This window comes from Bacillus cereus group sp. MS39, assembly GCF_040448665.1.
GTDB classification, from domain to species: Bacteria; Bacillota; Bacilli; order Bacillales; family Bacillaceae_G; genus Bacillus_A; species Bacillus_A wiedmannii.
Genome location: NZ_CP123058.1, coordinates 2413620 through 2528962 on the forward strand (window position 1 = coordinate 2413620; position 115343 = coordinate 2528962).

A 115343-nucleotide genomic window follows, 5' to 3' on the forward strand; every position below is an offset into this window, starting at 1 on the left:
ATAAAAACGTTATCTGAAGATGAAATGTTAGAAGAAGAAGGGTATTTATTAAAAAAAGAATTATCAGAAAATGAAAAAGAGAAAGTGGAAAAATATTTAATCGGTATTTCTAAATGGATAGAGAAAAAAGGAAGAAGAGTAGGGTTTACTGATGCAGGAAAAAGAAGAGATATTATTCAAAGATTAGGTGAAAGCAAGCAGTATCCTTCGTATCATCGAGGTTGGGGAATGCATTCTTCAATTTATGACGGGAAACAACTATCTGTCATTATACCAGTGCAAAATGAAGAAGAGACTATAGAACAAGTAATACTTGAGGCAAGAAAAATAGAACCGCTAGAAATAATTGTCGTTGTAAATGGTTCGACAGATCAAACGGCCAATATTGCTAAAAGACTTGGTGCTACTATTATTGAATATAACGAACGACTTGGTCATAATGTTGGACGTGCTATTGGAGCGCTTGAAGCTACAGGAGATATTCTTTTATTTATTGATGGTGATTTTAGTGTTTCAGGAAGTAATTTGCATCACTTTACAAAAGCAGTTTCAGCTGGTGTAGACATAGCATTAAATGATTTGAATCCGATGTTAAATCCTCCGTTTTATGTTGTAGACGTCGTAAAGTATATGCTTAATTTAGCATATAATCGTCCAGAATTAAGTAATGGCTCATTAGTAGCGATTCCACATGCTATGAGTAGATCATGTTTAGATGCAATAGGCTGGGAAAGTTTACTATGCCCTAGTCTTGCACAAGTAAAAGCTATATTACAAGGGTATAGAGTAGAATGTGTACATTACGTTGATGTTGTAAAACCGAATAGAATTCGTTTAATGGAGAATGTAAGTCATAATGGACATCCTCCAGCGGTATTAAGAATAATTGGTGATCACGTTGAAGCTCTCTCTTACTTAATAGAACACCTTGAAATAGATGGAAAGGGTGATTAAACTGTTAGACCAATACAAAAAAATTAACATTTCATATGAAGAATTATGGCAAATGGATTTTCAAACTACAGAACCATTTATACTCAAGGTTGATTGGGGTAAAGTAACGTATGAATTTTTAATTCGTATTAAGCCGGGTGCTTCTAACACTATTGTTTTTGGATCCGGAGCAGGTGGATTTCAAGAACAGCCAATTGGTCCACCTATTTTTCATAGACATTCTTGGATGGAAGAGTTTGAAGATACTGTTATATATTATAATGATCCTACATTATATCTTGGAAAATTATCTTTAGGTTGGGGACAAGGGGAGTTAGATAGATTTTACTTACAAGATATAGCAAATATTTTAGAAATATTATTTACAAAGTTAAATATTGATTCGAAAAATGTGTTGTTTTATGGCAGTTCCGGGGGAGGGTTTATGTCTTTAATTTTAGCTGGATTCGTTAAGGGCTCCACAGTTTTAATTAATAATCCTCAAACAAATTTATTAAAATGGATACCTGTACCAATAAATCTAGTTTTCGATTTGTCTTATCCAGGTTTATCAAGAGAAGAAGTTGAGGAGAAATTTGGCGAAAGAATTAATGTTGTGAAATTTTTTAATCACATTAAATATGTACCGAATATTTATTTTTTGCAAAATTTCGCGTGTGAATTTGATGTGCAAAATCATTTAATACCATTCATTTTTGAATTAGAACAACTGGATAAAGATACAGAAGTAAATCAAATTGTAATAGACTTATATTTCGATAAAAAAGCAGGGCATGCAGCTGTAGGTAAGAGTGAAACAATTGAATATATAAAAAAAGTAAAGCCTAATCAGACTGTAAAAAAAGAACAAAAAGAAGTGGCACTGTCAGTCGTTATAGTTTTAGGAGAAGAAAAATCGAAATTGAATCAAATTTTAAACAAATTGCACCATATAAAACCATTAGAAATTATCATTGTAGCTGATGATAGAATGAGTGCGATACAATCCATACCTACATTTGTTGAGAGTAACGTTGTTGTTATTGAAGAGAAAAATAAATGGAAAGTACCAGTTCATGGGGCGAAAATCGCTAATGGAGATGTAATTTTATTTTTAAATGGAGAAGATGTTATTTTTTCGGTAGAATTAGAACGATTTATAGAACCACTACTGAAAAAGGAACAGGATGTAATCTTGAATAACATAGACTCCGTATGTTTTGAAAAGGTGAGAGTAGAATGGCCAAGTATTGCTATGGTGTATAGAAAAATAGTAAATGATGTATTGGGGCGTATGGATTTAAAATATGATTCGATGTTATCTATGCCATATGCTATGACTAAAAAAGCAATTGAAGACATTGAATATGACACCTTGCAAAATCCAGTTCTTTCCCAAATCACCCTTATTGAGAAAGGGTGGCGACTACAATCCTCGTCAGCCATCACTAACACCTCTTTGAATAATATAACCGCAAACAAAACCTCTTTCTATAAAAATCAATTAACTAAATTACAAGTATGTGAGATTAAAGAGAACATAAAAGCTTTGGAAAGTTGGTTACAACGAAAAAATGCTAGAGGTAACTATACAGATGGAGGAAGAAAAAGAGAAATTATAGAGCAACTAAAAAAACAAAAGAATTATTCAAGTTTTCATAAAGGATGGGGTATGAATTCATCGATTTATAATGGGAAACAGTTATCAATTATTATACCAGCACAAAATGAAGAAGCGACGATTAAAGAAGTTATTCTTGAGGCAAGAAAAGTTGAACCGAAAGAAATAATTGTTGTCATTAATGGGTCAACAGATCGGACAGAAGTAATTGCTAAGCAATTAGGGGCAACCGTAATTGTTTATCAAGAAGCATTAGGGCATGATGTAGGACGGGCAATTGGTGCACAAGAAGCCACAGGGGATATACTTCTCTTTATTGATGCTGATTTTGCTATTCCAGCAAAAGATCTTCATCCGTTAACACAGGCTGTTACGGATGGTGTTGATATAGCTTTAAACGATTTAAATTTAAATCTTAGATTTCCCCTATATATTGTAAATTTATATAAATATATGTTGAATATTGCTTGTAACCGTAAAGATTTAGGAGTGGGATCTACAATTGCTGTTCCCCATGCTATTAGTAGAAAATGTTTAGAGGGAATTGGCTGGGACACTCTTCACACAGCGTGTGTTGCGCAAGTAAAGGCAATATTAGAAGGGTATAAAGTCGAATGTGTCCATTTTGTAGATGTAATGAAACCAAATCGTATTCGTCCAAATGAGCACTTTGCAACAGTAGGACATCCACCAGCTGTATTGAGAATTACCGGCGATCATGTAGAAGGGCTTTCTTATTTACTTAAGAATAGGGATTTTAAAGATTTATTTTAATTTGGAAGCTACTATTATTAATAGGCGTGGAATAGCAACGGATAGAGTATAAGTTGAGTATTGGAATGAAAACAAAATTTAAAAAAGTTACCATTTTGGTTCAGGTGTAAGTGAAAAGTAAAAACTTCTTAAAATACATGAAGAGGTTTTTACTTTTTTATTTTAACTTATTTTAAGTATATCAAGTAAAAAATAAATAAAGAAGTAACGATAAGTTCTATATAACTTAATATCAGATGCAAGTAAGGAGGGAACACCTTTTCTTACATCAATAAAAGGTGTTTTAATATGTATTTAGAAATTAAGGTCTATCCAAATGTTGGGGCAGAAATATCTCTAAGGTGCAATTATGAATTTTCATCTAATTTTAATGTCATACCATTTACCGCATGTATTTCTATTTCAGTAAAAGATGATCTGAATTTATTAATTAATTTATCTAGTTTAATAATAAATTAAACATATATAAAACTGATAAGAAAATAGCAGCTGATTTATAAAATTTAGTAGGAGAGTCGTGTCTAAATTCGATAAACTGCATATATTGTTAAGAGAAAGGAGGGAGAGTTATGGCATGTACTACGAATAATGTTTGTTTAGATGTGTGTCTTAAAATTACAATTACCCCTGGTAGTGGAATTGATGCAGAAGTGGATTGTGGGGGCACATGTGGGACAAGTCCTACAATTGTAATTAGTCCTAGTGGATCAATTGTTATTACTTTACCATTAGTTGCATGTTTCTCAATTGCACTAAAAGATGATTTAAGTGTTGACTCTTCATTAACAAGCCTCTCTTTTCAAACTTCTTAAGAAAGATACAGAAATGAAAAGCCTGCCTGCTACTTTTCTTTTGATCTAATGTAAAAATAAAAAAGATGGTTACAACCCATCTTTTTTATTCTGTCATATATTAAAAATGAGATAATATATTATTTAGTAGGTAGGATGTATAATTAAAAGCACTCTTTACCTCTTTTTTGTTCGATGAGGTAAGAAATTGCTTCTATATGATCGCCAATGATTTGTTGTGTTGCTAATGAAAGGGAACTTTCCTCAGAGAAGTGTTTTTCAGGTCGAACACGATTCAATTTATCAACGTCGACAGAATGGACATTTTGTACATGAAAGCCTGCTAAAATTGTTTTAACTTGACTTAAGGTTGGTGAAAGAAGTGAATCAAACCCAATTGTATGAATGCATTTTCGACTAAAAGCATGAGGGACAGCAATTGTGGATCCCATACCTAAATCTTTCCGATTACATGCTAAGTTGATAGCATATTTACATGCGGTGACGATAGAATACGGTAGACGATACATATAGTAGTACTCTAGTTTATTTAAAGCTAAGTCCGTGCCATTTTGAATAGATTGTACAAATGGTAATAAATCATAACTAGAAATTAAGAAATCTCCATCTACAAATAATAGTATTTCACCTTTTGCAAAAAAGGCACCGACAGCACGTCCCGTATCATTTCCAAGTGCTTCTTCGTAACTTATAACTGTTGCACCGCAACCCTTCGCCAATGCCTCTGTTTTATCTGTTGATCCATTAACAATAACGATAATTTCAAAAGGTTTTAATTTCTGTACCTCAAAAATGACAGATTCTATCGTTTTTTCTTCATTTTGAACAGGGATAATAACTGATAATTGCTTATCTCCATAAGTATTTGAATAAAACTCTTTACCTGTAATTATTTTTGGGATGTATTTTGGTTCACCGTTTTGAAGCCCTAAAATAATATCACGATTTCGATTACAATCGGTATAGTTTCCTCTTTGATCTCGCACTAGATTGATCCAATTTGCAATGGCTGCAAGATGATAATGAATGAGTTGAGTTGAAGGAAAAGAGGGAACTTGAGGGATAGAAATTTTTAATTGATCGCAAATCCGAAATTTATGTTCAATAATTTTCATTTGTGCCAATATTGGATTTGATAAACTATCTGAAGTAATTACCTCAAGTACTTCTTTTGTCATTGCATAGGGAGGAAATAATAAGGAGTTAACATTTAAATCTGGACGATGAAAAAAATGATTCGTAACTTGCTGCCAAATCATTGCTAAATTTGGCTGTTGTTTTTGATAAAAAAAATCATCTAAATTATTTAATACGACGTCAGCAAATCCATTTAGTAACGGTTGAAGAAATTGTATAAGTGAGGAGGCGTGAATAATGTAATTTTCATCTAAAAATAAGAGGTACTCTCCCTTTGCTTTTTTTGCACCAATTACATAACAATTAGTAGATTCTATCGGCTCTTTTAGTGTAATAATTTCACAATTGTAAGATCGCGCAATATCAATAGAATCATCGACACTACTAATAATAGTAAGGATAATTTCAAAAGGTTGTAGTTGTTCACATGCTTTCAAAATTTTAGGTAAATTTTTTATTTTATGTTGTATGGGGATAATAATAGAAATTGGATTTTTACACATAAGCAGTCTCCTTTTTAATCAGTGGTAGTTGTTAATAAGATTAGATAAAAGAGGAGATACATTTTCTTTTTGTTATAAGCATAACAATCATTTAGTTTTATTAGACTCACAATTTTCTTTACTTGTATTAGAACCTTTATTTATTCCAGAAGCGAGTAAATTATTGAGAACGCTAAGGTCTAATTGCAGAGGGATGGAGTTTTCGGATGGAGTTTTCTCATTTTCTTCTTTTGTAGTTAATATAGTCTTTATATTTTTAATTTCTTTATATTGTTTTAAGGTAATGAAAAATCCAGAAATAATTAAGAGAAAAGAAACAGTAGTAAGTGAAAGTATTATTTCCAACATAAAATAGCCTCCTTTAAAACTATAATAATATTATAGTTGAATGTAATAAAACAGAATTCGAGCTAATGAGTTCACTTTTTAAATATATGCAAATCTTTAGTAAAAGTTACTGGTTTCTAAGTTATAGGAAGCAATTATAGAAACGTTATAAATATAAATAAATGAAAGGTTCATTTGTAGTGTAAAGGTATATATTATATAGCCTAAACTTTATTTTATAAAAAGTTAAATAGGGTGTAAATTTATACAAAAAGAGCATTTAATTGGACAAATAATTAATTATGTGAAATAATAATAACAGACAAGGAGACGTTGATTTTCCTTAAGTGCTTCGAATTAATTTTATTCAATAAGAGAAGGTGTGCTTAAAGAAGTTAAATTAAAAAAGGAGCTGATTTATTATATGCAACAAAATAATGATTTAAATTTTGAACCTCAAGACGTTAATATTGTCAATCCTAAACAAGCCAGGAAAGCAGTAGTTGCTACTGGTATAGGGAATGCAATGGAGTGGTTTGACTTCGGATTATACGCGTATTTAGCGGTTATCTTAAGTCAATTATTCTTCTCAGGTGTTGATAATAGTGGATTGCAACTTGTACTTACATTTGCTACTTTTGCAGTGGCCTTTCTCGTTCGACCAATCGGAGGTGTATTCTTTGGTAGAATAGGAGATAAGTACGGCCGAAAAATCGTGTTAAGTACTACTATTATTTTAATGGCACTTTCTACATTATTCATCGCATTACTACCAACCTATGAACAAATTGGTGTATGGGCACCAATACTACTTTTAGTTGCCCGAATGATTCAAGGCTTCTCTACAGGCGGCGAATATTCAGGAGCAATGGTTTATATCGCAGAATCTTCTCCAGATAAAAAGCGTGGTATACTCGGTAGTGGTCTTGAAATTGGAACACTCTCAGGTTACATTGCTGCATCGGTAATTGTTACCATTTTGACGTTATTGTTAACAGATGAGCAAATGCTCAGCTGGGGCTGGCGTATTCCTTTCTTAATAGCTGCACCAATTGGTTTGGTCGGTTTATATTTACGCCGTCATTTAGATGAATCTCCCATCTTTGAAGAGATGGAAAAAGCACAAGAGGAATCTGAAGACAACGAACAATTTTCATTTATGGATATATTAAAATATCACAAAAAAGACTTCTTATTAAGCACAGTAATTGTCGCCTTCTTTAATATTACGAATTACATGATTCTTTCGTATATTCCTTCTTATCTAACTCAAGTACTTAAAGTCAAAGAAACAACTGGCTTATTAATTATTTCTATTACGATGGCACTTATGATTCCGCTAGCACTTTATTTCGGTAAATTAAGTGATAAAATTGGTAATAAACGCGTCGTGCAAATTGGTTTACTTGGTTTAACAGTATTTGCAATTCCAGCATTTTTACTAATAGGTAACGGACATATTGCAGCTATATTTGCAGGTATTTTCGTATTAGGATTCTTCCTAAGTGTATATGAAGGAACATTACCTTCATTATTACCATCACTATTTTTCACCGATGTACGTTATCGAGCGCTTTCGATCTCATTTAATATTTCTGTATCGATATTCGGTGGAACAACACCGCTCGTATGTTCATACTTAGTTCATGCAACCGGTAACCCGCTTGCACCGGCATTTTATTTAGCAGGTGTAAGTATTATTGGATTAGTCGTATTTAGTGTATTATTCGTTACAACTTCAGGACGTGCACTAAAAGGTTCATATCCTACAGTAGAATCGAAAAAAGAAGCACACCAGATTGCAAAAGAAGACCCTGAAGAAACACTTTGGTGGCATGAAGAGTCGTTAGAAATTGAAGCAGGGAAAAATGCTTCAATTTAAAAAGTAACGTAGAAGTATAAAAAGACTCCTATGAAAATAGGAGTCTTTTTTTGTTATGTTATTTCTTTCTTTTCTTCAAATTCTTCTGATACAAATAAAGCTTATGAATCTCTTCCTTAAATTCCTGAAGTAGCATCATATCCTCACTATTTGAATAACGTACTGTATTATAAGCATTTACAATAATATGACTCTGAATATTTACATCTTCTTCACTATTTATTCTTTCTAACCATGCTTCAACAGTTTCTCCTCTTTTTCTATTTAAAGGAGGAGTTAATTTACTCTCCAGTTTAAAAATTTCTTTTCGAATTTCATTATGTGGCGGTTTGTTTCGTTTAAAATGTTTTAAACTCATTCCTTCTTTATCAGTGATAATAGTAGATTCGAAGGCAGAGATATTTGGTAAACTTAATTGTTTTCGTTTTTTTATTATTTTCCAAACGACGTAAAAAGCGATGACTGTACAAACTAATATTGTAATACTATTTATAAGGGTTGGATCAAAAGAACGATGTCCAAATTCATCCTTAATTTGAGGATCTTTTAAATTTCCTTTATTCGACCAAAAATCGTCTGTTTCTTTTGATTCAGCTGCCGAAAATAACGGATTAATGGCGTATCCAAATCCTAAAGCAACTACTTGTACGGTATAAGAAAAAAGAAGCCGAATGTATGGGAAAATAGGAATGAGGAAAGCACTAATTATTCCAATCGTAATAAGAGACGCGAAACGTAATAACTGCTGATTACGATTTGCCCCGGTTAACCAAAATGTAATCATTATGTGTATAACTAACAGTAACAGTTTCCACAAAGGTGGAAAGGGCGCATAAAATACGGCTGAAATACTAAACCAAACAATACCGCCTAATGATTTTTGAACTGGATATCCTGGTCCGATTACATGTACGATAAAGAAGAAAAGCGGTAACATTATTGTGCCAAATAGAGAGAAAGAGAGAAAGAGAGAACAACCGATTATTTGAGTAATTAACAGTATGACAAAACCTGTTGTTTTTTTCTTCATTAGTTTATGGATAAGAAATACTCCAATATAGCCTGTTGCTAAAAATATAGCAATGCCGATGAGTTCATCTCTTTCCGTTAATAACGAAAGGAGGAGCAGCAGAATAAAGTCATTAACGTGATAAAGCCAAGTTTTCAAGCTTTTCCACCATCCCTTCGTTATTAATGAGAAACGTAGGCTGAGAGAGAAGAGGGAGTTCATTTCTCTGTAAACCAATGTATATCATTGTAGACGATCGTTCTCTTTTTCTCGTTACATAATGAAGAAATCCTTGTTTCGGAAGTAACGTACTATCATCTGAAATACGCGCTAATTCCTCTAAAGATATTCCGTAATGTGTTTGCCCTTCGTTTAATGGTAAGTGCAGAGGACCACCTTCAGCTAATACACTAATAAATAGTTCAAACGGTATTTGATGCTTCGTTGCGTATTGACAAATGTATGTTGCAAATGAAATAAGGTCTTCTATATTATCTTTCCAACCAAATCCGCGATCAGCAGCTAATGAAAGACAAATCGTCCAACTATAATTTTTTACAGGTTCATATTGCTTCGCCTGTAATTCTTGCATTTTAGCAGATGCTTTCCAATGAATAGAACGGAAAGACTCACGTTCATATCGTTTAACACCGATAATAGATGTTTCATCATTGTAAAAAGAAAAATTCGTTCGATAAGATCCGGTTAAAAGTTGCTGAAGTTCTTGCAAACCTGCTACTTCTTTAGGAGAAGGGTACACAATAATTTCAGTCCTCAATTTATCAAAAATGGGCAAATGTACAGTTAAAAGATGAAAAGGATCTTTCAAGACACATTCGAACTGTTCAATTTGAAACACACCACGTTTCGTTGCGGTTAATGTTAAATCCCACTTTTGCGCCGAATGAGCAGGTTGTGAAAACGGGAAAGAGAATAGTGTTTTTGATATTTGTTCAATTCCTTGATCTTTTTGTGGTAGTAGTGACGGATTTAAATGAAAATAACAAACACCGTTAACGAGCGGTATATTTGCTCCATTTTTTAAATGAATAAAAAACTGCCCAGATTCATTAGTAAAAAGCCGAGTAGTTTGTTTCTCATTTACGACTTCAAATGTTTTCTCTATGTAAGCGACATATTTATAAATGAAAATCGCAAATAAATAATAGAAGAAAAAGAGAAACATAATGATTCGTTGTGGCATAAAAAATGTAAATAGTATAGCGCCTGGGACAGTTAGTTGAATAATATGGAGTTGGAAAAATAAAGGTACAGTTACAACACGCTGTCCATTCATGTTTGTTCAATCTCCACTGGTACGTCAACTTCTTTTAGAATTCTTTGTATAATTTCATTTTTTGTCGTGCGTAATGCCCCTTCCATTGATAAGACGATACGATGATTCCAAACAGAAGGAACTAAAAATTGTATATCTTCAGGAGTGCAATATTCTCTGTCGCGTAAAAAGGCTAGTGCTTGAACTGCACGCACTAAAGCGAGTGTGGCACGCGGGCTTACACCATTAGCGATGTAATCATGATTTCTTGTAGCGTGAGCAAGTTTAATAATGTAATGTTCTAACGGTTCTGATACGAAAATTTCTTTTACTCGTTTCTGTGCTTCTAAAATGTCTTCTAAAGAAATAACAGATTTGACGCTTTCTAACGGTGTATCGTTACGGAAACGACGCATCATTTTTAACTCATCTTCAGGATCCGGATAACCAATTGAAATTGTCATTAAAAAGCGATCAAGCTGTGCATCTGGAAGAGGGAAAGTTCCTTGTGATTCAATTGGATTTTGCGTCGCAATAACAAAGAACGGTTTCGGAAGAGGAGTAGACTGTTTTTCAAGCGTTACTTGTCGTTCTTCCATCGATTCTAATAAACTAGACTGTGTTCTAGGCATAGCACGGTTAATTTCATCCGCAAGCAAAATATTAGTCATAACTGGCCCAAGTCTTAACTCGAATTCACTCGTTTTTGGATTGAAATATTCAATACCTGTCACATCACTCGGAAGTACATCAGGGGTAAATTGAACGCGAGAAAAATTACCACCAATGCTTTTAGAAATTGTTTTTGCTAGTAATGTTTTCCCGGTGCCAGGCACGTCTTCAAGTAGTACATGTCCATCAGCAAGCAATGAAACGAGTAATAGATCAATAACATTTTCTTTACCGACAAAAACTAACCCTATGTTTTCTTTCAATTTATTTATCATATGTATCATTCCTTTCAAAATATAAACGGATATTTCTATATTTTAACAAATTTTTCAGAAAATTTATATGATTTTTTAATTCAAAGAAATAAATATTAGGTTATTAAATTATAACCTTGCATATTTCGTAATGTGAATATATAATATCGGTATACGATGTATCGTAATTCGATATATCAGAAGGCGATGTATCGGAGGTAGTTATAATGAATGTGAAAGCGCAAAAATATATTCCGTTAACTGAAGCGACATATTACATATTGTTGTCATTAGTGAAGCCAATGCACGGTTACGGAATTATGCAAATGGTAGAAGCGATGACAAATGGAGAAGTAAAGCTCGGTCCAGGTACTTTATACGGGAATACGACGAAGTTACTAAAAGAGAAGTTAATAGTTGAAGTTGCCTCTACAGATAGAAAGAAGTGCTATGAGTTAACGCCACTTGGTAAAGAAGTATTAGAGCTAGAGTATAACAGGTTGCAGAGATCTGTAAGGAATGGGAATAGTATGTTAGGGGAGTGAATGGAAGATGGAGACTAAAAGGGTATTTAAGTTTTTTACGGCATGGAATTTAGAAAAAGAAGAAGCTTTTTTACGAAAGATGCATCAGCAAGGTTGGGCATTACAAAAATATAATTTAATGTATACGTTTAAGAAAACTGAGCCAAAAGATGTAATATACAAAGCTGATTTTAGATTAGTTTATAGAGATTCGAAAGAACAACAACAAGAGTATTTCGAAATATATGAAATGTCAGGTTGGGAACGTGTAACAAGTTTCACAAGATGGAATTATTTTTGTAAAGAGGTAGAAGAGGTAAATGAATTACCTGATATATACTCAGAAAAGGAGACGAGGGTACAAAAGCTAAATGAGTTATTGCTATTCCTTGTTATTATATCAGCAAGTATATTACCATCAATGTATAACTTATTTTTAAGCCCGATGGAATCAAGAGTGCCAATTTGGGCGAAAGTTATGACAGGTCTTACAGGTTGTATGTGGATATACTTCTTTATAAGACTCTCTTGGAAAATTAAGAAATTAAAAAGTGAAATATTATAATAAAAAGTAGAGTTAAAAAGAAGTTGATTTTGTAAAGAGAGAAGAATATCGGAATCAACTTCTTTTGTTTCTATATAATCGTATTTTTGTTCACTCTTTTTTATATAATAAAAATCTATATAAAGGCACAAAATTAACAGTTACGAAGAACCCAACCCAAAAATAATAAATGAAGAAAAAATGATTCATATCGAAGATCAAAAAAATAAAAGATGACTAAAGAGGTTTGGGTGTAACTTATAATAAGGAAGAAAAACATTTTTTGATTAACATATTAAATCGATAAACCCCCTACAAAAAATTGGTAGGGGGTAATAAAATTATTTAAGAAAAAGATTGATTTTGCGCAGGTTTAATAAATTGCTCCGGGTTTTCAACAAGTCCGCATACAGCGCATTGGACTCTGTATGTTGGTCCTTGATAGGACATATGAAAAGCATTCATCGTTTCGTTTGTGTATTCTTCTTCTACTTGACCAGTTTGTGGATTTAACTTGACTGGTTTTACTTGTTGCTCAAGAATATTAAAGCGAGTACGGTTCGTTTTACAGCTTGGACATAGCATTGGTTCCATATGTATACACCTCCATTTGTAGCATTTCTTAAACTCATTAATTTTATGCAAGCAAAAAAACTTTCTCAATATAAATGGGTGTTTAAAGTATTTAAAATTCAGAAAAAATAAAATATAATAAAAGTACGAACTGGTTATGTCCAAACCAAATCTCCTGTTTTATGCCAATAAGCTGGGGGGCCGAGAAATCGGCCTCATTTTTTTTTGCTCGTTGCTATACGAAACAAGGTTTTTATGAGACATTTGTCGAAATTTTAGGGATGGATATAAAGGAGGATGTAAAATGAATTTAAAAATGAAGTACATCATTTTATATGTAGAAAAGTTTGAAGAATGTTTAAGATTTTATAAAGATATTTTACAGTTACCTATAAAAGCAGAGCATGGTACATATATTGAGTTTAATACTGGTTCTACAATTTTAGCGATGAACACGAGGCAAGATGTGAAAGAATTAACAGGACTACCACTTACAGAAGGCGAGTTACAATCTTCTCATTTTGAATTGGGATTCGTTGTTGATCATGTACAAGAAACAATCGAACAATTTAGAGAGCAAGGTATTAAAGTTTTAGTGGAGCCAATTGTGAAACCGTGGGGACAAACAATTGCCTACATTGCTGATCCAGATGGGAATTATATTGAAATTTGCAGTTCATTAGAATAGAAGGAGAAAAAGAGATGGGGTTTCCGAAACTAGAAACAGAACGTTTACAATTAAGAGAACTTACATTGTTAGATGCAGAAATGATGTTTCATTATTTTTCAAAAGAATCTGTTATACGTTATTTCGGAATGGATTCTTTCGAAAATATTGAGCAAGCGAAAACAACGATTCAAACGTTTAAAAATCGTTATGAAGAGGGAAGTGTATTTCGCTGGGGAATAGAGAAAAAAGGGACAGGGCAATTAATTGGAACGTGCGGATTTCATTTAATTAACAATCATCATAAACGTGCTGAAATTGGTTATGAATTAGACGATACATATTGGGGACAAGGATATGCATCTGAAGCGTTACAGGCGATTTTAGTTTACGGGTTTGAAACATTGCAACTAATTAGAATTGCTGCTGTTGTATATGTAGAAAATAAAGCTTCTCAAAAGTTGTTAAAAAAAGCAGGTTTTCAAGAAGAAGGATTACTTCGAAAACATATGATTCAAAATGGAGTCGCTCATGATACCATTTTATACTCGTTATTAAAAGAAGAGTGGAAGAAATAATGCACACGGCTGAAATTATAAATGTTATGAAAAAACATAAAGAAAACAGATTCATTTTAGGTATAGATGGTTTAAGTCGTTCCGGAAAAACGACATTCGCAACAAACTTAAAGGAAAATATGAAACAAGAAAGTATTCCGTTTCATATTTTTCATATTGATGATCATATAGTGGAGCGTAATAGACGCTATCATACAAACCATGAAGAATGGCATGAGTATTACCATTTACAATGGGACATTGAATGGCTCCGGCAGGAATTTTTTCAAAAGCTACAACATGAAACGAAATTGAAATTACCTTTCTATCATGAAGAAACAGATATATGTGAAATGAAAAAAGTACAGATTCCTATTGTAGGTGTAATTGTAATTGAAGGAATATTTCTTCAGCGAAAAGAATGGAGAGATTTCTTTCATTATATGGTGTATTTGGATTGTGCAAGAGAGACAAGGTTTCTACGCGAGAGTGTGGAAACGCAGAAAAACCTTTCAAAGTTTGAGAATAGGTATTGGAAGGCAGAGGATTATTACTTAGAAACGGAATTGCCGAAGGATCGGGCAGATTTAGTCATACAATGATTGGAAAATAGAAGGAGAACAGAATGAATATTTTATGGGATTTTGATGGGACGTTATTTGATACGTATCCTGCATATACAATGATGCTATCTGAAATTTTAGGTGATAGTGTGGATAAACAAGAAATATACAAAAACTTAAAAATATCATACTCTCATGCAATTCAGTATTATAATATTTCATGCGAACAGGAAGAAAAGATTAAAATTTTGAAGGAGAAATTCACTCCAAAAGATATGAAACCTTTTGCAGGTGTCGAAGAGGTTTTGAAATTTGCAGATAAAAATGTGATTATGACCCATAAACATAGGGCAGGGGTTATGGAAATTTTAAAATATTACGGCTGGAACAAATACTTCGTAGACATGGTTACAATTGACGATGGTTTCCCCCGAAAACCGAACGCTTTATCTTATGATTATTTGCATAAAAAGCACAGTATTGATTTAGCTATTGGTGATAGAGAATTAGATTTATTACCTGCAAAAGAATTAGGTATTTCAACATGTATGTTTCAAGGGAATTGTGATGTAGCGAATTATTCTTTATCGCATTACTCGGAATTTTTTAAGGTAGTGATTGATAGAGAGGTTATTTTATAAATAATTCAAATAAAACCTTTACTTTTTTCTTGAAAGTAGAGGTTATTTTCTATGCTTTATAAAAATTAATACTATCTAGTACATAGAAGGAGATTAGTATAACAATTTGAATTATATAGTTATAGATAAATCTATAGATAAAAAGATTTCAATAAAGCGAGTGATCCCATGAGTATTTTTATTTTAGAAGATGATGTCATACAAGCACGGCAAATGAAGCGGTTAGTTGAAGAGGTTTGTGAGGAGTATATGTTGCCTTTTGATTTTATAGAGGTAACTAGTAAAAGTGAGAACATTATTACTAATATTCCTAAGGCGAGGTATGTCCCAATCTATTTTTTAGATATAGAGATAAAAAGAGAAGAGCGTAAAGGGTTACAAGTGGCACAAGAGATACGGAAGTATGACACGCAAGGGATTATTGTGTTTGTAACGACGCATTCTGAATATGCACCTATTTCGTATCAATACATGGTATCAGCTTTAACTTTTATTGATAAAGGGTTGCCATACGAGGAGAGGCGTAACGTTTTTGAACAATGTTTACTCCAATATGAAGCGCGTAATAAGAATATTATTCCGTCCGATGACTTTATCGTTGAAAATAGTAATGCAACTGTGCGGGTTCCGTTTCATGAAGTTGAATATGTTATGACCGATGAACCGCACCGTTTAGCATTAGTGACGTTAGATCGAATTGTTTATTTTTATGGGACTTTAAAAGAAATTGAATTAGTAGATGAACGTTTATTTCGTTGTCATCAATCATATATCGTGAATACGAAGCAACTGTCTTCTTACGATGCGAAGCAAAAAATGATAGTTTTAAAAAGCGGGAAACGTATTCCAGTATCACGGCGCTTAGTGAGTAAAGTACGTAACATATTAAAGGGTGAGATGTAATGTATATTTATGATTTATTTGCAATACTGCTTACTAGTATAAGCCATACGTTTTTATACATTCAATTAATCCGGTACAACAGATTGTCAGTTAGAATGTTAATAGCTTTAAGTGCAGTATTCATTATTTTACTTGCTATTGTCGTAACAGTAACGAGATACCCAGAGTTGAATAGTACGATTGTGTTATTTTTAATAAGTTTAGGATTAATGCATAATGAATTGAAATTTAAGCATAATGTATATTTTGCACTAGTGAGTATGGTAATTATAACGTTAGTGAAAATGTTGCTTTTCGATTTAGGAATGAAAACCTTTATGTTAACGCCATTCAATTTATATTTATGGACGGGTAGCATGATTCATCTTATCGTATCAACCCTTACTTTTATCGGTATTTTTGTAGCTCGGAAAAGAATCCGAAAAATTGCTCAATATATAGTAGGTAGTCGGCTATACTATGTAACTTATATATTATTAATTGCCGGATTTATTATTGAATTAATCTTAACTCAGCCATCTACTACGTTTTTAGCACAATTAAATCGACAATACAGTGAATTAAGTTATATTTCAGCGATTATTGTATTTTTATTATTAGTCATTATAGTACTTATAAGTTCACATTTATCGAAAGCAAAGTTACAAGAAGAGCATGAAAAACGCTTAGATAAAGAGTTATTAGATTATGTGGAGAAATTAGAGGATATGCATGACGAGCTTGCTAGTTTCCGTCATGATTATATGAATGTATTACTATCGTTAGAAGAGGGCATACGTACAAAAAATGTGAAAGAAATTGAGCAAGTGTATTATGACGTTGTAGCTCCTACGTTAAAAACAATAAATGATCATGAACTTGATATTGCGAAATTATCTCGCGTACATATTCCTGAAGTGAGAAGTGTATTAAGAGCGAAAGTTGGCACTGCTCATCAGCATCAAATAAAAGTAATGCTCGATATACCAGAGAACATTGAAAGTGTTTCGATGACGATTATTTCATTTGTTCGCATCATTTCAGTTTTAGTAGACAATGCAATTGAAGAAGCAGTACATAGTGAGGAAAAGATATTGCAAATCGCCTTCTTTGAAATGGATTCACGACAATATTTTATCGTGCGTAATAGTTCAAAGAGTGAAGAGATTGATCTGCGAAAAATTTATGAGAAAAACAATTCAAGTAAAGAGGGGGCTAGAGGATACGGGTTATTCTCATTAAAACGTATTATGAATAAAACAAATAATGCGACGTTAGAAACAACTTATGTACGTCCTTATTTCACGCAAACATTCATATTAAAAGAGATAAAATGACCATCTATGATGAAAATGAAACCGAATAGGAAAGAACTACATACTTTCTTCACTCGTTTTTATATACTTCAAGTAAGAGGTGAAGCGAGATGAATGGACTTATTTTTACAACAATGATTTGTTTTGGTTTACCGCTTGTAGCACTTTTATATGCTGTTTGGAAGAAACGCTATATTCCATATATGTTAGGTGTATTGGCTTTTGTTGTATCGCAAATATTGATCCGCATACCAATACTGAATTATGTAAATGGAACTAGCACAGATTTTCAAATGTTTTCAATAATGCAGCCTGTATTATTTGTACTTTTGCTTAGTTTATCAGCTGGAATTTTTGAAGAGATAGCTCGTTTTATCGCAATGCGTTATTTTATGAAGCAACGAGATTGGCAGTCTGGTTTTTTATTTGGAGCAGGGCATGGTGGTATTGAAGCGGTGTTGATAGTTGGTATCCCGGTAATATCCCTATTATTGTCACAAACAGTCATTCAAAATGGTGATAGTTATTATTTCGGCGGTATGGAGCGCATCTTCGCGATGGTATTGCATATTGGACTGTCCTTCATTATATTACAAGCTGTCGTCCAAAAGAAATTTCGTTATGTTGTCTATGCAATTCTCATCCATGGAACTGCAAATGCATTAGCTGGCATTATATCGCTATATGTACCAGGGGAAAGCGGGATCATAATGTCAGAAGTTTCAATAGCAATTTGTGCTTTACTCGTTTTTAGTTATAGTTTCACTTTAAAAAGAAAGGGTGTATGAAAATGAGAAGAATGTTACTTATTATTATAAGTGCTATCGCGGCGTTCGCGCTTGCAGCATGTACCGGTAATAAAGTAGATGAAAGTACGTCAAAAAAGTTTATTCCAAAGGCGGAAGAAATTGTATCATTACTAAATGAGGCGAAGTATAAAGACGTACACGAAAAATTTGATAGTAAAATGAAAGCTGGATTGCCAGAAGAAAAAATGAAAGATCTTACACCTGTAATTGAGAAAGCCGGTACGTTCGAAAAAATTGAGAAAAAATCGATTGAAGAAAAAGATGGTTCATATACTGTTATTCTTGTAGCGAAATATAGTAAAGAACAACGGACATTCATTATAACTTATAATAATAAAGAAGAAATAGCAGGTTTATATATTAACTAAAAACAGATACAGTGGAAGTTCTCGCTGTATCTGTTTTTTTTGTGTTAACTAAATTATGGATATTTGTGCTAATATGAACTCATAGCTATAGAGAAGGGGTGTGAGTATGAAAACTGAAATAGTTCCTAAAAAGAAGTACAGCATAATAAGCTACATATCTTTACTCATCGGCATTTTATGTTTTCTATTCGTTTTTATAACGCCAACAAGGATAGCGAATGCAGGTAATATAGTGGGAGATTATATTACAGTCGCACTCACAGTTGCAGGAATTATACTTTCTATCATTACGATGACGAAAAAAGCAGAGAAGAAGGGGATTGCTATTCTTTCATTAATACTGTCCTCATCATTTTTTATATTTTGGATCATCGCAATTATTTTATTGTTTACTGGTCAAATTAGTTTTGCGCCGTAATATGTAATAAAAAGAGTCCTTCTCGTATGAAGGACTCTTTTTATTCGGTATCTTCCGGTTGATATTCTAAAATATCCCCTGGTTGGCATTCTAACGCTTTACAAATAGCATCTAAAGTTGTAATTCTAATTGCTTTTGCTTTTCCATTTTTTAATATAGAAAGGTTAGCCATTGTAATTCCAACCTTCTCTGAAAGTTCAGTTACACTCATTTTTCTTTTCGCTAACATTACATCAATATTAATTATTATTGCCATGTTATTCACCTCAGACCGTTAAATCATTTTCTGATTTTATATCTATCGCATCTTTTAAAAGTCTTTGGAGAACGGCAGCAAAGACTGCGATAACTATTGAAGCAAAGATAAGGATCATGCCAATTATTATAATACCTGGTGCATCATCTCTCTCTGCTACAAGATAGAAAAGCGGCATACCTACTACATATAATACACTAATTGTAATAGCACATTGTTTTATCTTTTTTAAAGCTCTAACAGATAATTTCGAGAAGGCGTTCCCCTTATCAATGTAGCTTACAAGTTTAAAGGATTGATATAGAGCAAAATAAAAAGGTATCACCGTTGCATATAGATTGATTAAAACAAGATATTTTATATATGCAATATCCGGGTATAAGTCCGCTGCGTAATTCCCGATATTAGGAATTAAAAATATACACAAAGCAAAAACAGGAATACCGATAAGGATAATTGCTGTCTTTAAAAAGAGTGTTGATCCTTGTTTCATATAAAGCACCTCATTTTTAAATTATCATATTAATTTAACATAAATTTTATCGTTTAACAATAAATTCTTATTTATTTCAATCGGATTTTTATTGAGAAACAAATTTTAGTGAAGAGAATGATAAGACGTTTTTATAAAAAAGGTGTGGTCTCTAGTTATTTGAACATAAAAAGCTATGATATGTACCGTTCGTTGCTTTACTAATAAAAGAAAGTAAAGGTAATGATTGTTAGCTTCATGAAAATTGGGGACTAATAAAACATATATAGGTTGTGGAAATCTTTTTGTATATAAATGAATGTGAAACATACGGAGGAACAACAATGTCGAATTTGGGTTTATTGATGAAGAAGTTACTGTTAGTAGGAACAATCACACTAAGTATGTTATGTACGGAAAGCATGATGAATTATCATACGGTGGAAGCTAAGGTGAAACAAGTAGAACGGCAACCGAAAAATGTAATCATAATGGTTATGGACGGAACGAGTTCTTCAGCAACGACATTAGCTCGCTTGTATAAAGGGAAACCACTTGCACTAGATGAAATTGTAACAGGAGGAGTTCGTACCTATTCGGCGGAATCAGCTATAACAGACTCAGCTCCAGCAGCTACAGCTTTAGCGACGGGGAATAAATCGAATTCAGGATATGTAGGTATATTACCTTCTATTGTAAGTTCACCTGGATTAAAATCAATAAAAGAAGAGGACAAGTTACGTCCAGTTGCCAATGTTTTAGAAGGTGCCAAACGCACTGGTCGCGCAACTGGAATAGTTGCTACAGCTGAAATTCAGCATGCTACTCCCGCTGGATTTTCTGCTCACCATATTAACCGTAAGCGTTTTGACGTAATTGCGGAGCAGCAAGTGTATCAAAATATAGATGTCGTATTAGGTGGGGGAAAAGAGGCACTGCTACCTATAAAAAGAAAAGATGGTGAAGATTTAGTAAAGGTGATTCAAGACAAAGGATACGACTTTGTTGAAACGAAAGATGCATTATTGAACTCTAAATCTAAGAAAATTTGGGGCTCTTTCTCACATAATGCTCTTGCGTTTGATATGGATCGTGAAGCAACAAATCCGGAGCAACCAACACTTTCTCAAATGACGGAAAAAGCAATTCAAACACTATCAAAAGATAAAGATGGTTTCTTTTTATTTGTAGAGGGAAGTAAGCCAGACTGGGCAGCTCATGTGAACGACCCAATAGGGATGATTAGTGATGTATTAGCATTTGATAACGCAGTTGCAGAAGCATTGGAATTTGCAAAAAAAGATAGTAATACGATGTTAATAGCTGTAACTGATCATGGTAACAGCGGTATTTCTATTGGGAATACGAATACGACAAAAGGCTATAATATTACGCCGGTCTCTGCATACATTGATCCATTAAAAAAATCGAAAATGACACTTGAAGGTGCTACAAATAAACTGAAATCTGATTTATCAAATGTAGAAGATGTAGCTAAATTATACGGTTTGGACAATTTAACTTATGAGGAAAAAGAAAGAGTAAAAGCAGCAAAAAAGAAATCGGATGTAGGTCCAATACTTACTACATTGTTGGCCAATCATGCGAACATAGGCTTCACAACAGGAGGCCATACAGGTGAGGATGTGTTTTTATATTCTTACGGTCCTCAAAAGCCAAACGGTTTGATCCAAAACATAGACATTGCGAAGACGATGGCGAAAGCAATGGGCTTTAACTTAGAAGAAGTAACAAACAAATTATTTGTAGAGAGTGAATTAGCCTTTAAACGAAAAGGTGCAACAGTAACAATAGATAATACTGATGCAGAAAACCCGGTGCTCATAGTAAAACGTAATAATGTAAAAGCTCAATTGTTTGTAAATAAAAATATAATTCGTATTAAGAATAAAGAATATGAATTAGGTAGTGTCGTTGTAGAAAGCAATGGCAAGTTCTATATACCAGAAGAAGCAATCCGCTTATTCATAAAGCATTCTCGTTAAAAAATGCCAATTCCTTAGCAAGTACTTAGGAATTGGCATTTTTTGTGTAGATGAAATTTCATTCGAAAACAAGAGTAAAGAGAATCGCTGTTTCTACAAAAATATTCTCTACGTTTATAAGTTATTGTGAATGAGGATTTTGCAATATTAGACCTATTGCTATCATATATTTTTCGCCCTTCCTAAAAAAATATTTCTCAACATTCTCTTTGTTGAAAAAGATTGAATATTCGTATTATAACGAATATTATGTTGTTATCGGCAAAAAACGATAATTTGCAGACACTGGGGAGGAAATACATTGAAAAAGAAATTAAAACCATTAGCGGTATTAACAACAGCAGCAGTACTAAGTGGTACGTTTGCTTTTGGAGGTCATGCAGCGTATGCTGAGACACCAACATCATCTCTACCAATAGATGAGCACTTAATACCAGAGGAACGTTTGGCAGAAGCGCTGAAACAACGGGGAGTAATTGATCAATCTGCATCACAAGCCGAGACATCAAAGGCTGTCGAAAAATATGTTGAGAAAAAGAAAGGGGAAAACCCTGGAAAAGAAATCTTGACAGGAGATAACCTTACGCAAGAAGCTTCAGATTTTATGAAAAAAGTAAAAGATGCAAAAATGAAGGAGAATGAACAGGCGCAGCAACCAGAAGTAGGACCAGTTGCTGGACAAGATGCAGGATTGAATTCTAGAAAATTAAATGGAAAAGTACCTACTACACCAGCGAAGCAAGCTGAGTACAATGGAGCTGTTCGAAAAGATAAAGTGCTTGTTTTACTCGTAGAATTTAGCGATTTTAAGCATAATAATATTGATCAAGAACCGGGTTATATGTATTCTAAGGACTTTAATCGTGAACATTATCAAAAAATGTTATTTGGTGATGAGCCATTTACGTTATTTGATGGATCGAAGATTAATACATTTAAACAATATTATGAAGAACAATCTGGCGGAAGCTACACAGTTGATGGAACTGTAACAGAATGGCTTACTGTTCCAGGAAAAGCGTCAGATTATGGTGCGGATGCGGGTACTGGTCATGATAACAAGGGGCCTTTAGGACCAAAAGATTTTGTGAAAGAAGCATTAAAAGCAGCGGTAGCAAAAGGCATTAATTTAGCTGATTATGATCAATTTGATCAATACGATCAAGATGGTGATGGAAATAAAAACGAGCCAGATGGAATTATTGATCATTTAATGGTTGTACATGCGGGCGTAGGTCAAGAAGCTGGCGGCGGTAAATTGAAAGATGATGCGATTTGGTCTCATCGTTCAAAACTAGGCTCAAAGCCATATGCAATTGATGGTACAAAATCTTCAGTTTCAAATTGGGGCGGAAAGATGGCTGCATATGATTATACAATTGAGCCTGAAGACGGAGCAGTTGGTGTGTTTGCACATGAGTACGGTCATGATTTAGGCTTACCAGATGAATATGATACAAAGTATTCAGGGCAAGGTGAACCTGTTGAATCATGGTCCCTTATGAGCGGCGGTAGCTGGGCTGGAAAAATTGCGGGAACAGAGCCAACAAGTTTCTCGCCACAAAATAAAGAGTTTTTCCAAAAGAATATGAAGGGTAACTGGGCGAATATCGTTGAGGTAGATTATGATAAACTGCGCACAGGAATCGGTACTGCAACATTTTTAGATCAAAGTGTTACAAAATCAAAACGACCAGGAATCGTTCGTGTTAACTTGCCAGACAAAGATATAAAAAATATCGAATCAGCATTTGGTAAGAAGTTTTATTACAGCACAAAAGGAAATGACATTCATACAACACTTGAGACACCAGTATTTGACTTAACGACTGCAACGGATGCTAAGTTTGATTATAAGGCATTTTATGAATTGGAAGCGAAGTATGATTTCCTTGACGTAAATGCGATTGCAGAAGATGGAACGAAGACACGTATTGATAGAATAGGCGAAAAAGATGTAAAAGGCGGCGTAGATACAACAGATGGTAAGTGGGCTGATAAATCATACGATTTAAGCCAATTTAAAGGAAAGAAAGTAAAACTGCAATTTGAGTATGTAACAGATATTGCAGTAGCTTATAAAGGATTTGCGTTAGACAATGCAGCATTAACTGTAGATGGAAAAGTTGTTTTCTCGGATGATGCAGAAGGACAGCCAGCAATGACGCTAAAAGGATTTACTGTGTCTAACGGATTTGAACAGAAAAAACATAACTACTATATCGAGTGGCGAAATTACGCTGGGTCTGACACGGCGCTACAACATGCACGTGGTCCAGTATTTAATACAGGAATGATTGTATGGTATGCGGATCAAAGCTTTACAGATAACTGGGTAGGCGTTCATCCAGGCGAAGGATTCCTTGGGGTAGTAGATTCTCATCCAGAGGCAATCGTAGGAACATTAAATGGACAACCAACTGTGAAGAGCAGTACGCGTTATCAAATTGCCGATGCGGCATTCTCATTTGATCAAACGCCAGCATGGAAAGTAAATTCGCCAACCCGCGGTATCTTTGATTATAAAGGATTGCCAGGCGTTGCGAAATTTGATGATTCTAAGCAATACATCAACAGTGTTATTCCAGATGCCGGACGTAAGTTGCCGAAACTTGGATTGAAGTTTGAAGTAGTAGGTCAAGCTGAAGACAAGTCTGCAGGTGCAGTTTGGATCCATCGCTAAAATAAAATGAAAAGGAGCTGCCATAAGTCGGTGAAACCTGACTTATGGCAGCTCTTTTCTTCTTGTGAGAAAAAACTGTTACATAAATACAAATCGAAAAAAATTACCATTTAAAAAAATGAAAAGATGTGCAGAAGTGAAAAAGTCCTCTGCTTTTATATATATTTATTGGAAAAAATAGATGTTTCTTTTATAATTGAAATGCTCCATCAGTCCGATTATATACGTTTTTTTGACCGTAAGTAATTTGTAAGTAATGAGTAAGAAAAAAGAGATTTTTATATTATATAATATTTATTACAGCTACTTTTAACACCTGATACTAATAGTATGCTATAATGTGAATTAGCAACATAAAGGAAAGGAATTAGACCAATGACATTAGAAAATACTAAAAATTTAAAAAAACAAGTTGCTCCGTATGAAAAATCAACGATTAAAAAAAGTGTGTGGCAACTTATTAACACAATTGTGCCGTTCATTATTTTATGGTACCTTGCTTATAAAAGTTTGTCCGTTTCTTATTGGTTATCGTTAGTTCCATCTCTGTTAGCCGCTGGTTTTATGACACGGATTTTCATTATTTTTCATGATTGTACCCATTATTCATTCTTTAAAAGTCGACCTGCAAATAGAATCGTAGGGACATGTATGGGTGTGTTAACTTTATTCCCGTTTGATCAATGGGGACATGAGCATTCTATTCATCACGCTACAAGTGGTAATTTGGATAAGAGAGGTACAGGAGATATTTGGACGCTTACAGTGGATGAATATGTAGCTGCTCCATTTAGACTGCGTTTAGCATATCGCTTATATCGCAATCCATTCGTTATGTTTGGATTAGGTCCGATTTATGTTTTCTTACTTAAAAATAGATTTAACCGAAAAGGTGCTAGACAGAAAGAACGTATGAATACGTATTTGACGAATATTATAATCGTTGCTTTAATAGCTATACTTTGCTGGGCAATTGGGTGGCAATCGTTTCTGTTAGTGCATGGCACTATATTCTTAATAGCAGGTTCAGTAGGAATTTGGCTGTTTTACGTACAGCACACATTCGAAGATTCTTATTTTGAAGAGGATAAAGATTGGGAATATGTGAAAGCGGCAGTGGAAGGAAGTTCATTTTATAAACTTCCAAAAATCTTGCAATTTCTAACTGGTAATATTGGATTCCATCATGTTCACCATTTAAGTCCAAGAGTACCTAACTATAAACTAGAAGAGGCACACAATAATACGCTTCCGTTAAAAAATGTACCAACGATTACACTTGCTACAAGCTTACGATCACTCCGTTTTCGTCTTTGGGATGAGAAAAGTAACAATTTTGTTACCTTTAAAGAATTCAAAAAAATAATTAAAAACAATGTCTCTGTTCGAGTGAAATCTGAACTATAATTTCATCGTATATAAAAAACTCTCCTTAATCATTTTCGATTTAAGGGGAGTTTTTGTTTAATTATTATATGACCGATATTGAGGAGGGGGGAATGCTTATGTGTAGGTATAAATATAAAGAGACAGTAATTATGTTATGTAAACAAAATCCTTCATTATAATTTTTTATTATAGTGAAGGATATAGTACATATATAATGGAAAGCAGAAGGTGGATGATAGTAATTATAAGAACACATACAACGTAATAAAATAATTCTTTCAAAAGGAAGGGGACATGAAAGATGTTGAAATTACAAGGGAAATACAATGAAGCAAAAGTATTTACGAATAACATTGATGAGACTGCAACTGGGCAGATTATTGATCTTTGTAACCAAGAATTCGTAAAGGATAGTCAAATTCGTATTATGCCAGATACACATGCAGGAGCAGGTTGCACGATTGGGACAACGATGACAATACAAGATAAAATATTTGGTAAAGGTAATCCAGACTGGAACTTTTCTGGTCCGCACGGGGCAGGACGTATCATGAGTCGTAAGAAGGCTAAAGAATTATTGAGTCTAGAGGACTTCCAAAATACGATGAAAGAGGTTTGGACTACATCGGTAGTAGAGAGCACAATTGATGAGGCACCAATGGTATACAAGCCAATGGATGAAATTATAACAAATACAAAAGAAACGATAGATATAAAGCACAATATTAAGCCATTATATAATTTTAAAGCGAATTAGAAGGGATAAATAAGCAGCCAGAAAAAACTATTTTTCGTATTTTTTGTTTGGAAACAATCTAATCAAGGGAAGTAGTTTCATTTTATTGCGATGGGATAGAAAAAGTCGATTTCCTGTGGAGTTAAGAAATCGACTTTTTTATTTATTTTGTTGGATGAAAGCAACCGTTAGCTTAATAGCAACGGATTATAACCGTCTATTTCTCCCAAAGCTCAATTAGACGACCTTCAGGATCTTTAATCCAAATAAACTTTCCGAACTCACTAATTTCTTCTTTCTTTTCAAGAGGTACACCAATATGTTCAAGATGCTGAATAGTCTCATTTAAATTATGTACTTCAAAATTTAACATCACTTGCTGTTCTATTGGAAAATAATTATCATTTTCGGTAAAGAAAGAAAAAATAGTCTCATTTCCTAATTGGGGTTTAATCACAGTCCCATTCCAATCTTCGATTTCAATTTTCAACACTTCACTGTACCATTTTTTTATAACATCAAGATTGTTAGTTCTCCAAAATATTCCCCCGAACCCTTTTATCATTGTAGATAACCCCTGTCTTTTTTTAAATTTTTAAGCAATATATATTCAATATATCAAAACAGTAACAGTAAGGAAAATCAATAACGTATTAAAAGTGAAAAAATCCAATTACTAGTATTGTAGTATTTACCGCATTATGGAAATCGGTATCACTTTTCAAAGAACTTATAACCCAAGTAAAGGTATATAGTAATACTGACTCGTATGAGGTAATGAATGAAAAGGGAATAGAACAAATGCCAATGATAAAAGACCGCATATGAAATGAAAGCCATGTGCGGTCTTTTATATATAAGTATAGTATTACATAGTCTCGCTAATTTCACTTTCACTATGAGTGTTAGTAGAAATTCTTTTCTTAACTTTAAAGTGATAGTAAGTATAACAAAAAATGATAAACGGTACAGTGCAATAGATTCCTAGTCGTTGTTCTGGGATAAAAATAAGACTGATTAATATAATGCCATACAATCCAAAACCAAGAATTGGTACAAGTGGATAAAGTGGAGTTTTAAATTTTAAGTCTTCTAATTTTCCACCTTCTGCTAAATAATGTTTACGGAAAAAGAATTGAGAGACACAAATTGACATCCAAACAATGATTGTAATGACGCCAGAAATGGAAATTAACCATAAGTAAACTGTTTCAGCAGCTACGACGCTTGTTAACAGAGAAAAAGCAGAAATAGAAATTGTCAAAATTAAAGCGTTTAAAGGTATTCCTCGTGAAGATAATTTTTTTAAAAAAGCCGGAGCCATTTCATTTTTTGATAATGACCAAAGCATGCGAGTTGCAGCGTACAGTCCAGAGTTTGCGACAGAAAGAACAGCAGTAAGAATAACAAAATTCATAATATCAGCTGCATATGGAATACCAATATTATCAAATACAGCAACGAATGGGCTCTTTGTTAATCCTGCTTCTTTCCAAGGAATTAAAGCAACAAGAACAAAGATTGCTAAGACGAAGAAAAACATCGTGCGCCATATAATATTTCTAATAGAACGAGGTAAAGTTTTTGCTGGATCTTCACTTTCACCTGCTGCGATTCCGACAAGTTCTGTACCTTGGAAGGAATAATTGACTGTAACCATTGTTAATAGAATAGCTGCAAGTCCATTTGGGAATAAACCGCCATGATTTACGAAATTTGATAATAACGGGGCTGGTTCGTCGCCTTTTAAGTCAATAAAACCGAACATAGCGGCACCGCCAAGGATAATAAAAGCTATAATGGCAGATACTTTTATACTTGAAAACCAAAATTCTGTTTCTGCATAACTACGAGCAGATAATGCGTTAATCGTGAAGATTGTAACGCCAAATATTAAACACCAAACCCAAACAGGAATATCAGGAAACCAGCGCTGCATTGTAATGCCGGCAGTTGTAAATTCAAGACCGGTCGTATTCGCCCAGCTTAGCCAATACAACCATCCGATTGTAAATCCAGTTGCAGGATTGATGAACTTAGTTGCATATTCCTGAAAAGAGCCTGAAACAGGCATAGCTACAGCGAGCTCACCAAGACATAGCATAACAAAATACATTAATAATCCACCGGCCATAAAGGCAAGTACGGATCCACCAGGTCCAGCTTGACTTATAATAAAACCAGATCCGTTAAATAACCCCGTTCCAATCACACCACCGAGTGCAATCATGAATAAGTGTCTACTTTTCATCGTACGTTTTAATTCATTGTTTGTATTACTTACTTGCGTCATTGTTTTCCTCACTTTCATAGTTGATAGAATGAAGTTTGATGTTTTTCCGTATTGTGGAATGTATTCCGTGATGTGAAATCTTGTTATAATTTTCAGATAATTAAAAAGAAAAGTCAATATTTTTTTGTTCGCGCTTTCAAATTATAGTTCGCAGCATATTTTTATTTTTAGAAAATTGAATAAATGGATTGATTTCATTTCGAATTTTTGTTAAATTGATAGGTAATTGAGCGTACTAACATATTACAAGTGAAGTAGAGGTGAGTTATGGTACAGTCCATTGATCGAGCGATAAGTATTATAAAGTTATTAAATTCTACTAATGAAAAAGAGTATTGGGCCATTTCTGATATAGCGGACAGAACACATCTCCCAGTTAGTACAGTACATAGATTACTTAACTCTCTAATCGAGCATGGGCTAGTTACGCAAATTTCAGAGACGAAACAGTACAAAATTGGACCAATGTGGATGGAAATAGGATTACGACAATTGGAGAAGGTAGACTACAGATCAGTCGCAAGAGAAGTAATGAAGCGTTTGGCTTCTGAAGTAGAAGAAAGTGTCTATTTGAACATTCCAAATGGAACACATTCTATTATCATTGAAAGAATGGATAGCCCTTTAAAAATTCGAGTTATTGATAACTTAGGGGAACAAATTCCACTTTCAATTGGTGCCGCAAATAAAACGATGCTTGCCAATATGAAAACGAATGAAATGGAACATATTGTAGAACATTTACTTTCTTCATTACCAGAACAAAAGCACATTCTTTTAGATCAAATAAAGCAAATAAAAACTGAAGGATATGCGGTAAGTTATGGTGAAAAAACAGAAGGGACAGCTTCAGTAGCTGCACCTATTATCGGATTTAATCATAAAGTAGTAGGAGCATTAAGTGTTGGGTTAATTAGTCATCGCATAAATGATGATCGACTATCTTTTCTTATTAGTAAGGTAAAACAAGCAGCTCATGAAATATCAATAAAAATCGGCAGTACATCAGAACTATAATTTTGATAACTGTCGTCATTTTTTATTCATATAATGGAATTCATTTTCATAATGCGGAAAAATAGGGGGATTTATATGTCAAAGTGGCAATCAAAAGAACAATTGATTCAATTATTAAGCAGTCTTGTTGAAATTCCTAGTATTACAGGTACAGAAGCTGAAGTGATATTGCCAGACTTTGTTGTGGAACAATTATCTGATTTACAGTACTTCAAAGAAAACCCGCATCATTTGCAAAAAAATCCGACGGGGGACGGACGATATTTTGTTACAGCCCTAGTGAAGAAAAGCGATAGTACAAAAAATACCGTAATTCTAGTTAGTCACTTTGATGTTGTAGATGTGCAAGATTACGGAGTTTGGAAAGAAGATGCATTTAATCCTAAAAAGTTAACATCTATGTTTTATTCTCATAAAGATGAATTACCAGACCATGTACGTGAAGATATAGAACAAGGAGATTGGCTGTTTGGCAGAGGAACAATGGATATGAAATGCGGCCTCACATTACAAATGGCAATGATTGAGCAAGCCTGTGAAGGAAGATTTGACGGGAATGTTCTTTTATTAGCTGTTCCAGATGAAGAAGTAAACTCTGTAGGGATGAGGGCTGCTGTTCCAAGACTACTAGAGTTAGCAAGAGAACATAACTTGGATTATAAAACGGTATTAAATTCAGAGCCTATGTTTTCACGACATCCTGGTGACCAAAATAAGTATATTTACACTGGTTCTATTGGTAAAGTGTTACCTGGATTCCTTTGCTACGGAAAAGAGACACATGTAGGTGAGCCATTTGCAGGTTTAAATGGGAGTTATATGGCTGCTTTATTAACGGCTGAATTAGAATTGAATACGGACCTTTGTGATGTTGTAGAAGGAGAAGCGAGTCCTCCTCCAACTAACTTACTTCAACGTGATTTAAAGGAGGATTATTCTGTACAAATTCCGCATCGTGCAGTCACATTATTCAATTTGTTTTTACTGGAAAAAACGATGACAGATGTCGTTTCAATGTTACGTCAAAAAGTAACGAAAGTAGCAGAGAAAATAGAAGAATCATACGAGAAGCAAGCATATCGTTTTTCTAAATATAATCCGTTTATACCGCCTAATATGAAAGTAAATGTATTAACGTATGAAGAGCTTATCGCTTATGCAATTGAACAACATGGGCAAGAGAAAATAGATGATATTCAATCTAGTATAATAAAAAATAGAGAAGATAAAGATGATCGTGCGGTAACAATTGATTTAGTAGATAAACTATCTATTTTATGTAAAGAAAAGGCGCCGATGATTGTACTTTTCTTTGCTCCACCATATTATCCAGCTGTAAGTTCACGCAACAATCCGTTAATTAAAGATGTAGTTGCAGAAATGGAAAAGTATGCTCACTACAATCATAACATTACATTTGAAAAACAAAACTATTTTGGGGGAATTTCAGATTTGAGCTATGTGGGCTTACAGAATCCACTAGATTCAATGAGTTCACTTGTAGACAATATGCCATTATGGGATAAAGGTTATTCGATTCCACTTCAGGATCTAGAAGAGTTTGACGTTCCGGTATTAAATATGGGGCCGGTAGGAAAAGATGCACATCAATGGACAGAACGTTTAGATGTAAATTACGCATTTGAAACGCTATTAGATATGTTACCGAAATGCATTGAAAAATTATTAGTTTCTAATAAAATTACACAATCATAGTAGGGAATAAGGAAGGGATAAAACTAAAATTTCAAAAGAAGATACAAATAAAATTATTGTAGTATAATCAAAAGAACGGACAAACTCAAGTATCTATGAGTTTGTCCGTTTATCATTTAGTGCAAGCGAGAGAGTATGTAATCCACCGTTTTCTAACTAAATTCAAAGCTAACGTGATCTCTTTTATAGTTTTACTTTTTCGTTTGCCCAGATAGTTCAACAGACTTTTGTGTACAGCGCTGCATTGCTGAAATAATTGCAGTTCGTAATCCTTTTTCCTCTAATGTTGCTACAGCTTCTATCGTTGTTCCGCCAGGAGAACAAACCATATCTTTCAATTCACCTGGATGTATGCCTGTTTCTAGTACCATTTTTGCAGAGCCTAACACAGCTTGAGCAGCGAATTTATATGCTTGATTGCGTGGCATACCATCAAGTACAGCGGCGTCTGCCATCGCTTCTATAATCATATATACGTATGCTGGTGAAGAACCGCTTACAGATGTTACAACGTTCATTAATTTCTCGCTTACGATCTCTGTTTGACCAAAGCTATTGAAAATGTTTAGCACATCTTCTAAATCTTTTTCTGTCACCATTTCATTAGGGCATAATGCAGACATTCCTTCTCCAACAAGAGCAGGGGTGTTAGGCATTACTCTTATAACCTTTAATTTTTTAGCAAAAGCTTCTTCAGTACTTTTAATGCTTTTCCCGGCAGCGATCGTTACGATGATAACATCGTTTTTGATTACTTCTTTTATTTCGTTAATGATTGATGTGTATAGGTCTGGTTTAATTGATAAAATTAAAATATCAGCATTTTTAGCTACTTCATTGTTGTCAGTAGTTGTAGTTAGCCCATATTTTTCACTAGCATTTTTTAAATTCGTAGTGTTTAAATCCGAACAAATAATATTATTTGCAGACACTATCTTTTTGTGTAGCATCCCACCAATCATAGCCATTCCCATATTTCCGCAACCGATAAATCCAATTTGTTTATCCATAATAACTCAATCTTGCTCCTTTTATAATAAATTATATCATTTTGAAATTGCTATCTTAAAATAACAATGACATCTTTATGTAATATAAAGAAACATTCTAAGAGAATATATTCCTTTTTGCAACACCAAAAGATAAAAATCAATTATATTCGACATTATGTAAATATATACACTTTAATTTTAGGTTTTATGTTGATGAATATGAGTTAAACTTATATCGATTTGTATTTTCATTCAGTACGGTAATAATTTCATACAAGTAACTTACCGCTCTATTTATTTTTAAAAATACTTCTTGACACCAAATCAAATTATATCGCATAATATAAAAAATTAAACCGAAAATCGTTGAAGGGAAATAGTACATATGTCTTCTTGCGAAAGAGAGTGGAATTCACCGGCTGAAAGATTCCTCGTATAGAATATATCGAACCTATCCCTGAGTCTTAAATGAAAGTTTAGGCGTTCGCCTGCGTTATAGGCGCCAAGTGGATATCTATGTATATCAATTAAGGTGGTACCGCGGAACAATGACCGTTTCGTCCTTTTTATTTTATTAAGGGCGAAGCGGTCATTTTTATTTTGCTCTTTAATAGGCTAGATGCAGCATTGGTGAGAATAGAAGTCGCTGCAAGCCGAATGAATAAAAGTGTAATGTATAAAAAACTTTGATTTTAGACTTGGGGGATACAAAAGTGAAAAAACAACGAATTGTTGTAAAGATTGGGAGCAGTTCTCTAGCAGATAGTCACGGAGGCATTTCTAAAGAACAACTTTCAGATCATGTTGCCGCATTGGCTCGATTGAAAGAGGAAGGGCATGAAGTTTTGTTAATTACATCTGGGGCTGTCGCTGCAGGTTTTTCTGCTCTAGGATATCCTAGCAGACCTGTGACAATTAAAGGAAAACAGGCTGCTGCGGCTGTCGGACAAAGTTTGTTAATGCAGGCGTATACGGAGGAATTTCGTAAATATGGCATCGTTACTGCGCAACTATTACTGACGAGAAGTGATTTTTCTAGAAAAGAACAATATAGTAACGCTTACGCTACTTTAGGAGAGTTACTAAACCGTTCTGCTCTTCCAATCATTAATGAAAATGATTCCATCTCTTTAGAGGAGCTAACGTTCGGTGATAACGATATGCTGTCAGCTTTAGTAAGCGGACTTGTTTCGGCAGATATGCTTATGATTTTTACGGATGTGAACGGTTTATATGACAAAAATCCACAGAAAAATGCGGATGCGAAAAAATATTATTTCCTTCCTGAAGTTACGGAAGAGATTGCTTCTCTTGCAGGAGATGCTGAGTCCAAACTTGGGACTGGCGGTATGAAATCAAAAATTGATGCTGCGAAGACAGCACTTTCTCTTGGCGTGAGTGTATTTATCGGAACAGGACGTGGACAAGAGAAATTTGTAGATGTTTTGAAGGGCAAAGGTGATGGTACGTATGTCGGAAATGCCCCTCAAAAAGAGATGAAGATGAACAAGCAATGGATCGCGTTGCATTCGCTTGTTAGCGGACAAATTGAAGTAGACGCTGGAGCAGCTACTGCTATCATTCAGCATGGTAAGAGTCTTCTTCCTGCTGGCGTTACAAATGTTTCAGGATTTTTCCAAGTTGGCGATGTCGTAGAAGTAATGACGCAACAAGGGCGCGTAATTGGAAAAGGACAATGCACATATAGCGCAGAGGAATTAAGAGAGATAAAAGGTATGCAAAGTCAACATATTCAAGCAAGAGGCGAAAGGCATAATTATGAAGTCATTCATAGAGATTATTGGGTGTCACTTTAAGAATAGTGATGTTAAAAAGGAGGAAATGAAGATGAATGAAGTGTTGGCAAAGGGAAAAAAGGCGAAAGAAATTGCTAGAGAACTTGTACTAAAATCTACAAGTCAAAAAAACGAAGCACTTGCTGCTATTGCTGAAAGGCTAATAGTAGAAACAGCTTATATTGTAGAGGAAAACAAACGTGATATCGAAGAAGGTAAGGCAAAAGGATTTTCTGATTCACTCCTTGATCGACTTATGCTAACTGAACAACGAATTGTTGATATGGCAGAGGGAATTAAGCAGTTAATCGAATTACGTGATCCAGTTGGAGAACGTGTAAGCGAATGGGAGCGACCAAATGGAATATCTATTCAGGAGATGCGTGTACCACTTGGTGTTGTTGGGATGATTTATGAGGCAAGGCCAAATGTAACAGTAGATGCTGCTACAATTTGCTTGAAAACAGGAAACGCAGTTATATTACGTGGTAGTTCTTCTGCTATCAATTCTAACAAAGCCATCGTTTCCGTTATTCACCGAGCGCTTAAACAAACAAGCTTGCCAGAAGAAAGTGTACAGCTTATAGAAGATACGTCGCGGGATAGCGCAAAGCAGTTGTTTACAATGAATGATTACTTAGACGTTCTTATTCCAAGAGGTGGCAAACAATTAATTGATACGGTAGTGAGAGAAGCGTCTGTTCCAGTACTTGAAACAGGTGCGGGAAATTGTCATATTTTCATTGATGAAACAGCGGATAAGCGAATGACAATTGATATTATTATAAATGCAAAAACGCAGCGTCCATCTGTATGTAATGCAATTGAAACGATTGTACTTCATGAGAAGTGGGCGCAGCAATTTGGTAGCGAGCTGTTTTCAACTTTGAAGGAAAAAGGCGTGGAGCTACGTGGTGATCAGAAAGCATTGGCAATCGATTCGTCAATTGTACTTGCTTCAGAAGAAGATTGGGAAACAGAATTTTTATCACTCACGTTGGCAGTGAAAGTAGTTTCTTCTATAGAAGAAGCGATTCATCACATAAATACGTATGGTTCTATGCATTCCGAAGCGATTATTTCAGAAAACGAGGAAAACGTCAGCAAATTCTTCACAGCTGTAGATGCGGCTGCACTGTATCATAATGCATCCACTCGTTTTACTGATGGATCTGAATTCGGATTCGGCGCTGAAATTGGCATCAGTACACAAAAGTTACACGTAAGGGGACCAATGGGACTACCTGCATTAACTTCTACTAAATACGTGATTCGTGGAAATGGACAAATTCGAAAATAATAATAAAAGACACTCAATTTGCTTGGGTGTCTTTTTATTTATTTACCATACAAATAGCCCAACAAGCATAGCGCTTAATAAGGAAACTGCCATTCCGCTAACGAGAAGCTTCCACACATTTTTACCGATTATGGCTGATTTTTCTCCGCCAAATAATGAATTGTAAGTTCCGTAAATCATACCTACTGTACTAAAGTTAGCAAAAGAAGCTAGAAATGTTGTTGCAACCGCAATCGTATGTGGTTGTAAAGACTTTAGGTTTGATTTTAAATCCATCATTGCAACAAATTCATTCGTTGTTATTTTAATCCCCATTAATTCAGCTACATACATCGCATCACTGCCCGATAAACCGAGTAAAAAAGCAAAGGGGCTAAAGATAATGGAGAAGATTTTTTGAATTGTTAAACCTGTGACGAAAAAGCCTAAAATTCCATTTAAACATGCAGTTAATGCCACATAACCAATTACCATAGCTAAAATAACGATAACCATATTCATCCCGACTAACATACTGTTTGAAATAGTAGAAAAGAAATCCTTTTTTTCATCTTTTGAAGGTGTATATACGACATCTTCTTCTTTCGTAACTTCTACAGGATTTAATACATTGGCTAAAATTAATGCGTTAATACAGTTTAAAGGGATAGCGCTGAAAATATATGTTGCTGGAACCATTGATAAATAGGCGCCAAGAATGGATCCGCTAACGCTACTCATACTCATAATTCCAAAAGTCAGCAAACGATTTTCTTTTAAAACGGATAACTGATCACGAACAACCGCAAGTGCTTCGGTGTTTCCTAAAAACATCATTTGAATCGAAAAGAAACTTTCTAACTTTGGTAAACGAGAAATCTTTGAAATAACTGCACCTACTTTATCAATAATCCAAGTTAAGATCCCAAAGTACGAAAGAATATCGAAAAAAGTGATAACGAAAATGATAGGAAGTAATGCACTAAAGAAGAAATCAATGTGTGGACTGTCCATAGCGGAAGGAAAGGCAAACCGAATACCTTCATTCGCACACGATAGTAGCCAACTGAAAAATGACGCGATTTTATTAATGATAATACTGCCGAGCTTCGTGCCTAACATAAACCATGTAATAAAGAGCTCCAATATGATTAGAATAACGATTGGTCTCCATTTTATTTGTTTTTTATTAGGCGAACATAGGAAAACGATTAATATTACAACGAAAATTCCTAACATATTTAATATAAAATGCATATCAACAACTCCTTGAGGCTTATTATTTGTATATAAAAAAGCTCCTATTCTTCTTAATTTAGAATGAATGTGTTTCAACTAAAATTTTATTAATTCTAAAAACATAGAAGGTAAAATTCGATAAAAATAGAATTCAATATATAGTAAACAAGGAGGGGATAAAATGGAGGTCTATCACATAACGAGTAGAAAGAGGGAAACTTACCATGTTCAAGTGAAGTATTCGATACTTTTCGAATGTGCACTTGGCATTGCGGCAATTACTCATAAAAGGTTAATCGATACCCTTGAAAAGAGTCAAAATGAATGGGAAGAAATTAAGGAATCATTAACAGAAGAAATGAGAGAGCACTTACAGTTTGTAGAAGAACATAATACGTGGAAAGCGTTACTTCAGTTGTTGTATAAAGAGGATTTTCAGGACTTAGCACAGTTTCATGCTAAAATCGATTCGCTTTCAGAAGTAGATTTGAAATATATATGCTTACCGTTTTTAGGCGAGAAGTATGAAAAGAAAAGACATTTAGCAGCAAGTGGAGACGTAACTGCAATATATGAACTAGAGGAGCTGACACAAGATCATCAGTTTTTCTCTACGTATATTCGTTTTATATGTAATATCGATGTGCAAAAACTAAAGGACCATTTAGAAGCCGTTATGACAGGGTGGTATGAGAGTGTTATTCAGAAAGAGGAGGAGCAAATACTTTCTATATTACAAAGAGATTATGAAGCGAAAAATGAAATGAATAAAAAGATGAAACCAGAAGAGTTTGTCGAGTGGGCGACTGGTGGTGTGAACTATATGCCAGAACCAAGTGTTCATTATGTACTTCTTATCCCGCAAATGACGTACAGACCGTGGAACATTGAGGCGGATATTGAAGATACGAAAGTATTTCATTACCCAGTCGCAAACGAAAGCATCCATCCTGAAGATCTATATGAACCGAATTATTTTTTAGTTCAAAAACATAAGGCACTTGGGGATGAAGCGAGGCTACGCATTGTAAAAATGTTGTTCGAACAAGAACGGACTTTGCAGGAAATTACAGAAAGACTGCAACTCGGTAAATCGACAGTACACCACCATTTGAAATTGTTACGTGCAGCGAAGTTAGTTGATATACATGAGGGGAAATATGTATTGAGAAAGAAAGCAGTACAGTCGTTAGCGAAAGAATTAGATGCGTTTTTAAATAGATAATATGCAACTAGAATGCACATAGAGGGAGGAATCTAGTAGAAAAGTTGGTGTGTGAAATTGAAAAATGTATTGAAAAACCGTTCGTTCTTTTATATGTGGATTGGCAGTGCAATTTCAGAGTTAGGCGGGGCTTTCGGAACGTTATGTAATTCGATTCTTGTTTACGAATTAACAGGATCAAAAACAGCATTAAGTAGTATGTGGTTATTATATTTTATCCCGTCACTCATACTACAACTAATAAGTGGACCATTTATTGATAAATGGAGCCGGAAGTGGATTATGATTTTTTCGCAATGGGTGCGAGCTTCGATTTTTTTATTGCCGTTAGTCATGTTACTTACTAGTAGTATAGAAGTTTGGCACATATATGTCGTCCAAATAATAATCGGACTTATTACGCCGCTGTATACACCTGCAAGTCAAGCAATTACACCGAGTATTGTAAGTAAAGAACAGCTTCAAGACGCAAATGCGTATATTGATGGAATGGCTCGTCTTATGATGTTTCTTGGGCCCGTATTAGGCGGAGTAATCATTCATTTGATTGGAACAGAACTTACATTATCTTTCGTATGTATTTGTCTATTTGTTAGTGGTACATTATTACTTAATATAAAAGAAAAGAGAACAAAACAATCTATTCGGAAAACGTGGTTAGAACAGTTTCTTCACGGTTTTACATATTTTTTCACAAAACCAGTTATCGTTTGGCTCGGTATTTTTCTTACTTTCGTGCAATTTGGGGTGGGGGTAACGTTGGTTACAAATCTACCTTATATAAAAGATGAGCTTTCAGCGGGGTATGCGGAGTTTGGTTATTTTATGGCTGGTTTCCCGTTTGGCTACGTAGTTGGATCTATACTAGTCGGAAAAGTAACATATAAAAGCCGGCGTATACTTATGCTTGGTGGATTGTTTATAGGAGGACTAACATACATTTCTTTAGGGTTCAATCATAGTATAGTAATTGCGGTGTTCATTGAAGTAGTTGCAGGCATTTGTATTGCATTTTTCAATGTTCATAACACGACAATATGCCAACAAACAGTACCGAACAATATGATAGGGCAAGTATTTTCAGTGCGTTTATTTTTCATACGATCCGCTATGCCGTTAGGTGTGTTATTAGGAGGCATACTGAGTGAAATGTGGGGAGTGAGAGCACTATACTTTATCATCGGTGCGATTATATGTGCCACTTCTTTAATAGGATTATTACTTCCGTATTTCAAATTTTTAGATGAGGCAGTTGAAGAGAAAACGGCATGATTCAAATAATTAAAACTTTTTAATTGAAAATAATTATCATAATCAACTATAATAGAAGAATAGTAGTATTCGTATTATAAAGAGGGAGTGGGATTATATGTTTATTGAAACGAAAACATTTACAGTAAAAGAAGGTACATCAAATATAGTTGTAGAACGTTTCACTGGCGAAGGCATTATTGAAAAATTTGAAGGCTTCATCGACTTAAGCGTTCTTGTGAAAAAAGTAAGACGTGGCGACGAAGAAGTTGTCGTTATGATTCGCTGGGATTCTGAAGAAGCATGGAAAAACTGGGAAACGAGTGAAGAACATTTAGCAGGACATAGAGCGAGTCGTGGTAAACCAAAACCAGATCATATCATTAACGTTGATCACGCAGTTTATTATGTAAAATCATCGAAAGCGGCTTATCAACAGTCGTAATATATAGTCAAAGTTAGAGGATATTTGTTTATTAATAAACAAATATCCTCTTTTTTTGATTTATAGTAAAATATGGATGTAATATATATTTAATTGTTTCATTATAAATGGAGGTAAATGAAGTGAAAAAAATGTTACTAATGGCAGCTTTAGCGACGACATTATTATCAGCATGTAGTAATAATAAAGTGGAAGAAGAAGTATCTAAGAATGAGGAAGAAAAACGTGAAAGTAGTGCAAAAATAGTAGAGCAGAAGGAGTATATTATTCTTGATAAGAATTATAATGAAATATTTCTAAAAGATGATAGCTCAAATAAGGAAGATAGTGTGAAAGTAAGTTTAAATGATTTAAACCCAACAAAATGGAAGGCGCCTAAAAGAAACGGTATCCTAGATATAGGTGATCATATCTCTTTGAAAAAAGAAGAGGGTAAATATACACCAACATTAGTAAAAGATCTTGTTGGTGAAATAAAATATGATGGCACAATTAAATATAAAATTTTAGAAGCGACTGATAAATCAGTAAAGTGGTTACCGCTAAATAAAGAGAACGATGGAGGTGTTGTTCCACCAGACATGGTAAAAGTAATGAATGCTTCGAAAATCAAAGGTGGAGATATTGTTACGATTCAAGATCAAACAAAAAGTAGTGAAGACGCAATTGTATATGAACTGACAATTGTTAAATAAGTATATAGATAAAGATATAAGAGAAGTACAATGTTTTTAGGTAACGAATAACGTCATAATAATATGTTTGGAGGTTACAAATGTTAGCAGCACAAATATTTATTAAACATGAACAACATAAAAAAATAGTGCCAACAATAGTAGCTGAAATCTTATCTATAAATAAGATAAATGGATGTATGCTCATCGGATCTGTCGCAAGAGGTGATGCATATCCTGATTCGGATTTAGACTTCTATATTCTTTTAGAAGACGGACAAAATAAGAAATTTCATTCTGAAACGAGAGAAGAAATTTTAGTTGAATATAAGTATGCAGACGTTAATCAAATACTAGAAAACTTCAAAAACAATCCGATGGAATTATACTCATTTTTAGAAGGGGAAATTTTATTTGATAAAAGAGACGATTTGAAAAAGTTAAAGGAAATAGCTGCATATGAATTTGAAAACTACCATGTTTCTAGCGATAAAATAAAAGGCATTTCTCATTGGTTACATAGTTCGCTAATTAAAATTCAGTCTGCTTTGAAAGCACATGATGAGTTAAAAGCTTCATACATTGTTCATACGTCAACTTGGACATTGTTAGAAGGGATATGGGCTATTAATAACAAGCCTACACCGCCAGCGGGATCTGTTTTAAGGTATATACAAGTGTTGCCTAATAAACCAATTCATTTGGAGGCATTACTTCATAAACTATTTTTAGGGGATACGAAAGAACGTATTGAATCGGCAATCATGTTAATGGAGTGGGTGTTATATAAATGATTTTGTCTAATTCTGTTAATATATCGATATTTTCTGTCGGGTTATCGGTATATCGAAAAGCATTGATGTAAATTTTATACATCGTATAAGTACAAAATAAAAGAGAGTAATCTAGTCTGATTTTCAACTAGATTACGCTCTCTTTAATCCAAGCGAATTTCAAATTCAAGCACAGCTTGATCTTTCCTAAACGGTATATTGAGTTCTTTGAATCGTAAGCTTATTCCAGACAAATTATCAGGAAGAGCAGGAGATACAACGAAATGATGACTCAAATGTCCATCAGTGCCGCCGCCACCTTCTGGCCAGCAGTCATATGTATCATCTATTGATAATTGGAAGAAACTATGAGGCTTAACTTCATTAAAAGCTTCATTCGTGGAATCCCAATCGCTATATAAATAAACTACACTAGCATTTGCGTATTGCCGAATAAAAGTTACGGTATACATAATACCTTTATGTTCATACGTTTTAAAAACAGGTATATGTTTTTTGAATGTAGTTGGTTCTACGCGAGGTTTAAATTCACCTTCGTCCATCATAGAAGAGAACAGTGAATTTAGATAGTCTGGATAAAATCCGTATTGCTTTGCCCATTTATAAATGGCTTCATCATGTGGAAAACCTGGATCACCACCTGAAAGTTCTTTTCGTTCTTTTAATAGGGCACAAATTTTTTCATCGATAGTATATAACCTGTCATCGTAATAATCACTAGGCCGTTCAAAACCCATTCGTTTCATAATCATTCCTCCTTTTCTTTATTTTAACAAAAAAGAAAGTGCGATACATTTTTAAATGTAAATTTAAACTCATTCATAAATCAAATATTGTAGACTTAAAATGAAGTTTGATAACAAGGTCTATTTAGCAGAGGAATTGCTTATGCATAAAATAATATTAATGTATGAATCAAGCAGGTTTCCCATATGATAAAGTACGAAACTATTATAAGTAGTACAGTGAAATCAATAGGAGGTTACCGGTATGACAGCTGTTTTTAAAGATATGGCGTTTCAGTTAAAAACGGAACGACTCGATCTGAATATGTGGGAGGAATCTGATGCAGTTTGGCTGAGACAATTAATTGGTGAACGTGGTGTGGACATGCCTACCATTGAATCTGTTCGTAGCTCTCTTATCGAAATGCGCAAGAAAGCAACTGAAAATGGTATTTCTCTTCTTACTATACGTAGGCGAGAAGAAGGGGATTTCATCGGATACTGTGGCTTAATTATTGGTCGTGCCACGCTTGAAGAGCCGGAGATTGCATATGAGTTGTTCCAAAGAGTTCATCGTAATGGTTATGCGACAGAGGCAGCATCAGCAGTGCTTGAGGCCGCGATCGCTACGGGGCGCCAAAGACTTTGGTCAACTGTAGGCGCTTGGAATACAGCGTCTTTCCGGGTATTAGAAAAGATAGGGTTTCATCGGCATCACAGTACATGGGGGGAGCGCGGTGAGATTGTTTGGAACGTACGCGATCTGTAGAAATCTGACTAAATCCGGAACAAAAAAATGTAAAAGAAAACCTCTATGTTAGGTTACTTAGTAATCTAACATAGAGGTTTTCTTTATTGTAAATATTAATTTTGTATATATTTAAGAGTAATAGTCTGTCGTTTATTTTAATTTTTTACATCGTCGAATAATTGGAGTGCCTCTTTCACATTCAATCCATTCTTCACAATGCCATGAATCGCTTGAATCATCGCAGCAGGATGTTCAGATTGCCATATGTTTCGGCCCATATCTACGCCGATTGCGCCTTCTTGCAGTGCATTGTACGTAATGTTTAATGCGTCTTCAATTGAATCCAGTTTTGGTCCACCAGCAATTACGACTGGGGCAGGGCATGTGCTTGTAATTTTTTCGAACCCTTCGCAGTAATACGTTTTAATAATGTCAGCACCCATTTCAACGCATACGCGGGAAGCAAGTGCTAGAAAGCGAGCTTCACGTTTTTGTAGTTCTTTGGCAACTGCGGTAATGCCGAGTACTGGCAGGCCATAATCGTGAGCTTCTGAAACTACATTTGCGAGATTCGAAACTGTTTGTGTTTCATAGTCTGATCCGACGAAAACAGACACACCTACGCCAATTGCGTTTTGTTTTACTGCTTCTTTTACAGGCGTAACAATTGTCTCATTCGCTAAGTCTTTACCGACGACAGTAGCCCCGCCAGATACACGCATAACCATCGGTGTGCTGCAGTTTTCAGGAATGCAGGAGCTAAGTACACCACGCGTTAAAAAGAGCGAATCCGTATAAGGAAGTAAGTTTTTAACTGTTTCAAGTGGCTGTTCAAGCCCATGAATTGGTCCTAAAAAGTAGCCGTGATCTATCGCTAACATAACCGCTCTGCCATCAGGTAAAATTGTATTTAATCGATTTTTAAATCCCCAAGTCATTCGAAATCACTCCTTCGTTAATGTTGGATTTTCCGTTTGTACCGTATCTTTACTTGGTAAATGTGGTGACTTAATAAAAACTGCTTTAAAAGGTTTGTCAGAATGGTTAATAAGATAGTGAGATTCATGAGGACGAACTTGCAGGACATCACCTTGTTTAATTGGAACTCTTTCGTTATTCACATAGAAATCTATTTCACCTTCTAATGCATAAAAGACCTCTTCGCACGTCGTATGATAATGGTTTTGAAACTCCTGCCCAGGCTGAATGACAACAAGGCCAAGATCAATATTTGGACCTTGTATTAAATATTTGGGCCCGTTATCACCGAATCGATAGGAGAAGTCATTTTCATTCGCTTTTAACATACAGTTCACTCCTTTATGTAATGTGTTACAGTGCACCAGGCGCAATCCACATATGTGAGGTGAGCCCTTTATCAGCTAAAGCGAGCTGACTGTCATATACAGTTTTCCATGTTTCATAGAACTCTTTATATAGTTCGTGATTTTCAGTAACTGGTTCGAATGTTTGCTCCCACTGTACAAACTCTTCGGCAGTTTCTTCCATAGATGAATATATGCCAGCGCCAAATCCAGCAGCAATCGCAGTTCCTAAAGCAGCTGCTTCTTTCACAACAGGTACTTTTACAGGAATACCAAGGACGTCCGATAAAATTTGTGGCCATAGTTTTCCTTTAGCAGCACCGCCAGCAAAAATGACTTCAGAAGGGAATGTCCCTGTGAGATTTTCTATTAATTTTAAGTTGCCAAGTGTAACAAAGGCAGCATTTTCTTCAATAGCACGGAACAGTTCTTTTTTTCCGCATTTGTCAGCATCTAAACTTAAATTTAAAAAAGAAGGTGCGGCATGACGCCAAGAAATGTAGTTCATAACATTTGAAAAGGTAGGGATAATGCCATGTGAACCAACAGGTACGTCTTTCGCTTGTTCTTCTAATAATGCATAAGCATCTACACCGAGTTTGTCAGCAAGTTTCTTTTCCTCATGGCAAAAAGCGTCTCGAAACCAGCGCATAACAAGGCCTGGGAAAAAGGCAATCGTTTCATATTGCCAAAGGTTAGGTACGACGTGACAATTTACCCGAATGGAAGCATGTGGATCTGTTTTTGGTTCTGTAACATTGACTTCTTGTTGCCAAAAACTACCTCCGCATATTAACGTTTGATTAGGTTTCACGACTCCTGTTCCAAGTGAGGCCATTTGTGCATCTCCGCCCCCGGCGACGACAGGAATTCCTTCACATAATCCAGTTAATGTTGCACACTCTTTTGTGACGTTGCCAATTACTGTACCAGCTTCATTTACTGTTGGTGAAAATGGCAAAGTTAGACCGCACTCGATAGCGACATCGTTATCCCATACTCTATTTTGTAGGTCAAAAATACCGGATGTACATCCGTTTGAAGGGTCGATTTGTAGTACGCCGCTTAGTTTATATAATATCCAATCGTTTAACATCGTAAAAGAATGAATATTACTATAGACGTCTGGTTCATGTTTTTTAATCCAAAGTAGTCGAGGTAAAGCACCTAATGAAAAAGTTTGACCAGATCTAGTATATAAACCTTCTTCAAGATGTGATCGTATTTCTTTTAGCTCACTAACTTCAGCGGATGCACGTCCATCAACATTTGCGCAAGCCCATATTTCTTGCCCACCTTTATCATATAAAACAAAACCTTCTCGCATACTAGTAGCGCTAATAGCTAGAATAGAAGAGGGCGTGACATTACTTCTTTGTAAAACTTCTTTCGTGCACTGTTGTACTAGCTTCCAGTTTTCTATTACATCAAAATTCATAGAACCCGGGTAACGAGGATTCGTGTTATGAACCCATTCTTTTTGACTGACCGCAATTTGATTACCTAATAAATCAAAAAGAACAGCTCGAATGCTTCCTGTACCAGCATCAAAAGCTAATAAATGAGACATTAACAATCACCATCCTTTCGTAATAAGGAGAGGGCCGTTTCCTCATCGGTAATTAATGTATGAATGAACTTTCCTTTTAAGGCACCATAAATTGCATCTATCTTTTCTATACCTCCAGCAACACCAACGACATGTTTCATTTTGCGCAGAATCGAGAGCGGCGTACCAATTAGTCGATTATGATGTGGGAGCTTTAATAAATCACCATTCGTATTATAAAACTGCCCTAAAATATCGCCAGCACCGTTTTGACTACGAATATATGTCATCTCACGTAGTGTTAATTTTTCTTCTTTTACAATAGTTGCGTCTTGGGATAGCCCGCCAATACCAACAACTGCTGTATGAGCAAGTGAAGCGACATGAAGCATATCTTTTACACTCGGTTCTGATAGAATACTTTGTGCCATTTCGGTTGTAGATGCTAGAAACGGCGTAGGGATAATGTGAAAATCGCCTTGCATGTAGTGAAAATAGTTTTGTTTTCTCGGGAGATAGTGATTTACTCCGCCTGTTAGCGTTACAATTGAAAGGTTGATAGAAGTTTCAAAATGAATGTTTTCTAGCATTTTGCTAATTGTTTCTCCCCAGCCAATACCGAGTAAATCGCCTTGCTGGAGATGAGTTTCTAAATATTGTGCAGCAGCTTTTCCGAGAGAAGCGTGATAATTGTTTACTGGGGTAGGGATAATAAAAGCATCTTTTAAGTGGAATTTTTTCATTAGGTCACGCTCAATACTTAAACAGTGCAAACCAGTCCCTTTTACGTGAAATGTAACGATACCTTCACTCCGCGCCTTATCTAATAATCGGACAACTTTATTTCTTGAAATGTGAAGAAGTGAAGCAATTTCCTGTTGTGTTAATTGGTCTTTATAATAATACCAAGCTACTTTAGTTAATAAATTCTCTTCAAAGTTCAGCTGTGTCATACGCGTCATCCCTTTCAACAATTGACCACTGCTTAAACATATGTGCCATATATTTTGTTTATTCCAGTTGAAACGATTAATTGTCTGATGAAAAAAGTGTTCTAGATATGAAAAAAGAAATATACAATGCTACAAAACAAGTAGAACAAATAATCATTTTCTCAAAAAATGTTCTGGATGAAGGCAGGTGACATCATGTGGAGAACGTACCTTTATTACATGTAAAGAGAATGAGTAAGGCGTTTTCAAATCAACATGTGTTAAAAGAGGTGAACTTACAAGTAGAGCGTGGCGATATATACGCTTTAGTTGGAGGAAATGGTGCTGGAAAATCAACATTAATGAAAATATTAACGGGGTTATATTCGTATGATAGTGGAGAAATGTATGTAAAAGGAATGAGGAAACAGTTTGTAAATCCGGAAAAAGCACACCGAGAAGGGATTTACTTAATACCACAAGAACCACTCATTTTTCCGCATATGACCATTGAAGAAAATATATGTATCGGACTAAAAGGGAAGAAAAAGGAATTAAAAGTAAAGATTCAGCAATTGATTGACAGTTTAAGATGGGATATTGACCTTAAAGAATTAGGAGGATCACTATCCATTGCGCAGCAACAGTTAGTAGAAATCGTTAGAGGATTAATACGGGAAGCCGAGATTCTTATTTTAGATGAGCCAACATCGACATTAACAACTCACGAAATAAAGAGTCTTTTTGTGCTGATGAAAAGCTTACAAGAAAAAGGAATTGGAATGATATATATTACGCATCGCTTTCCAGAAATCTTTGAAATTGCCAACAAAGTAGCGATATTACGTGATGGAATGATTGTAAGCCAAGGTGATGTATGTGACTATACATATGACATGCTAATGGAGGGGTTATTGCCGAAAGGGTATAAACAAGAAGAGAAAAGAGAAATAGTGCAAGAGACAAAAGAAACGAAAAAAATATTAGAAGTAATTGATATAACGAGTCACGCATTCGAAAATATATCATTTACTGTACATGCTGGAGAGATTGTAGGAATTGCTGGCATTGTTGGATCAGGCAGAACGGAATTAGCAGAAGCCATATTTGGATTGAAGTCTATAAAATTAGGTTCTATTTTATTAGAAGGAAAATCAATTGATTCATGCTCTTTGCATAAAAGACTTAGCGAGGGATTAGTTTATGTGCCAGAGGATAGAGCAAGAAATGGTATTTTCTCAATTGCATCGGTTAAAGAAAATATGACTGCAGCAAGTTTACATCAGAATAGTCGATTTTTCATTAACCAAGAAAAAGAAAGCGCTTTATTGAAGGCGTATATAGAACAGTTTCGAATTGTTGTACGAAGCATGGATGAAGTTCTAGCATCTTTATCGGGAGGTAATCAGCAAAAAGTCGTGCTTGCAAAATATCTTGCGTGTAATCCGAAAATTATTATTCTTGATGAACCGACTCGCGGAATTGATGCGAAAGCAAGGATTGAAGTATATGAGACGATAGAAAAAATGAAAAGAGAAGGACTCGCAATAGTATTAATCTCTTCCGATGTTGAAGAAATCGTTCAATTAGTAAATCGTGTATATGTAATGCGAAATGGACATTTTGTTTCTCATTTAGAGAAACAAAATATGACTGTAGATAAAGTTACACGTCTTGCATACGGAGGTGTAACGGAATGAAACGTATGTATAAAATGCATGAAACGTCTATCATACTGTTACTACTAATTTATATAGCTATTGTAGGAATGATAAACCCTAGTTTTATTCAATTTAACTCGTTATCTTTACTGATGAAATCAAGTGTTATTTTAGTCGTTCTAGCAATCGGCCAATCTTTCGTCTTATTTACGAAAAATATAGACGTATCAGTTGGCTCGATTATGGGATTAAGTGCAGCTGTTTGTGGGATGTTGTTAACGGATGGATATAATGCATTCTTGTCAATACTTGCTGCTATTATACTTGGGGCCATTATCGGTTTCGTAAATGGTATTGGAGTTGCGAAGTTTCGGGTACCAGCCATTATTATGACATTAGGTATGTTAGGAATTATTAGAGGTGCGATGTTAATTTTCACAGGCGGGAAGTGGATTGAAGATATTCCAAACGATTTTAAGCAGCTGTCATCTATCGTCATTCTTGGCTTGCCCATAACTGTATGGTTCGTTCTTATTATTTTACTACTACTATATTTCTTTTTAAGGAAAGTACCATACGGAAGATATTTCTATGCAGTAGGTGATAATGAAGATGGTGCGAGACTTATTGGGATACCAGTAAATAAAGTGAAGATCTATGCGTTTATTATATCGGGCATAAGTGCCGGGCTTGCTGGTTGTATATTTGTTATGAATATCGGGTTCGTTCCTAATCAAACGGGTACAGGATTAGAATTACAAGTAATTGCAGCCGCTGTACTTGGAGGAATTCATTTAAAAGGGGGAACAGGATCTATTTTTGGAGCCGCATTAGGAGCATTATTTTTAGAGGCGATAAGCAGTTCACTCGTCTTTTTAAAAATACCAGCATTTTGGAATAATGCTATTTTGGGCTTTTTATTATTACTTATCATCATATTGGATAGTGTTATGAAAAAGTGGAAGGCAGAAAGGAGGATGAATCTATGAAGTATTTTTACAGATGGGAAGGTGTTCTAATTGTATTACTTCTTATAGAATTCATTCTCTTTAGTTTAATCAATAGTGATTTTTTAAACGTTAGTAATCTCTTATTTAGTACAAATGATTTTCTATTTATAGCAATCGCGGCGATACCAATGACTTTTGTTATTGTAACAGGCGGGATTGATGTTTCTGTAGGATCTATTATGGGGCTAACTTCGATTATAATTGGTGTACTTTGGATGAATGGGATACCTATTTTACTAGCAGTTATAATAGCTCTTATAATTAGTTGTTTAGCAGGAGCTTTCAACGGAATCATTATAAAAATGACAGATGTAGAGCCACTTGTCGTTACACTCGGAACGATGTTTTTATACGGAGGAATTGCACTCGTCATTTCAGGAGGGGCAGGTGCTTCTGGATATGAAGGGATAAGTGGTTTACCTGACGTATTTGTACACCTGGCAAACGGTAGTTTTATAGGAATACCGAATTTACTATGGCTACTGATTATAGTAACGATTTTATGCACTGTATTGTTTCACCGCACCATATATGGGCGCCAAGTTAAACTAACAGGTGCGAATGAAAATGCAGCAAAATACACCGGGATTAAAACGAAAAAAGTAGTCATCATCGCTTACATACTTTCTGGGTTAGGAGGTGGATTAGGGGGCGTTTTCTTAACTGCTTATTTCGGTTCTGCACGTGCTGATATAGGAAGTGAAACAATTTTACCAATCATTACGGCAGTCGTATTAGGCGGGACACTAATTACAGGGGGAAAAGGAAGTATTATCGGTACAGTACTCGCTAGTATTTTCATTGGACTTATGCAGTACGGTCTACAAATGATAGGTTTAACAAATGAACAATCCAACGTAGTAATTGGTATTATTCTTATTCTTTCAGTTATTATGCGACATTTCAAATTACATCAATTCACAATGGGGAAAAGAAGGAATTTGCATAAGGAGGAAATGTCATGAAGAGAAAACTGGGGATTGTATTCATTGTATGCATTTGTTTAATTGGTTTAATAGCTTGTTCTAGTCAGACGGCAGATAAGAAAAAAGCGGATGATGTGAAATTTGCATTTATCCCGAAATTAACTGGAGTTGGCTTCTTTACATCAGGTGGTGAAGGAGCAAAAGAGATGGGGGATAAGCTAGGTGTCCAAGTAAAATATGATGGACCATCTGAAGCGAGTGTTTCGGGGCAAGTAAAATATATAAACAATTTCATTAACCAAAATTATGATGCACTTATGGTTTCTTCTACGTCAGTAGATGGTCTATCCCAATCATTACAACGTGCTAAGAAAAAAGGAATGACTGTTTTAACGTGGGATTCTGATGTGAATCCGAAAGATCGTTCATTTTATATAAGCCAAGGAACACCAGACCAACTTGCTAACTTATTAATTGAAATGACTTCCAAACAAATTGGAGATAAAGGAAAAGTAGCATTCTTTTATTCTAGCCCAACAGTAACAGATCAAAACCAATGGGTAACGAAAGCGAAAGAAATTATTAAAAAGAAATATCCGAATTGGGAAATTGTAACGACGCAGTACGGTGAAAATAATGCGCAAAAGTCTTTATCTGTAGGAGAGAACATTTTAAAAACGTATCCAGATATTAATGCAGTCATTTGTCCAGATGCAACGGCACTTCCGGCGATGGCACAAGCAGCTGAAAACTTAAAAATGGATAAAAAAGTCGTTGTAACAGGGTTTTCTACACCGAATGTTATGCGTGATTATGTAAAACGAGGAACAGTACAGCAATTCGGATTATGGGATGTAAAACAACAAGGTGCACTCGCAACGTATGTAGCAAATGAAATAGTAGTAAAAGGAAAGAAGTTAAAAGTAGGGGATAGCTTTGAAGTAGAAGGAATCGGAAAAGTGAAAGTAGAGCCAAACTCTATTCAAGGATATGATTATGAGGCAGAAGGAAACGGAATTATCGTACTACCAGAACGAGTTGTATTTACAAAGGATAATATTGATAAATATAATTTCTAGTAACAAAAAAACGTCCGAATATATCGGACGTTTTCATTTCTTCATTAATTATGAACCGTTTCTTTTTCATTTAATCCAAGGGTACGACCTGTAGAAGTGTGAAGGTCTTGGAATAATCTTGGATTTTCTGTTAATGAAATGCCGTAAGAAGGAATCATTTCTTTTATTTTTCCTTCCCATTCTACCATTCGGCTTGGGAAACATTTTTCTAATACTTCAAGCATGACGTGAACGGCAGTAGAAGCACCCGGTGATGCACCTAGTAACGCCGCGATTGATCCATCAGCCGCACTAACAACTTCTGTACCGAATTGAAGTGTTCCTTTACCGCCAGCATCAGTATCTTTAATTACTTGTACACGCTGACCAGCAACTACAATATCCCAATCTTCACTTTTTGCGTTCGGAATGAATTCGCGTAATTCTTCCATACGTTTTTCGTGTGATAACATAACTTGCTGAATTAAGTATTTTGTTAATCCCATTTCTTTTACACCAGCAGCTAACATCGTTAAGACGTTATTCGGTTTTACAGAACCTATTAAATCAAGGTTTGAGCCAGTTTTTAAGAACTTAGGAGAGAACCCTGCGAACGGTCCGAATAGTAAAGCTTTTTTATTGTCTATATATCTCGTATCAAGGTGAGGTACAGACATAGGCGGAGCGCCAACTTTAGCTTTACCGTATACTTTTGCATGATGTTGCTCGACAACTTTCTGGTTTTTACATACCATAAATAGTCCACTTACAGGGAATCCACCGATATGTTTTGATTCAGGGATACCAGTCTTTTGTAGTAGAGGTAGACTACCGCCACCGCCGCCAATAAAGACGAATTTTGCAGTATGATGCTCAATTTTACCACTATTCATATCGTGTACTTTTACTTCCCACAAACCATTCTTCGTGCGTTTAATATTTTCGACACTATGTTTGTAGTTTAGCTCGACATTTTTCGTTTGTAAGTAATCAAACAACATACGTGTTAATGCACCGAAGTTAACATCTGTTCCAGAGTCAATCTTCGTTGCAGCCATCGGTTCGTTTGGTGTACGACCATCCATAATGAGTGGAAGCCATTTTTTTAATGTTTCAGGAGCATCGGAAAATTCCATACCTTGAAACAGTGGATTTTTTGAAAGCGCTTCAAAACGGTTTTTTAGAAACTCAACATTTTTTTCACCTTGTACTAAACTCATATGAGGTAGAGGCATAATAAAATCTTGTGGATTACGAATTAATTTGCTTTTTACAAGATATGCCCAAAATTGTCTTGAAAGCTGGAATTGCTCATTCACTTTTACAGCTTTACCAATATCTATAGATCCGTCAGATTTTTCGGAAGTATAGTTCAGTTCGCATAGCGCAGAATGCCCTGTACCTGCATTATTCCATTCATTAGAGCTTTCTTCCCCGGCACTAGCGAGTTTTTCAAAAACTTTAATTTCCCATTCTGGTGCTAATTCTTTTAGTAATGAGCCTAGCGTTGCACTCATAATTCCTGCACCAATTAAGATAACGTCTGTTTTTTGCTGCATGTTGCTCATGATAATCTCTCCATCCCCTATATTGGCAAAAAAGAGTAGGTGTTTTTTATATCTAAGCCGTAAATTGAAAACACCGCCTAGGCCCCACCTAGGTGTATACCTTTTTTGTCTCAATTATATAACCATCTCATACTCTATTATAATAATTAATAGACTAAAATATCTAGTGTTATCTGATAATTTTAAACTATTTAACGTTTTATTTGCCAAAATTCTTATTTAACAAGCACTTTTCAGTTTAAGAATAGAAAAAAATCACAGTTTGAAATTATCTCGAAAAAGCTTACGTATCCTTAAGTGACTAAATTGAGTACCTTTTTATGGAAGTATTCTTTCTGTAATGGTAAGATTATTCTGAAAAAAAGGAGGAGCTCTAATGCGTACAAAAGAGCAAATTTCAAACTTATTTCGAAACTTTTCAATAAAGGAATGTAAAGGGTCAAGTGATTTATATGAATATTTATCGATGAAAATTGCTGAAGATGAGGAAGTACTTACACTATCTTCCTACGCTCAAGTAGGCCAACCAGTTCCAAACTTATTATTAGGTGCAGCACATTATTTATTACTAGCAGGGAAAGAACATCCTTTAAAAACGTATTATAGTAGTTTAGTTGAAAATGCGAATACAAATTTAGATAAAGCTTTCGATCACTTTAAAGACTTTTGTAAAGAGTACCGAGAAGAAATTATTACTTTATTACAAACGAAACTTGTTCAAACGAATGAAGTAAGGCGATGTGCGTATTTATATCCAAGCTTCTGTTACATATTTAATAAAGTGAACAAACCGTTAGCGTTAATCGAAATTGGTACAAGTTCTGGATTACAACTGTTCTGGGATCAATATAGCTATTCGTACGGAACAGATGAAACATACGGAAATATAAATTCAAATGTACATTTAACTTCTGAAATAAGAGGGGGAAATGTACCCCAATTTCTAAAAGTAAGTCCACCTGTTGTTGAAAGAATTGGGCTTGATTTACATGTGAATGATTTACATAATGAGGAAGATTATTTATGGCTACGTGCACTAATTTGGCCAGAGCATAAAGAAAGACTTGAAATGTTTGACCAAGCAGCATCTTTAGTAAAAAAAGAATCTGTCGAGTTAATAGAAGGAGACGGTGTAGAGCTGCTGCCATCTATCATTGAACAAATAAGTGAAGATGCTGTAATCTGTATTTTCCATACACATGTCGCAAATCAAATTCCTGAACAAGTAAAACATAAGTTAGAAAAACAAATACAAGAAAGCGGTGCAAAACGTAATGTATTCCACCTTTATAACAACATGTGGGACCGGGACCTTCATATTGATTATTATATTAACGGAAACGAATATCGTGAAACGGTTGGGGAAACGGAAGGGCATGGGAGATGGTTTAGTTGGAAGATTGGAGATCGGACTTTATGCTAAAGAAAACCTAACAATTATGAGTTTTGTCACCAATATTCGTAATAAAAACAGTTGACAGAAGGAAATCCGTCAACTGTTTTTTCTTGTTATTAATCTTATTATGTATTCGATGTAAACATTAAACATTTTCCTGCTGCACGTTGCAAATAGCCTATGAGATAATCTTCTTCCTAAAAGAAGTTAAAGAAAGTGGCTTGTTAAAATATTCCTAGTGTCAAAAAAGAACCCACAGGTTATTCAGCTATATTACTAGTTCAAGAAATTATTACTTCAAACGGAAAAACCAAAGGAAAGTAAATGTTTAAAATGAATATATAATACATGCGAGAACGAGCACAATTTGATAGGGGGCTTCCAAATGCATATGGACGAACGAATGAATTGGCAGGTAACTAGTCAGGCTCTTCAGGTAATGAATAACGGAATTGCTATTATAAACCATGATGGAATCATCACATATAGTAACAAACTATTCTGTAGCATGTTACATAAAAAAGAATATGAAGTAATAGGTGAGCATATATCAACGATTATTCCTAATCGTAAAAAGTTAGTAGTGAATCAAAATGATAGTTTGTACAGGTATGAGTGTAGGAGTGGCAACCGAGTTTTAATTGTGAATGAATCTCATGTATATAAGAATAAGACAGAATATGGATCAATTGCCATTCTGGAAAGCAAGGGAAAAAGTATACAGTCTTTGGAAAGCATCATAAGTCGATATGAAAGTGCCTTAAATTTACTGTCTGAGTGCATTTTAGGTGTAAATGAACAAGGAATTGTCAATTTTTTAAGTGGTTCGTATGCACAATTTTTAGGGATTGATGATCCGAAGGAAGCGATTGGTAAGCATTGTACGGAGGTTGTTGAGAATACGAGGATGCATATTATCGTAAAGACGGGACAGATGGAAATTGGGCATATCCAGCGTATAAGTAATCGGAATATAATCGCAACGCGCATACCTATCATTAAGGAAGGTAAGATTATTGGAGCAATTGGTAAAATTATGTTTCATGATATACAGCAGTTTAAAGCTTTGGGAGATCAAATTAGTGAAATGGAATCGAAGTTATCTTACTATCAAACTGAATTACAGCGGCTACAAGAAGGGCGACTTTCCTTTCAAAGCATTATAGGAGAGAGTGCAAAAATGAAAGAAGTCAAAATGATGGCTTTGAAGGTTTCTAAAAGTCGGTCTACCGTTTTGATAAGAGGAGAGAGTGGTACAGGAAAAGAGCTATTTGCACATGCGGTACATCGTGCAAGTCCGCGTGCTAGTGACACATTTATTCGATTAAATTGTGCTGCGATTCCAAAGGATCTTTTGGAGGCTGAATTATTTGGATACGAAGACGGGGCTTTTACAGGAGCGAAAAAAGGTGGTAAGCCTGGGAAGATTGAGTTAGCGGATAAGGGAACGTTATTTTTAGATGAAATTGGTGATATGTCTTTGGACATGCAGGTGAAGTTGCTTCGTGTATTGCAAGAGAAAGAGATTGAAAGAATTGGAGGTACGAAAATTCAAAAGGTTGATGTTCGTTTCATTGCGGCGACACATAGAAATCTCCGTGAAATGGTGCAAAGAGGGGAGTTCAGAGAGGATTTATATTATAGGTTGAATGTGTTTGAAATCGATATTCCTCCATTACGAGATAGAAAAGAAGATATGATACATATAACGGAATTTTTAATTAAGAAATTGAATGGTGAGCTAGGTAGTAACGTTATTTCATTGGATGAGAGAGTTAGAGATATATTCATGGAGCATGATTGGCCAGGGAATATTAGGGAGCTAGAAAATGTGTTAGAACGAGCGATGAATGTTATAGAAGGAATGATTATTCAAGTGTATCACCTTCCTGCCTATTTACGGAAAAAAGATTTGGAAGAGGAGTTAAACCATGAAATATTTACGATGGACCAAGAGAAGCATGAGACGAGTTATTTACTTCAGGCGGAAGTGGAATCCGCTGAAAAACGTGCGATTACGAGAGCTTTGGAAAAAACAGCTGGAAATGTAAAAGAGGCAGCCGAGCTTTTAGGGATTCATCGGGCTAGCTTATATCGAAAAATAGAAAAATACGAAATGTCATGAAGGAAAGTAAAGGGCAAACAGGCCCTTTTTTTGTTTGTAATAATAACACTGTCTCTTTTTTGCGACATTTTCTTATAGATGCGACATGGTTGCTAATATTTGTAGCGCAAATGCGACATATGAGATTGGACAAGTAAGGGAGATTACGAAGGAATAAGGGAATAAGGAAGGAGTCGATTTTTGGCATGTTTCTTGCTATATAAATAAAAAGGCTTATAGCAGGAAGGGGATGGAATTCAATGTTGGAAAATCAAAGCTTACCGCATTTTATTATGCAAAGTATCGAAAAAACACCAAGTAAAGTGTATTTACAATTTGAAGAACAAAGGGTTACATATGAGGAGCTATATCATCGAATTACAAGAGCCATAGCGGGATTTTGTGAACTCGGTATTCAAAAAGGAGATAAGGTTTGTATTATGCTTCATAATACTCCTGAATATCTGGATGTATGGTTTGCTTTATCTTTTATGGGAGCAATCGCGGTGCCTCTGAATGTGCATTTAAAAGGAGAAGGTTTGCAGTATATTGTATCTCACTCTGATTGTAAGTTAATTATCGTTGATAAGGAATTTGTTCCTCAAATTGTCTCTTGTTTGTCATTTATACATAGGGACATCCAAATTGTTGCTTACGGAAAAAATGAAAGCGCGATCATTAAAGGCGATGGTAAAGAGCGGTTAGTAATGGAATTGAAAGATGTACTAAATACAAATAACCATCACCTTCCAACTGAATTTATTTCCGCCACTTCTATTGACAGTATCCTTTATACCTCAGGAACGACTGGATTACCTAAAGGAGTCATGTTAAGTCATGCTGCCTATGTAAATTCTGCGAAGTCATTTGCTAACTATATGGTTGGCGCAAGTTCAAAAGATGTCTTATTTACAGCGCTGCCGTTATTTCATATAAATGCCCAGGCTCATACAGTACTCGGAGCTATTTCTTCTAATGCGACGATCGCTCTTGGTAAACGGTTTAGTGCTTCTAGATTTTGGAGTGAAATTCGCAGTCATGGCGCAACCATTTTTAATTCTTTAGGATCTATGATTCCTATTCTCTGCAAACAGCCAGAAAAGGAAGACGATAATGACAATTTAGTAAGGGTGACGGCTTGTGCTGCTACTCCTAAGGAATTTTGGAAGCCTTTTGAGGAGAGATTTGGCGTTCGAATTGTGGAAGGCTACGGATTAACGGAAACAACGGGTTTTTGTGTAACGAATCCACTTCATGCCAATAAGCCACCTTCTATTGGAAAACCATATTCTTACGTAGAGACGAAGATTGTCAATGAGGATGGAAATGAAGCGCGGACGGGTGAGATTGGAGAGATTTTTATTCGTTCCTTACAGGGACAAGCATTCATGGAAGGTTATTATAAAATGCTTGATAAAACAGAGGAGGCGATGAAGGAGGGATGGTTCCATACAGGAGATCGCGGTTATCTAGATGAGGAAGGTTACTTATATTTTAGCGATCGAATCAAACAGTGTATCCGGAGGCGTGGAGAAAATATCTCCTCTTGGGAAATCGAAAAAGTTGTGAATAATCACCCGAAAGTACTTGAATCCGCGGCCATCGGTGTCCCGTCAGAAGTGGGAGAAGAGGATGTCAAATTATATGTGATTGTAAAGAAAGATGAAACGATGTCCCATGAAGAGATTATAGATTGGTGTCAAGAACGTATGGCTTACTTTATGGTACCTCGATATGTTCAGTTTAGTGAAACTTTCCCAAAAACTGCGACGGAACGGATTCAAAAATTCAAGCTGCAGGAGGAAGGCATCGGCAGCGCTTGGGATCGCGAACAGGTCGGTTATGTAATTAAAAGAACGAGTTGATGTGCTGATTCTACCTCATTATATATCGGAAAGAAGGGATTGAATTGGAAAATAAGCATGTTGTTACATGGTCCAAAGAAAATGGAATCGCAACGATTATCATTGATAATCCACCTGTGAATGTACTAAGCGATGCGGTGGTAGAGCAACTGACGGTAGTGGTCGATGAAATTGAACGGGATGATGAAGTAATTGTTGTACTTCTAACTGGTGCTGGAGAAAAGGCCTTTGTTGCAGGAGGAGACATTAAATCGTTTCCGGAATGGATTGGGAAAGGGAGTGAATATGCGGAGGGAAAATCATTGTGGCTCCAGAATCCGTTAAATAAAATAGAAAGATTGCCAAAGCCGGTAATCGCTGCTATTAACGGATTAGCGCTTGGGGGCGGGTGTGAATTAGCTTTATCGTGTGATTTACGGATTATAGAAGAACATGCCCAAATCGGGCTTCCGGAAGTGAAATTAGGTTTGTTTCCAGGTGCGGGAGGAACGCAACGTTTGCCTCGATTAATAGGAACTGCAAGTGCGAAGGAAATGATGTTTACTGGTGAAGCACTCACTGCTGAAGTAGCTTGGCGGGTTGGTTTGGTGAATCATGTTGTTCCGCGTGGCGAATCGCTGGATAAGGCGAAGGAACTAGCTGTGAAGATGGCTCGATTCTCTCTTCCTGCATTATCTTTGATGAAGCAATCTATCGATAAGGGGCTATCTTCTTCTCTTGAGGAAGGGTTAAAAATAGAAGCTGAAAATTTCGGACATGTGTTTCAAACGAGTGATGTAAGAGAGGGAGTGGAGGCCTTTATAGAAAAGAGGATACCAATCTTTCATCATAAATAAAAAGCTATAAATATACAAACAGAAAAGGATACAAAAATAAAAAATCCGTATTATTGAGGGGGATTGGGTTTATGGATTTATTGATTGTATTGTTAGCGCTTGGCTTGCTTATTTTTGTGGCTTACCGAGGTTTCTCAGTCATTTTATTCGCTCCGTTATGTGCGTTGCTCGCTGTGTTTTTAACAGAACCGGCGAATGTTTTACCATTCTTTTCTAATGTTTTTATGGCGAAGATGGTCGGATTCATAAAATTATATTTTCCTGTATTTTTGCTTGGAGCGATATTTGGTAAAGTGGTAGAAATCACTGGAATAGCAGAAAAAATCGCGAAAATTATTATCCGTTTTATCGGTGTGAAAAGAGCGATTCTTTCCATCGTATTAATGGGAGCGATTCTTACATACAGTGGTGTCAGCTTATTTGTCGCAGTATTTGCGATTTATCCATTTGCGGCGCAATTATTTCGTGAGGCGGATATTCCGAAACGTCTTATTCCAGCGACAATCGCATTCAGCGCATTTACGTTTTCGATGGATTCACTTCCTGGATCACCTCAAATCCAAAATGTTATTCCAACTACGTTCTTTAAAACAGATATTTATGCCGCTCCTACATTAGGAATTATCGGAGCACTATTTATCTTTATATGTGGCATGTTGTATTTGGAAAGATGTAGGAAGAAGGCTGCTGCTAAGGGCGAAGGGTACTTCGGAAAAGGCGATGCTACTTCTGAGATGGCTGCTACAACTAGCGCGCAATTGGTGCAAAATCCGATTGCTTCCAGCGATGTAATTCCAGCTAGTTACTGGATAGCATTTCTTCCGCTTGTACTGGTTGGAGTGATGAATAAAGTCTTTACAGAATTCATTCCTGTTTGGTATACAAAGGGATTTGATTTTGCATCCATAGGTTTGAAGGAGTACGGAACAATTGATATGGGACAAGTCGTGGGGATTTGGTCAGTGGAAATGGCACTTCTTATTGGAATATTATCTGCTATATTATTAAACTTCCAAGCGGTAAAAGAGCATTTTCAATCAATTACAAGCGTTGGTGTGAGTGGTTCAATCTTAGCAGCTATGAACACTGCAGCCGAGTATGGATTTGGTGCCGTTATAGCAGCTTTGCCTGGATTTGTCATGATTCAAAACTATTTAACGGGGACTTTCTCAAATCCTTTAATTAGTGGAGCAGTCATGACGAATATATTGTGCGGGCTGACGGGATCAGGCTCGGGTGGAATGAGTATTACATTAGGTTTGATGGCAGAAAAATATATTGAAGCGGCAGCAAACTTTGATATTCCGTTAGATGTGCTGCATCGTGTGATTGCAATGGCGGCAGGAGGTATGGATACTTTACCTCATAACGGAGCAGTTATAACTTTACTTGCAGTTACAGGATTAACGCACAGGGAAGCTTATAAAGAGATATTTGGTATTACGATAATTAAGACACTTGCCGTATTCTTCGTTGTTGGTGTGTATATGATGTTTTCTATTGTATAGTAGGGAGCTTGATATTCAGTTAAAAAGAACGTATCTATCAATTAATTATGAATAAAAGTAATCAAAAATAGCCATCATGTTATGTAACGATGGCTAAGAGAAAAAGGCAATACTACTAGTGGTCGAGAAGTAGTGTTGCCTTTTATTTAGTTAAATATATGTACTCAAAATCTCCCCAGGCAATCCATCAATCTCACAAACTTTCTCAGATGTAAAACCTATATTTGTTAAAATTTTGCGAGAAGGGATATTGTTTGGATCAATTATTGCTTTTAGTACGTTTACATCTGTCTGCTTCGCAATATTCATTAATTCATTTGCAATCCTGCTACCATATCTTTTCCCCCAATGCTCTGGCAAAATCATATAACCAATTTCAGCTTCTTTAATATTATCCTCGTTTACCGTAACATGTCCAAGACCAACATACTCATTTGAAATAGAATCATATACTTTATAAGAGCCGAATAGTTGATGTTTTTCATTGCGCTTTAACAGCCTTGTAAAATCATTTCGTGCTTCATCTAATGGAATAGCGCGTTCGGTAATTTGCACCATTACTTCTTCATTTGAAACGAGCTGGAAATATAAATTGAAGTCTGTTGGTTCAAATTTATTAAAATATAGTTTCTTCATAATAACTCCTCCAAACTAATTTTTAATGTTCTTCAGAAAAGTTTAATGACACGTAAATCATAATTTCAATTATAAAAGATTATTAAAGGTAATTATTAATTTTTGGTTAGTAACGTACATACAATGTGTAATTAAGTGCGTGCACTATGGAGTGAATGCAGAAAAAGGTGAATGAAGCATATGAATCCATTTGAGCAAATGATGTACGTTGGTGTCATTATGTCTATTGTACTATCCGTAATGATTTTAGGATCTTTATATTATAATCCCCGTCTTTCGTTAACTGAATATCCGAAAGATATTCAAAAGGTAGTTTTTCCAAAATCGATTTATGAAAAGAAGCAAACAATCTACTTTAATATTGCATATAATGCTATTCTTTTCGGTACGCCTGTCGTTTCTACATATATACTACATAAATATGAAAAATTATTATATATTGATGCCTATTTACATACTTTTGGTATTTTAATGATTTTCAATTTAGTAGATTTGTTTATAATTGATTGGCTAATCTTTTGCTGGATTACCCCGAGATTTGTTGTTATTCCTAGTACAGAAGGGATGAAGGGATATAAAGATTACAAGTTCCATTTAAGAGGGGCTATAGTAGGTACTCAATTTTTGGCAATTGTAAGTTTGTTTTTGGCAGGAATCGCGACAACTATGTAGTATAAAAAGTATTGTTTAATTTTGTTTTGATCCAAGAATTCTAGGGAACTTTAATCAAACGATTCATAGTCTATTTCTAGTTTTAATAATACCGCCTCATAAATATTAATATATATTATAAAGAGTGAAAATTCATTTTATAAAAAGGGGAAGTGTTATGAAGGAAACAAATGAATCTTCAGGAAACAATTTAAAAAAAGATGTAAAGTTTTCTATTATAATTCCTGCGCATAATGAAGAAAAGTACATTGGAAAATGTTTAGATTCAATTTCAAAGGCAGCGGAAGTATATAAAGATCGAACTGAAGTCATAGTGGTTTTAAATCGTTGTACAGATAAAACTGAGGAAATTGCAAAGTTGTATAACTGTATTACATTAAAAAATGACGATAAAAATTTATCTAAAATCCGAAATGCAGGAGCCGAAATAGCTAACGGAGAAATAATCATTACTATAGATGCTGATACCCAAATGACAGAGTCTTTCTTGTCTAACGTAGACAAATATTTAGCTTCAGGTAAATATATTGGCGGCGGGGTAACTGGTAAGTTTGAAAGAATATCTTTAGGAATATTTGTTTCCGCATTGTTAATAATAATTCCTTTATTTTTTAAGTATGGGGCTATATCTGTCGGGATTTTTTGGTGCTATAGAAAAGACTTTATGGCGATTAATGGATTTAATGAAAATATGCTTATGGCAGAAGATGCAGATTTTGCAAACAGGTTAAAAGAATGGGGAAAACAAAAAAATAAGAAATTCGGTACAATAAAAAATGGAATGATAACTTCGTGCAGAAGATTTGATACATATGGGGATTGGACTTTAGTTAAAAATCCAAAAATTATCTTAGCATATCTAAAAGGAAATGATAAAAAATATGCAGATAAAACCTATTATGATAATCAAGAAAGATAACTGTAGAAATTCTTAAACACATTATTAATAAATGAATTAGTGAAATAAAATAGACTAATAGAAATTAGTTTACTTTCAAATTATTTAAAATTGTTTTTTATGTATTATGAAGACGAATGCCCCTGAAATTTTGCATGAATGGTGGCTAGATATGTTCGAAATATATCGCTAGAAACAAAGAAGATGTAACAAATAGTTTTTCCTCTAAAAAGATCACGTCATTTTATATAAGATGACGTGATTTTTTATTTATAGAATAACATATAAATTTGATATTTTTGAAGAAAAAGGATATTTTGAACAACAATATATTAAGTAATATTAATGTATTGTTACAAAAGTTTTGATATTATGTGAAAGTACCTGATTTTATGGAAGCATTTGATATAATAGAAGTCAAAAAAATGTAATGGAGGATAATATGAAAAAAATAATTGGCGCAGCAACAGCAACAGTTTTTGGATTGGGGGCTTTTACCACATCTGCAACTGCAGAAACAATCGTAACAGCGGATATACTCAACGTACGTGAAAAGCCAACTACAGAATCAAAAGTTGTCAAAAAAGTAAAGGAAGGACAAAAGTTAAAAGTTATACATACGGAAGAAGGATGGTCAAAAATTGATTTAAATGGTAAAGAAGTATTTGTAAGTGCGGAGTTTACAAAAGATGTGTATCACGTAACAGCGAATTTGTTGAATGTCCGTTCTGATGCAAATACAGAATCAGAAATTCTTGGCAGACTGAAAAAAGATGATGTCATTGAATCAACGCATCAAGTAAAAGACGGATGGCTGCAATTTGAGTATAAAGGAAAAACAGCCTATGCGAATGTTTCTTTCTTATCAAGTACAGCACCAGTTGAAAAAAAGGCTGACGAGAAAACGAAGCAAGTAGCAAAAGTACAAAAAACGGTAAAAGCTAAGGAAGAAGCTAAAACACAGCAGGTAGCAAAAGTAAAGGCTAAAGAAGCAACAAAAGTGCAGGAAGAAGTGAAAGCACAGGAAGAAGCGAAAGTCCAAGAAGTAGTAAAGCCTAAAGAAGAAGCGAAAGTCCAAGAAGTAGTAAAGCCTAAAGAAGAAGTGAAAGTCCAAGAAGTAGTAAAGCCTAAGGAAGAAGCGAAAGTCCAAGAAATAGCAAAGCCTAATGAGGAAGCGAAAGTCCAAGAAGTAGTAAAACCTAAGGAAGAAGTGAAAGTCCAAGAAGTAGTAAAGCCTAAGGAAGAAGCGAAAGTCCAAGAAGTAGTAAAACCTAAGGAAGAAGCGAAAGTCCAAGAAGTAGCAAAGGCTAAAGAAGAAGCGAAAGTCCAAGAAGTAGCAAAGGCTAAAGAAGAAGAGAAAGCAAGAGAAGTAGCAAAGGCTAAAGAAGAAGAGAAAGCAAGAGAAATAGCAAAGGCTAAGGAAGAAGAGAAAGCAAGAGAAATAGCAAAGGCTAAGGAAGAAGAGAAAGCAAGAGAAATAGCAAAGGCTAAGGAAGAAGAGAAAGCAAGAGAAGAATCTAAAAATAACATACAGTCTGCTAAACGTGAATTAACGGTAGTAGCGACAGCATATACTGCTGATCCAAGTGAGAATGGTACATATGGTGGACGCGTTTTAACTGCTATGGGGCATGATTTAACGTCAAATCCGAATATGAGAATTATCGCAGTAGATCCGAAAGTAATTCCATTAGGATCTAAAGTATGGGTAGAAGGTTATGGAGAAGCTATAGCTGGTGATACTGGAAGCGCAATTAAAGGTAATCGCATTGATGTATTAATGGGTTCAAAAAGTAAAGCGATGAATTGGGGAAGACAAACTGTTAAAGTGAAAATTTTATAGTAACTATAATGATCCAAATAGAAGTCAGTTCTCTTTATTGAGGCTGGCTTTTATTTTTGATTTCGTGTAATTCATTGAAAAAAATTTCAATTTGGTCCAAGATTTAAAATGGATTTATTACTAAATCTATACCAAAACTAAAATGAGATATGAAACTTGTATCTTGTTTATAAATAGAGACTATACTAAAAGCGTGGGGAGATTAATGTTTATTTAAATGAGTTCATGGTATATAAACAAAGAAGAGCCTGATATGGCTCTCAAGCTCTTCCCTCAATAGCAAAGAGTAAGTCTTTTAATTACTCTTCTGCTACATAATAAACCAAAAATAAATGGATATGTAGAGCAAGAATTTCCGATATAATTATTTGAATATAATGTTTGGGAGCGATTTTGCAGAATTTTAATAAATGATTAAATTATAAATGTTGATTTAATGCATAATGCGAATGAAATTCTATTGATGGATATTTAATAAAAAGATATTAAAATAATAAAATATGAAATATTGCATATTTCGTATAGTGAATAATAATTTAAGTTAATCAATGTGTCGTGAGCTTTTAGCATATATTTAAGTGTGACATTTTGAGAAACTAGAAGTATTCCTTGACCGAAACGTTTATATAATTCTTTTGCGAGGGTTATTTTACCATTGGCAGAGATTTCCCTTAGGATGATTAAAGTTAATTTTTGTATAAGATTAGGGATGATATATTTCCTTTAACATATTTAAGTGTGTGGAAAATTCTAACAAATAAAGCGTAGAAAGTGTATAATTAATATGATGGAAATAAAAAGGTGGGGGGCAAGATGGAACATAAATTAAATAAGGTGCAGCCAATTTGGAAACGGACATGGTTTCGCTATCTAGGGGCATTTATAATTGTTCAATTACTATTTATTATTTGTGAGGTTACTGCATGGGCACCAAACTTTAAACCGAGTGGAGAATTTTTAAATAGAATTTTACATTCTCAATTTTTCACTGAATGGTTCACTCCATATGAAATCCCTCATTTTAATTTATTTACAGCTCTTTTTGCGATTACATTGTTACCATACGCACTAATAGGTGCAATAAAAGATTTCACAACAAAAAAATATAAATAATTAAAAAGAGGTACTATATGCTATTTCAAAATGAAAATGTATCGGTTAGATACGTAATAGAAGAGGATGCACCAATCATTTCAAAATGGTTAACAGACCCAGAAATCCTGAAGTATTATGAAGGGCGAGATAATCCGCAATCTGTAGAAATGGTACTTGATCGTTTTATATATAATCCAAATAGTCATGAAAAAAGATGTTTAATAGAGTTTGATAATATACCGATCGGTTATATTCAAATGTATCCAGTTGATTCTGAGTGGAAATCATTATATGGCTATGAAGAATTGCAAAATGTTTGGGGAATGGATCAATTTATCGGAGAGCCAATTTATTGGGGAAAAGGAATTGGAACAAAACTCGTTCAGGCCGCAATTACATATATTATGGAGAACGCGGGAGCAGAAGCAATCGCAATGGACCCGAAAGTAAATAATGAACGCGCGATAAAGTGTTATGAAAAATGTGGATTTAAAAAGGTGAAAATTTTAAAGGAACATGAACTACATGAGGGGAAGTTAGAAGATTGTTGGATGGTGGAATATAAACGTATAGAGGATAGGTGATAAAAATGAAGGCGCTACTTGTATTAGATATGCAGAAGGGGATTTTAGAGTGTAAAGATTTTTCTGTTGAAAAAGAGTTAATCGCAAATGTTTTAAAACAATTTAAAGCAGAGAATGAACCTATTATTTTCTTAAAACACCGAGATGATAATCCAGAAAGTACGTTGTATTTTGAATCAACTGGAAGTGCATTAGTAGAAGAATATATCGAGTTTGCGGATTATATAGCCGAGAAGACAACACCTAGTGCGTTTAAAGATACAGGTGTTGAAGAAATATTAATGAAACATAAAGTTGATCATGTTGTTATCGTTGGATTTAATACGGAATTTTGTTGTTTATTTACAAGTATCGCTGCTTTTGAAAAAGGCTATAAAGTTACGCTCATTGAAGATGCGACGGGAACGGCTAATGATGAAGAAGTATACGAAATGCCTGGATTAGATATAAAGGACTTCATCGGATCAATCTTGAATTGGTCCAACGTAATTGAAGTACTATATTATGATGAATATGTAGAGGCCTATACAAATAAAGGGAGCTGCGCGATATGAAAAAGGCATTACTAGTAATTGATGTGCAAGCAGGTATGTATACAGCAGGAATGCGAGTACATAATGGGGAAAAGTTTTTAGAAATATTGCAAGAGCTTATTGGGGAATGTCGTTCAAATGATGTTCCAGTTATTTATGTACAACATAACGGGCCGAAAGATCATCCTTTGGAAAAAGGTACAGATGGTTGGAAAGTGCATGCGGCGATTGCTCCGCAAGAAGGGGACAGTATCGTGGAAAAGACGACGCCAGATTCATTCCATAAGACAAACTTAAACGAAGTGTTACACGAAAAAGGGATTGAGCATATTATCATTTCAGGTATGCAAACAGAGTACTGTGTGGATACGACAACGCGCAGAGCGTTTAGTGAAGGATATAAAGTAACATTAATAAGTGATGCACATAGCACATTTGATACAGATGTATTACGAGCTGAAGATATTGTAAAGCATCATAATGTTATATTTGGATCATTTGCGGATGTTATTGCGTTAAAAGATTTGAAAATAGAAGCGTAAGTGGGAAAGCGGCTGTCTCTAAAAGAGTGGCCGCTTTTTTTATTTGAAATCAAGTTGTCGAAGTGAGTCGATTAGTATATTTTTATCAGTTGGTGTATATATGTTGTATTTATTATTCTTGGATTTCAAATGAAATTTCTTTAGCTGCTTCTAAAGCTATTTTTTTAGCCTCTGTTTTAAAATAGGATGCTGCTATAACGTATCCATATCGATGTCCCATTGATGTAGGTGGTTTTAGAAAAGTTCCTTTTTTAGGTTTTATATAAACTTTCTCTACACCAGGACATTTAGAACTACGATTTTTCCCTGTAACTCGAATTAGTTTTCCTTTAGATTTAACTGTTAGGTAATGAGCATACACATATTTATGATGTTTTTTATTTAGTGAAGGTTTATTTCCTAACATTAATCGAATAGTTTCTTGTACTAAGTTGATTCCATGCCCAATTTCAATTATGTCATTCATTGCTCCACCTGATATTCTGGGGTTTATCTCAATTAATTTCCAAACATCTTTTATTCTCCGGAGTTCTAGATGACAAGCTCCATTTTTCATATTAAAAGCCTGAATAACAGAATTTACTGCATTGAAAAGACTATTGTATAGTCTTTTGTCTACCTGTCCTAATAAAGAATAACCAGTAACGATAAAGCGTTCAAAAAGTGTGATTTCTTGTTCAATTACTGCTATAATATGGACTTTTCCATTTTGAACTAAAATTTCGACTAAGTACTGAGGTCCATCTATATATTCTTCAAGTAGAATTTCTTCATTAGGTAATTTCTTCAAAAGACTTTGTATAGATAAAATTAATTGATCGTTATCTTTTACTAATAATACATCTTTTGATCCTGTTGATTTAGGGGATTTCACAATAAGAGGGAAATTTATCTTATTAGTTTTTTTAAAAAAAGATGATAATGATTCTGTTGGTTTATAAATTAAATAGTTGAGTGAGATTGGTAAATCTTTAAGTACATTACGAGTTAATATTTTGTTTTCCATATGATGGATAGCATTAGTAGATACAATATTTGAGCAAAATTTTTCTGATAAACGTGCAGCCACATAAACATAAGGATCAATAAAACTAAAGATCCCTTTTATGTTTTTTCCTGATTTATTTAATTTTTCAATTGTTGTAATTATATTATCATAATCATTTATATCAGTGAAAATCATCTGATGTACATCAGGGAATATAGTGCGTTCATTAATAAATTTTGTTTTTTTAGTTAATAAAACAGTAAAGAAATTAAGTTTTTCAGCTGCTTTGATTGCTTCCCTACTTGATCCAGATTTATTTGTTTCAATGAAAACGATAGTATCCATTTTATGTCACCTTAACCTTTATCATTTATCATTTTATAAAACTTCAAATTTATTATTTCTATAGGTAGAGTATTAAAATGAGGTTAAGCTTGTTCCGGTTTTTTCGAAAAATGGTTGAATGAGGGAGAACATGAATATATATATAATGAATTGGATGTTTATTTTGAAAAAGACCTTTAGAAAGAAGGGAAGAAGAACTGACATGACTATAATTGGTATGCTTCATCATCGGAAAGATCCGAATGACGTAAAGAAAGCATATACTTACGCTGCTGTAGCTAAAGCTGAAGGTGTGGACTTTTTTTATTTTACTTTAGGGAAGGTAAATATAGAAACGGAGAAGATTTTAGGTAAAACTTATGAAAATGGTAATTGGGTTGAACAAGAATTTTCTTTTCCAGATGTTATTTATAATGCAAGTGTTCATATTAGTGATAAAAATCAGCAAATCTATGATTATCTACATGAAAAAGTTCCTTTTACAAGTCATTCAATTGGAAATAAATTAAGTGTATATAACAGAATAAATAGAGCAAAAAAATTTAAGCAATATATTATTCCTTTTTATGAATTAAATGATGTTAATAAGTTTTTTGACATGATTAATCGTTATGAAAAACTTATTATTAAACCCATTTCTGGACATCAAGGTAGTGGTATTGTTTTCATTGAAAAAAATGGGATGAATTATAGTATGAATGAGTCAGAACAAATTGCATCTATTAATAAAAAACAATTACGGAGCTTTATATCTGATAAGATTCAAGAGCAAGGATACATAGTTCAACAGTTTATTTCATGTCAAATGAAATCTGGTCATGTTTATGATTTTCGATTGCATGTTCAAAGAAATGGGGAAGGCAGGTGGGTTGTTACTTCTATATTCCCCAGAATAGGTCCATTAGGAAGTATTGTATCAAATATGGCTAAGGGTGGCTATAGTACTTATTTAGATGTTTTTTTAAAAGCGGAGTTTGATAACGATTGGTATAATATTAAAAGGTATTTAGAACGATTTGCAGTAACTTTTTCTAACCATTTTAATTCTTTATTTAAGGATGTATTATTTGATGAGTTAGGAATTGATGTAGGGATTGATAAAGATCAAAAATTGTGGTTATTTGAGGTGAATTGGAGACCGGGGGTACCTAATATATTTAATCTTGAATTAGATGTAGCTAGAAATTTAATTCACTATGCTAGATATTTGGCTGATAAATCTAAATAAGAAAAGGAAAGTAGAAAAATAAAATGGAACTTAGCAACCTTTATATACCAATGTTTCTACTAATCTCTCTTTCTATATCTTCTATAAGATTATTCTCTATGCATCCCAAAATTCGGCGGATGCTGGACTGTCGTCAAGTCGACGTACCTCATACGAGTAAAATACCGGAATCTGATAATACATCCTTCATTGTGGACGGGGGCACATATTTATAAAAAAATACGCTTGTCCAATCCATTATCATTCTCCAGTCATTTAATATTACAAGGGGGGAGAACATGGAAAACAATGAAGAAATCACGTTTCGATTTGTAAAAAAAGATGGAGAAGAAATTAATTTGGGAAATCTTGCTGATAAACGAAAAATTGTCATTGTCATAAATAATCAGATTACATTTGCACCGAATACAACACAAATTGCCAGTGGGGCTGGACAAAACAGTGCGGCAGGAAGTAATGCAGCAATTGATTCATCGAATACCAGACAGCAACAAACAGTGGGCGCTGGAGGCAAAGCCATAAATAAGGGTATTAGTGGAGACCAGATTGAACCGCATAAAATGAAAAAAGAAACTTCGGATGGAGAGGAAGAACTTGTAATTATCATCAATAATCAAATTAATAAAACCCGTAAGGAACAGGCTAGTGCTACTCAAGTAGCAAGTGGTGGTGGAGATGACAGTGCAGCAGGAACCAACGCTGCTATCGAAAGTTCTAATACTAAACAGCAACATGCAGTGGGAGGCGGAACGGATAGTTCGGCAGAAAATGCAGGTGAAGAAGGCGACCAAATAGAAAAATGTGATTAAAGAAAAGGGCAGAATCTGTATCCGAAGATCCAGATTCTGCCCTTTTCTTTAATTGGTTATTACAGTTAAGATCGTTTACTCTTGATAAACACTTTTTACTTTTTTTGACGGGGTAGCACAACATGCTCATCAACTTAAGCGTTTTATTATACCCCAAAACAAAAAATGTACATTTTCTCTTGGAGATGTCAATTTATTCGTTTTGGGGTATTTGCTTTTTTTAGCTTAATGGCGATGGAGTTCCTTTATCAAAACATTACTTCTTCTTATCTTTATCCAATATATTCTGTTCTTCAGCAAATTCAGTACCATATGCAAAGCGGCGATTAATATGAATGTTATCATTGTTGTGCCGTGTGTGCGAGTTAGAAAAGCGATGAACAATTACTTCAGATAATGTAAAGACAGTAGCGGAAAGGAAACTGCCCCATGCAATTTGCATGTAATTGTCTAATAAAATATTACCGAAAATCCATACGCTTAAATAAGTTAGTAAGAAATCCGACATAATGGCACCAGTATTGCCTATTCGGTTTAATATAATTTTATCAACGAACATATAGGATACGATTGTAACAAAAAGACTGAATGAAATAATTTGGACGAACGTTGCAGGGAAAAATAAAGCGAGTCCAATACTAAATGCGATAATGCACGATATAAATTTGATAAGTACTACAGTAAAACCATTCAATATTTACACCTCCGATTTATACATAGTTTTACAATAAATTTAGGAGTTCATACATTGTAACGAATATATTTACATAAAACTTTTTCATGTTCGATATCTGTCTAAATATTAAAAAAACAAAGGAAAAATGTTATAGTAAAATGAGAGTATATGACATTTTTAGGTAAGGGGGAATCCAAGGTGTGGATTACTTCAGAAGTAGAAATTCCAGATGAGTTATTTGATCATCTTGAACAAGGAAAGTTAGTACTATTTGTTGGAGCGGGAGTTTCTATGAAAGGGAAATCAAACTTACCGAATTTTGATGATCTAGTTGATGAAATTGCGAAAACGTTATATGTAGAAACACGTGAAATTACAGAACCGCATGATTATTATCTTGGTAAAATTGCGAAAACAAAGGATGTACATCAAGTTGCAAGAGATTTAGTTCATATTGAAAAGTCAAAGCCAAATCCGCTTCATTATGCGATTCCGAGGTTGTTTCCTTTAGATACGGAAGTCCGCATTGTAACGACGAATTTTGATAGACATTTTACAACTGCGATGAAAGAAATGAATAGAGAATTAAACGTATATTACGCACCTGCTTTACCTACAGGTAGAGCGTTTAAAGGGCTCGCTTACATACATGGCAATATAGAACAGGAGAAAGAAGCATTAATTTTAACAGATGGTGATTTTGGAAGGGCTTACTTGACGGAAGGATGGGCGAGAAGGTTTTTAGTTGATTTATTTTCAAATTACACCGTTTTGTTCGTTGGATATAGTCATAATGACCCAGTAATGAAATATTTAGCAACTGGTTTACCACCAAGTACAAGGCGTTATGCATTTGTTGCACAAGGAGAAAATACGTACCACTGGGAGCATTTAGGAATAAGACCGATTGTGTATCCGAATAAAGGTAATAATCATCAGTCTCTTGTTAAAGCAGTGAAACGATGGGCGGAATTAATGGGTGATAATTATATTACAAAACGAATGCGAATTCGTGACATAGTAACAGTGCCACCGTCAGTAGAACAGGAACAATTATCATACATAAAACAATCAATAAAAAAAATTGAAACAGTCCGCTACTTTGTTGAATTTGCTCATGATTATGAATGGGTGGAATGGCTTGAAGCTGAAGGGAAATTACAAAATTTATTTTTAGTTACACCAAACTATAATGAGGTAGATGAATTACTTGCAGAATGGTTAGTGGAACAATTTCTTTTTACTCATCAAAAAGAATTATTTCAATTAATTTTTAAAAATCACTCTAAAATATCTCCGTTATTTTGGAGAACTATTTGTAGCTACTTAAACGAAACGAAAAGTAAAATGGACCCGTTGTTGTTTGCAAGATGGACACTCCTTTTATTAGAAACAGCTGAAAAAGATAGTAAATCAATTGAAACAATTTCTTACTTACTACAAAAATGTTCTTTTCCTGAGCATAAAGAGATTGCTTTATTGTTACTAACGTTTATTTTGGACGGGAAACTTAAATTGAAGCGGGAAAGAAAATGGGGAAATGATACGCAAGAATCGATAGAACTTGAGGAATCGAGTCGTTTACCAGTGTCTACATTTTCTTATGTGGAGCAAATTTGGAATGAGAAGATGAAACCGCATATTTCCTATTACGCCGTTCCAATTATGATGATGGGAATAGAGAAGATGCGAATGTTATCCCTAAGACAAACGGCACTGAAAAAAAAGGATAAGGAAAATGCGGAAAAAGACTTTCAGCAAAATGATCTTGCATTTTTAATTCAAATTGTAAAAGAATGTTTAGCCTATTTATGTGAAAACAATGAGAAAAAAGCAAATTATTATATTACAGAAATGATAGAAGCAAACAGTATACTTCAAAATCGAATTGCAATTGATGCGATGAATAAAAATATATTTGTTAGCGCCGATGACAAGATGAAATGGTTGTTACAGGAAGAACTTTTTTTAGATGTCACGTATAAACGTGAAGTTTTTCAACTTATAAAAAATCATTTCGCACTCTCTTTAGAAAAAACGAAGGAAGAAGTCATTCAAATTGTACTGAAGGACCTTGCAGAGGAGCGGGCATTTGATGTTTGTTTCGTGTTAGATTTATTATTCAATTGTGATTCGAATAGTCCATCTACGGCAAAAGGTTACGAGTTAATGAAGCAAAAACATCCTCACTTTCATTCTGATCGATACAGTCTACAAAAGAAAGAGACCACAGAACAAAGTATTACTTGTAATGTAACTGCTGATGGATTATTGCAGCTGAAAGACGAAGAAATTATGAAACAAGTTCGCCAATTTTCTCAAGACGGTGTGTTTGAACAACGTCATTTTTTAGAGATGTTATCGAAAGCATGTAAATTGAATACAGAATGGAGCATTTCATTTGCTTATCAATTAGTTGGCATGCACGAAATAAGTAATGAAGTATGGTTTGTATGTATTAGAGAGTGGCGAAATAACCGAGGACTGACAAATGAACAAATCCAAAAAGTTATTCCGTTATTGCAGAAATTTGTTAGAAATACTGCTTTTCATTGGTTAATTAGTAGTTTTCTATATGAAATTAGTAATCGATTAGAAGAGTTAGAGGAAAATAGTATACGCAATTTGAAACGGTTTGCTTTTTCCGTATTCCCTCAAGTTATGAAAAGTGATACAGATTTTAAGCTGGGAAAACAAGATTTTTACAATGAATCAATCCAGCATCCTGTTGGGAAAATGACAGCTGTATTATTAAAACTGTTATCATATGATCATTTATACGATCGTAATGTGTATGAATATTTATTTTTATTTGAAGAACAAGTAAGAGTTAGTTCAGAACGGACAAATTTTATGCTAGCTCGTTTAGTAGCAGATATTACATTTCTTTATCATATAGAGAAGCAGTGGTGTCGAAAATATTTGTTACCGTATTTAGATTTAAAGAAGGAAAATGAAATTACGAAATATGCATGGGCAGGCTTGTGTTACACGCAAATAAATTTACCTTTATTTACAGAGATGAAGCGATTTATTAAGTATGCGGTAGAACATTTGGAAGTATTACATCCGCATACGAGGGAAGCTTTCTTGAAATGGCTTAGTTTTGTATTTATTAAATGTGTACTGTATTGGGAGCAAAAAACAGAATGGTTATACCCTTTACTTATACGAGAAAATGAAGAAAATAAAATTAAATTTATGCAATTTTTATGCTATTACGTCAAAACATTAAGTGCAAAAGAACAACAAAAATTTTGGACAGCTTGGCTCAGTGTATTTTTGCGAGAGCGACCGAAAATGGGTGAAATCACAGCTAGAGAATATGTAATGCTTTTACGTATTATTTTATTTATGGATGAAATAGTAGAAAGAGGGTTATCTATCATATGTAAAACATTTTTGGACGTGGGTCGAAAAGGAAATCAAACGGAGTTAAAACAGTTATTGAATGAAATACTTGAAAAGACAGAGAGCATAAAAATGTATAAAGAATTGTATGCAAATATATTTTTCACCTTACTGCAAACGCTTCAGGAAGCTGATATACTTGAAACTGAAATCATTCAAATAAAAGAAGTGTTAGTCCGGTATGGAGTAGAAAAATATGTATTAAATGCGATAGATAATGAGATAATTCGCATCGGAATTGTTATGGAGAATTTACAAAAAGAAATGTAGGACGAAAGTGGATTTTTAAAAAAATATATAAAAAGTTGTTGACAGTGTTTTGAAAAGCGTTCTATAATACGAATCATACTTATTCAATTTCAAAAACATTTGAATAAACAAAGTGCAATGAAGAGATCACAGTAGTGGTTAGTCTTACTGTAACAGAGAGCTGGTGGTTGGTGTGAACCAGTACAGGGATAATCATGAATTACAGTCTTGGAGCATCTTTTTCGTAGTAAAGATAGTATTGTCTTTATGAAGGAAAAGCGGTCAATTGATCGTTAACAGTGAAGAGAGGTAGACAGAAATTTAGTCTACAACTAGGGTGGTACCGCGATAAATATCGTCCCTACTGATTTATTCAGTAGGGACTTTTTGTATTTTAGTGGTCCAACTTGAAAATTAAATATTCATGCGTTGAAAGGAAAAGCAGTAGTTGTTGTTTCCCTGTAACAGAGAGCTGGTGGTTGGTGTGAACCAGTACAAAAACAAGAGCGAATTACAGTCCTAGAGCATCTTTTTCGTAGTAAAGATAGTATTGTCTTTATGAAGGGAAAGACGGTCAGATGATCGTTAACAATGAAGAGAGGTAGACGAAAGAAGTCTACAACTAGGGTGGTACCGCGATAAATATCGTCCCTACTGATTGGATCAGTAGGGCTTTTTTGTACAAAAAAAGTGGTTTTTTAGCTAGTAGATAGTGTCTTTGTACTAATTATTAGTTTAAAATAAGAAGAGGTATCGATTCCACTTTAAATTTGTATAATTGACCAGTTCAGAAAATAGAGAATTTTTCATTCTCTTACTATACTTTTAAAACATTAGAGGAGGATTTCCAAATGGCAAATCATGAATTAGATCAATTACGTAAACAGGTAGATGAAATTAACTTACAACTATTACACCTTTTAAACAAACGTGGTGAAATCGTTCAAAAAATTGGGGAACAAAAGCAAGTACAAGGTACGAAACGTTTTGATCCAGTACGTGAGCGTGAAGTGCTTGATATGATCGCAGAGAATAACGAAGGACCATTCGAAACGTCAACGGTTCAACATATTTTCAAAACAATCTTCAAAGCTAGCTTAGAATTACAAGAAGATGATAACCGTAAAGCATTACTAGTATCACGTAAAAAGAAACAAGAAAATACAATCGTTAATGTAAAAGGTGAATTGATTGGTAACGGCACACAAACATTCATCATGGGGCCTTGTGCAGTTGAAAGTTTAGAGCAAGTTCGCCAAGTAGGGCAAGCAATGAAAGACCAAGGCTTAAAATTAATGCGCGGTGGTGCTTTCAAACCGAGAACATCTCCATACGATTTCCAAGGTTTAGGAGTAGAAGGATTACAAATTTTACGCCAAGTAGCAGATGAGTTCGACTTAGCGATCATTAGTGAAATTTTAAATCCGAACGATGTTGAAATGGCATTAGACTACGTTGATGTAATTCAAGTTGGTGCACGTAATATGCAAAACTTCGATTTACTACGAGCTGTAGGTAAAGTTAACAAGCCAGTATTACTAAAACGTGGTTTAGCAGCAACAATTGATGAGTTCATTAACGCAGCGGAATACATCATTGCACAAGGTAACGACCAAATTATTCTATGTGAGCGCGGTATCCGCACATACGAAAGAGCAACACGTAACACATTAGATATTTCAGCAGTACCGATTTTAAAGAAAGAAACACATTTACCAGTTATCGTTGACGTAACGCATTCAACTGGACGTAGAGATTTATTATTACCAACGGCGAAAGCAGCACTTGCAATTGGTGCAGATGCAGTAATGGCTGAAGTACATCCAGATCCAGCAGTTGCATTATCAGATTCTGCACAACAAATGGATATTCCAGAATTCCATAGATTCATGGATGAGTTAAAAGGATTCAAAAATAAATTATCTTAATTCCATATTATATATGCGCTGAAGAGGAAACAGTAGTGCTTATCTCACTGTTAAAGAGAGCTGATGGTCGGTGTGAATCAGTACAAAGGTAAGCATGAATTACAGCCTTGGAGCATCTTTCTCGCCATTTATGGAGGGGAAGACGGTCAAATGATCGTTAAAGAAGAAGAGAGGTAGACAGAAACTTAGTCTACAACTAGGGTGGTACCGCGATAAACATCGTCCCTACTGAGCGCTCAGTAGGGACTTTTTTGTACAAAAAAATAGTAAAGGGGCAAGAGAAATGAGATACATTACAGCTGGAGAATCACATGGGCCGCAGTTAACAGTTATTTTAGAAGGTGTACCAGCAGGTTTAACATTAACAGCGGAACATATTAATAAAGAATTATTAAGAAGACAAAAAGGGCACGGACGCGGAAGACGTATGCAAATTGAAACTGATACAGTTGAAATTGTAAGTGGTGTTCGTCATGGGATGACACTTGGCTCACCAATAACGTTAATCGTTAAAAATGATGATTTCAAACATTGGACGAAAGTAATGGGTGCAGAGCCAATTTCGGAAAAAGAAAGTAAAGATATGAAACGTACAATTACAAAACCACGTCCAGGACATGCGGATTTAAACGGAGCAATCAAATACGGTCATCGTGATATAAGAAACGTACTAGAACGCTCATCTGCAAGGGAAACGACAGTTCGTGTAGCTGCTGGTGCAGTTGCGAAGCAAATTTTAAAAGAGTTAGGCGTGGAAATTGCAGGACACGTTCTTGAAATTGGTGGTGTGCAAGCGAAGCATATTTCTAACTTATCAATAGAAGAAATTCAAACAATTACTGAAGATTCACCAGTTCGATGTTTAGATAAAGAAGTAGAACAAGAGATGATGGATGCGATAGATAACGCTAAAAGTAGTGGGGATTCAATCGGCGGTATTGTTGAAGTCATTGCAGAAGGTATGCCAATAGGTGTTGGTAGTTACGTTCATTACGATCGTAAATTAGATGCAAAACTTGCTGGTGCGATTATGAGTATTAATGCATTTAAAGGTGCTGAAATCGGCGTTGGTTTTGAAGCAGCAAGACAGCCAGGAAGTAAAGTACACGATGAAATTTTATGGGATGAGGAACAAGGATACACGAGAAAAACGAATAATGCCGGCGGTTTAGAAGGCGGTATGACAACAGGTATGCCGATCGTCGTAAGAGGTGTAATGAAGCCAATTCCTACATTATACAAACCGTTAGCAAGTGTTGACATTGATACGAAAGAAGCATTCCAAGCGAGTATTGAAAGATCTGATAGTTGTGCAGTACCAGCAGCAGGTGTAGTAGCTGAATCTGTTGTAGCATGGGAACTTGCACATGCGCTTGTCGAACAATTCGGAAAAGATCGTATGGATTTAATTCAGCAAAACATTACACAACATAACAAATACGCAAAAGAATTTTAATAAAAAGGTGGTTTTAACATGCAAGTAAAAGATCAACTATCATCATTACAACCATATAAACCAGGTAAATCACCTGAACAAATGAAAGAAGTGTACGGAGATCATTCGTTTGTGAAATTAGCATCGAATGAAAATCCATTCGGCTGCTCACCACGTGTTTTAGGTGAGTTGCAAAAATCGTGGTTAGAACATGCTTTATATCCTGACGGAGGTGCTACAACACTTCGTCAAACAATTGCAAATAAGTTACATGTACAAATAGAACAAGTACTTTGCGGTAGTGGTTTAGATGAAGTCATTCAAATGATAAGCCGTGCAGTACTTAAAGCAGGAGATAATATCGTAACGGCTGGTGCAACATTCCCGCAGTACCGTCATCATGCAATTATTGAAGGCTGTGAAGTGAAAGAAATTCCTTTAAATAACGGTGTATACGATTTAGACGAAATTTCGTCAGCGGTAAATAATAATACGAAAATCGTATGGATTTGTAATCCGAACAACCCGACAGGCACATATGTGAATGATCAAAAATTGACTCAATTTATTGAAGGTATTAGTGAAAATACGTTAATTGTCATTGATGAAGCGTACTATGAATACGTAACAGCAAAGGATTTCCCAGAGACATTACCGCTTTTAGAAAAACATAAAAATATTCTTGTACTTAGAACATTTTCTAAAGCGTACGGATTAGCTTCTTTCCGCGTTGGATATGCGATTGGACAGAAAGAGCTAATCGAGAAATTAAATGTCGTACGTTTGCCATTTAACGTATCTTCATTAGCGCAAAAAGCAGCGACGATTGCTTTTGGTGATGACGAGTTTATTGAGGAAATAGTTCGTGTGAATACAGAGGGATTACAACAATACGAAAGCTTTTGTAAAGAAAATGAAATTCCGTTTTATCCATCGCAAACAAATTTCATCTTCTTGCCAGTTGAGAATGCTGGGGAGATTTATGAAGCTTGTGCACACGCAGGATTTATTATTCGTCCGTTCCCAAATGGTGTCCGTATTACAGTCGGAACAAGGGAGCAAAATGAAGGAGTGATTTCAGTGTTAAAACAACACTTTGAAAATAAAAAAAGAAAGTCTCGAGATGAGGAAAATGCGTAAAAAGGTAGTTTTAATTGGAACTGGTTTAATCGGAGGCTCTCTCGCATTAGCAATTAAGAAAGAGCACGATGTAACGATAACAGGTTATGATATATTTCAAGAACAAGTAGAGCGTGCAAAAGAATTACATGTAGTAGATGAAGTAGCAGTAGATTTACAGCATGCATGTGAAGAGGCGCATTTAATTGTGTTTGCTTCTCCAGTTGAAGAAACGAAGAAGTTATTACACAAATTAGCGTCATTTCATTTACGAGAAGATGTTATTGTAACAGATGTTGGTAGTACAAAAGGGACGATCATGAATGAAGCGGAAGCTTTATTTTCAAAGGAAGTCTCTTTTATTGGTGGACATCCGATGGCAGGTTCTCATAAAACGGGAGTTGAAAGTGCAAAAGCACATTTATTTGAAAATGCATTTTATATTTTAACGCCGATGAATCATGTGCCAAATGAACATGTGGAAGAACTGAAGCGTTGGTTACAAGGAACAGGATCTCATTTTCTCGTTCTAAATACAGAGGAACATGATTATGTAACAGGGATCGTTAGTCATTTTCCGCATCTTATCGCAGCTGGATTAGTAAAGCAAGTGGAGAAACATGCAGGAGATAATCCGCTCATTCATCAACTAGCTGCCGGAGGGTTTAAAGACATTACACGTATCGCATCTAGTAGCCCAAAAATGTGGAGTGATATTGTTAAGCAAAATCGCGAGCATTTAATGGTATTATTAAAAGAGTGGATCTCTGAAATGGAAGATTTATATGATACAGTTTCTACCGGAGATGCAGGCGAGATTCAAAACTATTTTGCAGACGCGAAAGAATACCGTGACTCTTTACCAGTACGAAAGAGAGGGGCAATTCCTGCCTATCACGACTTATACGTCGATGTTTTAGATAAAGTAGGGGCATTGGCTCATATTACGAGTATTTTGGCACGCGAAGAAATTAGTATTACGAACTTGCAAATATTAGAAGCACGTGAAGGGTTGCTTGGGGTATTACGTATTAGCTTCCAAAGAGAAGAAGATCGTATGAAAGCAAAGCTAGCGCTTAGAGAAGAAAAATACCAAACTTATGAAACAATTTAAATGAGAAGGTGAAAACATGAAGGAAAGAACAATAGAACCTGTTAATAACGGATTAAATGGTATTATTACAATTCCAGGAGATAAATCCATTTCACACCGCGCTGTCATGTTCGGCGCGATTGCAGAAGGAAAAACAACAATTAAAGGTTTCTTGCCCGGTGCAGACTGTTTAAGTACAATTTCTTGCTTTAAAGAAATGGGAGTAGAAATCGTGCAAAATGGTGATGAAGTCACTGTAGTTGGTAAAGGATTAGAAGGCTTACAAGAACCGAAAGCTGTATTAGATGTTGGTAATTCTGGTACAACAATACGTTTAATGTCAGGAATTTTGGCAAATACACCATTTTTCTCTTGCGTACAAGGTGATGCATCTATCGCAAAAAGACCGATGAAACGTGTTACAAATCCATTAAAACAAATGGGTGCAAACATTGATGGCCGCGAAGAAGGGACGTTTACACCGTTAACAATACGTGGTGGAGATTTAAAAGCAATTGAATACACTTCACCTGTAGCGAGTGCGCAAGTAAAGTCAGCTATTTTACTTGCAGGTCTTCGTGCAGAAGGTGTAACAGCTGTTACAGAACCACATATTTCACGTGATCATACGGAAAGAATGCTTGAAGCATTTGGTGTTAACGTAACTCGCGAGGGAAAAACAGTGAAACTTGCAGGTGGACAGAAGTTAACAGCGACAGACGTTCAAGTACCAGGTGACGTATCATCAGCAGCATTTTTCTTAGTAGCAGGTGCAATTATTCCAAATAGTAAACTAGTATTACAAAATGTAGGAATGAACCCAACTCGTACAGGTATTATTGATGTTTTAGAGAAAATGGGTGCTACTTTTACTGTAGAGCCAATTAACGAAGGAGCATCAGAACCAGCTGCAAATATTACAATTGAAACATCTTCATTAAAAGGAATCGAAATTGGCGGAGATATTATCCCAAGATTAATCGATGAAATTCCTGTTATCGCCTTAGCGGCAACGCAAGCAGAAGGAATTACAGTAATTAAAGATGCGCACGAATTAAAAGTAAAAGAAACGAACCGTATTGATACAGTCGTTGCGGAGTTAACGAAACTAGGAGCGCGCATAGAAGCAACTGATGACGGGATGATTATTTACGGGAAATCAGCACTAAAAGGCAATACAGTAAATAGTTACGGTGATCACCGCATCGGAATGATGCTTGCAATTGCCGGCTGTCTAGCAGAAGGAAAAACAACAATTGAAGACGCAGAAGCAGTAGGCGTATCATATCCTACATTCTTCGAAGAACTTCAAAAGTTAGCAAAATAAAGTAATAAAAAGCAGATACGGGATGTATCTGCTTTTTATATTGGATTCGTGTCGTTAAGTCCATATAATTGCATTCACCGCACTGGAATATTGGGAATTATGGTACAATTCAAACAAGGAATGGAGGAGAAATATATGAACGTTATACGATTAAAAGAAGATAGATTTAGAGAAGCATTACGCTTATCGGAATACGCTTTTCAATATAAAGTTGATGAGGAACGATTGCAACAACAACTTACAAAGATGAAAGAAAGTCATGAAATATACGGTATTATGGAAGGGAAAGATGTAGCAGCAAAACTGCATCTTATTCCGTTTCATATATACATAGGCAAAGAAAAATTAAAAATGGGAGGCGTTGCAGGGGTAGCGACGTATCCAGAGTATAGAAGAAGCGGGTATGTAAAAGAATTGCTTCAACACTCACTTCAAACGATGAAAAATGACGGATATACAGTATCAATGCTACATCCATTTGCTGTTTCATTTTACCGTAAATACGGCTGGGAACTTTGTGCGAATCTCTTTGTATGTCATATGACAAAGAGTGATTTAGTTATGAAAAAACAAGTAAATGGTACTGTAAAACGTTTCAATAAAGAAAATCACCCAGAAGAGGTCGAAAAGATTTATGAAACATTTGCAGAACGTTTTTCCGGTATGCTAGTTCGCGATGAAAAATGGTGGTTACAAGCTGTTTATGATGATTTAACATTAGCGATTTATTACGATAAAAATAAAACGGCAGCTGGCTACATGCTATATAAAATAGAAAACTATAAAATGACAGTAGAAGAATTTGTTCCACTGTATAATGAAGCGCGAAATGGTCTGTGGAACTTTATTTGTCAGCATGATTCTATGATTAAAGAATTTGAAATGACAGTAAGTGAAAATGAACCGTTATTATATACACTAAAAGAGCCACGCGTGAAAGCAGAAATAAAGCCATATTTTATGGGCAGAATTGTAGATGTGGAGCAGTTCTTAAAACAATATGAGTTGAATTGGAACAATGCACAGCAAGAAGTGATTTTACATATTATAGATTCATTTGCACCGTGGAATAACGTTACAGTGAGGCTTGCAAATCATGAAATAACAATTATAGAAGAAGAAATAAAGGATAAAGGAATTAGGCTAGATATAAATGCATTATCTACAATAATGTTTGGATACAAACGTCCGTTAGAACTTAATGAACTAGAATTAATTAGCGGAAGTGAAGAGGAAATACGAGCGTTTGAGAATATAGTTCCAGTACGTAAAGCATTTATTTATGATTTCTTTTAAGTTATAAATAGGAAATTGAGCTGTCCCAAATAAAATTTTGGGACGGCTCAAATTATATTGTCAGTTTTTGTCGGTAAGTCGATATATCTTGAAAATCGCTCATATAATTTTTTCACAAACAAGGGATTAAAAACGAAACGATACTGGTCACGCACTTGACTTTTAATCCATGTAATTTATAATTAAAAACGGAATGAATTTTCATTCCTGAAAATAGAGGTGGAAAAAATGGCTAAAAACAAACAAGAGGATATTTTTGATGCTGCGATGCAACTTTTCGCAGAGCGTGGTTACGATGGTACGACAATTCCAATGATCGCTGAAAAAGCAAAGGTCGGTGCGGGTACTATTTATCGCTACTTTGAAAATAAAGAGGCGCTTGTTAACTCATTATTTTCAAAAAGTATGTTAGAGCTTTCTGAAATGATAAAAACGGATTTTCCTGTTGAAGCAAATATTCGTGAACAGTTTAGTCATACGTACAACCGTTTATTTGAATTTGCGAGAAACAATGTGGACGCTTTTTTGTTTACAAATTCTCACTGCGATAGTTATTTTCTTGACGAACAAAGTAAGCAAATATTTGACGATTTTATAGGCTTCTTTATGAATATTATTGAAGATGGAATCGCAAAAGGTTTTCTTCGTCCATTGCCTCCAGTTGCTTTAATTATTATTGTATATCAACCGCTAGAAAAACTAACGAAGGTAATTGCAACAGGACAATTAGAATACTCAAAAGAATTAGTAAAAGAATTGGAAGAAAGTTCTTGGAACGCTATTAGAATCATTTGATTCTATAGCTAATAAGTATAGGAATGAATATTCATTCCTGGATATATTTAAAACATGAGAGTAGGAGAGGATATTTGTGTAACGATAGGAATGAACATTCATTCCGGTAAAGGTAGTTTAATAGAATTTACAAAATAATGTAATAGGATGATAGGAATGAACGTTCATTCCGAAAAAAGTATTTTTAAAAGGATAGGAATGAATATTCATTCCCTTTTAATTTTCAAAACGGGAGATGATTAAAATGAGTAAGCTGAAAAATTGGAGAAGTTTATCTTTTCTATTATGGATAGTTATTACTATTACAATGATCGTAACGATGCCTAATATGGATAAATTAGTGAAAGAAAAAGGGCACATTACGATTCCTAATACAGAACAAAGTAGTATTGCTGACAAGATGATAAAAGAGATGGATAAAGACGGGACTGAAAAGTATGAAATTATAGCTGTTTTTAATAGTGGAAGTAAAACAGCTTTAACAACTGAACAAAAAGAGGAAATAATAAAAACAATCAATGCTTTACAAAATGAAAAAGAGCAATTAGGAATTAAGGAAGTTGTTTCACATTTAGATAATAAAGATTTGGAAAAACAGTTGATATCTAAAGACAATACGACCATTTTAACGCAAATCTCTGTAAATAAAAAAAATGGTGAAATATCAAAAGTTGCAAATGGGCTTCATAAAAAAGTGCAAACGAAAGGGGTAAAAACGTACTTAACAGGAAGTGATTTAATAGCGGGTGATTTTCTTACTTCCTCTCAAGAGGGAGTGAAGAAGACAGAAGTTATTTCTATCATTTTCATTCTAGTTGTATTAATCATTGTATTTCGTTCACCAATTGTTCCGATTGTTTCCCTTCTTACTGTTGGTGTATCATATTTAGTTTCAATGGGGATTATTGCCCATTTAGTAGATCAATTTAATTTTCCGTTTTCTAACTTTACACAAGTGTTTGTAGTCGTTGTCCTGTTTGGGGTTGGAACAGACTATAACATTTTATTATATACAAGATTTAAAGAAGAATTAAGTAAACAAGAAAATGCATTTTTGGCTACGAAAGAAACGTTTAAATCAGCAGGGAAAACCGTTTTATATAGCGGGATAGCAGTACTAATTGGTTTTGCATCTCTTGCTTTAGCGAGTTTTAAATTATATCAATCTACTTCAGCCGTAGCAATTGGTGTAGCAGTATTATTACTCGTATTAACTACGTTAAATCCATTTTTTATGGTGCTTTTAGGAAAAGGAATGTTTTATCCAGTTAAAACATTTAAAGGTCATGAGGATAGTCGTTTATGGGGATTTCTTGCGAAAAATTCAGTAGTAAGACCGTTCGCAGCTTTAATCATCGTATTTGTGATATCGATTCCTTTCGTAATGAAATACTCTAACACACTAAATTACAATGACTTATTTGAAGTAGACAATAAGTACGAATCAAAGATGGGGATTAACGTAATAGAAGATCATTTTCCGCCTGGTTTTTCTTCACCAAGTACGTTAGTGATTCAATCAAACAAAAAATTAGATGAAGGAACGTCTCTACAAACTTTAGACGAACTAACTAATAAGATTTTGAAAGTGAAAGGTGTTTCAGAAGTATATTCACCGACGCGTCCAACCGGTGAAAGGATAAAAGAACTATATATAAATAAACAAGCGGGAGAATTGAATACAGGTTTAGGAGATGCCAATGGTGGCATAAAAGAAATCAATGATGGTTTAACGGATGCTAAAAATAAAATGGGTGGTAATGAGTCAGACGGCCTCGCAAATGTTCAAAAGTTAATTGATGGAACGAACGAGGCGGAAAATGGTGTATCGGCTTTAGGAACAGCGTTGAATCAATTATCGAATGGAATAAACGATGGGGCACAAGGAGCACAGCAAATTGAGAGTGGGTTAACTTCAGTAAATGAAAATATAAATGTCCTATCTAATGCAACGTCACAGCTTCATGCTGGCTATGCACAGTTAGAAAAAGGTTTAAGTGCTTACAATCAATACTTCGGAAGCATTTCTCAAGCGATTGATGGTGCGAAAAAAGGATACGAACAAATCGAAATGTTAATGACCAATTTCATTCAAACGAAACCAGAATTAGCAAATGATCCGAACATACTGCAAACGATAGGAATTGCTAAAGAGGCTCAAAAGCAATTAAGTATACTATCAAAAGAATTAAATGAATTAGCAACGCAGCATAAAGCGGCAATGGGGTCATTTAATGAAGCGAATCAATCATTATTGAAAGTCGATAACGGCTTAAAAGAAATGAGCAATGGAGTTACTAAATTACAAAAAGGGGCAGCTGATCTTAAAAATGGATTAAATGAAGGGACTTCAGGTTCAAAACAAATTGCGAACAAGTCATCAGAGTTACAAACCGGATTAACAAAAATAAATGATGGGCAAGGCCAGCTATTAACTGGGCTGAAAGACTTGCAAGAAAAGATGGGGCAATTACAATCAGGCTTATCTAAAAGTACAGAAGGGCTTGGAAAAGTAAGTAACGGCCTAAATGACGCACAGAAATATTTAGGCGAGCTAAATGAATCAAAAAGCTCTGAGAAGTTTTATATTCCAAAAGAGGTTTTAGAGGGAGAAGATTTCCAAAAAGCTTTGAATACGTACATGTCACACGATAGAAAAACTGCTAAAATGACAATCATTTTAGACGCGAATCCGTATTCAAAAGAAGCGATGCCAATTATTCAAGAAATCAATAATACGATAGATGGTACTTTGAAGGGGACTGAATTAAATGATGCGAAAACAGCAATCGGTGGCACAACAGCTAGAAACGTTGATTTAAAAGAAGTAACAGGCCAAGATTTCTTACGTACAGCTACAATTATGTTAATTGGAATTGCGATCGTATTAATCATGATTACACGTTCATTATTAAACACAATCTTTATTATTGGATCGCTAATATTAGCGTACTTTGCATCACTAGGTATAAGTGAACAAATTAGTACGCATGTTTTACATGTAGATTCATTAAGCTGGAATGTTCCATTCTTTAGTTTCATAATGATTGTCGCTTTAGGAGTGGATTATAGTATTTTTGTAATGATGAGATACAATGAGTTAGAAGGGGACCCAGCGACGAAAATTGTAAATGCATCTCGTCACATAGGGGGAGTCGTATTATCAGCGGCACTGATTCTAGTTGGTACATTTGCTGCATTAATCCCTTCAGGTGTATTGACACTTATACAAGTAGCATCTGTTGTTGGTGTTGCACTGTTACTATTAGCGATAATTGTGATGCCAATATTATTACCTGCTTTAATAGGGTTAACGAGTAAAATGAAGGATTATACAAAGAAATTAAGCAAAAGAAAATAAAAGAATCCCCTTTTAAAAGTATGCCATTTACCACGAAGGAAGGGAAAAAGTAAACAGTAAACATACCAGCACAACGATTGGGGATTACTGACAAAGTGTTTGATTTAAAAGATATAATTTACTTTAGATAGTTCACTCAAATAAGAGTGGACTATATTTTTTTAAAAGGTAAATGGAAAATTTATGTTAAAATAATTATAGACATTGTGAAAAAATGTTCTTAAACTAATGGTCAGGTTGCTTTAAGAATGATTTTTCAAAAGAAATGGTGAATATCATATTTTGAAGGGGTGATTGCAGTGGAGTAAGTGATTTTTTTAATCTTGGTTAAATACTTTGAAGGAAGGGATTTATAACTATGAATACAAAACTAATAATAGTAGAAGGATTACCTGGATTTGGAAAATCAACCACTGCAAAGCTAATAAATGAAATTCTAAGCCAAAATAAAAGTGAAGTTGAACTATTTTTAGAGGGGAATTTGAACCACCCAGCCGACTATGATGGTGTATCTTGTTTTAATAAATTTGAATTCGATAGATTATTATATAACAGTGGAGATTTTAAAGAAGTGCTTCTTAAAAGAGTTCTAAAAAAAGGAAGCAATTATTTATTACCATACAGAAAGATAAAAAATGAGTTTGGTGACCAATTTTCGGACGAATTATTTCACGATATTTTCAAAAACGATATATATGAATTACCATTCGATAAAAATGTTGAATTAATTGCTGACAAATGGAATGACTTTGCTGAAATTGCTCTAGAAGACAATAAGGTTTATATCTTTGAATGTTGTTTCATACAAAATCCATTAACGATTGGGATGATTAAATATGGTGAACAAAAAGAACAAATAATAAATTATGTAATGAAAGTTGCAAAAATCATAGAGAATTTAAATCCAATGTTATTGTATGTAGAACAAGATAATCTTGAATTTTCATTTAGGAAGGCATTAAAAGAAAGAACTCCAGAATGGTCCACAGGAATTGTCGACTATTACACTAACCAAGGCTATGGGAAAGAACATAACCATTCAGGTGTAGAAGGGGTAATAAAAGTTCTTGAAGCTAGAAGGAATTTAGAGTTAGAAATATTCGATATGTTAAAAATGAAAAAAGAAAAAATCAATAATACAAAATATGAAATTGACTCATATAGGTCAATGTTAAAAGATAAGTTAACAATACAAATGGTGAAATAGTTTTTTACACAAACTGGTGCTTTATTCTTTTTTCTCTTGTTTTGATTCAATAGGTGTTTTTGCATTGTTATTACTACTACATGCAGTTAAGGAAGCAATTGATAAACATAATGCTACAATTATAAATATTTTCTTCAAAATAAACCATCCTTAAAGTGTGCATGTAACTTTAATATAATTAAAAACAAATGTTTTATTCAATTTTGAAAAGAAAGGAATAGCAATCAACCGTTGCTATTCATCCATCTTCTACTATATAATAGCTATAGTCTACAATAATTGAGTCGTAATATGCGATTTTTTAAGACAATCGGTGAGAAAACGCTGAAATAAGCGGTATTAGTAGGAGGACACAAATGATTACAGTAAGTAACGTTAGTTTGCGTTTCGCGGATCGCAAATTGTTTGAAGATGTTAACATAAAATTCACGCCAGGTAACTGCTACGGTTTAATCGGAGCAAACGGTGCGGGTAAATCAACATTTCTAAAGATTTTATCTGGAGAAATCGAACAATCAACAGGTGATATACATATTACGCCAGGTGAGCGTCTAGCAGTATTAAAACAGAACCACTTCGAATATGAAGAGTTCCCAGTATTAGAAACAGTAATTATGGGTCACACGCAACTTTATAAAGTAATGCAAGAGAAAAATGCCATTTACATGAAAGAAGACTTTAGTGATGAAGATGGTATGCGTGCTGCTGAACTTGAAGGTGAGTTCGCGGAGCTTAACGGTTGGGAAGCAGAATCAGAAGCTGCAATCCTTCTTAAAGGTTTAGGTATTGGTGAAGATGTTCATGATAAGAAATTGTCAGAATTAACTGGGGCAGAGAAAGTAAAAGTATTACTTGCTCAAGCCTTATTCGGTAAACCTGACATTCTATTACTAGATGAGCCTACCAACCACTTGGACTTAAAAGCGATTCAATGGTTAGAAAACTTCTTAATGAACTTTGAAAATACAGTAATCGTTGTATCCCATGACCGTCACTTCTTAAATAAAGTTTGTACGCACATGGCTGATCTTGATTTCGGTAAAATTCAACTTTATGTTGGTAACTATGACTTCTGGTATGAGTCAAGCCAATTAGCTTTAAAATTAACACAAGATGCTAATAAGAAAAAAGAAGAGAAAGTAAAAGAGTTACAAAACTTCATTGCACGCTTTAGCTCAAACGCATCTAAAGCGAAACAAGCAACTTCTCGTAAAAAATTATTAGATAAAATTACATTAGATGATATTAGACCATCATCACGTCGTTACCCATTTGTTGGCTTTACACCTGAGCGTGAAATAGGAAATGACTTATTAACTGTTGAAGGTCTTTCTAAAACAATTGATGGTGAAAAAGTGTTAGATAATGTGTACTTCACTTTAAATAAAGGTGATAAAGTTGCATTTATCGGTCGTAACGATATTGCGATGACAACATTATTTAAAATCCTTATGGGTGAAATGGAGCCAGATAGCGGTTCATTCAAATGGGGCGTTACAACATCTCAATCGTACTTCCCAAGAGATAACTCTAAATACTTTGAGAACAGTGACTCCAACTTAGTTGATTGGTTACGCCAATTCTCTCCACAAGATGAGTCAGAAAGCTTCTTACGTGGTTTCTTAGGCCGTATGTTATTCTCAGGTGAAGAAGTTAAGAAGAAAGTTTCTGTATTATCTGGAGGCGAAAAAGTTCGTTGTATGCTATCTAAAATGATGTTAAGTGGTGCGAACGTAATCACACTTGACGATCCAACGAACCACTTAGACCTTGAGTCTATCACTGCATTAAACAACGGTTTAATCGCATTTAAAGGTACAATGTTATTCACATCTCATGACCATCAGTTCGTACAAACAATTGCAAACCGCATTATCGAAGTAACGCCAAACGGTGTAATCGATAAAGAGGCTACTTACGATGAGTTCTTAGAAAATGAAGAACTTCAAAAACAAGTAGAAGCAATGTACAAAGGTCAATAATAAATGATGAAAAACCTCGCTCTCTTTATGAGAGCGAGGTTTTTTTATAATCTTTTATTTTATGAATTGTGAATAATTATACAGAAATAACTTTAGAGAAGAAAAGACCTTTTGATGTTATATATATAGAAAGGACTGTATCAAGAATAAACTTGAAATATATGAAGGAATTTAGTATACACCGAAAAAAACAAATACTATCTATTGTGAATTTCGTTATATTACATTAATGTTCCAGAACTGGAGACATATTTATTTGCGAAGCAGTAAAGAAAGGTTTATAGTATGTGGAGTCATAATTAGTGGATGAGACTTGGGAGAAAACAGAAAATGTTACAAATTTATTTTATTAAATAGAAACCAAGGTCAAAATGTCTAGAAAGAAATAGTTGAATAAATACTAGCTTCAAATTATAATTACTAATATTCTTCATTTAGTTAAACAAACAAAATCTATTTGAAGATAAAAAATTGAATAGAGACAGACTTATAAAAAAATAAGCCTTGGATGATCAAAAGAGGTGGAGAGATGAAACAATTACTATTAAAGAGTAAGCGAGTGTTAAGCAATCACTTTGGATTTTTCGTGTTTGCCATTATTTTATTCTGGTTAAAAACATACGCAGCATATGTGACAGAATTTAATTTAGGGATATCCAACACAATTCAAAAGTTTTTACTGTTTTTCAACCCGTTAAGCTCAGCAGTTTTATTTTTAGGGCTCGCATTATTCGCAAAGGGGAAACGTGCTTACATTTGGTTAATTGTTATTAATTTGTTAATGTCTATACTGCTATACGCAAACGTAGTATATTATCGCTTTTTCAGTGACTTTATTACGTTCCCGACATTAACACAAACGAATAACTTTGGAGATTTAGGTGGTAGTATTTTTGCATTGCTACACGCATATGATCCACTATATTTTTTAGATACAATCATTTTAATCGTTTTAGTTGCAACAAAATTTGCAAATCCAAAACCAATTCGTGTTGCGAAACATAAAGTATCACTAGTATTTGTAGCAGGTATTTTATTATTCAGCATTAATTTAGGTCTTGCAGAATCCGATCGTCCTGAATTATTAACAAGAACATTTGATCGCAATTACATTGTGAAATATTTAGGGGCATACAACTATACGATTTATGATGGCATTCAAAGTGCGAAAGCATCAACAGAACGAGCGTTAGCTGATGGAGATAATATGACAGAGGTTAGAAATTATCTTGCATCAACATATGCAAGTCCTAATCCTGAGTACTTCGGTAAAGGAAAAGGAATGAACGTAATTTATATTCATTTAGAGTCATTCCAAAACTTTTTAATTGATTATAAATTAAACGGGCAAGAAGTTACACCGTTCTTAAATTCATTTACAAAAGATGCGAATACGCTATACTTTGATAACTTCTTCCATCAAACAGGACAAGGTAAAACATCTGATGCTGAGTTCATGTTAGAAAACTCAATGTATGGGTTACCACAAGGATCTGTTTTTACAAATAAAGCTCATAACACGTATCAATCAGCACCAGCTATTTTAGGTCAACAAGGATACACATCAGCTGTATTCCATGGTAATTACAAAACGTTCTGGAACCGTGATGATATTTATAAATCATTTGGTTTCAATAAATTTTTTGATGCGTCATACTATGATATGAATGAAAAAGATGTAGTAAACTATGGATTAAAAGATAAACCGTTCTTTAACGAATCAATTCCGTTATTACAAACATTGAAACAACCGTTCTATACGAAGTTCATTACGTTATCGAACCATTTCCCTTATCCAATTGATAAAGCGGAAGCAACAATTGAACCAGCGACTACAGGTGATTCATCAGTAGATACGTACTTCCAAACAGCACGTTATTTAGATGAGTCTGTAAAAGGATTTTTGGATTACTTGAAACAATCTGGTTTATACGATAACTCAATTATCGTTATGTACGGTGATCATTACGGTATTTCAGATAACCATGGCGCAGCAATGTCTCAAGTAATGGGTAAAGAAATGAACTCATTTGAAAATGCACAACTGCAACGTGTGCCATTAATCATTCGTGTTCCAGGAATGAAGGGCGGCGTACAACATCAATACGGCGGAGAAATTGATGTTCTGCCGACACTATTACACTTACTAGGTACAGATACGAAAAATTATGTCCAGTTCGGATCAGATTTATTATCACCAGAGCATAAACAAGTTGTTCCATTCCGTAACGGTAACTTCGTAAGTCCAACAGTTACTGCACTGAATGGAAAATACTATGATACAGCTACTGGTGAATCTGTAGAATTAACAGACGAAATAAAACAAAATGAACAAATGGTTCAAAAATCACTGAAATACTCTGACCAAGTCGTAAACGGTGACTTATTACGATTCTATACACCGGAAGGATTTACACCGGTCGATCGTTCGAAGTACAACTATAACCATCGTGACAAAAATAAAACGAAGGTAAAGACGACTGAAGACGGAGAAACGAAATAAATATTAAAAAGCGCTACTCATATGAGTAGCGCTTTTGTTTGTACATATAACGTTGTCATTATATAGAATTATCTTTCGTTTTTTGTTTCATCTTTCCAAAGAATACTACACCGACAATGATAATAATGATAAATACCCATTTTATGAAAGGATTACTTTCGAAAAATCCAGCGAACCATTTCTCATCTACAATCATTTTCGCGGCAGTATAAGCTAAAACAGCTGCTCCAATCGTAATGATGACAGGGAACCGGTCCACCCATTTTAAAATTAATGTACTGCCCCATACTACTACTGGAATAGATACTAATAGTCCAATGATGACTAAAGAAAAATTGCCATGCGCAGCTCCTGCAACAGCGAGGACATTATCAATTCCCATTAATGCATCAGCTATAATAATGGTTTTAATAGCAGACCAAAATCCTTCTTCTGCCTTAATATCATGATCTTTACCTTCAGCAATTAATTTGTAAGCGATCCATATAAGGAGTACACCACCAATTAGAAGTAGCCCTGGTATTTTTAATAACCAAACGACAACTAAAGTAGCGAGGGCTCTAATCGCGATTGCCCCGATAGTTCCCCAAATAATAACTTTCTTTTGCTGATCTTTCGGTAATCGCCTTGCTGCTAACCCAATTACAATGGCATTATCACCGGCTAACACTAAATCAATTACAATGATGGCAAGTAAGGCAGACAAATATTCGGTTGAAAGAAAATCCATATACACATCACTCCTTAAGAGTAATATGTGCTAAAGTGTTGATAATATAAAAAATAGGATTGAATTTGTATACTCAATCCATAATTTCTTACTGTATTTTGATATATATGTTTTAATTCCGTATAAGTCGCTATTGCAATTTTTTTTGCTTGTCGTTTCTTTTTCTTAATTTTCGATTCATCTTTTTGATACGATTTTCTTTTCTATTATCCCAGTTATCACTTCTGATTTCATTAATAGATTTATCTTCCTTAGCACGAAAACGTCTGACTTTTTTTACAAAGGAAAGGGGGATTTTGCCGATAACACCTTGTTTTTCTAATGAGGCCTCTTTACCTTTATATCAATCAGGATGAGATAATAAATAGTCGAAGTCGAATATTAATCTGTACTCTTCATCCATAAAAGTAAACCAGTCTTCTAATGTTCGTTTATTTGTTTGATGAAAATACATAGAGCTAGCAGTCATGGCACAACACCAGTAACTAAGATCACTCCATAGTACCCATTCATTCGGCACATCAAGTGCTAAAAATTTGAATTGAATATACGAGAAGTAATACTCAAAAACGATAAAAAAAGACTCAATAACCTAATAGAGGAAATCAAGTCTTTTTCATTACATACGATTATCATGCCAGAAGTTTAATGGGAAGTGTTCGTTCTCATTATAGGCTTCTAATTCATATCCTTTTTCTTTCAGCCCTTTAATAATACCAGGTACTGCTTTTACGGACTGTGGATGAATGTCGTGCATAAGGATAACTTCTGTTGGTTTGTTAGCACCATTTAGAACATTCTCTACAATTTTAGCAGATGCAGCATCAACCTGCATTTTGTTGTACTTCCAGTCTAATGAATCGATTGTCCAATCCCAAACTTTTAATCCATTCTCAACAACTTTGTTGCGAAGAGCCTCATTTAATCCTGGCATTGAGCCGTAAGAAGGACGAGTTAATACTGGTGATTTACCTAAAACGCCAGCGATTAATCCTTGATCTTCTTTCATCTCATCTACGTAATGACCCTCTGTGTAAAGTTTCTTGTAGTTATGAGTCATACTGTGCATCCCAACGTAGTGGCCTTCAGTATCTTCACGCTTTACAAGATCAGGAAAAGCTTTTACATTTGAACCAATAAGGAAGAATGTTGCTTTTGCATTTTCTTTCTTTAGCATATCTAAAAGCTCAGCTGTGTATTTTCCAGGACCATCATCAAATGTTAAGTAAGCTACTTTTCTAACTTGCCCATTATATTGTTTTGGAGCTTCTTTCGGTGCAAGAGACGATTGAATTTCACTTACAAATTGAACAGATTTTGCTTCATCCTCTGTACTTGCTAGAGCAGTATGTGCTGATCCTAAAGCCGCTTCGTATGTAAATAATACCCCCGCGCAAATCAACATAGCCCTTTTTACTAAAGTTGTCATTCGAATTCCATTGTGCATAATTTTCCTTCTCTCTATAAAAGTTCTACTCTACTATATTAGCAATTATAGGGAGGTAATTGCAAAAAAAATTTTTTACAAGTGCAAAAAAGTTTGTTCAAAAATATGCAAGATTTTGTATCAATTGCAGTCTTGAAAAAACAGGGTAATTTTAATGTTTATTATGAAAATTTTCAAGAATCAAATTGGGTTCTTCTAATAATGATGTAGGTGGTTTTTAGGGGAATCGGTATCAAAATGAAAGGGGACTAATCATACTTTTGTATCACTTCATTTTCATTCCAATTATTGATTCGAATATTTTTATTTTCTATTAAAATATTGGTATAGAAACAATTAAATTTTGGTCTGGGGAACATTTGATATTATCGGAAGAAATATTTATTACATCTCAACATTTATATAACTGCTTTTATATGAATTTAATACTAAAGTCCTACTATTTATAAACTAATAGGTCTTTCAACTTTGGCAGTTCTCACACTAATGAGGGATGTGAAAGGAAATATATGTAACCTATAATGATTACTATAAAGCTTTGGAAAATGAAAAGGAGGAGATTTGCATGAAGAATTGGGTTCAATTTAGAATGGCAAGACCAACAGATAAATATGAAGAAGTTATAAGTTTTTATGAGATGGGGTTAGGGTTAAAGCGTATAGGAGAATTTTATAATCATGAAGGATATGATGGGGTTATGTTTGGATTACCGGATGCCGAGTATCATTTGGAGTTTACAACGCATGTTAATGGAAGTCCATGTCCGGCACCGACAAAAGATAATTTACTAGTTTTTTATATGCCTAATAAAGATGAAATTGAAAAAATAGTGAATCGATTAAGTAATATGGGCTATCATGAGGTAGAACCAGAAAATCCGTATTGGATAGAGAAAGGGACCACAATAGAGGATCCAGATGGTTGGAGAATTGTGCTTATGAATGCATTTGAATAAAGAAGCTCTTTTTGTATGAAATGGCACGTTTTTATAATGAAACTGGTATGAAAATAGGAACGTCTGCGGCAGCGAATTTATTAGCTACTAAACAAATCGAAAAAGAAAAGGTGCGAATTTTAATGTAGTTATAGTTTTTCCGTACGCAGTGTCTATAGAAGAGTGCTCAGATGTAAAGAGCTTACAAAAAATAAAGAGAGAATCAAACAAATAAAAGTTCTTTCATATTCTATTTTTTACACTTTGGGAAATTGATGAAATGAAAACCTGTATATGTAAAATGTACAGGTTTTTCGTGGTTGTTTTAGTTATATATAGCAACTATAAAATTTCACATACCGTATTTAAAAAATACATATAGGAAAACTAAAAAGTAATGTAGAATATATCGTACATACATATATGAAGTCAATATAAAAGATAAAGAGGTGGGTATATGTTACTTGAAGAAGTAATGCAACAACTAGAGGAATATGGAACAGAACAAAATCGTAAGATCTTTAAAAATCACGGAGCGAAAGAGCCACTATTCGGAGTTAGTTTTGCCAATTTAAAATTGTTAAAAAAGAAGATAAAAAAAGATCATGATTTAGCAATTTCGTTATGGAAAACAAAAAATATGGATGCAATGACTTTAGCAACAATGATTTTAGAACCAAAGAAAGTTACGACAGAACAGCTAAACAAATGGGTACAGGAAGTTGATTATTATTGTTTAATGGACGTTTTGATGACGGCTATTTGTACGTCGCCAATCGCGATAGAAAGAATGGAAGAATGGACAAAGTCTGATGATGAATGGATTGGAAGAGCAGGATGGTCTCTATTAGCAAATATAGCGATTAAAAATAAAACGTTACATGATGAATTCTTCACTCCGTATCTAGAAGAGATTAAAGCAAATATACATAATGAAAAAAATAGAAAAAAAGAAGCGATGAATAGTGCTTTAATCGCGATAGGAATTCGTAATGAAGACTTAGAGAGAAAAGCGATTGAAATTGCACGTGAAATTGGGAAAGTACAAGTTGATCATGGGGCAACGTCATGCAAAACACCAGACGCAGAACCGTATATACAAAAGGCAAGAGAAAGAGCTGAAAAAAAGAAAGTGAAATAAGAAAAGGGGAACGGTTATGAAACCAATGGAAGCAGCACAAAGCATAATTACATCACAATTTCCGAATTGTGATGTAGCTTTACTGGGAGGAAGCGTTGTAAGAGGAGAAGCGACAAAAACATCTGATCTGGACATTGTTATAGTTGATCAAAATTTAACGTCTTGTTATAGAGAATCTTTCTATAGTAATGGATGGCCTGTTGAAGTGTTTGCACATAATTTTGAAACGTGTAAAACCTTTTTTAAAATGGATTGTGACCGAGGGAGACCTTCGTTACCACAATTAGTTTCAGAGGGTATTGTATTAAAAGGAGAAAATGAAATTGTTGAGAGATTAAAAAGAGAAGCAAATGATTTACTAAATAAAGGGCCAGCTAAATGGACTGAAGAAATGATGAAGCAGAAACGATATTTTATTACGGATACTTTGGACGATTTTATTGGTGCATCAAAAAGAGAAGAAGAATTGTTTATCGCGAATTTATTAGCTGATTTATTACATGAATATATATTAAGAGTAAATGGTAAATGGCTTGGAAATTCAAAATGGTTTATAAGGGTACTTAGAAAATATGATGAACAGTACGCAGATCAATTTGTAGCAGCGTTCGATCATTTTTATACAACGGGAGAGAAAAGAAAATTAATTACTTTTGTAGAAAAAACGCTAGAACAGTACGGAGGAAGAATGTTTGAAGGGTTTTCTATAGGAAAATAAAAAGGGGATAACGCAATGAATGTACCATATGTTCAATTAAGAGAATTGACACTAGATGATGTAGAAGATCGATATCAATGGTCATTAGATAGAGAAGTGACAAATCATTTAGTTGTACCGGATCAATATCCACCGTTCACTCGTGAAGATACGAAAAAGTGGATTGAAGCATGTATAAATCGAAAAAATGGTTATGAACAAAGAGCTATCACTACAGAAAACAGCATACATATTGGGTGGGTAGATTTTAAAAACTTTGATAAAACAAATAAAAATGCAGAACTGGGAATCACGATTGGTAATAAAGAGTATTGGGGTAAAGGATATGGATTAGCAGCTTTATATAGTATGTTACATCTAGCATTCTTTGAATTTGAATTAGAAAAAGTTTGGCTACGTGTAGATGAAGATAATTTTCAAGCTAGAAAGAGTTATGAAAAGGCTGGTTTTATTTGTGAAGGATTAATGAGAAATGATCGATTACGTCAAGGAAAGTTCATTCATCGTTATCGTTATAGTATGTTAAGAGAAGAATACGAATCTATAAATAGTAGTTTATAAAAATATTATGTTAACTTAAAGGGGCTGGAGAAATATGATTCGATTACTTACGAAAGAAGATGCAAAACAATATTGGGAGTTACGTTTACAGGCATTACAAGTAAATCCAGAGGCATTTGTAACAACTTATGAAGAGGCGATTCGTCAAGAAAATCCTATTAAGCGAGTGGAAAATAATTTAACAGCTACTACTAGCTGTACATTCGGTGCTTTTAATGAAAAGAATCAATTAGTTGGAGTGGTTACTTTACTAACAGAAGAGAAAGAGGCGTATAAACATAAAGGTCATATCGTTGCGATGTATGTAGATGCAAGCAATCGAAGAAGTGGCCTTGCACGTGAGTTAATACGTAAGGCAATTGAAAGAGCAAGAGAAATGAACTTAGAACAATTGAACTTAGGTGTTGTATCTACAAACGAACCAGCAAAAAAATTGTATGAATCAATGGGCTTTAAAACGTATGGGATTGAAAAGAGAGCTATAAAGATGAATGGTGTGTATAGTGATGATGAACATATGGTCGTGTTCTTTTAATAGAGGGAGTTTAGTATGAAAGATCTCCATTTAGAAAAAAATATGAACCCGCAAGTAGCGATTCTATATGCGACGGTTACTGATACATTTAAACGATTGCAAAAGTTAGTAGAAGGTACTGCTGAGAAAGAATTGTCTTATAAAGGATTAGAAAATAATGAAAATAGTATAGGGCAGCTACTTCAGCATTTAGCGGTTGTTGATTTATACTGGGTGTACCGTTTAAAAGGAGAGGAGGTTCCACCGACACTTGAAAATAAATATGGACCAATGTTGAATGAAATGGGAGGATTGCCTAGTTTAAGAAAGTATAAATTACAAGAATTAATGCAAGATTATGAAGCAGTGCAACATATGTTTTATGAGGAGTGTATGAAACTAACAGAAAATGATTTAACAAGGGAAGTTTTTTATGAGAAGGGAGAAACTGCGACTATAAGGTGGGGAATATGGCATATAGCCGATCATAATCGGTACCATCAAGCTCATATTAGTCAGTTAAGAAAACTATATAGAGCTAGAATAGATGCGAGATAAAGATTTCGAATTTTAATTATATTTAATTTGTTGTATAGTATAAGAAGAAACTAAACAAGGAGTTTTATAATGAAAGCTATTGCAGTAGGGATATTGGCATCATTTTTCTTTGCCTTTACCTTTGTTTTAAACCGGGCGATGGACTTAGAAGGTGGAAGCTGGATTTGGAGTGCTTCATTAAGGTACTACTTTATGGTTCCAATGCTTTTACTTATTGTCATGTATAGAGGGAACTTAAAGCAACTCTTTCAATATATGAAAAATAATCCAAAAGAATGGTTAGTGTGGAGTATCGTTGGATTTGGTCTCTTCTATGCACCACTTAGTTTTGCCGGAGCTTTTGGACCTGGTTGGCTTGTTGCATCAACTTGGCAAATTACGATTGTCGCAGGAATTTTGTTAACACCATTTTTTGCAGTAGATCCATTACATAAAAAACTTCCAATGAAGGAATTAGTTATGTCTGGGGTTATTTTATGCGGTGTTGTACTCATGCAAGTAGAACATGCTTCTTCATTAGGAATTCGAGAAACCGTTTTATGTGTAGCTCCTGTACTTATTGCGGCGTTTGCGTATCCTCTTGGAAATCGAAAAATGATGCAAGTTTGTAAAGGTGAATTAGATGTATTCCAGCGAGTTCTCGGTATGACATTAGCAAGTTTACCATTTTGGTTTTTACTATCTGGTTATGAAGTATCAACAGGCGGATTACCATCAAGTAGCCAAGTTTTCCAATGTTTTATTGTAGCAGTTAGTTCTGGTTTAATCGCGACAGTACTATTCTTCTTTGCGACAGATCTTGTAAAAGATGATCCACAAAAACTAGCAACAGTGGAAGCAACACAGTCCGGTGAAGTTTTATTTGCGCTAGTAGGAGAGCTCATCTTGCTATCTGCGCCAATTCCGTCATCTTTATCTTGGATCGGAATGAGTCTTGTTATTGTCGGAATGATACTACATAGTTATGTAGCAGTCGTTGTGAAAAAAGAAGAAAAAATAACGGCGTAATGAGACTAGCTCTTTATAGAAAGAGCTAGTCTTTTTTCATGGAAAGGGATGTAGAAATGAACTTGCAACGCGTGGAACAAATTGAGAAAGATCCAATTTTAAATGTGTTACAGTATGCAGTTGGGCCAAGTGAAACTAGCTTAAAGAAAGCAGTTTTATATTATGAAAGTAATAAAGGGACTTTGTACAGATATGAAGAAGAGGCTTGTATAGGTATTGAAATAATCGGAGCAAATAAAGCGAGAATATGTCACATAGCAGTCGCTCCACAATATCGTAATAAAGGAATTGCGTTGCAAATGATAAAAGAAGTAGTAAAAATGCTTCAATTAACTTATATAGAAGCAGAGACAGACAATGAGGCAGTAGACTTTTATAAAAAAATTGGTTTTCAGGTTAAAAGTTTAGGAGAAAGATATCCGGGGATTGAAAGATTTCATTTGTATTTTAAAAATAAAACATATTAAAATCATCTTAGAATATAATATCCGGAATAGGATTTGAAGAACTAGTTTGTTTTTCATTTATCCGGCTATTTGGGGGCAGTAAGACTCCCATCTCAAAATTCGGCTGGAGTAAGGAAGCTAGGTGGAAGCCCTGCAGCCCATAAAAGCCCAATTGGTACGGAATAATAATTAATGGGTGATGAACAAAACTGCCATTGCTTAAAGTTTCACTTTATTTGTTCTAATTTTAATAGCAACTATTTGTTAGTTTTTTACAAAAGCGCAAGAAAGGTCGGAATGGTTAGTTGATGCTAAGGAAGGAAGTAAAATATGAGTAAATCAATAAATAATGGAGCAATTGAGAAGAAGCGTGCAGTCTCATTAGATTTAGCAAGGGGTATTATGTTACTATTAATCGTACTTGCCCATGCACCGCTTTACTTGTATGCTGCAGATCCTGGAATTATGCATAGGGTGGAAAGCGGAAGTTTCTTTGATCAAATTGTAAACCTTTTTGGTATATTCATAATTGATAACCGTGCAAGAGCGATGTTTGCCGTATTATTAGGCTACGGTTTGGTTCTAGCACTCGAAGGGCAAATATCAAAAGGGAAAAATGAAAATCATGCTGTAAAAATAGTAAGAAGACGCTCTTCGTATTTAATACTGTTTGGGATTGTGTTAGCAGTCTTAATTGGAGGGCAAGATATTCTTATGGCCTATGGTGTAGCGGGGCTTCTTGTTAGCCCGCTATTAAAGTGTAAAATGAAAACATTAATTCGAACATTTACGATTATCACTATATTGTATATCATTTTTATTCCAATAATATGGGGATTTAATATGCAAGCAATAGGCGATTACGGTTTTTCACCAGATGTTTCAGCAAAAGACACGTATATTAGTACTACAATGTTACGATTACTTTTCTTTCCTCTTATACCCGTTCTCATCCATTTTATGTTCCCGATTATTCCTTCTGTAATTCTTGGTTTGTGGATTGCTAGATATCAGTTATTAATAAAACCAGAGCAACATTTGAAAAAATTATATTTTATAACAATTATAGGATTAGCAATTTCCTTAATAGGTGCTTTGCCTCTATCTTTTATAGGGACTATATGGTATCCAAGTGTATTTACAGCTGGAATGATAAATGGAATCCATATTTTAACTGGAATTGTTGGAGGGTTAGCATATGCAACGGGTTTCGGTATAATAGGGAGTAGATTGAAAAATCTAGGGTACTTTAGCCTTTCATTAATTGCTTTGGGAAAGCGCTCATTAACATTTTTTGTTTTGAATGAGGCACTGCTTGTTATACTTTTATCACCTGTAGCATTTGATTTAGGTGGGTATGTAAGTAACGCTCTTGCTGCATTGATAGCTATAAGTATTTGGATATTGTCTGTCATATTAGCTACAATAATGGAGAAAAACAATCTGAATGGACCATTAGAGATTTTATTGAGACGTTTAATATATAAAAATAAAACAATTGAAAGACGACCCAGATATTAGGTCGTCTTTCAATTTATTATAGTCTATAAATAAAATTATAATCTAATGATAGTTTGTTTTTATTCATGGAATAAAAAGTATAAAATATGCAAATGTGCATCTAAGGTATAGTTTGAAAAAAGTAAGATTTACATTATATAATAAAGGTATCTGGAAAAATATAGATAAAAGAAATTAGGTGTATAACACATGAGAATGGATAAAAGTAAATTTATAAAAATTGCTACTTCAATAGGGATGTCATCTTTTTTATTAACGGGCTGTGGTGATTATGAAGAAGAAACTGCACAGAAAGAAAGTACTGCTGTTAAAACAGATGGTGCAAAGCAAGGGAATGAACAAGAAACTTTAAATTGTGGTGATAAAACTCCAACAATGGAAAATGTAGAAAAAGATGAGTTGTGTAAGGAAATTAATCCTTCATTTTCATCGTATCATGAAAACTCACATTTACCGATACTTCCATTCGTAGCAGGATATTTATTAGCAAGCAGAACCTCAAATATGAATTATACAGCAAAACCAAATGTAATGAAGAAACCGTATGCAAATAATGTTATTTCATATCGTGAAAAAGACGAACGTAGAACTGGTGGCAGCGGTGGTGGAGGGTATTACGGCGGAACTAACAGTAACAATAATAATTCTTCCAATAAAGTGGATTTAAATAAACAACAGCCAAACCCATCAAACAAAGTGACGCCAGATACAAATACGCCGAAATCATCTACGACACAAACGCCGAAAGTGAATTCTGGTTCAAGTGGAATTGGAAACGCAAAAGCGCCAGCCGGATCATAATACGAAAGGATAATAGGATTATGTATACAGAACAAGAGCAGAAAGAGTATATGAAAATATGGTTTTCACTTGCGGAAGAGGCTGGTCGGAATGGTTTTACATGGCCGAGTCTATTAGAAAATGAAGAATGGAATCAATATATGGCAACAGGTATGTATCGTATGCCAGTAAAAACTTATACTGCTATTTCAAAAGCGACAGAGGAAGTTATGTACGTGTTATATAGAACGTATCAATATATTGTCAATACGACAGAAGATTTTCAAAAACTAGGATTTCCAGCTGAAACGTGGGAAATTGCGAGAATGAAACATGCTGGTTTGTTTTCATATTTTACAAGGTTTGACTTTATCGTAAATGGTGAAGATATAAAGTTAATAGAAGTAAATTGTGACACACCTACAGGTTATTTAGAGCCGTCTGTCGCAAATGAAGTATTATGCCGTTATCACGATGTGAATCACCCAAATCATATAGAAGAGCATATTGTGCAGGCGTGGGAACAAATTAAACATGACTATAATATAGGTCCTGAAGAGACGATATATTTTACTAGTTATGATTGGCACGATGAAGATCATCAAACAGTTCAATTTTTAAGAAGCTATTGCTTAGATCAATCAACGGGCTATATAGGAATACAAGATATCGTCGTTGCAGATGATGGTATATATACACCAAATGGTGAACGAATCCATTATTTATATAGACTATATCCAATTGAATATTTAGTTTCAGATACCGATAAAAATGGGAAAAGAATTGGACTTCAGCTTTTAGATCATATAGCGCAAGGAAGAATGAAAATTATTAATCCACCTGCTGCTTTTCTTATGCAAAATAAAAGTGTACTCGCATTAATTTGGCAACTGTTTGAAGAGGGAGTTTTCTTTGAGAAAGAAGAGCGAGAAATCATTCAGAACTACTTCTTACCAACATATTTTACAAATAAACCGTTTATAGAAAGAAATGAATCATATGTTTCTAAACCTTTATACGGCCGTGAAGGCGGAGGGGTATCTATATACGAAAATGATGAACTATTAGCTGAAGATAAAACGGAGTATTACTTTGAACAACGGAAAATATATCAGCAATACATAGAAATGCCTGACTATACAATTGACACATGGGATGGTCCGTATACTGGTAAACTATTAATTGGTTCACACTGTATTAGCGGGAGAGCCGCAGGGTTATTTTTACGTGTAGGCGAGAAAATAACGGGAAACTTATCGATGTTTACAGGGGTTACAATTGAAGGGTAAATGAAACGGAAGAGCTTATCAGTTGTGATGGGCTCTTTCGTTTATATATAGTGTTTGTATTGTTTTGACGTATCACTTTTATTTTTCTTCATACTGAAAAAAACGTATGCAATTAAGCAAATTAGTTCAAATAGTAGAAAAGGGAATAAAGTTTTTTTATTTATCTGCTATTGTTATTTGAGATCGATATATTGTCATTTGATTATTATGCATGTGAATATATAACCTTTTTTTGTAGTGACAGAAATGATTAAGTTAAAAATTAAGAAAAATATGATAATATATGTATGTATTAGTTTTAAAAAATGGGGGAACAATCGTGAAAATGAATGACATAGTGGCAAGTACACAATTGCCAAATACAATCAAAACAATTACAAATGATTTAAGAGAATTAGGGTTAGAAAAAGGAATGACGGTTATTGTGCATTCTTCGCTCAGTTCTATTGGCTGGGTATCTGGCGGAGCCGTTGCGGTAGTAGAGGCGTTAATGAAAGTTATTACGGAAGAGGGAACAATTATTATGCCAACTCAATCTTCGGATTTATCTGATCCGAAACATTGGTCAAGACCACCTGTACCTGAAGAATGGTGGCAAATTATTCGAGATAACGTCCCGGCGTTTGAGCCACATATAACACCAACAAGGGCAATGGGAAAAGTAGTTGAATGTTTTCGTACATATCCGAATGTAGTACGTAGCAACCATCCATTAGGAAGTTTTGCTGCATGGGGAAAACATGCGGAAGAAATAACGATGAATCAGTCGCTATCAATGAGTTTAGGAGAGGAATCTCCATTAAGAAAAATATACGATTTAGATGGATACATATTATTAATTGGTGTTGGATATGATTCCAATACGTCTGTACATTTATCTGAAGTACGTACTGGTGCATGTGAGTTAATAAAAGTAGGGGCACCAATTATAGAGAATGGTGCAAGAGTATGGAAAGAGTTTGTTGATATGGATTACGATTCTGATAAGTTTGTAGAAATCGGTGTAGAGTTTGAGCGAAAAGGAACTGTAACGAATGGAAAAATAGGAAATGCAACGTGCCGTCTTATGAAGCAACGAGATATAGTTGACTTTGGAACAGAATGGTTTCGTAAGAAAAATCAGTAAGGGATGGTTACAATGAAGGGGAAAAAGGTATTAATTACGAGTGGTGGTTGTTTAGAAAAATGGGACCAAGTGCGTGGTCATACGAATATGGCAAAAGGGACAATTGGTAGAATAATCGCTGAAGAGTTTATAAGTAAAGGAGCACATGTTATATATTTACACGGTTATTTCGCTGAGAAACCGAACGATGTAAACAATCAATTAGAATTACACCCATTTGAAGGAATTGTTGATTTACAAGATAAAATGAAAAGTATCATTACGCATGAAAAAGTCGATGCGGTCATTATGGCAGCGGCTGGATCAGATTGGGTTGTAGACAAAATTTGTGATCAAGATGGTAATGTTCTTAATATGAATGGGAAAATTTCAAGTGATATAGCGCCAATTATTCATTTTCAAAAGGCTCCAAAAGTATTAAAGCAAATAAAAGAGTGGGATCCAGAAACCGTACTCGTTGGCTTTAAACTTGAAAGTGATGTAAATGAAGAAGAATTGTTTGAAAGAGCGAAAAATAGAATGAAAGAATCTAAGGCAAATGTAATGATTGCAAATTCACCACATTCTTTATATTCACGTGGAGCGGTGCACTACGTAATTGGACAGGACGGTAGAGGGAAGTTATGTAATGGGAAAGATGAAACGGCGAAAGAAATTGTCAAAAGGTTAGAAGTACTATGTAATCACATTACTGCTTTATAATTTTAAGTATTTGGATAAGAGTGAATCCGCATAGTATATATAGGTAAGTGAAACTTTAATTTATGGGAATTTTACTTTTACACAAACGTTAACCATTCAAGATGGATACATAAAATAATTGGTGAGGAGTGGATTCTATGGAACATTTATTAAAGCAAGCGATTAAACTAAGAAATGAAAAGAAATATGCGCAATCTAGAGAGATACTAATGGGGTTAACCAATTTTACGCGGGATGCAGAAGTGCTTTTTCAATGTGCCTGGATACATGATGTAATGGGACTTGAAACAGACGCTGTGCCGTATTATGAACAGGCAATTGCAAATGGTCTTGATGGGGAGTCACTTTGCGGTGCATATATCGGTCTTGGCAGTACATATCGTTGTATAGGTGAGTATGACAAAGCAATTACTGTTTTAGAAACAGGTTTGCAGCAGTTTCCGGATAATGCCGTGATAAAAGTATTTTTGTCATTAGCAAAATATAACGTTAACGATCATGAATCCGCGATGAAATTATTACTTGAAACGGTTATAAAAGTAGAAGAAGTTAAAGAATTTGTACGTGCCATTACATTTTATAAAGATCATTTAAACGAGGTTTTTAAATAGAGGAGTGAACGTATGAATGACTCACTATCGCGAAGGCGAAAAGGTATTTGGGTTGGACTCGTATCTTTCATCGTGTTATCAAACTATTTATTGTATGCCCTTCCGATTGTACCAGCCGCTCCGAAAGAAGTAGTGCTTGGTTCTTTATTAGATTGTATGTTTGTAATTCCGGTTATTACATATTTCTTTATTATTCGAAAAAGATACTCGCTAACGTATATATTTCCTGTCGTAATAGCTGGATATATATTTGCGAGATTTATTATTCCAAGTGACTATTTACAAGCTTTTTCAAACGTTTCTTATATTATAGTTGTGGGAGAAATTGCCTTTGTAGGTCTAGAATTATTCCTTCTCTATAAAATCGTTAAAGTGCTTCCTGAAACAATCAAACGATATAAAGAATATAGAAGAGAATATTCTTCATTTTCTTATGCGATTGATGCAGCGTTTGATGCTACTATGAAAAGAAATAAATTAGTAGATATCATTGTAACAGAGTGTAAGTTAATCTATTATGCATTTTTATCGTGGCGTGCAACAGTACAGGAAGGTGAATCTGTATACTCATATCACAAAAAGACTGGTGCAATAGGTGTATATGTTATGATTATCCATGGAACCTTAATAGAAAGTATTGGTTTTCATTATTTGCTTCATCAATGGAATCCAGTAATAGCATGGATTTTACTTATATTAAACGTATATGCAATGTTATATTTTCTAGCTGAAATACAAGCAATGCGTAAAAATCCGATTATCATTACAGAAGAACAAATAATCATTCAAATCGGATTAGGAAAGAAAATTGTTATACCATTTACACAAATTGATAAAATTGTGTTTTATAAAGGCAAACCTTTAAAGAAAGAAGAAGAGAAAGAGGTTCTTGACGCAGCTGTGATGGAATTTATAAAGGAACCCCCAACATTTGAAATAACGCTAAAAGAGCCAGTGAAAGCACAATTGTTATATGGATCTTCTAAAACAGTAAGTCGTGTTCACTTAAATGTTGATGAGGAGCGGAAATTTTATGATGTGGTAACGGAGAAATTGAACCATGAATAATGCTACTAATTTTCATCGCGCGTTTGGTGTGTACGGCATTTGTATCGAAAACAATAACATATTAGTAATCGATAAAATTAAAGGTCCATATAGAAATCGGTATGATCTGCCTGGTGGTAGGTTAGAAGATGGAGAAGCGGGCATTTACAGGCAGTTTCACCTATGTTTTGCTTCATTTTGTTTACTGTCTGTTAATACGTGATAAACAAACTCGCGAGTATTTCACTTGCGGGTTTTCATCGTAAACTATTAGAAAATATGATAAAATTAAATAGTAACTTAAGGTACGGTTGGTTGTTCAATTATCACTTCTCCGAATAGGAGGGGGGTGATAATACGTGAGTGAAATAGCGTTGCTACTGCAGGGTGGACTGTTTCTCGTTGCATTGTTAACGTTCGTCGTCGTTTTAATAGACAAGCTCAAAAAATAACAACCCACCTATGCCAATAGAATGTGGGTTGTTTTGTTTGTAAGAAACAAATAGGATAAATGAACAATCCAATCTGCTAAGTTACGTGGACTAGTGTGTAGCCGCACACTGGTCTTTTTTATTTATTTACAATTAATAATTGGTTTATGTGATTGTATTGTTCTTTTCATACTTATTATAACACAGTGTCTTTTCATCAAGAAAGGAGACCGTATGTTCTGATTTCGATTAAATAGTAGGTTTTTTTTCTTTAAATAGCCCATCCATATACTGTTTTAAAGTTTGGACATAAAATTCCTGCCTATTTACATCATTTACGCCGACAATTGGAGATGAAAGTTCATACCTCTTTTCTGATAAATGAACGACAACGTCAAATATATCAAATAGACGAATGAAACAGAACAGGCCATCTTTATCACTTAATAAAATAAAGTAATGGTTCTCGCTATTTGTATTTAATGTATTCCATAAAGAACTTTTACTTAAATCGCGAACTATACTTTTTTCTTTTAATTCCATAAAATCGGCATTTGATAGAATGTTAGAAATAACAATCGCATCTGGATCTTCAAAATAGCCATCAACAGCTTGGACAGCGAAAGTATAAGCTGTTTTTAATACACTCATTTTGTATTTACGGTTATCTAAAAGTAATTCACGTTGAATAGAGCTAGCTACTTTCGTTACACGTTCTTCTTTCCAAATTTCATTATGTAGCGAAATATCGTGCTTTTTACATAGTTTCATAATTAATGCATTGGAATAAAGTATTTCATCACTTACTTCAACAACATCTGTCTCAGCAGCCGCAAGTTCCTCACCATGTTCATTCGTATAGAGCGGGGAATCAATTTGTTTTTTCATTTGCTCAATCTTAAATTGACTTAATTTATGCCGAATTAAGGGACGATCAATATTTGTTGTCATTTGTTCATGGCAAGTATCACAAATTGAGTTTGTGAAATAATATCCACATAATATTTCGGGGATGACATATTGTTCACTAAGTTCTTTCGTATCTTTTCTGCATATGATGCATTGTGTCATTTTTATCACCTTTACCTGCAAATTTGTATGTAATCTCATTGTAGTGTATTTATTGGTATTTTGGAATATTGTAAAGGAAAATATTATGTGAAATTCTTGCTTATTTTGGTACAATGAAGAGAAGTGCTAGTTTAAAGGAGGACGTTTTTTTGAAATCGAAAGTGCACTTTTGGACATTAGAAGTGCTAATGGTTGTAGCGATCATATTTATTTGCACAAAAATATCGTTTCTATTTCAACCGATTGGTATCTTCATATCAACATTGTTTTTCCCAATCTTAATCGCGTTATTTTTATACTTCATATTTAACCCATTGTTAGTCTTTTTGGAGAATAAAAAAGTACCTAGAAATTTAGCGATTTTACTGTTATATCTTTTTATTATAACATTAACTGCAGTTGGAGTTGGGGTAGTTGTTCCAACGATCTCGCAACAGTTAATGGATTTAGTAAAAAATATGCCCGGTTATATTAAAGAGGGAAAACTATACATACAAGATTTATCCCATCACAGATTATTTGAATGGTTATCTACACAAAACTACGTTTCCATTGAAACAATTGAGAAAAACGCGATTGAATATTTAAAGGATATACCAAACACGATTACGTCGAGTGCAACGGCTTTATTTGGTATTATCACAAACGTTGCATTAGTTATCTTCACAGTACCGTTTATTTTATTTTATATGTTTAAAGATGGACATGCGTTTCCAGGGAAAGCAGTTAGTCTATTACCTGAGTCTTACCGTGAAGAAGGACTTCGTATCATTAAGGAAACGAACGAAACATTATCTGCATATATTCAAGGGCAAGCGCTCGTTTGTATATTTGTAGGTGCTTTTACTTTTATCGGTTATTTAATTATCGATTTACCGTACGCTTTCGTTTTAGGAATTATAGCAGCATTTACAAATATCATTCCTAACCTAGGTCCATTTATCGGTGCAGCACCAGCTGTTATTGTAGGTCTGTTCGTATCTCCGATGCAAGCGTTGTACGTAATTATTATCGTAACAATTGTACAACAGTTTGAAAGTAACATCATTTCACCGCGTATTATGAGTTCAAAATTAAATATCCATCCGCTAACAATTATTATTTTAATTTTAGGGGTAGGGAACTTTGCCGGAATTATCGGAATGATTTTAGCAGTGCCAGTTTATGCAGTAACAAAAACAGTTGTATCGAATTTAGTGAGATTGTTTAAGACGAAACGAAGTAATCGAAAATAGTATAAGTTGAGAAAGATACACCGCTTTTTTAAGTGGTGTATCTTTGCTTGTTAAAGGATATTAAAAAGTGTTTTAATGTAATTTTATTATATGTTTTTTATATATCAAATTTAGCAGTAAACTTGTGTGATATAAGCTCTATAAAACTATGTGGAATCCCTCTGAACTATCCAAATCATTTCCTTACAACGTACTATCAACATCATAATCGACTCCTTTCAATTTTTATATGTTTAAAGAATTATAGGTGAGAGTAGTATTCGCTTCTACGATCTCGAATTTCGTCCATAATCTTTTTGTATTGTTGTTCTTGTTGTAATTCAGCTTCAGAAAGGCTTTTTTTCTGGACTGTAATTGTTAAAAAGAAAAGGTGAAATTTCATGATACATTCCTCCTTTCGAAAGGAACTATAAATGGCTACAGTAGTGACTTTGACGTTCTTTTACATCTTCCATAGCTTTATTAATTTGATGGTCATGCAATATCTCGCTGTCTGAGAACTTAGTTTTTTGAATGGTAATCGTTAAAAAGAATACTTTAAATTTCATTAGATAATACCCCTTTATAAGTTAATTAGAAAAGACGGCTGTAATAAGAAGCTTGACGCTCTTTTACATCATCCATAATGTTTTGAACGTGTTGTTCATGTAAAATCTCATTCTGTGAAAGCTTACGTTTTTGAATGGTAATTGTTAAAAAGAATGCTTTAAATTTCATTAGATAATACCCCTTTATAAATGATTTAGAAAAGACGTGTGTAATAAGAAGCTTGACGCTCTTTTACATCATCCATAATGTTTTGAACGTGTTGTTCATGTAAAATCTCATTCTGTGAAAGCTTACGTTTTTGAATGGTAATTGTTAAAAAGAATGCTTTAAATTTCATTAGATAATACCCCTTTATAAATGATTTAGAAAAGACGTGTGTAATAAGAGGCTTGATGCTCTTTTACTTCGTCCATAATAGTTTGAATGTGTTGCTCACGCAAAATCTCTTTCTGTGAAAGCTCACGTTTTTGAATAGTGATGGTTAAAAAGAATGCTTTAAATTTCATTAAGATATTGCTCCTTAAAAATATATTTTTAATACATTTGCGTATAGTAAGAACTTTTAATGTCAGTCATTTTATCAGTCAGTTGTTTTAATTGTTGTTTACGAAAGATTTCATCTTCAGATAAAGTGTTTTTCTGAAGTACAGTCGTAAAAAAGAAAATATGAAAAGTCATAAATGAATTCCTCCTTTCGAAAAGGAATTACAGGTGATCACAATAAAGCGCTTGGCGCTCCTTAACATCATTCATAGCTTTTTCAATTTGCTCATTATGAAGAATTTCACCTTTAGAAATTGTATTTCTTTGAATCGTAATACTTAAAAACAATACGCTAATAGTCATCGAATGTTGCTCCTTTCTTTGAAAAATAATGTAAGTGACTAAAAAATTGCACAAAAAAGCCACAGGAAGATATAGTTCTCCTATGGCCAGGCGTGAAAAAGCCACAGGAAAGTATACGACCTCCTGTGGCGAATTTATGAATTAATAGAAATAATGTACGATTTTCAATTCTCCATTAGGGTGGTCGAATTCATATTTAATTGTCCAGAAAACACAGATGCAGTTAATGCTAAAGTTAAAGCATGTAATTGTAATTTCATCATTTCCTTCGACCTCCTTTTAGAATTTTTTTCTTACGTTAGTAAGTATATACAATTAATGGATAATTGTAAACATGAAAATTGAAAATTTTTAATTTTGATTAAAATGCGTATGTTTTAAAGGGTTTTGAAAATAAGTATTGTAATTAACGAAATGTCGATAAAAATGGGGGCTGCTAAATGAAATATATGCATCGTAATGTGGTTGTTATGCTAACAATTTTTTTATTTGTTACTGCTTGTTCTAGCGGAGAAAGAATAAAAGAAATATCAGATATGGAACCAAGTGATTTTAAAAAATATGCGGGGACATACGTTGGTAATAACTCAGATGTAGTTGCAATTGTTAATCATTTACCCGGTGGTGAAACATTTCAAAGTATAAGTTTAGAGAATGAAAGTATAAAGGTGTACTATGGTGCAAAAGAGAATGGACCACTTACAGAAGACATGGTTGAGACGTATTGGTTTGATGGTAAGGATACGATGAAGAAGAATTTTCTCTTTAACGTTATTTATTTTGCGATTTTAGTACCAAATGCAAAAGGTTACGAGTTTCAATTAGAAAATAAAAACTTCACGATAAAAAGAGAAGAAATACTATCAGTCCTGTATGAAAAATTTGATGATTTTCCAAAAGAAGATAATTTATGAGATAAAAACAAAGTAGTAAAGTTCCTTAATGATAATAACAAAAAAATTAATAGGTTTGTGAATGATAAAGATTTCCGAAAATCTTTATTTGTTAAATATCCAATAAAGTAGTCGAAATAATTGGAGGGACAAAGATGGAGTTAGTATACAAAATTTCTTATCATAGAATGCAGGATCATTATTTACCTAAGTTAATACAGGCAATTAGCCTCGTTAGTGAAGAAGATTTGTGGAAGCAAGGGAACTCTGTTAATTCAATTGGTGGAATCGTATTGCATATTTGTGAACATATACAGAGAAATACTAGTCGTTATAAAAATCCAAATATAGTTTTTGAAAAGGGAATCGAGGAGTATTTTCCAGTAAAACGACAACATACTGAAGTTTTGATAAAAACTTTTGAAGAAATATTTGATGAGTGGGGAAAAGCATTTATACAAGCTTTTGCAGAAAAAGGGCATATTGATCTACATAGTTTATTACATTTAGTGGAGCACACAAGTTATCATTTAGGGCAAATAGTAGATCGTACAAAGTCAATAAAAGGACAACAATTTAACTTTTGTCAAAATGGTATAAATGAAAAGAATTTGAGAACAAGAGTTGAAAATTTGAAATTTTAGAAAAGAGAGTCATTCTTAAACGAATGACTTTCTTTTTTTATAAAAGAAATTTATGGAAATAAATATTTTAATGTGATATGGTTAATTACATAAGTAATGAACCTATGAACCTAAGGTGGTGAAATTGTGAAACCTACTCTAGAGCAAAATAAATTAATATACTTACAAATTGCAGAAACAATCGAATCTGATATTTTAAAAGACATATTGCTTGAAGAAGAACAAGTTCCATCAACAAATCAATTTGCGAAGATGTTACAAATAAATCCAGCTACTGCAGCTAAAGGGGTAAATGTATTAGTGGATGAAGGGATTTTATATAAAAAGAGAGGGATCGGGATGTTTGTTGCAAAGGGAGCGAAAGAAGTTGTACTAAAAAAAAGACAAAACACTTTTATGACCGAATATTTACCTAAAGTGTGGGAAGAAGCGAAAGTGCTAGAAATATCAAAAGATGAATTGATGGATATGATTCAAAAAATTACGAAGGAGGGGAAAGAGGGATGATTGCACTTGAAACGTTAGAGTTAACGAAAAAATATAAAAAGAAAATAGCTGTAAATGAAGTAACGATTTCATTGGAAGAGCATAAAATATATGGTTTGCTTGGAAGGAACGGAGCAGGGAAAACGACTTTATTAAACTTACTAGCAGGACAAATTATTTCGAGTAGTGGAAGCGTATCTGTATTTGGTGAAAATGTATTTGAAAATAGTAAAGCGATGCAAAATATTTGTTTTGTTAGAGTAAAAGAAGAGGCTCATTTAAGTTATAAAGTAAAAGAATTTTTTAAGATGTGTAGCATGTTTTATAAAAATTGGGATGGAGCTTATGCTGAAGAACTGGCAGATAAATTTCAGCTGAATATGACAGAGAAATACCATAAACTATCCCATGGTATGCAAACAGTCGTAGGAATTATTCAAGGATTAGCAAGTAGAGCACCAATTACTATTTTTGATGAACCAACTACAGGTTTAGACGCAGCACACCGTGAATTATTTTATAGTCTACTACTAGAAGATTACGGTGAGTATCCACGAACAATTATATTGTCAACACATTTAGTAGAAGAAGTAACTCATGTTATTGAAGATGTAATTATCATAAAAGAAGGAAGATTGGTTGTTCAATCATTGGTGGAAGATTTATTACAACAAGTTCAGATTATTTTAGGGCAAAAAGATAAAGTGGACGAGTTCTCAATCAATAAAAAAGTATTAAATCGAGAAGTTTATGGAAATAAGGGTATTGCTGTTATATGGGGAAAATTGTCTAATGAAGATTATGACTCTATTGAAGAATTAGGATTAGTAGTTGATGGAATAACATTACAAAAATTATTTATTCACATAACTGGTGGTGAAGTAAAATGACGATATTAATGAAGCAGTTAAAGTTACATATAAATTTTCATTATAAAGCACTATTAATATTTTGGATTGTA

At 34.3% G+C, this 115343-nt stretch carries 113 protein-coding genes, 4 pseudogenes and 4 other annotated features (2 of these 121 cut by a window edge); of the genes and pseudogenes, 83 read left to right on the forward strand and 34 right to left on the reverse strand.

The window, feature by feature from the left end:
* From QEP67_RS12765 to QEP67_RS12775, 3 genes are all read left to right on the forward strand, one after another.
* A protein-coding gene (locus tag QEP67_RS12765; protein ID WP_098056997.1) for a glycosyltransferase crosses the window boundary here: on the forward strand, positions 1–954 show its 3' portion. Its footprint begins 564 nt before the window's first position; only the last 954 of its 1518 coding nucleotides appear in the window; its start codon lies off the left edge, out of view; the stop codon is at positions 952–954.
* Between the two features lie 52 nt (positions 955–1006).
* A complete protein-coding gene (locus QEP67_RS12770) occupies positions 1007–3328 on the forward strand; it encodes a glycosyltransferase (protein WP_122974091.1) in 2322 nt (773 codons plus the stop codon).
* A gap of 569 nt (positions 3329–3897) precedes the next feature.
* Positions 3898–4140 (forward strand): hypothetical protein, encoded by a 243-nt coding sequence (locus tag QEP67_RS12775; protein WP_000752472.1) that lies wholly within the window; start codon positions 3898–3900, stop codon positions 4138–4140.
* 143 nt (positions 4141–4283) lie between these two features.
* Here QEP67_RS12775 and QEP67_RS12780 read toward each other — a convergent pair whose 3' ends face one another.
* Both QEP67_RS12780 and QEP67_RS12785 read right to left on the reverse strand, forming a co-directional pair.
* Entirely contained in the window at positions 4284–5780 is a 1497-nt protein-coding gene (locus tag QEP67_RS12780) for a glycosyltransferase (protein WP_061673305.1), read from the reverse strand.
* 87 nt (positions 5781–5867) lie between these two features.
* On the reverse strand, positions 5868–6128 hold the full coding sequence (locus QEP67_RS12785) for a hypothetical protein (RefSeq protein ID WP_000889749.1): 261 nt from the start codon (positions 6126–6128) through the stop codon (positions 5868–5870).
* A 403-nt stretch (positions 6129–6531) separates the two neighbouring features.
* Between QEP67_RS12785 and QEP67_RS12790 the strand changes: the two genes are divergently transcribed.
* A complete protein-coding gene (locus tag QEP67_RS12790; RefSeq protein WP_001186936.1) occupies positions 6532–7989 on the forward strand; it encodes an MFS transporter in 1458 nt (485 codons plus the stop codon).
* A 58-nt stretch (positions 7990–8047) separates the two neighbouring features.
* Here QEP67_RS12790 and QEP67_RS12795 read toward each other — a convergent pair whose 3' ends face one another.
* Genes QEP67_RS12795 through QEP67_RS12805 form a run of 3 tightly spaced genes read right to left on the reverse strand, consistent with a single transcriptional unit; the run spans position 8048 to position 11221 of the window.
* Positions 8048–9157 carry a DUF4018 domain-containing protein gene (locus QEP67_RS12795; protein ID WP_064449482.1) on the reverse strand — a complete coding sequence of 370 codons (1110 nt, stop codon included), beginning with the start codon at positions 9155–9157 and terminating at the stop codon, positions 8048–8050.
* The gene (locus QEP67_RS12800) at positions 9132–10295 is read right to left on the reverse strand and encodes a DUF58 domain-containing protein (protein WP_001014379.1); all 1164 of its coding nucleotides are present in this window, start codon (positions 10293–10295) and stop codon (positions 9132–9134) included. Before QEP67_RS12800 ends, QEP67_RS12795 begins: the two co-directional genes overlap by 26 nt.
* Positions 10292–11221, reverse strand: a complete 930-nt coding sequence (locus QEP67_RS12805) for a MoxR family ATPase (RefSeq protein WP_000608758.1) — start codon at positions 11219–11221, stop codon at positions 10292–10294. The genes QEP67_RS12800 and QEP67_RS12805 overlap by 4 nt, the downstream gene beginning before the upstream one ends.
* 206 nt (positions 11222–11427) lie before the next feature.
* Between QEP67_RS12805 and QEP67_RS12810 the strand changes: the two genes are divergently transcribed.
* The gene (locus tag QEP67_RS12810) at positions 11428–11745 is read left to right on the forward strand and encodes a PadR family transcriptional regulator (RefSeq protein WP_064473314.1); all 318 of its coding nucleotides are present in this window, start codon (positions 11428–11430) and stop codon (positions 11743–11745) included.
* A gap of 7 nt (positions 11746–11752) precedes the next feature.
* Complete coding sequence (locus QEP67_RS12815; RefSeq protein ID WP_064057067.1) at positions 11753–12289, forward strand: DUF2812 domain-containing protein; 537 nt, start codon at positions 11753–11755, stop codon at positions 12287–12289.
* Between the two features lie 324 nt (positions 12290–12613).
* Here the strand turns inward: QEP67_RS12815 and QEP67_RS12820 are convergent, their stop codons facing one another.
* The gene (locus tag QEP67_RS12820) at positions 12614–12862 is read right to left on the reverse strand and encodes a hypothetical protein (protein WP_048547666.1); all 249 of its coding nucleotides are present in this window, start codon (positions 12860–12862) and stop codon (positions 12614–12616) included.
* Positions 12863–13145: 283 nt separating this feature from the next.
* Here QEP67_RS12820 and QEP67_RS12825 point away from each other — a divergent pair, with 283 nt between their 5' ends.
* From QEP67_RS12825 to QEP67_RS12865, 9 genes are all read left to right on the forward strand, one after another.
* Positions 13146–13529, forward strand: coding sequence for a VOC family protein (locus tag QEP67_RS12825; protein ID WP_048560663.1), 384 nt, complete (start codon positions 13146–13148; stop codon positions 13527–13529).
* 14 nt (positions 13530–13543) lie between these two features.
* The gene (locus tag QEP67_RS12830; protein ID WP_000506655.1) at positions 13544–14086 is read left to right on the forward strand and encodes a GNAT family protein; all 543 of its coding nucleotides are present in this window, start codon (positions 13544–13546) and stop codon (positions 14084–14086) included.
* Positions 14086–14667: a kinase gene (locus QEP67_RS12835; RefSeq protein WP_353706604.1), complete on the forward strand. Its 582-nt coding sequence runs from the start codon at positions 14086–14088 to the stop codon at positions 14665–14667. The genes QEP67_RS12830 and QEP67_RS12835 overlap by 1 nt, the downstream gene beginning before the upstream one ends.
* 23 nt (positions 14668–14690) lie before the next feature.
* Positions 14691–15269, forward strand: coding sequence for an HAD-IA family hydrolase (locus tag QEP67_RS12840; protein WP_001024232.1), 579 nt, complete (start codon positions 14691–14693; stop codon positions 15267–15269).
* A 168-nt stretch (positions 15270–15437) separates the two neighbouring features.
* Entirely contained in the window at positions 15438–16172 is a 735-nt protein-coding gene (locus QEP67_RS12845) for a response regulator transcription factor (RefSeq protein ID WP_353706605.1), read from the forward strand.
* Positions 16172–17488, forward strand: coding sequence for a GHKL domain-containing protein (locus QEP67_RS12850; protein ID WP_064449479.1), 1317 nt, complete (start codon positions 16172–16174; stop codon positions 17486–17488). The genes QEP67_RS12845 and QEP67_RS12850 overlap by 1 nt, the downstream gene beginning before the upstream one ends.
* An 89-nt stretch (positions 17489–17577) precedes the next feature.
* Entirely contained in the window at positions 17578–18255 is a 678-nt protein-coding gene (locus QEP67_RS12855; RefSeq protein WP_353706606.1) for a YhfC family glutamic-type intramembrane protease, read from the forward strand.
* Between the two features lie 2 nt (positions 18256–18257).
* Positions 18258–18644: a DUF3887 domain-containing protein gene (locus QEP67_RS12860; protein WP_001253791.1), complete on the forward strand. Its 387-nt coding sequence runs from the start codon at positions 18258–18260 to the stop codon at positions 18642–18644.
* A 106-nt stretch (positions 18645–18750) separates the two neighbouring features.
* Positions 18751–19062 carry a hypothetical protein gene (locus tag QEP67_RS12865; RefSeq protein WP_000845551.1) on the forward strand — a complete coding sequence of 104 codons (312 nt, stop codon included), beginning with the start codon at positions 18751–18753 and terminating at the stop codon, positions 19060–19062.
* A gap of 40 nt (positions 19063–19102) precedes the next feature.
* Here the strand turns inward: QEP67_RS12865 and QEP67_RS12870 are convergent, their stop codons facing one another.
* Positions 19103–19318: a helix-turn-helix transcriptional regulator gene (locus QEP67_RS12870; RefSeq protein WP_000974615.1), complete on the reverse strand. Its 216-nt coding sequence runs from the start codon at positions 19316–19318 to the stop codon at positions 19103–19105.
* A 10-nt stretch (positions 19319–19328) separates the two neighbouring features.
* A complete protein-coding gene (locus QEP67_RS12875) occupies positions 19329–19811 on the reverse strand; it encodes a DUF2975 domain-containing protein (protein ID WP_000809087.1) in 483 nt (160 codons plus the stop codon).
* 323 nt (positions 19812–20134) lie between these two features.
* Here QEP67_RS12875 and QEP67_RS12880 point away from each other — a divergent pair, with 323 nt between their 5' ends.
* From QEP67_RS12880 to QEP67_RS12895, 4 genes are all read left to right on the forward strand, one after another.
* Entirely contained in the window at positions 20135–21796 is a 1662-nt protein-coding gene (locus QEP67_RS12880) for an alkaline phosphatase (RefSeq protein ID WP_353706607.1), read from the forward strand.
* A 301-nt stretch (positions 21797–22097) separates the two neighbouring features.
* The gene (locus tag QEP67_RS12885; protein WP_098056992.1) at positions 22098–24479 is read left to right on the forward strand and encodes an immune inhibitor A domain-containing protein; all 2382 of its coding nucleotides are present in this window, start codon (positions 22098–22100) and stop codon (positions 24477–24479) included.
* Between the two features lie 375 nt (positions 24480–24854).
* Positions 24855–25886 (forward strand): fatty acid desaturase, encoded by a 1032-nt coding sequence (locus QEP67_RS12890; protein ID WP_000171508.1) that lies wholly within the window; start codon positions 24855–24857, stop codon positions 25884–25886.
* 283 nt (positions 25887–26169) lie between these two features.
* Positions 26170–26625: an RtcB family protein gene (locus QEP67_RS12895; protein ID WP_000916215.1), complete on the forward strand. Its 456-nt coding sequence runs from the start codon at positions 26170–26172 to the stop codon at positions 26623–26625.
* A 196-nt stretch (positions 26626–26821) separates the two neighbouring features.
* Here the strand turns inward: QEP67_RS12895 and QEP67_RS12900 are convergent, their stop codons facing one another.
* A complete protein-coding gene (locus QEP67_RS12900) occupies positions 26822–27169 on the reverse strand; it encodes a hypothetical protein (RefSeq protein WP_000589594.1) in 348 nt (115 codons plus the stop codon).
* Positions 27170–27472: 303 nt separating this feature from the next.
* The gene (locus QEP67_RS12905) at positions 27473–28897 is read right to left on the reverse strand and encodes an amino acid permease (RefSeq protein WP_000195554.1); all 1425 of its coding nucleotides are present in this window, start codon (positions 28895–28897) and stop codon (positions 27473–27475) included.
* 267 nt (positions 28898–29164) lie between these two features.
* Between QEP67_RS12905 and QEP67_RS12910 the strand changes: the two genes are divergently transcribed.
* Both QEP67_RS12910 and QEP67_RS12915 read left to right on the forward strand, forming a co-directional pair.
* A complete protein-coding gene (locus QEP67_RS12910; RefSeq protein WP_000250770.1) occupies positions 29165–29914 on the forward strand; it encodes an IclR family transcriptional regulator in 750 nt (249 codons plus the stop codon).
* A 75-nt stretch (positions 29915–29989) separates the two neighbouring features.
* Entirely contained in the window at positions 29990–31630 is a 1641-nt protein-coding gene (locus QEP67_RS12915) for a M20 family metallopeptidase (RefSeq protein ID WP_098056991.1), read from the forward strand.
* 191 nt (positions 31631–31821) lie between these two features.
* Here QEP67_RS12915 and proC read toward each other — a convergent pair whose 3' ends face one another.
* Positions 31822–32640: a pyrroline-5-carboxylate reductase gene (gene proC / locus QEP67_RS12920; RefSeq protein ID WP_061673313.1), complete on the reverse strand. Its 819-nt coding sequence runs from the start codon at positions 32638–32640 to the stop codon at positions 31822–31824.
* Positions 32641–32979: 339 nt separating this feature from the next.
* Positions 32980–33190 (forward strand) — a binding site (T-box leader).
* Positions 33191–33335: 145 nt separating this feature from the next.
* Here proC and proB point away from each other — a divergent pair.
* Entirely contained in the window at positions 33336–34439 is a 1104-nt protein-coding gene (gene proB / locus QEP67_RS12925) for a glutamate 5-kinase (RefSeq protein ID WP_353706608.1), read from the forward strand.
* Positions 34440–34470: 31 nt separating this feature from the next.
* The gene (locus QEP67_RS12930; RefSeq protein ID WP_353706609.1) at positions 34471–35718 is read left to right on the forward strand and encodes a glutamate-5-semialdehyde dehydrogenase; all 1248 of its coding nucleotides are present in this window, start codon (positions 34471–34473) and stop codon (positions 35716–35718) included.
* 42 nt (positions 35719–35760) lie between these two features.
* Here QEP67_RS12930 and QEP67_RS12935 read toward each other — a convergent pair whose 3' ends face one another.
* Positions 35761–36954 (reverse strand): nucleoside transporter C-terminal domain-containing protein, encoded by a 1194-nt coding sequence (locus tag QEP67_RS12935; RefSeq protein ID WP_000545486.1) that lies wholly within the window; start codon positions 36952–36954, stop codon positions 35761–35763.
* Positions 36955–37117: 163 nt separating this feature from the next.
* On the opposite strand from QEP67_RS12935, the gene QEP67_RS12940 reads away from it, so the two are divergent.
* The 5 genes from QEP67_RS12940 to QEP67_RS12960 all read left to right on the forward strand — a co-directional run bounded on the left by QEP67_RS12940 (position 37118) and on the right by QEP67_RS12960 (position 41325).
* Entirely contained in the window at positions 37118–38161 is a 1044-nt protein-coding gene (locus QEP67_RS12940; RefSeq protein WP_000454540.1) for a metalloregulator ArsR/SmtB family transcription factor, read from the forward strand.
* A 57-nt stretch (positions 38162–38218) separates the two neighbouring features.
* Positions 38219–39433 (forward strand): MFS transporter, encoded by a 1215-nt coding sequence (locus tag QEP67_RS12945; RefSeq protein WP_046954291.1) that lies wholly within the window; start codon positions 38219–38221, stop codon positions 39431–39433.
* Positions 39434–39530: 97 nt separating this feature from the next.
* Entirely contained in the window at positions 39531–39857 is a 327-nt protein-coding gene (hmoA, locus tag QEP67_RS12950; RefSeq protein ID WP_046954187.1) for a heme-degrading monooxygenase HmoA, read from the forward strand.
* 107 nt (positions 39858–39964) lie between these two features.
* Positions 39965–40552, forward strand: coding sequence for a hypothetical protein (locus tag QEP67_RS12955; RefSeq protein ID WP_081252657.1), 588 nt, complete (start codon positions 39965–39967; stop codon positions 40550–40552).
* A gap of 80 nt (positions 40553–40632) precedes the next feature.
* Positions 40633–41325, forward strand: a complete 693-nt coding sequence (locus tag QEP67_RS12960; protein WP_353706610.1) for a nucleotidyltransferase domain-containing protein — start codon at positions 40633–40635, stop codon at positions 41323–41325.
* 143 nt (positions 41326–41468) lie between these two features.
* Here the strand turns inward: QEP67_RS12960 and QEP67_RS12965 are convergent, their stop codons facing one another.
* Positions 41469–42077, reverse strand: coding sequence for a hypothetical protein (locus QEP67_RS12965; protein WP_080482905.1), 609 nt, complete (start codon positions 42075–42077; stop codon positions 41469–41471).
* 238 nt (positions 42078–42315) lie between these two features.
* On the opposite strand from QEP67_RS12965, the gene QEP67_RS12970 reads away from it, so the two are divergent.
* Complete coding sequence (locus QEP67_RS12970; RefSeq protein WP_000127644.1) at positions 42316–42819, forward strand: GNAT family N-acetyltransferase; 504 nt, start codon at positions 42316–42318, stop codon at positions 42817–42819.
* Between the two features lie 137 nt (positions 42820–42956).
* On the opposite strand, the gene lsrF is transcribed toward QEP67_RS12970, so the two are convergent.
* From lsrF to QEP67_RS12990, 4 genes are read right to left on the reverse strand one after another with little or no spacing between them, the layout of a single operon-like run.
* Positions 42957–43739, reverse strand: coding sequence for a 3-hydroxy-5-phosphonooxypentane-2,4-dione thiolase (gene lsrF, locus QEP67_RS12975; RefSeq protein ID WP_000219775.1), 783 nt, complete (start codon positions 43737–43739; stop codon positions 42957–42959).
* Positions 43740–43745: 6 nt separating this feature from the next.
* Positions 43746–44108: a cupin domain-containing protein gene (locus QEP67_RS12980; RefSeq protein WP_000909987.1), complete on the reverse strand. Its 363-nt coding sequence runs from the start codon at positions 44106–44108 to the stop codon at positions 43746–43748.
* Positions 44109–44133: 25 nt separating this feature from the next.
* The gene (gene lsrK / locus QEP67_RS12985; protein ID WP_071742376.1) at positions 44134–45696 is read right to left on the reverse strand and encodes an autoinducer-2 kinase; all 1563 of its coding nucleotides are present in this window, start codon (positions 45694–45696) and stop codon (positions 44134–44136) included.
* Entirely contained in the window at positions 45696–46628 is a 933-nt protein-coding gene (locus QEP67_RS12990; protein ID WP_000192710.1) for a sugar-binding transcriptional regulator, read from the reverse strand. Before QEP67_RS12990 ends, lsrK begins: the two co-directional genes overlap by 1 nt.
* 197 nt (positions 46629–46825) lie before the next feature.
* Between QEP67_RS12990 and QEP67_RS12995 the strand changes: the two genes are divergently transcribed.
* From QEP67_RS12995 to lsrB, 4 genes are read left to right on the forward strand one after another with little or no spacing between them, the layout of a single operon-like run.
* Entirely contained in the window at positions 46826–48307 is a 1482-nt protein-coding gene (locus QEP67_RS12995; protein ID WP_074650700.1) for a sugar ABC transporter ATP-binding protein, read from the forward strand.
* Positions 48304–49257 carry a sugar ABC transporter permease gene (locus QEP67_RS13000; RefSeq protein WP_353706611.1) on the forward strand — a complete coding sequence of 318 codons (954 nt, stop codon included), beginning with the start codon at positions 48304–48306 and terminating at the stop codon, positions 49255–49257. Before QEP67_RS12995 ends, QEP67_RS13000 begins: the two co-directional genes overlap by 4 nt.
* Positions 49254–50243 (forward strand): autoinducer 2 import system permease LsrD, encoded by a 990-nt coding sequence (locus QEP67_RS13005; protein ID WP_074650691.1) that lies wholly within the window; start codon positions 49254–49256, stop codon positions 50241–50243. Before QEP67_RS13000 ends, QEP67_RS13005 begins: the two co-directional genes overlap by 4 nt.
* On the forward strand, positions 50240–51283 hold the full coding sequence (lsrB, locus tag QEP67_RS13010; protein ID WP_000823634.1) for an autoinducer 2 ABC transporter substrate-binding protein LsrB: 1044 nt from the start codon (positions 50240–50242) through the stop codon (positions 51281–51283). Before QEP67_RS13005 ends, lsrB begins: the two co-directional genes overlap by 4 nt.
* Before the next feature lie 44 nt (positions 51284–51327).
* Here lsrB and QEP67_RS13015 read toward each other — a convergent pair whose 3' ends face one another.
* A complete protein-coding gene (locus QEP67_RS13015; protein ID WP_016087405.1) occupies positions 51328–52830 on the reverse strand; it encodes a malate:quinone oxidoreductase in 1503 nt (500 codons plus the stop codon).
* Positions 52831–53206: 376 nt separating this feature from the next.
* On the opposite strand from QEP67_RS13015, the gene QEP67_RS13020 reads away from it, so the two are divergent.
* The 5 genes from QEP67_RS13020 (at position 53207) to QEP67_RS13040 (ending at position 60539) form a co-directional block, all read left to right on the forward strand.
* The gene (locus tag QEP67_RS13020; RefSeq protein WP_353706612.1) at positions 53207–54253 is read left to right on the forward strand and encodes a DUF2332 domain-containing protein; all 1047 of its coding nucleotides are present in this window, start codon (positions 53207–53209) and stop codon (positions 54251–54253) included.
* A gap of 358 nt (positions 54254–54611) precedes the next feature.
* Positions 54612–56351 (forward strand): sigma 54-interacting transcriptional regulator, encoded by a 1740-nt coding sequence (locus tag QEP67_RS13025; protein WP_064471197.1) that lies wholly within the window; start codon positions 54612–54614, stop codon positions 56349–56351.
* Positions 56352–56590: 239 nt separating this feature from the next.
* The gene (locus tag QEP67_RS13030) at positions 56591–58195 is read left to right on the forward strand and encodes an ATP-dependent acyl-CoA ligase (RefSeq protein WP_098486699.1); all 1605 of its coding nucleotides are present in this window, start codon (positions 56591–56593) and stop codon (positions 58193–58195) included.
* A 44-nt stretch (positions 58196–58239) separates the two neighbouring features.
* Positions 58240–59031 carry an enoyl-CoA hydratase gene (locus tag QEP67_RS13035; RefSeq protein WP_000428211.1) on the forward strand — a complete coding sequence of 264 codons (792 nt, stop codon included), beginning with the start codon at positions 58240–58242 and terminating at the stop codon, positions 59029–59031.
* Positions 59032–59102: 71 nt separating this feature from the next.
* Positions 59103–60539, forward strand: a complete 1437-nt coding sequence (locus QEP67_RS13040) for a GntP family permease (RefSeq protein WP_000364899.1) — start codon at positions 59103–59105, stop codon at positions 60537–60539.
* Positions 60540–60689: 150 nt separating this feature from the next.
* On the opposite strand, the gene QEP67_RS13045 is transcribed toward QEP67_RS13040, so the two are convergent.
* Positions 60690–61175 (reverse strand): GNAT family N-acetyltransferase, encoded by a 486-nt coding sequence (locus QEP67_RS13045; RefSeq protein ID WP_000737811.1) that lies wholly within the window; start codon positions 61173–61175, stop codon positions 60690–60692.
* Positions 61176–61355: 180 nt separating this feature from the next.
* Here QEP67_RS13045 and QEP67_RS13050 point away from each other — a divergent pair, with 180 nt between their 5' ends.
* The 3 genes from QEP67_RS13050 (at position 61356) to entB (ending at position 64588) form a co-directional block, all read left to right on the forward strand.
* Complete coding sequence (locus tag QEP67_RS13050; RefSeq protein ID WP_001067770.1) at positions 61356–61847, forward strand: hypothetical protein; 492 nt, start codon at positions 61356–61358, stop codon at positions 61845–61847.
* A gap of 157 nt (positions 61848–62004) precedes the next feature.
* Entirely contained in the window at positions 62005–62766 is a 762-nt protein-coding gene (locus QEP67_RS13055) for a glycosyltransferase (protein ID WP_000665385.1), read from the forward strand.
* A 421-nt stretch (positions 62767–63187) separates the two neighbouring features.
* Positions 63188–64588 (forward strand): cell wall-binding protein EntB, encoded by a 1401-nt coding sequence (gene entB / locus QEP67_RS13060; RefSeq protein WP_353706613.1) that lies wholly within the window; start codon positions 63188–63190, stop codon positions 64586–64588.
* 513 nt (positions 64589–65101) lie between these two features.
* On the opposite strand, the pseudogene QEP67_RS13065 reads toward entB, so the two are convergent.
* Positions 65102–65302 (reverse strand): annotated as a pseudogene (locus tag QEP67_RS13065) (hypothetical protein); the annotation flags it as partial.
* Between the two features lie 99 nt (positions 65303–65401).
* On the opposite strand from QEP67_RS13065, the gene QEP67_RS13070 reads away from it, so the two are divergent.
* From QEP67_RS13070 to QEP67_RS13085, 4 genes are read left to right on the forward strand one after another with little or no spacing between them, the layout of a single operon-like run.
* Positions 65402–65701 carry a YfzA family protein gene (locus QEP67_RS13070; RefSeq protein ID WP_002108129.1) on the forward strand — a complete coding sequence of 100 codons (300 nt, stop codon included), beginning with the start codon at positions 65402–65404 and terminating at the stop codon, positions 65699–65701.
* A gap of 17 nt (positions 65702–65718) precedes the next feature.
* Positions 65719–66267 carry a GNAT family N-acetyltransferase gene (locus tag QEP67_RS13075; protein ID WP_000898822.1) on the forward strand — a complete coding sequence of 183 codons (549 nt, stop codon included), beginning with the start codon at positions 65719–65721 and terminating at the stop codon, positions 66265–66267.
* A 5-nt stretch (positions 66268–66272) separates the two neighbouring features.
* Positions 66273–66821 (forward strand): isochorismatase family protein, encoded by a 549-nt coding sequence (locus QEP67_RS13080; protein WP_000645815.1) that lies wholly within the window; start codon positions 66273–66275, stop codon positions 66819–66821.
* Entirely contained in the window at positions 66818–67342 is a 525-nt protein-coding gene (locus QEP67_RS13085; protein ID WP_000709770.1) for a cysteine hydrolase family protein, read from the forward strand. Before QEP67_RS13080 ends, QEP67_RS13085 begins: the two co-directional genes overlap by 4 nt.
* Before the next feature lie 112 nt (positions 67343–67454).
* Here the strand turns inward: QEP67_RS13085 and QEP67_RS13090 are convergent, their stop codons facing one another.
* Entirely contained in the window at positions 67455–68675 is a 1221-nt protein-coding gene (locus QEP67_RS13090) for an ATP-grasp domain-containing protein (RefSeq protein ID WP_000379779.1), read from the reverse strand.
* 130 nt (positions 68676–68805) lie between these two features.
* Between QEP67_RS13090 and QEP67_RS13095 the strand changes: the two genes are divergently transcribed.
* Complete coding sequence (locus tag QEP67_RS13095; RefSeq protein ID WP_001028917.1) at positions 68806–69903, forward strand: YheC/YheD family protein; 1098 nt, start codon at positions 68806–68808, stop codon at positions 69901–69903.
* Positions 69904–70181: 278 nt separating this feature from the next.
* The gene (locus QEP67_RS13100) at positions 70182–70712 is read left to right on the forward strand and encodes a hypothetical protein (protein ID WP_000429648.1); all 531 of its coding nucleotides are present in this window, start codon (positions 70182–70184) and stop codon (positions 70710–70712) included.
* A 256-nt stretch (positions 70713–70968) separates the two neighbouring features.
* Here the strand turns inward: QEP67_RS13100 and QEP67_RS13105 are convergent, their stop codons facing one another.
* Positions 70969–71406, reverse strand: a complete 438-nt coding sequence (locus QEP67_RS13105) for a YndM family protein (protein WP_001013095.1) — start codon at positions 71404–71406, stop codon at positions 70969–70971.
* 150 nt (positions 71407–71556) lie between these two features.
* Between QEP67_RS13105 and QEP67_RS13110 the strand changes: the two genes are divergently transcribed.
* The 10 genes from QEP67_RS13110 to QEP67_RS13155 all read left to right on the forward strand — a co-directional run bounded on the left by QEP67_RS13110 (position 71557) and on the right by QEP67_RS13155 (position 88609).
* Complete coding sequence (locus tag QEP67_RS13110) at positions 71557–75069, forward strand: DUF4020 domain-containing protein (protein WP_002108130.1); 3513 nt, start codon at positions 71557–71559, stop codon at positions 75067–75069.
* Positions 75070–75177: 108 nt separating this feature from the next.
* Positions 75178–75414 (forward strand) — a binding site (T-box leader).
* A 54-nt stretch (positions 75415–75468) separates the two neighbouring features.
* Positions 75469–75704, forward strand: a binding site (T-box leader).
* 195 nt (positions 75705–75899) lie between these two features.
* The gene (locus QEP67_RS13115; RefSeq protein WP_001273583.1) at positions 75900–76976 is read left to right on the forward strand and encodes a bifunctional 3-deoxy-7-phosphoheptulonate synthase/chorismate mutase; all 1077 of its coding nucleotides are present in this window, start codon (positions 75900–75902) and stop codon (positions 76974–76976) included.
* A gap of 9 nt (positions 76977–76985) precedes the next feature.
* Positions 76986–77206, forward strand: a binding site (T-box leader).
* A 53-nt stretch (positions 77207–77259) separates the two neighbouring features.
* Positions 77260–78432: a chorismate synthase gene (gene aroC, locus QEP67_RS13120; RefSeq protein ID WP_001269421.1), complete on the forward strand. Its 1173-nt coding sequence runs from the start codon at positions 77260–77262 to the stop codon at positions 78430–78432.
* Between the two features lie 18 nt (positions 78433–78450).
* A complete protein-coding gene (gene hisC / locus QEP67_RS13125) occupies positions 78451–79551 on the forward strand; it encodes a histidinol-phosphate transaminase (RefSeq protein ID WP_001197278.1) in 1101 nt (366 codons plus the stop codon).
* On the forward strand, positions 79544–80644 hold the full coding sequence (gene tyrA / locus QEP67_RS13130; RefSeq protein ID WP_001228146.1) for a prephenate dehydrogenase: 1101 nt from the start codon (positions 79544–79546) through the stop codon (positions 80642–80644). Before hisC ends, tyrA begins: the two co-directional genes overlap by 8 nt.
* Positions 80645–80660: 16 nt before the next feature.
* Positions 80661–81950 carry a 3-phosphoshikimate 1-carboxyvinyltransferase gene (aroA, locus tag QEP67_RS13135; RefSeq protein ID WP_000664597.1) on the forward strand — a complete coding sequence of 430 codons (1290 nt, stop codon included), beginning with the start codon at positions 80661–80663 and terminating at the stop codon, positions 81948–81950.
* A gap of 135 nt (positions 81951–82085) precedes the next feature.
* A complete protein-coding gene (locus tag QEP67_RS13140; RefSeq protein WP_001100977.1) occupies positions 82086–83246 on the forward strand; it encodes a GNAT family N-acetyltransferase in 1161 nt (386 codons plus the stop codon).
* A 228-nt stretch (positions 83247–83474) separates the two neighbouring features.
* Positions 83475–84041, forward strand: coding sequence for a TetR/AcrR family transcriptional regulator (locus tag QEP67_RS13145; RefSeq protein WP_001107302.1), 567 nt, complete (start codon positions 83475–83477; stop codon positions 84039–84041).
* A 244-nt stretch (positions 84042–84285) separates the two neighbouring features.
* The gene (locus QEP67_RS13150; protein ID WP_353706614.1) at positions 84286–87402 is read left to right on the forward strand and encodes an MMPL family transporter; all 3117 of its coding nucleotides are present in this window, start codon (positions 84286–84288) and stop codon (positions 87400–87402) included.
* 358 nt (positions 87403–87760) lie between these two features.
* Positions 87761–88609: a hypothetical protein gene (locus tag QEP67_RS13155; RefSeq protein ID WP_048566182.1), complete on the forward strand. Its 849-nt coding sequence runs from the start codon at positions 87761–87763 to the stop codon at positions 88607–88609.
* 21 nt (positions 88610–88630) lie between these two features.
* Here the strand turns inward: QEP67_RS13155 and QEP67_RS13160 are convergent, their stop codons facing one another.
* A complete protein-coding gene (locus tag QEP67_RS13160; protein WP_223261020.1) occupies positions 88631–88747 on the reverse strand; it encodes a YgdI/YgdR family lipoprotein in 117 nt (38 codons plus the stop codon).
* Between the two features lie 218 nt (positions 88748–88965).
* Here QEP67_RS13160 and QEP67_RS13165 point away from each other — a divergent pair, with 218 nt between their 5' ends.
* A complete protein-coding gene (locus tag QEP67_RS13165; RefSeq protein ID WP_000633870.1) occupies positions 88966–90591 on the forward strand; it encodes an ATP-binding cassette domain-containing protein in 1626 nt (541 codons plus the stop codon).
* Positions 90592–91120: 529 nt separating this feature from the next.
* Complete coding sequence (locus QEP67_RS13170) at positions 91121–93094, forward strand: LTA synthase family protein (RefSeq protein ID WP_000811614.1); 1974 nt, start codon at positions 91121–91123, stop codon at positions 93092–93094.
* A gap of 58 nt (positions 93095–93152) precedes the next feature.
* Here QEP67_RS13170 and QEP67_RS13175 read toward each other — a convergent pair whose 3' ends face one another.
* The 3 genes and pseudogenes from QEP67_RS13175 to QEP67_RS13185 all read right to left on the reverse strand — a co-directional run bounded on the left by QEP67_RS13175 (position 93153) and on the right by QEP67_RS13185 (position 95271).
* Positions 93153–93824 (reverse strand): TerC family protein, encoded by a 672-nt coding sequence (locus QEP67_RS13175; protein ID WP_000346969.1) that lies wholly within the window; start codon positions 93822–93824, stop codon positions 93153–93155.
* Between the two features lie 130 nt (positions 93825–93954).
* Positions 93955–94356: pseudogene (locus QEP67_RS13180) on the reverse strand (hypothetical protein); the annotation flags it as partial.
* A gap of 87 nt (positions 94357–94443) precedes the next feature.
* On the reverse strand, positions 94444–95271 hold the full coding sequence (locus QEP67_RS13185) for a peptidoglycan-N-acetylglucosamine deacetylase (RefSeq protein WP_000551427.1): 828 nt from the start codon (positions 95269–95271) through the stop codon (positions 94444–94446).
* A 565-nt stretch (positions 95272–95836) separates the two neighbouring features.
* Between QEP67_RS13185 and QEP67_RS13190 the strand changes: the two genes are divergently transcribed.
* From QEP67_RS13190 to QEP67_RS13275, 18 genes and pseudogenes are all read left to right on the forward strand, one after another.
* Positions 95837–96226 carry a VOC family protein gene (locus tag QEP67_RS13190; RefSeq protein ID WP_000800681.1) on the forward strand — a complete coding sequence of 130 codons (390 nt, stop codon included), beginning with the start codon at positions 95837–95839 and terminating at the stop codon, positions 96224–96226.
* An 11-nt stretch (positions 96227–96237) separates the two neighbouring features.
* Positions 96238–96440 (forward strand): annotated as a pseudogene (locus tag QEP67_RS13195) (cysteine synthase); the annotation flags it as partial.
* A 222-nt stretch (positions 96441–96662) separates the two neighbouring features.
* The gene (locus QEP67_RS13200) at positions 96663–97346 is read left to right on the forward strand and encodes a DNA alkylation repair protein (protein ID WP_000923422.1); all 684 of its coding nucleotides are present in this window, start codon (positions 96663–96665) and stop codon (positions 97344–97346) included.
* Between the two features lie 16 nt (positions 97347–97362).
* Entirely contained in the window at positions 97363–98064 is a 702-nt protein-coding gene (locus QEP67_RS13205; RefSeq protein WP_000803738.1) for a nucleotidyltransferase domain-containing protein, read from the forward strand.
* A gap of 15 nt (positions 98065–98079) precedes the next feature.
* Complete coding sequence (locus QEP67_RS13210; RefSeq protein WP_001102504.1) at positions 98080–98625, forward strand: GNAT family N-acetyltransferase; 546 nt, start codon at positions 98080–98082, stop codon at positions 98623–98625.
* A gap of 34 nt (positions 98626–98659) precedes the next feature.
* Positions 98660–99160, forward strand: a complete 501-nt coding sequence (locus QEP67_RS13215) for a GNAT family N-acetyltransferase (protein WP_000620352.1) — start codon at positions 98660–98662, stop codon at positions 99158–99160.
* A 15-nt stretch (positions 99161–99175) separates the two neighbouring features.
* Positions 99176–99697: a DinB family protein gene (locus tag QEP67_RS13220; RefSeq protein ID WP_064057089.1), complete on the forward strand. Its 522-nt coding sequence runs from the start codon at positions 99176–99178 to the stop codon at positions 99695–99697.
* Positions 99698–99766: 69 nt separating this feature from the next.
* Positions 99767–100705: a multidrug resistance efflux transporter family protein gene (locus tag QEP67_RS13225; protein WP_000643668.1), complete on the forward strand. Its 939-nt coding sequence runs from the start codon at positions 99767–99769 to the stop codon at positions 100703–100705.
* Between the two features lie 56 nt (positions 100706–100761).
* A complete protein-coding gene (locus tag QEP67_RS13230) occupies positions 100762–101172 on the forward strand; it encodes a GNAT family N-acetyltransferase (protein WP_033658840.1) in 411 nt (136 codons plus the stop codon).
* 309 nt (positions 101173–101481) lie between these two features.
* Complete coding sequence (locus tag QEP67_RS13235) at positions 101482–102672, forward strand: DUF418 domain-containing protein (RefSeq protein ID WP_000045530.1); 1191 nt, start codon at positions 101482–101484, stop codon at positions 102670–102672.
* A gap of 189 nt (positions 102673–102861) precedes the next feature.
* Positions 102862–103473: a hypothetical protein gene (locus QEP67_RS13240; protein WP_001242148.1), complete on the forward strand. Its 612-nt coding sequence runs from the start codon at positions 102862–102864 to the stop codon at positions 103471–103473.
* A 20-nt stretch (positions 103474–103493) separates the two neighbouring features.
* On the forward strand, positions 103494–104741 hold the full coding sequence (locus tag QEP67_RS13245; protein ID WP_000287863.1) for a glutathionylspermidine synthase family protein: 1248 nt from the start codon (positions 103494–103496) through the stop codon (positions 104739–104741).
* Between the two features lie 325 nt (positions 104742–105066).
* On the forward strand, positions 105067–105867 hold the full coding sequence (gene aacC / locus QEP67_RS13250) for a BA2930 family N-acetyltransferase (protein ID WP_131233603.1): 801 nt from the start codon (positions 105067–105069) through the stop codon (positions 105865–105867).
* A gap of 12 nt (positions 105868–105879) precedes the next feature.
* Positions 105880–106569, forward strand: coding sequence for a phosphopantothenoylcysteine decarboxylase (locus tag QEP67_RS13255; protein ID WP_000676693.1), 690 nt, complete (start codon positions 105880–105882; stop codon positions 106567–106569).
* A 137-nt stretch (positions 106570–106706) separates the two neighbouring features.
* Positions 106707–107180: a tetratricopeptide repeat protein gene (locus tag QEP67_RS13260; protein ID WP_000400643.1), complete on the forward strand. Its 474-nt coding sequence runs from the start codon at positions 106707–106709 to the stop codon at positions 107178–107180.
* Between the two features lie 12 nt (positions 107181–107192).
* Positions 107193–108248 (forward strand): hypothetical protein, encoded by a 1056-nt coding sequence (locus tag QEP67_RS13265; RefSeq protein WP_001000051.1) that lies wholly within the window; start codon positions 107193–107195, stop codon positions 108246–108248.
* The gene (locus QEP67_RS13270; RefSeq protein ID WP_001057914.1) at positions 108241–108450 is read left to right on the forward strand and encodes a hypothetical protein; all 210 of its coding nucleotides are present in this window, start codon (positions 108241–108243) and stop codon (positions 108448–108450) included. Before QEP67_RS13265 ends, QEP67_RS13270 begins: the two co-directional genes overlap by 8 nt.
* Positions 108451–108586: 136 nt before the next feature.
* On the forward strand, positions 108587–108679 hold the full coding sequence (locus QEP67_RS13275) for a putative holin-like toxin (protein ID WP_001289320.1): 93 nt from the start codon (positions 108587–108589) through the stop codon (positions 108677–108679).
* A 228-nt stretch (positions 108680–108907) separates the two neighbouring features.
* Here QEP67_RS13275 and QEP67_RS13280 read toward each other — a convergent pair whose 3' ends face one another.
* A complete protein-coding gene (locus QEP67_RS13280; RefSeq protein ID WP_000189705.1) occupies positions 108908–109729 on the reverse strand; it encodes an HNH endonuclease in 822 nt (273 codons plus the stop codon).
* A 149-nt stretch (positions 109730–109878) separates the two neighbouring features.
* Here QEP67_RS13280 and QEP67_RS13285 point away from each other — a divergent pair, with 149 nt between their 5' ends.
* The gene (locus tag QEP67_RS13285; protein ID WP_000837880.1) at positions 109879–110964 is read left to right on the forward strand and encodes an AI-2E family transporter; all 1086 of its coding nucleotides are present in this window, start codon (positions 109879–109881) and stop codon (positions 110962–110964) included.
* Between the two features lie 241 nt (positions 110965–111205).
* On the opposite strand, the gene QEP67_RS13290 is transcribed toward QEP67_RS13285, so the two are convergent.
* Genes QEP67_RS13290 through QEP67_RS13320 form a run of 7 tightly spaced genes read right to left on the reverse strand, consistent with a single transcriptional unit; the run spans position 111206 to position 112359 of the window.
* Positions 111206–111346 carry a YrzI family small protein gene (locus QEP67_RS13290; protein WP_000668506.1) on the reverse strand — a complete coding sequence of 47 codons (141 nt, stop codon included), beginning with the start codon at positions 111344–111346 and terminating at the stop codon, positions 111206–111208.
* Between the two features lie 25 nt (positions 111347–111371).
* The gene (locus QEP67_RS13295; RefSeq protein WP_000669812.1) at positions 111372–111512 is read right to left on the reverse strand and encodes a YrzI family small protein; all 141 of its coding nucleotides are present in this window, start codon (positions 111510–111512) and stop codon (positions 111372–111374) included.
* 25 nt (positions 111513–111537) lie between these two features.
* Positions 111538–111681, reverse strand: coding sequence for a YrzI family small protein (locus tag QEP67_RS13300; protein ID WP_000668971.1), 144 nt, complete (start codon positions 111679–111681; stop codon positions 111538–111540).
* A 25-nt stretch (positions 111682–111706) separates the two neighbouring features.
* Positions 111707–111850, reverse strand: a complete 144-nt coding sequence (locus QEP67_RS13305; protein ID WP_064460344.1) for a YrzI family small protein — start codon at positions 111848–111850, stop codon at positions 111707–111709.
* Between the two features lie 25 nt (positions 111851–111875).
* Positions 111876–112019, reverse strand: coding sequence for a YrzI family small protein (locus QEP67_RS13310; RefSeq protein ID WP_000668956.1), 144 nt, complete (start codon positions 112017–112019; stop codon positions 111876–111878).
* Positions 112020–112047: 28 nt separating this feature from the next.
* A complete protein-coding gene (locus QEP67_RS13315; protein WP_000142720.1) occupies positions 112048–112191 on the reverse strand; it encodes a YrzI family small protein in 144 nt (47 codons plus the stop codon).
* A gap of 27 nt (positions 112192–112218) precedes the next feature.
* Positions 112219–112359: a YrzI family small protein gene (locus QEP67_RS13320; RefSeq protein ID WP_000156197.1), complete on the reverse strand. Its 141-nt coding sequence runs from the start codon at positions 112357–112359 to the stop codon at positions 112219–112221.
* A 440-nt stretch (positions 112360–112799) separates the two neighbouring features.
* Between QEP67_RS13320 and QEP67_RS13325 the strand changes: the two are divergent.
* The 5 genes and pseudogenes from QEP67_RS13325 to QEP67_RS13345 form a co-directional block, all read left to right on the forward strand.
* Positions 112800–113384 (forward strand): annotated as a pseudogene (locus QEP67_RS13325) (DUF4825 domain-containing protein).
* A 23-nt stretch (positions 113385–113407) separates the two neighbouring features.
* Entirely contained in the window at positions 113408–113896 is a 489-nt protein-coding gene (locus QEP67_RS13330; protein WP_000424634.1) for a hypothetical protein, read from the forward strand.
* Positions 113897–114022: 126 nt separating this feature from the next.
* Entirely contained in the window at positions 114023–114403 is a 381-nt protein-coding gene (locus QEP67_RS13335; RefSeq protein WP_000805194.1) for a GntR family transcriptional regulator, read from the forward strand.
* Positions 114400–115272 carry an ABC transporter ATP-binding protein gene (locus QEP67_RS13340; RefSeq protein WP_000560939.1) on the forward strand — a complete coding sequence of 291 codons (873 nt, stop codon included), beginning with the start codon at positions 114400–114402 and terminating at the stop codon, positions 115270–115272. The genes QEP67_RS13335 and QEP67_RS13340 overlap by 4 nt, the downstream gene beginning before the upstream one ends.
* Positions 115269–115343: the 5' portion of a DUF4052 family protein gene (locus QEP67_RS13345; protein WP_000153896.1), read on the forward strand. The gene runs 597 nt beyond the window's last position; 75 of the gene's 672 nt are visible here — the first part of the coding sequence; the start codon lies at positions 115269–115271; the stop codon falls past the right edge of the window. The genes QEP67_RS13340 and QEP67_RS13345 overlap by 4 nt, the downstream gene beginning before the upstream one ends.

Bases quoted from the DNA above. Each gene is read 5' to 3' on its own strand.
- QEP67_RS12770 (WP_122974091.1), top strand. From the start codon at position 1,007: ATGGATTTTCAAACTACAGAACCATTTATACTCAAGGTTGATTGGGGT.
- QEP67_RS12775 (WP_000752472.1), top strand. From the start codon at position 3,898: ATGGCATGTACTACGAATAATGTTTGTTTAGATGTGTGTCTTAAAATT.
- QEP67_RS12780 (WP_061673305.1), bottom strand. From the start codon at position 5,780: ATGTGTAAAAATCCAATTTCTATTATTATCCCCATACAACATAAAATA.
- QEP67_RS12785 (WP_000889749.1), bottom strand. From the start codon at position 6,128: ATGTTGGAAATAATACTTTCACTTACTACTGTTTCTTTTCTCTTAATT.
- QEP67_RS12790 (WP_001186936.1), top strand. From the start codon at position 6,532: ATGCAACAAAATAATGATTTAAATTTTGAACCTCAAGACGTTAATATT.
- QEP67_RS12800 (WP_001014379.1), bottom strand. From the start codon at position 10,295: ATGAATGGACAGCGTGTTGTAACTGTACCTTTATTTTTCCAACTCCAT.
- QEP67_RS12805 (WP_000608758.1), bottom strand. From the start codon at position 11,221: ATGATAAATAAATTGAAAGAAAACATAGGGTTAGTTTTTGTCGGTAAA.
- QEP67_RS12810 (WP_064473314.1), top strand. From the start codon at position 11,428: ATGAATGTGAAAGCGCAAAAATATATTCCGTTAACTGAAGCGACATAT.
- QEP67_RS12815 (WP_064057067.1), top strand. From the start codon at position 11,753: ATGGAGACTAAAAGGGTATTTAAGTTTTTTACGGCATGGAATTTAGAA.
- QEP67_RS12820 (WP_048547666.1), bottom strand. From the start codon at position 12,862: ATGGAACCAATGCTATGTCCAAGCTGTAAAACGAACCGTACTCGCTTT.
- QEP67_RS12825 (WP_048560663.1), top strand. From the start codon at position 13,146: ATGAATTTAAAAATGAAGTACATCATTTTATATGTAGAAAAGTTTGAA.
- QEP67_RS12830 (WP_000506655.1), top strand. From the start codon at position 13,544: ATGGGGTTTCCGAAACTAGAAACAGAACGTTTACAATTAAGAGAACTT.
- QEP67_RS12835 (WP_353706604.1), top strand. From the start codon at position 14,086: ATGCACACGGCTGAAATTATAAATGTTATGAAAAAACATAAAGAAAAC.
- QEP67_RS12840 (WP_001024232.1), top strand. From the start codon at position 14,691: ATGAATATTTTATGGGATTTTGATGGGACGTTATTTGATACGTATCCT.
- QEP67_RS12845 (WP_353706605.1), top strand. From the start codon at position 15,438: ATGAGTATTTTTATTTTAGAAGATGATGTCATACAAGCACGGCAAATG.
- QEP67_RS12850 (WP_064449479.1), top strand. From the start codon at position 16,172: ATGTATATTTATGATTTATTTGCAATACTGCTTACTAGTATAAGCCAT.
- QEP67_RS12855 (WP_353706606.1), top strand. From the start codon at position 17,578: ATGAATGGACTTATTTTTACAACAATGATTTGTTTTGGTTTACCGCTT.
- QEP67_RS12860 (WP_001253791.1), top strand. From the start codon at position 18,258: ATGAGAAGAATGTTACTTATTATTATAAGTGCTATCGCGGCGTTCGCG.
- QEP67_RS12865 (WP_000845551.1), top strand. From the start codon at position 18,751: ATGAAAACTGAAATAGTTCCTAAAAAGAAGTACAGCATAATAAGCTAC.
- QEP67_RS12870 (WP_000974615.1), bottom strand. From the start codon at position 19,318: ATGGCAATAATAATTAATATTGATGTAATGTTAGCGAAAAGAAAAATG.
- QEP67_RS12875 (WP_000809087.1), bottom strand. From the start codon at position 19,811: ATGAAACAAGGATCAACACTCTTTTTAAAGACAGCAATTATCCTTATC.
- QEP67_RS12880 (WP_353706607.1), top strand. From the start codon at position 20,135: ATGTCGAATTTGGGTTTATTGATGAAGAAGTTACTGTTAGTAGGAACA.
- QEP67_RS12890 (WP_000171508.1), top strand. From the start codon at position 24,855: ATGACATTAGAAAATACTAAAAATTTAAAAAAACAAGTTGCTCCGTAT.
- QEP67_RS12895 (WP_000916215.1), top strand. From the start codon at position 26,170: ATGTTGAAATTACAAGGGAAATACAATGAAGCAAAAGTATTTACGAAT.
- QEP67_RS12900 (WP_000589594.1), bottom strand. From the start codon at position 27,169: ATGATAAAAGGGTTCGGGGGAATATTTTGGAGAACTAACAATCTTGAT.
- QEP67_RS12905 (WP_000195554.1), bottom strand. From the start codon at position 28,897: ATGACGCAAGTAAGTAATACAAACAATGAATTAAAACGTACGATGAAA.
- QEP67_RS12910 (WP_000250770.1), top strand. From the start codon at position 29,165: ATGGTACAGTCCATTGATCGAGCGATAAGTATTATAAAGTTATTAAAT.
- QEP67_RS12915 (WP_098056991.1), top strand. From the start codon at position 29,990: ATGTCAAAGTGGCAATCAAAAGAACAATTGATTCAATTATTAAGCAGT.
- proC (WP_061673313.1), bottom strand. From the start codon at position 32,640: ATGGATAAACAAATTGGATTTATCGGTTGCGGAAATATGGGAATGGCT.
- QEP67_RS12930 (WP_353706609.1), top strand. From the start codon at position 34,471: ATGAATGAAGTGTTGGCAAAGGGAAAAAAGGCGAAAGAAATTGCTAGA.
- QEP67_RS12935 (WP_000545486.1), bottom strand. From the start codon at position 36,954: ATGCATTTTATATTAAATATGTTAGGAATTTTCGTTGTAATATTAATC.
- QEP67_RS12940 (WP_000454540.1), top strand. From the start codon at position 37,118: ATGGAGGTCTATCACATAACGAGTAGAAAGAGGGAAACTTACCATGTT.
- hmoA (WP_046954187.1), top strand. From the start codon at position 39,531: ATGTTTATTGAAACGAAAACATTTACAGTAAAAGAAGGTACATCAAAT.
- QEP67_RS12955 (WP_081252657.1), top strand. From the start codon at position 39,965: ATGGAGGTAAATGAAGTGAAAAAAATGTTACTAATGGCAGCTTTAGCG.
- QEP67_RS12960 (WP_353706610.1), top strand. From the start codon at position 40,633: ATGTTAGCAGCACAAATATTTATTAAACATGAACAACATAAAAAAATA.
- QEP67_RS12965 (WP_080482905.1), bottom strand. From the start codon at position 42,077: ATGATTATGAAACGAATGGGTTTTGAACGGCCTAGTGATTATTACGAT.
- QEP67_RS12970 (WP_000127644.1), top strand. From the start codon at position 42,316: ATGACAGCTGTTTTTAAAGATATGGCGTTTCAGTTAAAAACGGAACGA.
- lsrF (WP_000219775.1), bottom strand. From the start codon at position 43,739: ATGACTTGGGGATTTAAAAATCGATTAAATACAATTTTACCTGATGGC.
- QEP67_RS12980 (WP_000909987.1), bottom strand. From the start codon at position 44,108: ATGTTAAAAGCGAATGAAAATGACTTCTCCTATCGATTCGGTGATAAC.
- lsrK (WP_071742376.1), bottom strand. From the start codon at position 45,696: ATGTCTCATTTATTAGCTTTTGATGCTGGTACAGGAAGCATTCGAGCT.
- QEP67_RS12990 (WP_000192710.1), bottom strand. From the start codon at position 46,628: ATGACACAGCTGAACTTTGAAGAGAATTTATTAACTAAAGTAGCTTGG.
- QEP67_RS13000 (WP_353706611.1), top strand. From the start codon at position 48,304: ATGAAACGTATGTATAAAATGCATGAAACGTCTATCATACTGTTACTA.
- QEP67_RS13005 (WP_074650691.1), top strand. From the start codon at position 49,254: ATGAAGTATTTTTACAGATGGGAAGGTGTTCTAATTGTATTACTTCTT.
- lsrB (WP_000823634.1), top strand. From the start codon at position 50,240: ATGAAGAGAAAACTGGGGATTGTATTCATTGTATGCATTTGTTTAATT.
- QEP67_RS13015 (WP_016087405.1), bottom strand. From the start codon at position 52,830: ATGAGCAACATGCAGCAAAAAACAGACGTTATCTTAATTGGTGCAGGA.
- QEP67_RS13020 (WP_353706612.1), top strand. From the start codon at position 53,207: ATGCGTACAAAAGAGCAAATTTCAAACTTATTTCGAAACTTTTCAATA.
- QEP67_RS13025 (WP_064471197.1), top strand. From the start codon at position 54,612: ATGCATATGGACGAACGAATGAATTGGCAGGTAACTAGTCAGGCTCTT.
- QEP67_RS13030 (WP_098486699.1), top strand. From the start codon at position 56,591: ATGTTGGAAAATCAAAGCTTACCGCATTTTATTATGCAAAGTATCGAA.
- QEP67_RS13040 (WP_000364899.1), top strand. From the start codon at position 59,103: ATGGATTTATTGATTGTATTGTTAGCGCTTGGCTTGCTTATTTTTGTG.
- QEP67_RS13045 (WP_000737811.1), bottom strand. From the start codon at position 61,175: ATGAAGAAACTATATTTTAATAAATTTGAACCAACAGACTTCAATTTA.
- QEP67_RS13050 (WP_001067770.1), top strand. From the start codon at position 61,356: ATGAATCCATTTGAGCAAATGATGTACGTTGGTGTCATTATGTCTATT.
- QEP67_RS13055 (WP_000665385.1), top strand. From the start codon at position 62,005: ATGAAGGAAACAAATGAATCTTCAGGAAACAATTTAAAAAAAGATGTA.
- entB (WP_353706613.1), top strand. From the start codon at position 63,188: ATGAAAAAAATAATTGGCGCAGCAACAGCAACAGTTTTTGGATTGGGG.
- QEP67_RS13070 (WP_002108129.1), top strand. From the start codon at position 65,402: ATGGAACATAAATTAAATAAGGTGCAGCCAATTTGGAAACGGACATGG.
- QEP67_RS13075 (WP_000898822.1), top strand. From the start codon at position 65,719: ATGCTATTTCAAAATGAAAATGTATCGGTTAGATACGTAATAGAAGAG.
- QEP67_RS13080 (WP_000645815.1), top strand. From the start codon at position 66,273: ATGAAGGCGCTACTTGTATTAGATATGCAGAAGGGGATTTTAGAGTGT.
- QEP67_RS13085 (WP_000709770.1), top strand. From the start codon at position 66,818: ATGAAAAAGGCATTACTAGTAATTGATGTGCAAGCAGGTATGTATACA.
- QEP67_RS13090 (WP_000379779.1), bottom strand. From the start codon at position 68,675: ATGGATACTATCGTTTTCATTGAAACAAATAAATCTGGATCAAGTAGG.
- QEP67_RS13095 (WP_001028917.1), top strand. From the start codon at position 68,806: ATGAATATATATATAATGAATTGGATGTTTATTTTGAAAAAGACCTTT.
- QEP67_RS13100 (WP_000429648.1), top strand. From the start codon at position 70,182: ATGGAAAACAATGAAGAAATCACGTTTCGATTTGTAAAAAAAGATGGA.
- QEP67_RS13110 (WP_002108130.1), top strand. From the start codon at position 71,557: ATGACATTTTTAGGTAAGGGGGAATCCAAGGTGTGGATTACTTCAGAA.
- QEP67_RS13115 (WP_001273583.1), top strand. From the start codon at position 75,900: ATGGCAAATCATGAATTAGATCAATTACGTAAACAGGTAGATGAAATT.
- aroC (WP_001269421.1), top strand. From the start codon at position 77,260: ATGAGATACATTACAGCTGGAGAATCACATGGGCCGCAGTTAACAGTT.
- hisC (WP_001197278.1), top strand. From the start codon at position 78,451: ATGCAAGTAAAAGATCAACTATCATCATTACAACCATATAAACCAGGT.
- tyrA (WP_001228146.1), top strand. From the start codon at position 79,544: ATGCGTAAAAAGGTAGTTTTAATTGGAACTGGTTTAATCGGAGGCTCT.
- aroA (WP_000664597.1), top strand. From the start codon at position 80,661: ATGAAGGAAAGAACAATAGAACCTGTTAATAACGGATTAAATGGTATT.
- QEP67_RS13140 (WP_001100977.1), top strand. From the start codon at position 82,086: ATGAACGTTATACGATTAAAAGAAGATAGATTTAGAGAAGCATTACGC.
- QEP67_RS13145 (WP_001107302.1), top strand. From the start codon at position 83,475: ATGGCTAAAAACAAACAAGAGGATATTTTTGATGCTGCGATGCAACTT.
- QEP67_RS13150 (WP_353706614.1), top strand. From the start codon at position 84,286: ATGAGTAAGCTGAAAAATTGGAGAAGTTTATCTTTTCTATTATGGATA.
- QEP67_RS13155 (WP_048566182.1), top strand. From the start codon at position 87,761: ATGAATACAAAACTAATAATAGTAGAAGGATTACCTGGATTTGGAAAA.
- QEP67_RS13165 (WP_000633870.1), top strand. From the start codon at position 88,966: ATGATTACAGTAAGTAACGTTAGTTTGCGTTTCGCGGATCGCAAATTG.
- QEP67_RS13170 (WP_000811614.1), top strand. From the start codon at position 91,121: ATGAAACAATTACTATTAAAGAGTAAGCGAGTGTTAAGCAATCACTTT.
- QEP67_RS13175 (WP_000346969.1), bottom strand. From the start codon at position 93,824: ATGGATTTTCTTTCAACCGAATATTTGTCTGCCTTACTTGCCATCATT.
- QEP67_RS13185 (WP_000551427.1), bottom strand. From the start codon at position 95,271: ATGCACAATGGAATTCGAATGACAACTTTAGTAAAAAGGGCTATGTTG.
- QEP67_RS13190 (WP_000800681.1), top strand. From the start codon at position 95,837: ATGAAGAATTGGGTTCAATTTAGAATGGCAAGACCAACAGATAAATAT.
- QEP67_RS13200 (WP_000923422.1), top strand. From the start codon at position 96,663: ATGTTACTTGAAGAAGTAATGCAACAACTAGAGGAATATGGAACAGAA.
- QEP67_RS13205 (WP_000803738.1), top strand. From the start codon at position 97,363: ATGAAACCAATGGAAGCAGCACAAAGCATAATTACATCACAATTTCCG.
- QEP67_RS13210 (WP_001102504.1), top strand. From the start codon at position 98,080: ATGAATGTACCATATGTTCAATTAAGAGAATTGACACTAGATGATGTA.
- QEP67_RS13215 (WP_000620352.1), top strand. From the start codon at position 98,660: ATGATTCGATTACTTACGAAAGAAGATGCAAAACAATATTGGGAGTTA.
- QEP67_RS13220 (WP_064057089.1), top strand. From the start codon at position 99,176: ATGAAAGATCTCCATTTAGAAAAAAATATGAACCCGCAAGTAGCGATT.
- QEP67_RS13225 (WP_000643668.1), top strand. From the start codon at position 99,767: ATGAAAGCTATTGCAGTAGGGATATTGGCATCATTTTTCTTTGCCTTT.
- QEP67_RS13230 (WP_033658840.1), top strand. From the start codon at position 100,762: ATGAACTTGCAACGCGTGGAACAAATTGAGAAAGATCCAATTTTAAAT.
- QEP67_RS13235 (WP_000045530.1), top strand. From the start codon at position 101,482: ATGAGTAAATCAATAAATAATGGAGCAATTGAGAAGAAGCGTGCAGTC.
- QEP67_RS13240 (WP_001242148.1), top strand. From the start codon at position 102,862: ATGAGAATGGATAAAAGTAAATTTATAAAAATTGCTACTTCAATAGGG.
- QEP67_RS13245 (WP_000287863.1), top strand. From the start codon at position 103,494: ATGTATACAGAACAAGAGCAGAAAGAGTATATGAAAATATGGTTTTCA.
- aacC (WP_131233603.1), top strand. From the start codon at position 105,067: ATGAATGACATAGTGGCAAGTACACAATTGCCAAATACAATCAAAACA.
- QEP67_RS13255 (WP_000676693.1), top strand. From the start codon at position 105,880: ATGAAGGGGAAAAAGGTATTAATTACGAGTGGTGGTTGTTTAGAAAAA.
- QEP67_RS13260 (WP_000400643.1), top strand. From the start codon at position 106,707: ATGGAACATTTATTAAAGCAAGCGATTAAACTAAGAAATGAAAAGAAA.
- QEP67_RS13265 (WP_001000051.1), top strand. From the start codon at position 107,193: ATGAATGACTCACTATCGCGAAGGCGAAAAGGTATTTGGGTTGGACTC.
- QEP67_RS13270 (WP_001057914.1), top strand. From the start codon at position 108,241: ATGAATAATGCTACTAATTTTCATCGCGCGTTTGGTGTGTACGGCATT.
- QEP67_RS13280 (WP_000189705.1), bottom strand. From the start codon at position 109,729: ATGACACAATGCATCATATGCAGAAAAGATACGAAAGAACTTAGTGAA.
- QEP67_RS13290 (WP_000668506.1), bottom strand. From the start codon at position 111,346: ATGAAATTTCACCTTTTCTTTTTAACAATTACAGTCCAGAAAAAAAGC.
- QEP67_RS13295 (WP_000669812.1), bottom strand. From the start codon at position 111,512: ATGAAATTTAAAGTATTCTTTTTAACGATTACCATTCAAAAAACTAAG.
- QEP67_RS13300 (WP_000668971.1), bottom strand. From the start codon at position 111,681: ATGAAATTTAAAGCATTCTTTTTAACAATTACCATTCAAAAACGTAAG.
- QEP67_RS13305 (WP_064460344.1), bottom strand. From the start codon at position 111,850: ATGAAATTTAAAGCATTCTTTTTAACAATTACCATTCAAAAACGTAAG.
- QEP67_RS13310 (WP_000668956.1), bottom strand. From the start codon at position 112,019: ATGAAATTTAAAGCATTCTTTTTAACCATCACTATTCAAAAACGTGAG.
- QEP67_RS13315 (WP_000142720.1), bottom strand. From the start codon at position 112,191: ATGACTTTTCATATTTTCTTTTTTACGACTGTACTTCAGAAAAACACT.
- QEP67_RS13320 (WP_000156197.1), bottom strand. From the start codon at position 112,359: ATGACTATTAGCGTATTGTTTTTAAGTATTACGATTCAAAGAAATACA.
- QEP67_RS13330 (WP_000424634.1), top strand. From the start codon at position 113,408: ATGGAGTTAGTATACAAAATTTCTTATCATAGAATGCAGGATCATTAT.
- QEP67_RS13340 (WP_000560939.1), top strand. From the start codon at position 114,400: ATGATTGCACTTGAAACGTTAGAGTTAACGAAAAAATATAAAAAGAAA.